This is a genomic window from Pontibacter diazotrophicus (assembly GCF_003367245.1).
In the GTDB taxonomy this organism is placed as follows: domain Bacteria; phylum Bacteroidota; class Bacteroidia; order Cytophagales; family Hymenobacteraceae; genus Pontibacter; species Pontibacter diazotrophicus.
The window spans coordinates 1-89583 of the sequence record NZ_QRGR01000026.1; the positions used below are offsets into that span (position 1 = coordinate 1).

Consider the following 89583-nt stretch of genomic DNA (forward strand, 5'->3'; position numbering starts at 1 on the left):
CCCCAAAGCCAAGCCCCACGATTGCCACGTTTATCTTCTTCTGGCTCATGATGTAGTATGTCTTATTTACAGTTGAACAGATGTTTTACTTTGTCTCAGCGGTCGCTTTCTCCCTTGCCTCACGGCCAGCGGTTTCTGTGCCTTCCGCCCACTGCCGCAGGAACTGCAGCCCCTCTCTGGCGAAGCCGTCCTGGCTGGGCACCAGCGGGCGCCATATGCACACCGCCCCGGCAAGCTCCTTCACCTCGGGGGTGAAGCTCTCGATGGAGACGGCGCCTTTGTAGTTTATCGCCTCCAGCCCCCGCCTGTAGGCGTCCCAGCGGGTCTGGCCCGTGCCGGGGGTGCCGCGGTAGTTCTCCGAGACCTGCAGGTGGATGAGCTTGTCGCCGGCCAGCCGGATGGCCCGCTCGATGTCGGGCTCCTCGATGTTCATGTGGAAGCCGTCGAGCAGCACGTTGGCGGCCGGGTGGTCAATGTCCCGCACCAGGCGCATCACGTCCTCTGCCGTGTTCACCAGGTCCGACTCGAAGCGGTTGAGGGGTTCGAGGGCAATCTTCAGCCCGCGTTCCTCGGCCATGTCGCACACCTTGCGCAGGTTGGTCACCGCCCGCTCCCACTCGGCCTTCTTCTGCTCGGGGGAGACCAGGCGGGCCTTGCCCACGGCAGAGTACATGGGTCCGGCAAAGAAGCCGGCGCCCAGCGCCACGCAGATGTCCATGCAGGCCTCTATGTAGTCGAAGCTGGTCTGGTGGTAGGCGGGGTCCTCGTGCGTGAGGTCGCGGCTGGGGCCGAAGGCGCCGCAGATAACCGGCTGCAGCCCGTTCTCCGCCAGCGCATGCTTTACCTTCTCCACGTCCAGCAGGGCCGGGTCCTCCACCGGTATCTCCACCACCTCGTAGCCCATCTCCTTTATCTTGGGGAAGAGGGAGACGGTGTCGGTGCTGAAGGGCGAGGTCCAGAGCCAGGTGCTCACGCCGAACTTTATGTCTTGTAAACTCATTGATTTATCGTTTTTGCTGTTAGTAGGTGGCGGGGACTTCTCCTTTCTCCCGTAGCACCACTACGTTATTCCCTTGCTATAGATTACTTGCTTCTACTTTCATAACTCCGTTCATCAGGCGCCAGTGGCCTGGTACGGTACACACAAAGGGATATTCGCCCGGCTTATCGGGTGCAGTGAATACTAATGTCTCCCTTCCCTGCGGGTCTACCAGCGGAGTGGCGACGATTACTTCCGTCATATTCGGGATGTAATTCTTCTCGGCACCCTTCGGGTCTCTGGCCAGCACGTCGGAGGCTTTCCCTACCTTCTCCAGCGTACCAGGCATAATGAGGACAAAATTGTGCTGCATGAAATCCGGGTTAGAGAAATTGAGCGTTACCTTTTGGCCCGCCTTCACAGTAAAGGTCTCTTTGTCGAATTTCATCTCGTGCTCTACCACCTTAATGTCGATGGTTGCCCCCTTTGCTGTAGGTTTCGCAGCAGGCTTGGCGGCGGCCGTTTTAGCGGCTGGCCTGGTGCTGGCGGCAGCTGCTCTTTCGTTTCTTTCTTTCGTTGCTGCAGCTACTGTGTTACCTGTTTGCTTGGGCGCAGCAACAGGCTGCTTTAACTCCAGGCTGGCATCTCTTCTCAACTGGCCCTTGAAATAAAATCTATCAAGGTAGTCGCCCACTCTGTTTTCTCCTTCTCTCAAATCACGGCCTGTACGCACTTCCTCCGTCGCCAGCGGCTCTGTGAAAAGTGATGGGGCCTGGGCCTCTGCCACGGTTGCGTCATTCACATTTATTGTCATCAGGCCTCCGGAAGACAACCTGGCTACCGCATCAAATCTTTCAGTAGGTAAAGCTGTTGTGGTGGTGGCTTTATAAGCCTTTCCGTCCTGCTTCACCAACCAGTGCAATTTGTTATCCTGCACATAGAGGCTGTACCCGGCATCTTTGTCACCATGTGACATCACCACACCCTCAAAGCCATCGTCTGACGGGCCTATGGAAGCACGCACAGTGATTTCCTTGCCAGTAACATCCGGCGGGAACATGATAGGTGTCCACCTGTCCAGCCTGTACTGTTCCTGGCCCATGCTCTTAACCAAACGCTCTGAGAGTGTCAGCACTGAATCCGGTCTTTCCAGGGACAGGTCATTGGGAGCCGCTGCCATAAATCCCTGCTGATGGGCAAGGGCTGCAGCGAAAAATGCCTGCGGCAGGTATTCGTCCTCCTCGTTTTCCTGCTTCTTGCTTTCCTCATATACCAGCTTTCCCAGTTCAGGGGAGGCAGGCATGTCGGCAATGGCCAGCACAGCAGCCATACGCGTCTTCAGATCCTTATCGTTAGTCAAACCTGCATTCTGAATAGCGGTCAGCGTTTTCTCATCCCTTGGCAGCACCTGCACCGCATTCTTTCTCACGCCGGCAGCCGGGTGAGACAGCGCTTTGGTCACCACCTCCAGTGCCTCAGTGTTCGAGCCGTCCAGGGCCCCCAAGCCGTGCAGCGTCCACAGGGCGTGCACAGCAGGACTATTCAATCCTATCTCGTCCACGCTCTGGTCGTTGATCAGGGCATACAGGCTTGGGATAACCTCGGTTTTCCGATTATCCACAATCAGGCGCTGCGCTGTGGTGCGCCAGAACATATTATCGTCGCTCAAAGCGGCTACCAATCCTTCTGCATTGCTTGCAGTCAGTTGCATGGGTTCGTAAGGCTTTGCGCCCTTATATACCAGCCGGTAGATGCGGCCGTGCTGCTTGTCGCGCCATGGGTTCACGTAGGCGTTGCCCTCCCCGTTTTCAAAGCCGCGCGGTGTCGGGTTGTGCTGGATGATGAAGTTGTACCAGTCGGCCACCCAGATGGCTCCGTCGGGCCCTACCTCTGCGTGAACAGGGGCAAACCACTCATCCGAGCTTGCCAGCAGGTTAAAGCCGTTCTTTTCTGTGTAACCAGCACCTTTGCGCTCCAGGACAGCCTTGTGTAGTACACGCCCTGTAGGCTCTGTTACGAGGCCCACGCTATTCCAGAAAGATTTTGGATAGTCTCTTGCCGTGTAAATGTTGTGCCCTGCCGCAGCTGTATAGCCGCCATGGAAATCTACCTGGCGCAGGTACGGGGTAATGTGCGGCATGTCGTAGTGTGTGTCGATGCGATACACCGTGTTGCCCGAGCCGCCTACAACTGCCCTCTTGGCGTACTGGTTAGGCATGGCAAAATAGGCGCTGTGCAGGCCGTTGGCGGTGGATACAAATACATCAAATTCCTCAGAGAAGCCAAGGCCCCAGGTGTTGTTGGTGGTTCTGCCCAAGGCCTCCAGATTCTCACCATTCGGGTCGAAGCGGTAGAGGGCCTGGCTAAACGTCATCTCTTTGCCGCTTACTGTTCCGTTGTAACCAGCGTAACCCACTACGCCCCATATCTTGTTGTCCAGGCCATACTTCAGGCTAGATGGCCCCGCATGTGTATCTGTTTTGCCCCAGCCTGTGATGATGTTCTCCTTTACATCGGCTTTGTCATCCCCATCTGTGTCCTTTAGAAAGACAAAGTTGGGAGCCATGGAGATAATCACACCACCGTTGGCAAAAGCCAGGCTGGTGGGGATGTTCAGTCCATCCGCGAAAACAGTGAATTTATCTGCTTTGCCGTCGCCGTCGGTGTCCTCCAGGATTTTAATTCTGTCTTTGCCTACTCCCGCTTCGTCACGCACCTCGTTCGGGTAATCTTCTGTTTCAATCACCCAGAGGCGGCCTTTTTCATCCCAGGCCATGGCGATGGGGTTAATGATATCGGGCTCAGAGGCAAACAGCTGCAGTTCAAAGTCAACCGGCACCTGTATCAGTTTCTGGGATTCTTCCGGGGAAAGTGCGTGCTGGAACTTTGGAGCCGGATCCCGCTGCTCGTAGTTGGGAATGTCCGCTTCCTCAAAGTTGGGAGTAGGAATATCCAGCCGCGCCAACCGGTCCCTTGCCTCGTCGCTCACGGCCCACTTCACCCCGCTTGCCACCAGTTTATGAAAGCCGGGGTTGTTCCAGGTCCGCTCATCATGGCCGTAGGCGGTATAGAACACCTTCCCCTCGCCTTGTGTTCTTACCCAAGTCCAGGGTTCGCGGTGATTTCCCTCTACGCGCTCCATCAGCACCGTCATGTCCGGATTAATTTTATGATGCACGTAGGTTTCGTCCCAGGTCTCAAACTCGGAGAGCCCCTGCATGACGGGGTGCTCCGGCATTACGATTGGGGCGGTGAAGGTGCCTACCTTATGCGATTTAAACTGCCCGCCCACCGCGCTCACGTACCAGTCGGAGTTGCGAAACATGTAGGTGGCGCTGTGAATCGGGATAAGTGCTTTGCCTCCCTCCACAAACTCTCTCATCGCCTGCTCCTGCTCCGGAGTGATTTCCTCGTGATTGGCGTAGATCATCAGACCGTCGTAGTCCTCCAGGTTCTCTGCCGTCAGGTCATCCGGATCTGCGGTATAGTGCAGGTTGATGCCTTCCTGGAATAAGGGGAGCGCCAGCATTGGGAAGAACTTTTCGGAGTCGTGGTGCCTGCTCTCGTGCCCGAGGAAAAGGATATCAATCCTTTTGGCAGGAGCGTCGGATTGGGCACTCTGTCCCGTTTGCGCTCTCTGGGAACAACCGCCTATCACCAAACTATAAATAACAATAATGCACAGTAACTTCTTCATATAAGCGTTCCTAATATTACTTTTATAAATATATGACTTCTATTTAGTACTATAAGCATAAACCATATCAAGAGAAACACAAGAATCAGCGTCTAAAGACCCTTAAGGCTTTGCTGATTTCTTTATGATTTCTTAGTTGTAGCTGTTTGCATAAGCTATGATTAGTAGCAGTGATTAATCACTCCGTATAACAATCGGGTTATACCATTTCTGAAATTATCTGGACTTAAAAGATTTATTATCTACATTTAAAGAAGCGAAACGAACTGTTCAATTCACCGATAAACAACTCCTTCAGTCTATAGCCAATAGTATTTCAAGTCAGATGCTCTGGCTCATGAATAAAATTATAATTGAAATATAATCAATTTCATTGAAAGCTCCCTACGCAAACGTAATAAATACACTTATCCTTTGCCTCTTCAGAATTAGCAAATACCAATACTATATTAACAATGGCTCCACGACAAGGCCCTAGCCCTTTGCTGCTGAATACGAAATAAGTACACTGGAGAAGGCCAGGTTGCTGGAGGTTCCGGATGAAATTTACGGAGCAGGCCGAGGCGCACTCTGTTGCCCGGAGGCTTTCATTCTTTTAATTTACCGCTGTATTCATCCAGTTTATCCCAAATTGCCCAGAGTTCTCTCTGACCTTCTTTATCATGGAAGTTTGTGTTGGTAATGAAGATTCGCCCAACTTTGGTGTCTGCGTTAAAAAACATCAACGCTGTTGTACCAGGGTCGCCGCCTGTGTGGCCGATGTAACCCTTCGCTGAAAAACCCATGAAAATTCCCGTGTTGTATTCGTCGTTATACGGGTTGTTTTCGTTACGGTCCGTAAAGTGCACTGCCTGGAGCTGTTCCGTAAACAGCTCTTTGTAGCTCTCCCGGCTTAAGATTATTCCTTCCCCCGCGTAACCCCTGATTAGCTCTGTTAAGTACTTCCCCAAATCGTTCACAGAAGTAATGAAACCACCATCAGGATACGTAATCAGCGCGTAGGGTGGAACTTCCGCTTGCGGATTGACATACAGCTTTGAGAACCGCGCAAAATCTACCTGCCCAAAACTCCAACCGGAAGCACTCATTCCCAAGGGCTCCAAAATATGTGTTGTAGTAAAAACATCAAACTTTTCCTGTGTGGCAGTTTCTAAAACCAAAGCAGCGAGTGTAGCTCCCACATTGGAGTATTCGAAAAGCTCCCCTGGCTGCCTGTTCAGAAATACTTCTTGTTTATACCACTCGCCATTTTTACTGAGCACTTTTTCCAGGAAATCAGCTGTCGGGATTTCGGTTTCAGGAGGATTGAAGCTTTGGGGCAGTTCCTTAAATGCAGCTTTGTTTTGGTCTCTCTTTTCTTTAAGGATATACACCTTGTTAAAGTATTCCTCTGTATCGGTGATAGTAGATGTATGCGTGGCCAAATGCCTGATGGTAATGGCTTGCGCCGGGAAGTAAGGATTGACAACGTCAAAAGGCAGGTACGCATTAATGGGGTCATCCAGGTGGAGTTTTCCCATCTCCTGGGCTTTCATCAGAGCCAATCCAATAAAAGTCTTCGATACCGAACCTATGGTTTGAATAGTGTTTTCAGAGTACTCTTCTTTGGTCTGCACATCCGAGAATCCGAAACCGCTTTGGTAAAGTGTACCGCCTTCATTCACAATGGCAACAGCAAGACCATTGAAATGTCCTTGTTTATGAATTTCATTGATATCCTTTGTCAGGGAGTCGGCAAAAGCAGCAGGCTGAACTGCTATGGTATCATGCGCTGGCTTCAGTTTGCTTTGGCAGGAAAAGAAAAAGGCAGATGATAGAAGGAGGAGAAGTAACCTGTTCATGGGCGAGATTATTTTCTTGCAGGTGACCAGTAGGAAGAAAAATCCACCATTTCATGCTGCTCTATTATTGAGTCAGCCCACTGCCTGCAAACTTTTGGGTGCTGCTTATTCCTGTTTCGGGCAAGCCCATTTCCAGGAATAGCATCTTATACAGCTAATATAAGATATTTCTTGCAGATTATCCCGCAGAATTGCGACATTATCCATCGTATGCAATAGATAATGCCAGGTGGGTGAAGAGCGAAAGGTTTGGGAGTGTATAAGAGAGACAATTTAAAGTAATCGTCTTTTTAATTTATGAACTCAGAAAATGAAGCGCCTAAGTATCTGAACTGGCCTGCTTCTAATTGAGGTTTGTTGGAGGACCTGGGAAGATGGCAAAAGCAACAGGCTCATGAACCGATAATTCATGAGCCTGTTGCTTTCAATGACAGTGAAAATGCGCCTTGGTGGTTTACAAAAGTTCTGGTCAACCTCTATAACCAGAAAGACACATGATAAAGCAGGGCAGCTTTTTTGCGCAATTTATACCAATGAGTTAAAAGGCATTAATCAGAAATTCCACTTTACGAAAGCTTCCATCGCCTCATATTCTGCCAGACCAAGGCCGTCATAACTCTTGGCTGTCTCACGGTTCCTTTGCTCTGCCCGTACCCAGAACTCGCGGGCATCGTCGCCCGGAAACACAGGCCGGTCCTTCTGGGACTGGTGCTTAAAGATGGCATTGCGCTTACGCTCCACCTCCTGCGGCGACAGCGGCACGGCCATCTCAATCTCGTGTGTCTCGAACTCATGCCAGGCACCACGGTACATCCACAGCCAGCAGTCCTTCGCCCACTCCTCCTTTTGCCGCAGGCGGTTCAGCGCCTCCACTACAATCCGGAAGCAGACGATGTGGGTGCCGTGCGGATCGGCAAAATCCCCGGCTGCGAAAACCTGGTGCGGCTTTACCTTTTGCAGCAGCTCCATCGTCAGTTCAACATCGGCTTCCGTAACAGGGTTCTTCACTGTCTTGCCCGTCTCATAGAAGGGAAGCGCCATAAAGTGAATATGCTCGTCGTCAAGACCAGCGTATCGTGCCCCCGCAAAAGCCTCGCTTTTACGGATGAAGGCTTTCACATTCCGTATTTCCTGCGTGTCGAGCTGGTTCGGTTGCTTCTCCTCAAAGAAACTGCGCATACCTTCGTAAATTGATTTTAGCTCACCGTTCTTCTCACCAATGCTCTTGCTGAAGTCAATGGCAAACTCCATGTAGCGCAGCACGTCGTCGTCCCACACGGCCGTGTTGCCGGAGGTTTGGTAGGCCACATGCACATCATGCCCCTGGTCCACTAAGCGGATGAAGGTACCGCCCATGGAAATCACGTCATCATCAGGATGCGGCGAGAAGATAAGCACGCGCTTGCGGGCCGGCGTTGCCCGCTCCGGACGCTGCGAGTCGTCGGAATTAGGCTTGCCTCCCGGCCAGCCCGTGATGGTATGCTGGAGCTTGTTAAAGATATGGATATTGATATCGTAGGCCGAGCCTTTCTCAGTTACCAGCTGCGCCATGCCATGGCTGTTGTAGTCCTCCTCCGTTAGCTTCAGAATCGGTTTCTTCACGGTTTTAGACAGCCAGATGACCGCTTTCTTTATCAGCGCCTCGTCCCAGGCACAGTCTTTCACCAGCCATGGCGTGTCGAAGCGCGTCAGTTCAGAGGCCGCGTCTGCGTCGAGGATGAACTCTACATTATCCGAGAGCTGCAGGTAGGTGGCAGGCACTTCTCCCGACATCTCGCCTTCCACCGCTTTTTTGATGATAGGGGCTTTCTTCCCGCTCCAGGCCATCAGGATAATCTCGCGTGCCTTAAAGATAGTGCCGATACCCATGGTGATGGCTTTGGTGGGCACGTTCTCCTTGCCGCCGAAATCACGGGAAGCATCGCGGCGTGTCAGGTCATCGAGGGTAACGAGGCGGGTACCGGAGTTCGGCGCAGAACCCGGCTCGTTAAAGCCGATGTGGCCGGTACGGCCAATACCAAGAATCTGCAGGTCCAATCCGCCCAGGGCCTCTATCTTACGCTCATAGGCCAGGCAGAAGTCATGAATCTCTTCCTGCGGAAGTGTTCCGGAAGGAATATGGATGTTCTTCCGGTCAATGTCAATGTGGTCGAAGAGGTTCTCGTTCATGAACGTCACGTAGCTTTGCGCTGCCGTGGGTTGCATCGGGAAGTACTCATCGAGGTTAAAGGTAATTACGTTCCGAAAGCTCAGGTCTTCCTCCCGGTGCATGCGCACCAGCTCAGCATACACGCCTACAGGAGTGGCACCGGTGGCAAGCCCCAGCACGGCCATTTCCCCTCTTTGCTGTTTGCTGCGGATAAGGTCAGCAATGCGTTGGGCTACCTTTGCGGAGGCAACGTGCTCATCAGGAAATACCGTTACCGGAAGTTTCTCAAAGCGCGTCTCTTCAAGTAAATTTAAACGGGCCATAGTTTATATAATGTGGTTGAAGTGTTTTTATGAGATACCATCACGCATGGCAGGCTTAGAATGCTCTTTCCTGTTTTTCCCCTGCATCATACTTTGTAAGCCTGGTTATTAACATTGCCAGCAACTGAAACGCAGGCAGAAGGAGCTGCATCAATAGCTTAATTTATGAACTATCCTTCTTCACAGATGCATGCAATCCTTATGCGCCGCCCTATCCATAATTTCCTGCTAATATTGCTTTTATTTGCGTGAATAAAAATAAATACCGCAAATAAAAATAACAACTTAGCTAAATAATCTTAAATTGCAGTATATCTGCTACTACATAAAATCTAATAGCTTTGAAGAAGTATTGCCTATTCTCTCTCTCAATCCTCTTGTCGGTGGTTTTTGGGCTCCAAAACCTGCAGGGGCAGACTAATACCGCAAAACCCCGCAAACCTGCAGGTACAACTGAAACGCCTCCTGCCTTTGACCCTGCCAAAGACCCGCCGTTCTTAGGCGCGAACCAGGTTTGGGTTGATTCTGTATTCAATACCCTGACACCTGAGGAGCGTATTGCACAACTCATTATGATCCCGGTGTACTCCAACAGAGATCAGGCGCACATCGACTCTGTCAGTAACCTGATCAGGACCTATAAAGTGGGAGGAGTTATCTTCTTTCAGGGTGGGCCGGTAAGACAGGCGAAGATGACAAATCGCTTCCAGAGCGAAAACAAAGTACCTCTGATGGTTTCCATTGATGGGGAGTGGGGATTGTCGATGCGCCTGGATAGCACCACGCGCTTTCCGTACCAGATGTCGATGGGTGGCATAGAAGACGAGAAGCTGATTTACGAAATGGGTGCCGAGATTGCCCGCCAGTGCAAGCGCATGGGCATCAACATCAACTTCGCACCGACAGTGGATATAAACAACAATGCTAATAACCCGGTAATCGGCTTCCGCTCTTTCGGTGAGGACAAGTATAATGTAGCCCGAAAATCCATTGCCTACATGAAGGGCATGCAGGACCAGCACGTGCTGGCCAGCGCCAAGCATTTCCCCGGCCACGGCGATACCAATGTAGACTCCCACTACGGGCTGCCTGTTATTCACTTCTCGCGCCTCCGCCTGGACTCTACAGAACTCTACCCCTTCCGCCAACTGATGGCGAACGGGCTGGGTAGCGTGATGGTGGCGCACATGAACATCCCGGTGCTGGACAACACACCCAACCTTGCCTCTACCCTGTCAAAGTCTATTGTATCAGATTTACTTAAGAAAGACTTAGGATACAAAGGCTTGGTATTCACGGATGCCCTTAACATGCAGGGTGTAGCAAAATTCTACCCTCCGGGCATTGTGGATGTAAAAGCATTGCTGGCAGGCAACGACGTGCTCCTGAATACGATGGATGTAAAAACAACCATTGAAGAAGTAAAAAAAGCCATCGAAAACAAGGAGATAACGCAGGAAGAGGTAGATGCCCGCTGCCGGAAAGTGCTGGCCGCAAAGCAATGGATGGGGCTGGACAAATGGCAGCCTATCGAGACGAAGCACCTGATTGAGGACCTGAACAACCCGCACGCTGAATACCTGAACCGCCAACTGACGGAAGCCTCCCTGACACTGCTCCGCAACAAGAAAAACATTCTCCCTATCCAGACACTGGACACGCTGAGAATCGCCGCCTTAGCCATTGGCACCACGACAGAAACCAATTTCCAGCGGGGCCTGGCGAGATACACGCAGGTGGATACCTTCTTCCTTTCCCCTAACAGCTCTATTGCAGACCTGCAGCGCATGAAGGAACGCCTGCAAAGCTATAACCTGATTATTGCAGGAGTTCATAAGCTGCAGCTGAAAGCAGGTAGCGGCACTTTTGGCATCACAGCGGAAATGAACCTGTTCCTGAAAGACCTCATCCGCACGAAACCCACTATTGTAAACGTATTCGGGAATGTGTACAGCCTGGCTAAGTTCGAGGATGTGCACAAAGCAGATGCTGTGCTTGCCGCCTACCAGGAAAACGAACTGGCACAGGATTTAGCTGCCCAGCTGATTTTCGGGGGTATTGGCGCAAAAGGCAAGCTTCCGGTTACCATATCAAATGCTTTCCGCATAGGAGACGGCCTGAAAACACAGGGAGATCTTCGACTTGCCTACTCCGTTCCTGAAGCTGTAGGTTTAAAGACGCAGGACCTTGCAGGCATCGACGCGCTTGTAGCACAGGCTATACAGGAAAAAGCCACGCCGGGCGCGCAGGTGCTGGTAGCTAAAAACGGCAAAATCATCTATTACAAGTCTTTCGGATACCATACATACGACAATCAGACACCTGTACAGAACACGGATTTGTATGATTTGGCTTCCGTCACTAAAATCAGCACCTCCCTGGCGGCGCTTATGAAACTAAAAGGGGAAGGCCGCTTTGATGAGACTAACACACTGGGCTCTTATTTACCCATGATGGCTGGCTCTAACAAAGAAAACCTGAAGTACCGTGATATCCTGACGCACCAGGCACGCCTGCAGTCATGGATCCCTTTCTGGAAAACAACGGTGAGAAAAAACGGGAAGTTTAAGTGGTATACTTTTAAAGCAGACTCTTCCGCGCGCTTCCCTATTAAGGTAGCTGACAACCTGTACATCCACCGCAAGTACGCAAACAAGATTTACAAACAGATAAAGGAGTCTCCGCTGAACCAAAAGCCGGGCTACGTATACAGTGACCTCTCCTTTATTCTGGCTCCTAAAGTAGTAGAAGCTATTACAGGGCAGAAATTTGAAACCTACCTGAAAGAAACGCTATACAAGCCGATTGGCGCTACAAGTTTAACTTTCAACCCATACAAATCTTACCCACAGTCCAGGATTGTGCCGACAGAATATGAGCAGCACTTCCGGAAGCAACTGCTGCATGGCACGGTGCATGACGAGGGCGCGGCCATGCTGGGCGGCGTTAGTGGCCATGCCGGCTTGTTCGGAAATGCCAACGACCTTGCCAAGCTGATGCAACTGTACCTGAACGATGGCACCTACGCGAACAAAGCCTATATTGGAGGCAATACGGTCAGCGCCTTCAGCAAATGCCAGTTCTGCGACCAGGGCAACTATCGCGCCCTCGGCTTTGACAGACCCGCCAGGCCAGGTGCCGAAAACAGCAATGCAGCAAAAAGTGCTCCGGCAGAAAGCTTCGGCCACTCCGGCTTTACAGGCACTTATACCTGGATAGACCCAACGAACAACCTTGTTTACGTGTTTCTATCGAACCGCGTAAACCCTACCCGCGACAATTCCAAGCTCAGCAAACTTAACACCCGCACCAAGGTGCTTCAGGTAGTATATAAAGCCATGGAAAAAGCAAAGAGCAGTGGCGGCGGTGCTGCTTCTGTGCAGCAATAGCAAGTAAGAGCCCGCTCTGAAAATCCGGAGCGGGCTCATTTTTTACTACAGCAAGTTTTTCAATTGTCCTTTCTTCAGCTTAACCAGGTGCTCATTCAGCCATTCCGAAAGCGCTGCACGCCCTGGTGTTATGGGTAATGATGTTTAAAAATTTAGGGGTTATAGAAAAAGAGTCATCTGTTTTATTACATCAAATTAATCTATATTTGAGTCTTACCCCATCATCAAACAGCATGTTAAAGGAAGAACGGCAGGCTTTTATTATAAAGCAGATAAACTTACACAACAAAGTGCTTTCATCAGATCTCAGTGTAAAGCTGAATGTATCGGAGGACACCGTAAGAAGGGACTTAAATGAACTGGCCGAAAGCGGGAAGATCCTGAAAGTACATGGAGGAGCTTTGTCGAGGTCTTTTCACTACCCCTTCCAGCAATCAGATGTTTATGCGAAGGAATCTAAAAAGGAGATTGCCCGAAAGGTTATACAACTGATTAAAGAGGAGATGATAGTGCTGGTAGGTGGTGGAACCACCATGATAGAGGTGGCCCGCATGATACCAGACAGCCTGACATGCACTGTCTTTACAGTTAGCCCGCTGGTTGCCCTCGAACTTGCCGAGCGCTCCAGCGTGAATGTGTTTCTACTGGGTGGCCAGCTATCCAAGAACTCACACATCAGCATTGGTGCGCAGGTCATCAGCCAGCTTTCGGAAATCAAAGTGGACCTGTGTATTTTAGGCACAAACAGTGTGTCCATAGAAGGCGGCGTAACAGACTCTGACTGGGAAGTGGTGCAGGTGAAAAAAGCGATGATAAAATCAGCAAACAGAACAGCCATCATGAGTATCGCTGAAAAGCTCGGCTCCAACCAGAACATGAAAGTTTGCGAGCTTAACGCTATTCATTACCTTGCGACAGACTTGTCGCCTGATGACTCAGAACTCAGCGATTATACCCGGGTGCTAACGCTACTTTAGCAAAAGCACCTCTCCTTTGAAGGCAGGGCTGCTCATTCTATCATTGCCCTTGTTTGCGTCACGCGAATGTGGTTCATAGTTGGGCCTCTGGCCCAGTCGAGTTACAAACTCGACATCATCTTTAGACACAAGTTTTAAAACTTGCGCCAGTGAAATGGAGAATGAAACAATCCTGCCTTTACAAGCTACAGCACAACAGGCGCTCCTCCCTCTACCCTACTCCTGCTTACGTCGTTACTGCTATGCTCCATGCACTCATCCAGCAGGTACACAATCGATTCATAGTTCTTTCCGACAGCTTCTGACATAGCCATTTCACAGGTTCTGGCGCTGGAGTAATAGCCGTCGTAGGTTTGCTGCTTTACTTCCTGCGCTTCCGGGAGGGTGGCAGATTGTGTAAGTTCCGGCACCAGAAAGCCTCTGTCGCCTGCCATACCGCAACAGCCTGCCTGCACCGGCACGGTTACCTCCTGCGCCAGTTGCTTTGCAATGCTCACAAACTTTGCCTCCAACCCCATCTTCTGCAGTGAACAAACAGGATGTAACACCACCCGCTCTTTCTTTCTTAGCACTTTTGCCTGGGGCAGCAGAAAATCTGATATGTAATCAATACTGTCGATGATCCGGATCGCGTCGAACTTTTGCTGGTTTTCAGGCGAAAGCGCTGGCCGGCAGTTTTGCAGGGTATGCGTGCAGGATGTTATATCCAGCACAAGCGGCAGTCTTCCGGCATCTGTCCATTGCCACACCTTTTCAATGGTTTCGTTTACTGTAAACGCGTAGGCTTTGCTGTACCCTTTAGAGGAAAAAATCTGACCGCAGCAGGCTCCATTTATATCCTGCGGAATCAGGAAACTGATGCCTGCTTTCCCGGAAACACTGCTGAACGTCTCCACAATACTTTTTTTGCTTCCTTCTGAGGTTCCCATGGTCCTGGAAATACAGGTAGGGAAATACACGACCGCAGCATTCTCTTTCGAGCCAACTGCTTTGGCAATATGCGCTGCTATGTCCGGAGCAGGAGTAAGCTGGTTTGACCACAGCGGGAATGCAGGGAGCACATCTTTTACGCCCTTCGTCAGCTTTGCCAGTGTATGTGCCCCTAGCAGTTTGTTAATTCCGGCACCTGCTTGTAGCCCGGCTTTAACCACCGAGGTCACTGGCTTAAAGTTTTTAGCAATCAGCAGCGCCACGTTATTTACAAACTCGCTGTGGTTCTCCCTCCGAAGCCGCTTTACCAGGTCACCGGTGTTAATGTCCACGGGGCAGGCGGTGGCACACAGGCCGTCCACGGCGCAGGTGTCCAGTCCGTCGTACTGGTACTGCTGCAGGAGTTCCTTGTGCTCTCTTTTATTCCCCTGCCTCTTCAGTTTTAGCAGTTCTCTCCTGACAACAATCCTTCTCCTGGGTGTAAGCGTTATGTTCCGGCTGGGGCATTTATGCTCACAGAAGCCACACTCCATGCACTTATCCACTTCCGCCTCCACCTTCGGCAGGTCTTTCAGGTTTTGGATGTGCGCGTTTTTGTCGTGGTTAATGATCACACCGGGGTTGAGCAGATTATCAGGATCGATGATCTGCTTGAGCGTTTTCATAATCTGGTACACCTCACTCCCCCACTCTGTCTCCACAAAAGGAGCCATGTTACGGCCTGTGCCATGCTCGGCCTTCAAGGCGCCTTTATACTTCTGCACTACCAAGGCCACCACCTCCTGCAGGAAACGGTCATAGCGCTCAATCTCGGCTGGAGCGTCAAATGCCTGCGTGACCACAAAGTGGATGTTTCCGTCTTTGGCGTGCCCGAAAATGATGGCTTTGTCATACCCATGGGCTTTGAAGAGCCCCTGTAAGTCAAGAATGGCATCCCCGAGCCTTTCAACAGGGAACGCGATGTCTTCAAGTATAACCGTTGTGCCGCTTGCCCTGACAGCTCCCACCGCCGGAAACATGCCTTTGCGCACCTTCCATAAGAGCGCCTGCTCAATGGGGTTCACGGTAAACACAGGCTGGTTCAGCAACGCAAGTTCCGGAGAAACCGAGATGAAATTAGCGATCTTTCCCTGCACCTCCTCCTGATTGTTTCCCTGGTATTCCACCAGCAGGGCAGCAGCCGTTTCAGGCAATGCTCTTATCTCTGCTGGCACACCCGCCATATGCTCTACCGACCGCAGCGAAGCCCTGTCCATCAGTTCTACCGCTTCTGCTCCGGATACTGACAGGGGCACAATCGCCTGGCATGCCGCGTAAATATCGGGGAAGAACATTAGCGCAGTAGACTTGGCCGGATAATCAGGCACTGTGCGCAGGACGGCTTCTGAGATAAAACCCAGCGTACCTTCGGCACCGATTAAAAGATGCGCCAGAATATCCAGCGGATCCTCATAATCGATAAAGGCATTCACAGAATAGCCAACCGTGTTTTTGGTTTTATACTTGTGCCGGATAATCTCGTGCAGTGTGGGGCTATTCCTCACCTGGTCCCGCAACGCCTGAAGCTGCCGGTACAGGTCCGGGCACTCAGTGCTGAACCGGTCGTAATCCGCGGCTGCCTCGGTGGAGTACGTATTTCCATTCGGCAGCATAAACCGGATGTACTTTGTGGTATGGTAGGAGTTCTTGCTCACGCCACAGCACATCCCGCTGGCGTTGTTCGACAGGATGCCGCCCATCATGGCAGAATTTATACTGGCAGGGTCCGGGCCAATCTTTCGCTTATACTTCCGTAAGAAAGCATTGACGATGGCCCCTATCACGCCAGGCTGCACCCGCACCAGCGCCCCCTCTTCCTCCACCACCACCTTGTTCCAGAACTGGCTCAGGTCCACCAGTATACCATCTGTTATAGACTGACCAGACAAGCTTGTGCCAGCCGCACGAAAGGTAAGCGGTACTTTGTGTTGATGAGAAAGCGCAAAAAGAGCTCTTACTTCTTCCTCCGAAACAGGCTGCACAACAGCTTCTGGCCTCAGATAATAAAAGCCCGCATCAGAAGCGTAAGACACGACGTCGATGAGCCGTGATTTAATTCGCGCTTTTGGCAGAATAGCCTCCAAAAGCTTATCTATCTTCATAAAGGAAGGTAAAGATTAGTAGGTTGTTTGTTTTTGTTTCGCGCCTTGCTCATCCACTTTAAGCAACATTTCAGTCAAGCCCACGCTGCCTGGCCTGCTGGTGATAAGTAAAAGTATAAACGTAATGGCAGCGTTCACTATTATAAGTTCAAAGCCCATGGCATAGCCTGTCCAGGCAACGGAGTTACTATCGATGACATACGTGATAGCAGGAGAAATAAGGCAGATAAATGGCACGAACCTGTCTTTCACTGAACGCTTGTTTGCCATTCCAAAAGCAAACAGCCCGAGCAGCGGACCATATGTATAGCCGGCCGCCCTGAATATGGCATTTACAACGGAGTCGTCGTTTATCACCCTGAAAACAAGAATTACCAAAAGCATGATAACAGAGAAAGCTACGTGCACGATGTGCCGGGTATGAATCAACCCTGCATCATTTTTATCTTCCTTTTTATCAAAGCCCAGGAAGTCGACACAAAAGGATGTTGTTAAAGCTGTTAAGGCAGAGTCTGTGGTAGCAAAGGTTGCAGCCGTTAAGCCAAGCATGAAAACAATGGCCGGAATAATGTTCAGGTGGTTCAGCGCTATTTCCGGGAACAGGTGATCGGGTGTTCTGAGGGCCGTAACATCAATGCCGTTGGCAGCTGCATACTGGTACAGAAGCGCGCCTACGCTCAGGAAAAAGATGTTGATGAAGACAAACACCACCGTAAACGTCAGCATGTTCATCTGGGCTTCGCGGATATTCTTGCAGCTCAGGTTCTTTTGCATCAGGTCCTGGTCCAGCCCTGTCATGGCAATGGTTACGAAAATACCGCCGAAGAAATGCTTCAGGAAGTGGGTCTTGTTCCCCATAAAATCTTCCCAGAAGAACATTTTAGAGTAAGAGCTTTCTTTTACGGCCTCAAAGGTTTCCATCAGGTTCATGTTCAGGCTTCTGGAAATAAACCAGATGGAGAGGAGGACCGAGGAAAGCAGGAAAACAGTTTGAAGTGTATCTGTGATAACGATTGTTTTGAGGCCGCCCCGATGGGTATAGAGCCAGATAAGCACCAGGCAGATGGCAACGGTGGCCGCAAACGGGACATTCCAGGCATCAAAAATAAACTTCTGCAGTACAATGGCTACCAGGTAGAGTCTGAAAGCGGAGCCTATCACCCGGGAAACCAGAAAGATCATCGCGCCGGATTTATAGCTCCAGTAACCCAGGCGCTTCTCCAGGTAAGTATAGATAGAAATCAGGTTCAGGCGGTAGTAGAGCGGCAGCAGGATGGTAGCTATCAGCACAAAGCCGACGGCATTGCCCAGCACAAACTGAAAATACCCAAAGCTGCTGTTGGCCACAGCCCCTGGCACCGAAATAAACGTAACGCCAGACAAAGCGGTACCAATCATACCAAAGGCAACGAAGTACCATTTAGAATTACGGTTGGCAATAAAGAAACTGGAGTTATCGGACGCACCTCTGGAAGTGAGGTAGGAAATACCTATCAGCACGACAAAATAACCTATCAGAAAGGACAGAAGAACTATTGGAGACATAGGCTTATTTATTCAAAAGGAAATTAGAACCACACTAGATGAGGGCTGCATTCATTCCGGGTAACAGACGTTTTAGCAAGTATAAAAAGATATAATTGGCTTACCTACTCCACCGGCTCAGAAATTAGCCCAATAAGCCTAAGACGATATCAGGCTACCTTCAATCGCTTTCCGAACGCTGCCATACTTCTCTAAAAGCGCTGCCGCCGTTTTTTCATCTACAGCTGTTTCTGCCATAATCATGCGGACGCCGCGGTTGAAAAGCTTGTGGTTTGTCAGCTGCATGTCCACCATCTTATTTCCTTTCACTCTTCCGAGCTGAATCATCACGGTGGTGCTGAGCATGTTAAGGACCAGCTTCTGGGCAGTACCCGATTTCATGCGCGTAGAACCCGAAAGAAACTCAGGACCCACCACAACTTCTACCGGAAATTTCGCTTCTGCCGCCACCGGGCTGCCTGTATTACACACGATGCAGCCTGTCACAATGCCCTGCTCATTTGCTTTCCTAAGCCCGCCGATAACATAAGGTGTGGTGCCAGAGGCAGCCAGCCCTATCACTACGTCATGCGCATCAATACCATAGGCCTGCAGGTCTTTCCAAGCTTGCTCCGTGTCGTCTTCTGCAAACTCCACCGCTTTGCGTATAGCCGAGTCGCCACCTGCTATCAGCCCCACCACCCAATCGAAAGGCACACCAAAGGTTGGCGGGCACTCAGAAGCATCCACTACTCCCAGGCGGCCACTCGTTCCTGCTCCTATATAAAACATCCTTCCCCCTGCTTTCATTTTATCGGCAGCGGCAATGGCAAGCTTTTCTATCTGCGGGAGTGTCCTCTCCACTGCATAAGGAACAGTTTTATCTTCATTATTAATGTTCTCCAACATCTCTTTCACAGACATCTTCTCGAGATCATTGTAGCTGGATTCTTTCTCCGTTGTAATTTCCATTTCTAAGCGATTATGTATCTTCTTTTAAAGCTTCTTTATTCGGGCGTGTATTCTAAACAGGTTATTTTACCGTCCATTGTACTCACCACTACTTTATTCTTTTCCAGCGGCATCATCGTGTTCATCAGCCCATTGGAGCTTTTGTGCTGCCACAGCACCTCCCCGCTTTGCCTGTCGATGGCGCAGGCCATACCTGAATGGGTAGGCACGTACACCACCCCCTCATTCTCGACAATAGCAGAGGGAGCTAACTCGTACGGAAGCTGCAGAGCAGACATCCAGGCTATCTGCATCGCATCTGCCGTTGTGGATACACCATACAATTCACCGTCCATTGTTTTCACGTATACCAGCGAGCTATCTGCTGACAGGCCCATTGACTCCCGCACCCGGATATCCTGTATCTGCCTGCGCCACACAACCTGACCGGTATTGGCATCCAGGGACGTCATATAACGGTCAGGCGCCACGATAAACACTTTCCCGTTACTGGCGACCGGGTAACAGGCAGCTGGCGAGAACATGCGGTTAGGGGAGCCATTATTCCATTTCCAGGCTAATTTGCCTGTCGCGGCGTCCAGGGCATAAAAATCATTTCCCCAGTTTCCAAAGTAAACTTTTCCCTGGTAGAGAAGTGGCTTTGTCACCACAAAATTGTTGACCTGGTCAAAATCCCACAGGGTTTTACCATTCCGGAGGCCCAGGGCCCTGAAGTGGCCATCCGAGGCACCGATGTATACTACATCGTTTTCGATAACAGGCGAGCCTAAAACTGGCCCCGAGGCTGCTGCTTTCCACAGCAGCTTACCGGATGACGCCGACAGGCAGTAAACAGTATTGTCAGAAGAACCCACCACCACATACTTGCCTGCAATAGCCGGAGTAGAATATATTTTACCATTCGTTTTGTAAGCCCACTTCCGCTTTCCGTCTTTCTTACCCAGGGCATATACCCAGCCATTGGTATTGGTAGCGACAACAAGGTTTCTGCTTATAGCAGTACCTGCACCCACGTCGCTCTGGTCCTGGTACTCCCACACCACCTTTACCTTCGGATACTTCTGGTTCACAGCATAGGAGGGCCTGTGATAAGGGGTAGTATCGCTGCTGAAGGAATGATTGACCAAAGGCACTTCCAGCCACTTCTGCTGCGTTTGCACTACGGGCCTTCTTTCCTCAAAACTTGCCACACCATTGTGTATGGTTACAATATTGTATCCACCGGTACTGTCTTTCGCCCTGAGGTTGGAACGCCCCATCACGCTCGGAATGCCATCGTAAGTAAAGCGGCGGTTGTTGTGCCCGTGGCCGTGCAGGATCAGCTGCACATTCCGCTTCTTCAGCAGGTCGATAGAATCATACCAGTTATTCAGGGAGGAGTCCTGTGGGTAGTGGTTCAGGTAAATGACTGGCATGGCAGGGTCTTCCATATGCGTTAACACCGAATCCAGCCACACAATATTTTCCCTTGGCACCTGGCCCGGCCCCATGCGCATGTTAGGTCCGGAGCTGGTACCGGCAAACAGGTATCCGCCATGGGTAAAGGCAAAGGTCTCTCCGCCGAACACGGTTCTGAAACTGTTGCTGCCACTCTCTGACCAGTTGGAATCATGGTTGCCGGCGATGATGTACCATGGCTTCTGAAGACCATCCAGCACCTGCTTCGCCAGCTGAAGCTCTTGGTCGGAGCCAAACTCTGTAATGTCGCCCGTAATGACTGCGAAGCTGATAGAATCGTTTGCGTTGATGTCGTTGACGGTCCGCTGTAAATCCTCTTCGGAAGTATTGTTGCCAATGTGCGTGTCCGACACAAAAGCAAACTTAAACGACTGGGCTTTGCTCAGCGTAACCGAAAGCAGAAGCCCTGCCAGCAATCCGATGCTTTTTACAAGATTCATATAAGTTCTAATTCCTGAACATAGATTTAAGTAAAGCAGGTGCATAGAAACTATTTCGTATCCATCTCTAAAACAGCTTAGCCTCTAGCTCTGAACAAAACATGCAACAACATGCATACAAAAATTCATCATACTAATTTTAGAAGCTAAATTAATGAATAATAAGTTCAAAGCGCTGCACTTTTATATAATATTTAAGTAATAGTATGCACAAAAACGCAAATACAGATAATAAAATATAGCCGGAAAATAGCGAAAGGAGATAAGTAAATGATAGACAGCGTTCGCAGAGGCAGTAGTGCAATGCAGGCAATCAGAAGCACTATTGCACCTACCAAACCATCACCCTAAAATAGTTGGAAGGAGAGCTTTCATTCTTCATGCGGTCAATGGCAGTTACAACGTACTGGTAAGACTTCCCTCGACGAACATTCTTGTCGTGGAAGGCGGTAAAGTTGCTGTCAAAGCTGATTTTGATTATTTTCTCAGGCTTCCTCAGGTCAATCATCTCATTTTCGTCGAAGCGGTAGACCACGTATCCGTAAATATCACGCGCTTCCCGCTCCCCCTGTGGGCTATCCCATTTCAGTTTTGCCTTCCTGAATGGCTTAAAGAAAAGGAACCGCTTGTCCCGCAGGTTTTGAGGTCCTGCCGGAGCGTCATCATCCAGCCACTGCATCTGAGGTTGTAAAGCGGGATAACGGTAAAAGCTATGTTGAAGAGAATCTCTAAAGCCGGCCAGGTTGTTAGTCAGCGACCTGGAGCTGAAGAACACGCTTCCCTGCACACCCGGGTTCTCCCGTAAATAGCGCACCTGGTTAGGCAGCTGCTGTTTATCGCGCCAGCCGTCGCGGTCTTCCATCGCTCTGTATACCCCCTGCCCCACGTACACGTGCTTGCCGAAAGCATTGGCGCTCCACCAGTCCAGCAGCTTTTCGAAGGGAGCAGCAGGATAATGGAAGGGGAAGTACACCTGTGGGTTTACATAATCCACCCACCCTTCTTTTACCCATTTCCGTGCATCCGCATACAGTGCGCTATAACCAGAAAAGCCGTTACTTTCCGAACCTTCCGGGTCCTCAGCTTTATTACGCCAAATGCCAAACGGGCTGATGCCGAACTTTACATGTTTTTCTCTGCGTGTATACTGTCTGACAAAGCCTGAATCAGCACATCCACGTTGTTTCTGCGCCAGTCTTCGATGCTATCGAACCCGCTGTTGTACTGCTGGAAGGTTATAGAATCCGGCAAGGCTTCTTTTCCCGGATATGGATAGAAATAGTCATCGAAGTGCACCCCGTCTATGTCGTAATTCCTGACCACATCCATGATCACGCCTGTTATATAAGCTCTTACTTCCGGCAGGCCGGGGTTGAAGTACTTTTTGCCGCCGTAGGTAAAGAACAGGTCAGGCTGCGTGCGTGTAATATGCGCTGCACTTGTAAGCGAGTCTATCAGGTTATTGGTGGCTCGGTAGGGGTTAAACCAGGCATGCAGCTCCATTCCGCGCTTATGCGCTTCTTCAATGGCAAACTCCAGCGGGTCGTAGAATGGCTGGGGGGCCACGCCCTGCTTTCCGGTAAGAAACATGCTCCACTGCTCACGGCTTTTGGCGTAAAAAGCGTCTGTGGAGGGGCGGACCTGCAGCATTATCGCATTAATACCTGTTTTCTGATGTTCGTCCAGGATTTGAATAAGCTCCTGCTTCTGAACGCTTGATGTTGTGCCTGGCGCAGGCTTCGAGGGCCAGTCTATATTGCTGACAGTAGCTACCCAAACGCCTCTGAATTCTCTTTTAGGGGATAGCCCATTTTCCTGTGCATGGATCATGTTGGAAACCAACACAAGCATGAAAGGCCATACCAACTTCTTAATCATACCTAAATTTATCTGTTTTATGGGGTAAAAAGAAGCCCTCCAGGCTTTTCACCAGTGGAGGGCTTCTCTAGTTATGCTTTCTTTTACTCCCAACCTGGGTTCTGAGTCAGCGAAGCACCAGCGTCTTTGTACAACTTAACCTGGTCTAACGGAAGTGGGTCAAGGTAAACCTTCGGATCCGCAAATATCCGCTGCGACTCTGCTTTTGTGGACGGAATAATGTATCCTTCCTCTCCCTCTGATAGCACAACACTTGTATTCAGACCCGGGTATTCCGCTTTACTCACCCAGGCGCCCCTATTGATATCAGTGTTGGCCTGTGTGTCGGTATACTCCAGCTTCTTCCATCTTCTGAGGTCATCCAGTCTGAAGCCTTCCATCATCAACTCCACTCTTCGCTCGCGACGGATTTCCCAAATGACAGGAGAAACAGAAGGATCCCGCTGGGTATCATCATAGGAAATACCATTAACTGCCACTTGATCTCCGTTTACCTCCAGGGCAGGCATTCCTATTCCTGGTCTTGCCCGCAGCACGTTAACAGATAAATCCAGGTCTTGCTGTGTTAATGCCGGTCCACCTACAGTAGCCAATTCAGCAGCCGCCTCAGCATAGTTGATCAGGACTTCGCCATACCGGATAACGGGCGCATCAGTAGGATTCAGGTTTGAGCTTCCTTCGGGAATGTCTTTGATGGCTTCGTTTAAGAACTTGTGCGTGGCATAGCCGGAGGTAGAATGATTATTGGCTATCCCGTTCAGCCGCAACTCAGTGGTCACGAAAGTTTCTGCAATGCGAGGATCTCTGTTAGCCATTACATTTTCGATGCCTTTGTCACCCTGGTAAAGCGCAGAAACGCTGATGGGCAATCCGTCTTCAGCCAGATAAGCCTCCACAGCATCTTTGGAAACGCCCGTTTGTGGCTCTTTGTTATTATAGCTGTTCAAAGCGTGTGTCAGAATACCGGGCTCGTACTGTCTGTAAAGTATCACCTCAGGGTTTCCTGCCAGGTTAAGCGAGTTAAACACTGCTCTGTAATTGCCTAATGTATACTTCCCTGAGCTGATAACCTGCTCAGCCGCCCATTTAGCTGCCTCCAGGTATTCTGCTGCTTTAGCTGGGTTGTTGGCATGGTACTTCTGCCAGGTGCCTTCGAAAAGGAACACACGGGACATATAGGCAAGTACCACATTCCTGTTCACCGTTAAGCCGTTGGCACCATCAGCAACCCTGACATTTTCAGCGGCATGCCTGAAGTCGGCCAGTACTTTATCCATCACAAACGTGCGGGAATCGCGTGGCTTGTAGAGCTGTTCGGTGTCTGCTTCTGTTAGCTCCGTTTCAAGCCACGGCACATCCCCAAACTGGTTTACCAGGTCAGCGTATTCCATTGCCCGGAAGAAACGCCCGATACCCGTCCAATGGTTCTTCGCCTCATCGCTCATGGGCACATCCTGCACCCTGTCTATAAACACATTCGCTTTTCTAACCCACGCAAACGTCCAGCCACCGCCGGAAGCAGGCACGTTTTTCGTGAATTGTGCAGGGTTGGAGGGAGCAAAGTCATCGTTCAGGCTCTGCCCGGAAAAGTAGCTGCCCCAGGTGTAACCCGACCCGTAGCCCGTGAAATAAGCGGGATAAAACCCGTAGGAGAATGTTCTTACGTTCTCTTCGGTTGTCCAGTAAGTTTCGTCCGTTAGTTTATCAATTGGGGGAGTATCCAGAAAGTCGTCCTCACAACCAGCAAAGGTTAACGCACAGAAAAGGATGGCAAATATCTTAGTTTTCATCTCTATCTCAGTTTAAAAAATTAGAAGGTAGCCTGAAGGCCAAATGAGAATGTTCTACGGTAAGGATAAACACGACCAAAGGTATTCGGGTCGTTTAGTCCGGAGGAAGTGTAGTTTACTTCAGGGTCGATTGGCATGTCACCTAATTTGTCGAACTCAAAAAGGTTCTCTCCACTTACATACACGCGCAAGCGCTCAATTTTTACTTTTTCAGTGAGAGCAGTAGGTAGCGAGTAGCCGAATGTTACGTTCTTCATCCTCATGTAAGAAAGGTCGAGCAGGTACTTTGTTTGCGGCAGGAAGTTACGTGAACTGTTAGACATGCCTGCATCTGTTGGGCGAGGATAAAAGGCGTTTGGATTTTCAGGAGTCCAATAGTCCAGTTGGTGTGCGTACCATGCTTCCCCTGGTCTGTAGCCCGGTATAAAGATTGGTCCGTTTGCCCAAAAATCACGCTTACCCACACCTTGCACAAACATGCTTAAGTCAAAGCCTTTCCAGTCGGCTCCTAAGCGCAGACCGTACTGGTAGCGCGGCGTTGAATTACCGATTTTTTTCATGTCGCCATGGTCGTCAACAGTCTGTGAACCATAGTCAATCACGCCGTCGCCATTCAGGTCCTTGTATTTCACATCGCCCGGGCCGTAAAGGAACCATCCGCTTTCATACAGTGCCTGCGAAGGCACGCCATCATTCAGCACATAGCTTCCGTTTTCCAGCACAGGGTTTCCGTCTGCATCCAGTACAAAGTCATCTTTTGTAAAGAACCTGTCGGTTTCATATCCCCAGATTTCTCCCAGTACCATACCTTCATAGTAGTTTCTGTTTATAGCACCAATCGGGTTAGGCAGACCTAGTATTGTGTTCTCATATTTTGTTACCTTCTCCTGGAAATCAGACAGTGTACCGGTCGCATTAAAGTTAAGGCCATTGCCAAAGGAGTGGTTGAAATCAACTGCTAATTCCCAGCCGGTCGTCTGCAATTCACCATAGTTTCGTTTCGGAACGGAAGTTCCAAAAGTACTTGGCAGCGTTACACCCGGGCTATGCATATCGCTGATTGTTCTTTTGTACCAGTCGAATGTTACGGCAATTTTATCGTTCAGGAATCTGGAGTCAAGACCAAAGTCAAGTGTGCTCGCAGTTTCCCAGGTTAGGCTATATGGGAAAGCACCCGGAGTTCCTGCTGTGATCATGTTCACGCCTCCAACCAGCCAGTTTGATGTAGTAGGAGACATCAGCCTGTAGATATCGCCCAGATTAGCGTTCTGGTTTCCTATAGAACCCCATGAGCCTCTGAATTTAAGAAATGACAGCACCGGCTTAGAGAACTCCATGAAAGGCTCTTCGCTGATAACATAACCTGCTGACATAGACGGGAAGAATGCCCACTTTTTAGTAGGAGACAAGCGGGATGCGCCATCGTATCTTCCGTTAAACTCTAAGAGGAACTTGTCTCTGAAGGAATAGTTCAAACGGCCGAAGGCACCCAATGTGGCCCACTTATTACGGGCACCGTCTACAAACTGATCACCGGTGGCCAAATCTATCTCGCCTCTGTTAGGGTCCATCAGGTTCCGCTTCTGAGACATCTGGTACCAGTACTCATACACTTCAGCATCACCACCTGCAATTACTTTAAAAGAATGGTCGCCCAAATCTTTTACATAAGTGGCAAAGGCTTTTCCTACACTCCTGTTGCTCCAGTCTGAGTTGTACTGTACCCTGTTGAAAGCCGGACTGCTGTAAGGGGCATACGTCAAATCGGCCCCGGTTGCCCAGAAGTTATAGGCCGATAACACCCCACCTGTCTGGTGCTCGTGCGAGTTGTTATAAGTGTATGTATAGTCAGCGTCGATTGTTAAGCCTTCAAAAGGTCTTAGCGTTCCCCCAATATTCATGCGCGCCATAGAGGAAGCTTCATTATTCATTTTTGCCTGCTGCACTTCTGTAATGGCACTTCTGAATGGATGCCCCTCATAGGTGCCGTATGGGTACACCGCCGGCCATCGGTACAGGTAGTACCAAGGGTCATACGTCTCGCTTGAGAAATAGAAAGGCCGAGTGAATTCGCTCTTGGTGTAGAGCACCTTTGCCCGGGCATCAAACCAATCGGTTACAGTTGTGTTTACACCAACATTCAGGTTGTACCTGTTAAACTCATCGGGATTCACTTTTAACACCCCTTCCTGGCCCAGGTAGCCGAGGCCAAGGTAGTAGTTTGTCTTTTCGCTTCCTCCGGAAACAGACACATCATGCTTTTGCTGCGGTGTCCAGTCCCTCATAAACACCTCTCCCGGGTCCCAGGAACGATAGAAGAACAGGCGCCCGTCTCTTATTTCAAAATCACGCCCCAGCACCATCTCTTCTCCTAAATCCTGGCCGCCGTACTGCGCTTCCCACTCACGCATTTTGGTGATAGACGTCTGGTCAATATACATACCCACCACGCCAAACACGTTTGTAGAAGGGTTTGTCCTTTGCAAAGCCCTGAAAGCCACTTCTGCCCCATCAGCGGCAGGGGCAATTTCAGGTGTTGTAGTAGGAGCACTCCATGAGAAGTTATTGGAGTAAGACACTTTGGCTGGAGAATTCCTCTTACCTGTTTTAGTTGTGATTAGAATAACTCCAAAGGCGCCCCTGGCACCATAAATAGACGCAGAGGCAGCATCCTTCAAGACAGATATAGACTCGATGTCTTCAGGGTTTACCATTTGCAGGCTCGAAATCTCTACGTTATCAACCAGTATCAGCGGCTGCGCTCCGCTGGAGTTGCTCAGCGTACCTGCCATACCCCTTAAGCGGATATCAGGGTTCTGCCCTATGGCACCGCTTGCAGTAGTGATGGTTAAGCCAGGCGTTGTCCCCTGGAGACCACGGGCCACGTCTGTAATTGGCCTTGACTCCAGCACCTTGGTATCTACCGTAGACACGGCACCCGTGAGATTCGCTCTTTTCTGCGTGCCGTAACCTACCACAACCACCTCACTAAGGGTTTTGTTGTCAGGGCTAAGGGCTACATCAATCGTGTTCCCGTCACCCACGGTATGCTCCTGCGCAAGCATTCCGATATAACTGAACACCAATACCTCCCCCGGAGCAGCCTGGATACTGTACCGCCCGTCCACGTCAGCAGACGTACCGTTGGCTGTTCCTCTCACCACTACACTTACTCCCGGCAACGCTATGCCGTCTTCGGAAGCGGTTATCCTTCCGGTAATGGTCTTGCTTTGCGCAAAACCAGCCTGGGCGATACATATGCCCAAGGCAATCATCATAAACCGTAAAAACACTTTCATACTTTGAGTTTAAATAAGAATGGTTAAAATTTGAGCATCAGAATTTTCAATGCCAGGCTCTCATGGGCAGACGCCTGAAATCAAAGCATTCGCCATTATCGGATCAATACAAAAAGCCGTTCCTTACGGAGCAGCACCGTTTGTTCATATTCGTCTTTTTTTATTTATATTCATGAAGGTAGGCAGCATTAACTCTTGTTAGTTGACAAAGCTGCAGAAACATGCAGAATAATATTCATTTATGTTTTATACCATTCTTTTAATGTAACAGACCCTCCTGCATATAAAGCAGTATTATATAATTATATGTTTAGGGGGTTATAAAAACTTTGCTTTAACTAAAGCTTTCAAGTTGACTTTCTATACTTAGCCTGATGTGCTTCAAACTTACTTTACGCACAAACGCTGCCTTATCTTACAGGTATGCCAGCCATTGGCAGCTTTTAAAGCATAGTCTTTTTCCTCTTCTGCCTCAACTTAGAATAAATCTAATAAAATAAAATCAAAGTAAAAACATGTTTATGCATTTATTTTTTAAAAAAAGTATAAACCCGCAAAAAGAAAAGCAACACGCGTTTAAGAATTATTCAATTATGAGGTAATACTTCATCATAGAAATTCAACACAGAAATCAAACATGAAGCAGATATGCAATAACTATCCAGCGTGGTTAACAAAACGGCTTTTGGCTTTGCTTACATTTGCTGGCGCCGCAACCTTCGGGAGTCAGGGATAAAGCAGGTATTTTTTTCGCGTCTGCTTATACTGGTTCAGAGCTGGCTCCCAACTCTGACGAATTTCGTCTTCCGTTTTTCCGGCTATTATCTGCTCCTTCAGAAGGGTAGTGCCTGCCAGCTTGTTGAAGTTCCCCATTTGGTTGCTTTGCTTAAAATCGAAGAATTTCTCTTTAGCTGGATAAGCCTGGTACATCTCCATCAGCCACTTCAGGTTAAGCTGCCTGCTCTTCCGGAGATTTGCTATATCGTATTCTCTCAGATCCATTCCATAGCAAGCTTGGTTCTGGTGCAGCGGCGTTTCACTCATGCCTTTGATACCAACCGGGGTAAAAGAAAACGCATACTTGCCTTTCAAATCCGGATTGCCGAGTACCGTAAACGGAAAGTGCGTGCCGCGCCCCTGGCTGATAATAGTCCCTTCGAAAAGACATAAGGTAGGGTAAAGTAGTATGGATTGTGGCGTATTAAGGTTAGGGGACGGAGCAACCGGTAACACATAAGGCGTGTCGTGCGTGTAGTTCTTAATTTTCACGACACGGATTTTACACTGCGCCTTATTAGCCAGCCACCCCTCCCCGTTGATCATGTGCGCATATTCCCCGACTGTCATGCCATGCGCAACAGGAACAGGATGAATACCGATTCCGGACTTCAGGCTCATGTCCAGTATTGGGCCGTCTACAAGATAGCCGTTTGGGTTAGGCCGATCCAAAATCATCAACTCCACTCCATTATCCGCGCATGCCTCCATTACACGGTGCATCGTAATCGTGTAGGTGTAAAACCTGGCGCCTACATCCTGGATGTCGAAGATCATCAGGTCGATATCCTGAAGCTGCTCTTTTGTTGGCTTATTGTTTTTGCCATACAAAGACACTACTTCTATACCTGTTTTAGGGTCTATACTGTCATCCACTTTCACGCCTGCGCTTGCATCTCCCCGGAATCCGTGTTCCGGCCCGAAAATCCTGACAATATCCACCCCTAGTGACTTCAGGCTATCCACACTCGGTGTGTTGCCAATAATGGAAGTCGGATTCACCACCATACCCACTCTTTTACCTTTCAGATACGGCAGGTACTCCTCTATTTGGTCTGCTCCTGTTGTGATGCTGTTTGTCTCTGATGCAACAACGGCTTTTTCTGCACGAGGCACAGTGCCCTTGTTTTGCAAGCCCTGACTACACGCACTACTGAAGAAGAAGATAATTACCAGCGAAGCCAGAAGAGAGGAAATCGTTTTCATTTAAGAAAGATATTTTCAGTTTATAAAAAATCACAAAAGCGCACAAACAAGCAAGCAGAAAACGAACAGCAGCTAAACAGGTGTAAATTAGGTGTTTTAAGACTTAATAAGCTAATTTTTTATGCATTATATTTTAAAAATAAAGCAATAAACAGCAAACACAGCAGCATACATAGCATGCCTTTACTGCTGTGGCAGGTATTCTTCTGACTCAGAGCTTAAAACATTGCCGGACAACACACTATAGCGGGAACAATCCTTACTTTTGTGAGCATCCTTTTCAGAGACTTCTTCAGACAGCATAGTAGGCGCCCACCGCTTGCCTGTGCCTAAGCTCCTTTTCTGAATTCAGATATGTAAAGAAGTGTGGTTTCCGGAAGCTGGGTCGCCAGGGAAGACTGCCCTACTGCAGGAAGCTTGGCGCGACAGAATGCTATTCGACAGAAGGAGCCGGGTAACCGGCCTATAGCCAAAACAGAAAAGCATCTCCGGTTATGCACACCTTCGGCAGCTTTCTGGCAACTGTGATGTATAGTATGTGCAGGTGGTTCTTCTTTTATGAACCAATTTTCTTAGCACAGCGGTAAAAGGGAAAGTACACCAGGAAACTATATGATAATGAAAGCAAACGTTCAACACCATGACTTCTTTGGCGCTGCCGCTGCCGATATCAGCGACAATACAGACCTTCAGAAGTTTCTAGAGTCAAAGAAAGTGGACACAACGAGGTATGAAGCAGTCGGGGCCGGATTCTACGGCGGACATGAGGGCTCTTTCTCAGGCTTTATAATTTGCAAAGATAAGCAAAAGTCTACTGAGGACAGAGATCACATCATAAGGCTGTCTTTCGAAGAGGCAATAACCAAAGATGAGTTCTTTTCCTTGTTTAAGCGATTCGAAGTGCTCATTGCCTCAAAGGATGGCGGTTACGGGATAGCAGAAGTTAACGGAGAATTAGTTATTTCTAGGGATGAAGCATAGGTCTAAGGAAGGCAGTACTTCCTTAGACCTATGCCACCTACTATTCGGAGGCAAACATTAGCTTATTTGGAGCAACATGGCTAGAAACAGATTGGCTCTTTCATTGCTGTGTTGCGTTACCGTTAAAAATCTACCCAATCGGCCTCCGCATTCGACTCGATCAGAAAGTCCAGGTATTCATTCAGGGATAGCTCTATAAATTCGTTGATATCAAGGCAGTTTGTCAGAGGGTCATACCATGCCAGGAAGTTGAAATACCTTCCCTTTAGCCTCTGGCTGCCCGTCAGTTCCACCAGAGCATTGGGCTTCCCCATCTCGGCCCATGAGGCCTTGCCACGGCTTATCAAACCCGCGATATCCGTTTCTAACTGTAACCGCTGCCCCTCTGTCAGACGGTGCCGTTCGGCTAGTTTGCCGCTTGCTTCTATTCTGTCCATATTTTCTTCAGTTAATATGCTGAATATATAATATAAATTTCAAGACATAAAGCTTGTTATATTATATATTTTTCAAACATAGGTAGATTCCTTTGCAAAACAAGAAAAAAATAGAAAGAATACAAATAAAACGCCTTCTCTTCTGAGAAGGCGTTTTATTATATGAAACAAATTGCATGTGTTGAGATAAAAATCAATTCCTCCAGGTTGATCACATCAGGATACAGCTACAGAAACACCTTCGCTCAAGCTCATAGAGGAAGCCAATCCAGATAACTTCCGGAGATCACCATACTTCAGTAAAGAACCTGCCTAAGCAACAGAGAACCACAATGCGTCCCATTTCAAAACGCCTGGAAACGAACCGCCTTTGCTGCCAGAAAGTTCTGCTCTTTGACACATTGGTAATGAATGCTTTACATTCTGATTTCCCACGCCAAGGCACTGGCGCCCAGGATAGCAGCATCCGCTTCTTTTAGTTCACTGAAATTTAATGCTACCTTATTCTTAAAGACAGCCAGCAGATTCTTTTCCATGTGCTCCCGCACAGGGTCCATGATTAGGTTGCCGGCCTTGGTCACACCGCCAAAGAGGATAATGGCCTCCGGGGATGAAAACATCACAAAATTGGCCAGTGCTTCACCCAGTATCTGACCGGTAAAGCGATAGACTTCTTTTGCTACTTCATCGCCTTTCATGGCACACTCATATACAGCTTTCGAGTCAATAGCCTCTGAGGGATACTGTTGCAGCAAGCTCTCCCGGCCACTTTCTGCAATCATTTCCCTTGCCGTAAGGGTTATACCTGTGGCCGAAGCATAAGCCTCTAAAGTACCCTTCACCCCCGTAGACCAATGCTCTCTTCCTCCGGGGCGTATGATGGTATGTCCCAATTCACCGGCAAAGCCATCATGGCCATAAATCAACTGCCCGCCAGTTACGATGCCACTGCCCACCCCGGTGCCCAGGGTAATAACAATAAAGTCTTTCATTCCCCTTGCCGCACCATACATCATTTCGCCTACCGCAGCGGCATTGGCGTCATTGGTGATGGAACACGGTAAGCCAAACTGTTCGCTAATCATACTGGCAAAAGGAACAATGCCTTTCCAGTTCAGATTAGGAGAGTGCTCAATAGAACCGGTGAAGTAGTTGGCGTTGGGAGCTCCAATACCAACCCCTTTGATGTTTTCCTTACCTACTTCATCAATGATCGGAGAAAAAACAGCGTATAACGCATCTACGAACGCTTCTGCTGTTTCGTATTTGCTGGTAGACATTCTGCCGCTGTGGGTAATATCTCCTCGGTGGTTTACGATGCCGTATTTGGTGTTGGTACCCCCAATATCCACACCTATGGCGTATTGTTGTAAATTGTTGTTCATTAATTTAATATTGATGCTAGCTGCAACTTCTTAATAGTTTATTTCAAAAATACTGTTTTATTTAATTCTGCTGACTCTTTAGCTGCCTCTAATATTTCTACGGCAGTAACATTGATGGGTAATCCATAGAGGTCGTTCTTATCCAGCGTCAACCTGCCACTTACTACAGACGCCAGTAGAGAAAACGGGTCGGCATAGGGTTCAGGGCGAGGCTCCAGTTCCAATACCTCTTCCGGTGACTTCTCATTCAGGCGCTGACGAACTGTTGTTGCATCTACGGCAACAGCATAGCCTTTGTCTCCATAAACCTCCATATCCTTTCTGGAGAAGGGCCAGTTCCAGGAGCCCTGAATGATGCATTGGGCTTTGGGGTACTGCAAGATAATAGACGCTTCATCGTCCACTTCTTTGTAAATGCCAGGCTTGTTCTGGTGGACGACCGCTGTTACAGAAACCGGCCTTTCTCCTTTCATAAGCCAGGTCATCAGGTTAGCACCATAACACCCAAAATCCATCAAGGCTCCTGCTCCATTCTTCTCAGGGTCCGTTAGAATTTCCAGAAACTCTTTACTGACCCCGATTTCCTTTGGCCCCTGGTGCCCATCATTCACCATCACTTTCCGTACCTCTCCCAGCTTTCCCTCCTCAACCGAATTATTCACATACTGGTTGCTCGCATACCAGGACGTTTCAAAATTTGTAAGTACGTGGATGGAGTTCTTCGATGCAAGGGATTGAATCTCCATTGCATCAGCAAAGGTGGTAGCAAGTGGCTTTTCCACCATTACATGAATTTTCCTCGGAGCGCATGCTCTTACCACGGTGATATGCTCACTCGTTGCCCCGAAGGCAGAAACAGCTTCCGGCTTTGCCTGGTCGAGCATTTTGATCAGGTCCCTAAAAAACAGGCCCTGATCAATCTTATAGCGCTTTGCATACTTATCCGCTAGCTCCTGGTCAGGCTCGTAAATCCCTACCAGAACAATATCCTTCTTATCAGCCCTGTTAAAAATCCAATCCACATGGCCATGACTCAGACCTGCCACAGCAACTCTCACCGGCGCCTGGGCAAAGCTTTGCGTGAGAAGCAAAACACACAGAAGGGTAATAAGATAAGTTTTCATGGCCTGCTATTTTCCTATACAGTAAGGTAAATATAGGATAAATAAATTAATGAGGTAACAGCAAGCACCGCAGTAAGGGTAGAATATGGTATCAACCCTAATGTTTGTCCTCGCGAATAGCTCCTGTTACTACTGCGGCGGCATGATATAAAAAGAAAATAAGCCAGATACTGCCGACAGTTAAAACCTACTGGCAGTATCTGGCTTACGTATTATTGCTTACTTTACTTCATGAAGCACCCGGGAACTGAACAACTCCCTATTCAGGATCTACTAAACCACAAGGCATTAACTGTAATGCCTCTGGAGACTTATGCAAGCGAATTATCAGAAGTGCCGCATAGCCACAATGCTTACATGATCATGTACGTGCAGGAAACAAAGGACGGTGACCATCTCATAGACTTCCAGCGCTATCCCCTCCAGGCTGACAGGGTGTTCTTACTTCGGCCAGGCCAGGCACACCAGCGGCAATCAAAAAAGGAGAAAGGGGTGCTGGTGTCATTCTCAGAGAGATTTCTGCAGGAAACGGGCATGCGGGCGCACGACACCTTTGTCGTTTTCAGTTCGGTATACCAGCACCCATACCTCGACCTGCCGGATTAACTGAGGGTTATTTTTGAGGAGCTGGTAAGCCTCATGATAAAAGAACTGCAGGAGCCGCAACTGGACATGACGATACTATGGCGATACCTGTATATTCTTCTGCAGTACCTGCTTCGGGAGTGCCAGGTGCAGATTGAGAAAATTACACCTACACGACACAGTGAACGTCTCTTTCGCCTCAGCAGCCTGATAGAGAACTATTACCGTGAGCACCGCGGTGTTAGCTTCTATGCGGATGCCCTGGATATTACCCCCAAGCACCTGAACAGCCTCTGCCGGCAGTACCTGCACACAACCGTTGCCGACATGCAGCACAAGCGGCTGCTAATAGAAAGCAAGCGCCTGCTGTTCTTCAGTAGCCTGTCTGTAAAACAAATCGCTTACCAGCTCGGCTTTGAGGATACTTCTTACTTTGTGCGCTTCTTTAAAAGAATAACCGGACTAACGCCGACACAATTAAGAAGCGGAGGTTCTGAAAGTACCATTCTGGCCGCAGAAAATCCTGCTAGCTGAATTTGGCGCTGCTGTAATTTTGCAGAAATGATTTTATCATGCAAAATAACGGCAACTTAAAAGCGATTGCACTTGGCTCCATAGCATGCGTCTTCTTCAGCTCAACTTATATCCTGAATAGCTTCCTGTCTTTAAAGGGCGGGCACTGGGCCTGGACAGCGGGCATGCGTTCCTTCTTCCTGATGCTCCTGCTTGTCATGCTGCTCGCGGCAAAGGGGCAGCTGAGACAACTGTTGTGGGTGATGCGGCAGAACCGGCAGGTGTGGCTTCTGTGGGGGGGCGTGGCCTTCGGTGTTTCTTATCTTTTTCTGACGTTTGCCGCCTCCTTTGGGCCCGGCTGGCTGATAGCCGGTGTTTTTCAGTTTACGATAGTGGCAGGCATACTGCTCTCCCCTTTCCTGTACAAAGACCATCGTGCCAAAATCCCTTTCAAAGCGCTGCTCCTCTCTCTGCTCATCATGGTCGGGATCGCCTTTATGCAATGGAGCCAAAAGAACGGGAGCTATACTCCGCATCAATTGTGGTGGTGCGTTGGTCTTGTTCTATTGGCGGCTTTTACCTGGCCGCTGGCAAACCGGAAGCTTTTGCTCTATGTGGAAGAGAGCGGTCACCCCCTCAGTGCTATACAGCGTGTGGCAGGCACCGCCGCCATAGGTAGCCTCCCCTTTCAGTTAGTGCTGATGGCATACGGTTACTACCAGGCTGGCCTGCCTAACCAGGAGCAACTTTTGGCTGCTGTGGAGGCCACGCAATCCATTGAGATATTGGTCACTGTGATAGGGGAAGTACTGCTGCTGGGTATTCCGTGGCCCAATTGGATTGGGAATATGGGGATGTTGCTGGTCGTTTTCGGGCTCGTACTTTACAGTATACCATCACGGCAGAAGGTGCTGCAGATACCTAAAGCTATGGGTACCCGGCATCGTATTTAGCACATGTAAAATACTCCGAAAGTAAAGCCACCTATAAGTGGATAAGGTTGCATAACTCAATCCGGATGCTAGACGAAAGGCCACTTTTGTGTAGATATCCGAACATGATCACTGCTTCTCCTGCTGTTTCTGTTTTGGGTGCCACAGCTATCTGATTCTTACTCACCTCACAAAGCCAAGAAGCATTTTATGTTGCGGGTGTTTGTTTGAGCTAAACAATATCCAAAATAATTGGACAGAACCTTAAGTCTCAGGAAATACCCTATACAACCTCGAAAGTGCGTACAACATTTCTGCCACCTGCTGTATAGGAAAACGCTTTGTTAAACAAAAAAGCCCTGTATATCAAAAAAATATACAGGGCTTTCAAATTGTACTATGTGGAGATGCAGGGATTCGAACCCTGGTCCAGACAAGGAAACCGTCGTGCCTTCTACATGCTTAGGCTTATTCGGATTGTCGGGAGCTTGCGAGTATAAGCCAAACTTATGCGCACTCCTTAGATGCTTTAGTTTCGCCTGTGCATCACATCGCTACACAGACTAGTAAAACGGATCGAAGCCTCGAATGTGCAAGCAGTTTCACGAAACCTGCACGAGACTATGGCATATTACTTAATACCTAGATTAAGCAGCCATGGCGTAATTAGATTCGCCATTTATTGTTCGAACGCAATTTTTGACAGGTGGCACGTTCAACACCTGGCATGCTTACACGCAATCTGCGCAAGCTGTCAATTCCAGTCATCCCCATAAGTTAAAGAACGTATTCTTGCTGTTTATACTTCAACTTCAAGAAGTATGCCACAAATATACACAATTTTATGGCTTTTCCCCGTTGTCAGCGAGAATTTAACACCAGTATACGAACAAAAGGTTCACCTGTTTAACCAATAAACAGGTGAACCTTGCAGCTGTACTAGTAATCAACTAAGCGCCAGTTGGCTAAACTCTCGTAACGCAATTAAAAGGTATTGGCACTTAACCGTTCTGTCATCTGCAGCGTGTTTATTTCAGGCGATTGATATAAATCCGCCGGGGAGTTAGTATACAGGAAACGTTTCATCGGGTATTTTACCTGGAATACTTTTGGGTTTTTAGCACCTGCCGGAACCAGCATCAGCGAGGATTTGCCTTTGATAGTTTCTCTTTCAATGTTCATACCCTCCCGGTTATCGAAGCGTACATCGAAGTAGTAAAGGTAAGGGTATACCCAATTCACATACTGCGTTTTGCTGGCGCCCGAAAGGCTTCTGATCTCCAATTCATCGTAGTTGTTGGCGATGGCCTGCTGGAACTCTACGGCGTTCAGCGGAACGTTATGTAGCACAGGCATAACATCGAACTGACCGTCCAGCATCACCCATTTCTGCAAGTCGGGCAGGAATACTTCCAGCAGCACGTGTTTTGCTCCGGAGGTAGTGGTTTCCACATCTTTTGTTTTCAAGCCCATCACGCGGGCAGGCAAACCGATGGAGTTCAGGCAGGAAGTAGCCACCACACCGTACTCCACGCATCGAAACTGCTTGCCTTCTTTTACTTCCTTCAGAATAGTAAGCGCATCTGGTCTGGAGGGTTCATTTGAGCCGTTGTGCTTCCACTGTTTGTGTACCCAGTTCACCATGCGCAGCGCCTTTTCTGTGTCGTTGGCGGCTCCTTTCACTACTTCATCCAACTGGTATTTGCCACGAAGCGCATTCAGGAAAACGTTGTTTATATTCTGCTCATAGGCGAATTCATAGTCTGAATGCGCCTGTACCTCGTCAAACGGCAAGGCCTGGAATCCAAAGCCCTGCAGCTCCGTTAACGCATAGTCTTTTCCGTTGAGCGCTACGTAAAACAAATACTTGTCGCCTGGCTTAACATCAAAGGCTATAGAATCGAGGTTAGTATAGAAGATAACCTTCTCCTGCTGTCCGTGTACCGGCACCTGCAGTATATCCGGTACTAGCTCAGGCATGATGTTCCAGTTGACTTTTACCAGCTCTTTTCCTATTTTATAATCTGCCACCTTGGTTGTGGCTTGTATAACAGGCAGACCATTATACATTTTCTGTGCGAAGGCCGGCATGACCAGAAACAACAGCATGAACAGGAAATTGAATGACTTTTTCATGGTTTTATTTTGTAGGTTAATGTATAGTATGGATCAGTTAATGATATTCACTTTAGGTAAAGTGGAGTGCCGGAGCACTCTCAAAGATTGCCATTCTACTCTGTCCGCAGCGAAGTAACAGGATTTGCCACGGCCGTTTTAATGGCATGGAAGCTCAAGGTGAGCGTGGCGATAACAAGTGTCGCGGCAAAAGCTATCGCAAAAATCCACCAGCTCAGGTCAGTGCGGTAGGCATAATCGCTGAGCCATCCGTTCATCAGGTACCAACTTAGCGGCAGCGCGATCAGGTTTGCCAGCAGCACCAGCTTTAGAAAATCTTTGCTCAGCATCAGCACAATACCAGAAACAGAGGCTCCTAACACTTTGCGCACCCCAATCTCTTTTTTGCGTTGCTCCGCTGTAAAGAGAGCTAAGCCAAATAATCCAAGGCAGGAGATAAAGATGGCAATGCCCGCGAAGTAATTGGTAAGCCGCCCGATAACAGCTTCACTTTTATACATCTGCTCAAAGTCGTCGTCTAGAAAATGGTAATCAAATGGGAAGGCTGGGTTATGCTTCTGTAGTACAGTTTCCATAGATGCCAGCGCTTCGGTGGTCTTACCAGGCATTGTTCTTACATAAAGTAGATTTACATCCGAAGGTGCGAAGCGGATAATGAGAGGCTTAATGCCCACCTGCATTCTTCTGGATTGGAAGTCTTCCACCACGCCAACAATATGGCCTCTTGTACCCCATAAGTCTAACCACTCACCCACAGGCTCCTGCAACTGCATTACCCTTACCGCCTCTTCATTTAAAATGTAGTTAGCTGTATCTGTACTAAAGGCTTTAGAGAAATCACGTCCTTCTTTTATTTTTATGCCCAGTGTCTCCAGTAAACTATATTCTACATTCATGACGTCAATAGATACCTCGTCGCCCGGTTCCTTTCCATTCCAGCTTGCGCCACTTGTGTTGGAGCCAATGCTGAGAGGATTCTGATTAGAGGCTGATACAAGGGCAATACCTGGCATAGAAGATAATTCCTGCTTTACTGTTTCATATCGTGCTCCGAGGTCTCCTTCTATAGGTACATATACCACATGTTCACGTTGCAGACCTATGTTTTTGTTTCGGATAAATTCAATTTGCAAGTACACGACCAATGTGCTTACAATCAGTAGTGCGGAAAGCATAAACTGGAATACCACCAGTCCCTTCCTAAGATATACTGCTTTATTATTAAGCTTTACAGTGCCTTTTAGCACTACCGCCGGATCAAAAGCCGACAGGAAAAAGGCTGGATAGCTGCCGGAAACAATGCCCGTAAACAAGGCTACTCCCAACAGTAACATGACCAGCTCCGGGTTTGAGAGGTCCAGCTGCACCGCTTTGTCTGTTAAGCTGTTGAAGGCTGGCAGCAAGAGCCCTGTCAGATTTAAGGCTATAAACAGCGCCAGGAAAGATACTAGAACAGATTCTACCATAAATTGACTGATAAGTGACGCTTTACTTGCCCCTATCGCTTTGCGCACGCCTACTTCTTTGGCACGTTTAGCCGAGCGGGCGGTGGCAAGGTTCATAAAGTTGATGCAGGCAATAAGAAGTATAAAAACAGCTACTACCGAAAAAAGGCGCACATACAGAATCAAACCGCTTTCACCTTTACCCTTGCTAAATTCGGAGTACAGATGCTGTTTGCTATAGGCATGCAAAAAGAGCTCGTCATCCATATCTCCCTGTGTGCTCAGGAAGTGCTTCAGCTTTTTATCAAGAGCCGGTATATCAGTATCTTTTTCAACTTGGATAAAAGTTAATATCCCGTTGTTGTTCCACTCCTTCAGCCACTGGTTCCTCGCTTCATAGTTTTCATAAGGTATCACAAAGTCAAACTTTAATGTCGAGTTCTTTGGGACTTTCTGCATGACGCCCGTTACTTTATAGCTCTCGTCGTTGTTGAGTTTAACAACTTTGCCAACCACCTCAGTAGAGCCAAAAAGTTTCAGCGCAACACTGTCGCTGAGCACTACCGACTTAAGCTCCTGAAGTGCCTGCGCTGCATTACCGTGCAATAGCGGAAAACTGAAAACCTCAAAGAACTCTGGGTCAGGATACTGTCCATTTACTTTTATACTCTTATCTCCATAAGACAACAGTTCATCACCGCCTTGGCTTACCCGAACGGCATGCACTACTTCAGGCATGTTTTGCTCAAGAGCGGGCGCCAACCTTCCTGAGTGGGCTGGCACTGTTAGGTTATCGGCTCCCGTATAAAGTTCAGTTCTGTAAACCATGTACAGCTCATCTATATTCTCATGGAAGCGGTCAAAGCTCACCTCATCCTTTACCCAGAGTAGAATCAGGATGCAGCATGTCATGCCCAGCGCAAGGCCTGATATGTTTATTATTGAGAAAACTTTATGACGCATCAAATTGCGCCAGGCCATTTTGAAGTAGTTCTTAAACATAGTTTCAGGTATCTAAATGTAAAAGTATTGTTCGGATATTTTAAGCTTCCTACTGTACAGTAACTCCTTAAGAAATTAAGATGCCAAACTTTTAACATTTTGATTGTCAATGACATAAACAAGCCATTGTGTATACAGGTGTACGCTTTTGATACACCTGCCCGCGTTACACCTGCCCGCTTCCGTTACAGGGAAATGTCTGAATCAGGATTTATAGGATGTATTAGGATTTACAGGATGAGAATCCAATTCATTTATGAGAACTATTACAGCCAAATCATTCTTACTTTATCATTAATCCTGTGCATCCTTATCATATCCTGTAAATCCTGATTCAGACAAGCTGATTCCGCTACAGAATTTCAGATGGATTAAGTATATTCGATTTCAGAAACAGAAATTACAATTTATGGCCTCTGCAAAAAATGCCCGTGTTTTGGTGGTAGACGACGAAGCGGACGTGCTGTTTGCGCTGAAGATGCTGCTCAAAACTGAAGTGGGTCATGTCGTGACCGAGAAGAACCCTGACAACCTGCCAGCCCTGCTGGACCGGGAGAAGTTTGATGTTATCTTCCTGGACATGAATTTTAAAAGCGCCCTGAACACCGGCAACGAAGGCCTGTTCTGGCTGCGCCAGATACTGCAGAAAGACAAAGATGCCAAAGTCATTTTAATTACCGCCTATGGCGATGTGGAACTTGCCGTGCGTTCGCTGAAAGAGGGCGCCGCCGATTTTATCGTGAAGCCCTGGCACAACGACAAACTGCTAGAAACGCTGCACCACAACCTGCAGGCCAGGCAACCTAAAAAAGCAGGAGCCGGCAATACCTCCACTCATAAAAACACCAGCACCAGCATTTTAGGTGAGTCAGACGCCATAAAAGAGGTGCTGTATAAGATTGATAAGATTGCGCCCACCGAGGCCAACGTGTTGATACTTGGCGAGAACGGTACAGGAAAAGAACTGGTAGCGCGGGCACTGCATGAAAAGTCCTTCAGGGCTACCAAGCCCTTCATCAGCGTAGACATGGGTGCCCTGACGGATTCCCTGTTCGAGAGCGAACTGTTCGGATCTAAAAGAGGTGCTTTTACCGATGCCAAAGAAGACCGTGCCGGCCGTTTTGAAGCCGCTAATGGCGGTACGCTTTTCCTGGATGAGATTGGCAACATTTCACCTGCCATGCAAGCCAAGCTGCTGACGGTGCTGCAGAACCGACAGGTAACGCCGCTGGGCTCTAACACGCCCGTACCGGTAGACATTCGCCTTGTATCAGCTACCAACGAACCTATTTACGAGCTGGCCGCCCGCAACCAGTTCCGCAAAGACCTTATTTACCGCATCAATACCGTAGAAATCACGCTGCCTCCGTTGCGTCAGCGCGAAGGAGACATAGAGCTACTGGCCCGCCATTTCGCTGCCATTTACGCACAAAAGAACCATAAACCGGAACCAGACTTTGCCCCGGCAACACTGCAAAAGCTAAAGCAACACAGCTGGCCTGGCAATGTGCGGGAACTACAACATGCTGTGGAGCGGGCCATTATACTGGCAGAAGGTAATGTGCTGCAACCGCAGGATTTTAGCTTCTCGCCTATGGAAATGGCGACTGCCGCCCCTGCCACAGGTTTTGCGCCGGACAAGGCCGTACCACTCATTGAGATGGAACGCGAGACAATTATCCGGACGTTGGAGAAGAACAAGGGCAACATTTCCAGAACAGCCAAAGAACTGGGCCTTACCCGCACCGCCTTATACCGCCGACTGAATAAGCATGATATTTAAGCGCCTCGAGTTCGGGCTATTTGTCCGCGTTCTACTGCTGCTGGCCATGATGTTCCTGACGCTGGAGTACCTGGTGCAGTATACCTGGCTGCAGGTCATGTCGGGATTACTCATACTGCTGGGGCAGGTATGGGAGTTGTCCCGCTATGTAACGCGCAGCAACAATGAACTGGCGAAGTTCCTGCAGGCCGTAAAGCACCGGGATTTCTCACAGCGCTTCAACGAGCATACCACCAACAGCTCGCTGCGGCAGCTTCATAAAGCTTTTAACCTCATCAACGACACCTATAAGCAGCTGCACATCGAAAAAGAAGCGCAGTTCCATTACATGCAGACTATCCTGCAGATGATAGATACCGGCATTATGGCCGTGGATGCCGCTACCGGTGAAGTGGAGTGGGTGAACGATGCTTTCAAAAACACTTTGGGTGTCCCGTACCTTAAAAGTGTTGCGAATTTAGAACCGCGGTACCCGGCGCTTCATGAAGCCCTGAAAACGATAGAACCCGGCGAGAGCAAGCTGCTGAAGCTGAAGCTGCCAAAAGGCCAGTCGCAGTTGCTGCTTTCTGCCACGGCTTTCACCATGCAGCAACGCGACCTGCTGCTGATTGCCCTCAAGAACGTAAGCGCTACCGTAGACGCCACCGAGACAGAGGCCTGGCAGAAACTGCTGCGCGTGATGACGCACGAAATCATGAATTCAGTGGCTCCCATCGCCTCGCTGGCAGATACACTGGGGCGGCACTTGCAAATGGAGCGCGAAAAGCAGGAGCAGGAACCGGAAGCTGTGCCAGACCCGGAGCTACTGGAGGATACCGCAGAAGGCATCTCGATTATCAAGAAACGTAGCGAAGGGCTGCTGCGCTTCGCCCACTTTTACCGCAACCTGAACAAGTCGCAGCAACTGATGCTGACCACTGTTTATGTGCAGGAACTTTTCAAAAGTATAAACGGCCTGATGCGCCCGCAACTGGAGGAGCAGGGTGTTGAATTAAGTTGTAATGTGTCGCCTCCGGGTCTGCACCTGAACGCCGACGTAAACCTGCTGGAGCAGGTCCTCATCAACCTCATTCTGAATGCGAAGCGCGCCGTACAGGGCCGCCCCCAGCCACATATACAGCTTACCGCACAGCAAGTGGATGGTAAAATAACCATTGAGGTACAGGACAACGGCAGCGGAATTCCGGAGGAGTTGCTGGAAAATATCTTCATTCCCTTTTTCACCTCCCACAAAGACGGCTCCGGCATCGGCCTCAGCCTGGCTAAGCATATCATGCTGCTTCACAAAGGCAGCATACAGGTAGAAAGCAAAGAAGGTGTGGGAACTGTGTTTAAGCTGGTGTTTTAGCAAAAGGGCACAGGTAGCAAGACATTAGACACTGGACTTTCCGCTATTGCCGGTTTCCTCAGAAGAAATGCCAGGTTAACTTAACTGCGCTGTTCCAAACATCCCTGTCCGGTACTAAATCTGCTGTTGACTCAGATGTTCGCATGTTGATAATGGGAACGTACAGGACAAGGCTGTCATCCTCTAAAGACCCGCCCTTACCGCTATATAAGTTTTTCTAACTATTCTACAGTTAGAGCGTTTATTCTTATTACTGCAGAAACTTTAACTATAGCAGCAGTAAAAGTCTTCACTTCCTACCTCTGAGCAATGAAAGAACAAAGCTTACAGCAGAAAGTAACTGAAATTTTGGCAACAGCAGACGTAAAAATCAACGGTCCCGATCCATGGGATTTGCAGGTCCATAACGATGGATTTTATAAGCGGGTGCTGACGCAGGGAACGCTGGGGCTGGGAGAGTCTTACATGGATGGCTGGTGGGACTGTGAGCGGATAGATGAATTTGCTTACAAGGTGATACGGGCAGATCTATACCGACAAGCGAAGTTCGGTTGGAAAACGGTGGTGCAGATGCTGCTGGCAAAAGTCCTTAACATGCAGGCTAAAGGAAAAGCTGCCCGCAATGCTCAGCGGCACTACGACATCGGCAATAAGCTTTACAAGCTGATGCTGGACAAACACATGGCCTACAGCTGCGGCTATTGGAAAGGCGCCGAAAACCTTGACCAGGCACAGGCAAATAAGCTCGACCTGATTTGCCGTAAAATAAGAATACAACCGGGCCAGCGGGTACTTGACATAGGTTGTGGCTGGGGCAGCTTCGCAAAGTTTGCCGCCGAGCATTATGGCGCAGAGGTGGTAGGTGTTACAGTATCGAAAGAGCAGGCTGCCTTGGGCAGGGAAATGTGTAAAGGGCTGCCTGTTGAAATCAGGCTTCAGGATTATCGTGATGTAAACGAGACGTTTGACCATGTGGTATCGGTGGGTATGGTGGAGCATGTGGGCTACCGCAACCACCGTGCGTTTATGAAAACGGCGGCACGCTGCCTGAAGGACGATGGCCTGTTTTTGCTGCATACTATCGGGCACCCTTTCTCCAAAACATCCGCCGACCCCTTCACCGACACCTACATCTTCCCTAACTGCCTGATCCCCTCTCTCAAACAACTCAGCGCAGCCATGGAACATGTTTTCGTGCTGGAAGACCTGCACAACTTCGGGCCCTATTACGACCCTACACTGATGGCCTGGTTCCAAAACTTTGACCAGAACTGGGACCAATTAAAAGGAGACTACGACGAACGCTTTTACCGGATGTGGAAGTACTACCTGCTTTCCAGCGCCGGCTCTTTCCGCGCCCGCAACAACCAGCTCTGGCAAATGGTGCTCTCCAAAAAGGGTATCCTTGGCGGTTATGAATCGGTGCGGTAGGTGTATAACGCTTAACCATCCCAAACTTCTGCTTGCAGAACGGGAGCAAAACAAGAAGGCGTGACTGTAGCTACAGTCACGCCTTCTTGTAAACCTACTGATGGCTCAGCAGATATAGCATTGAACTGAATTTACTTAACCAAAAGCATTGTACCAGACTTGGCAGTGCTTCCGTTCACGAGTCGGTAGATGTACACGCCCGCCTGCTTGTTAGCGGCTTTAAAGTTTTGGGAATAAGTTACACCGCTTTCAGCGTTTCCTTCAAAAAGCGTGGCTACCTCACGTCCGGTTATATCAAAAACCTTCAGCGATGTCTGTCCGCTCTCTTTCGCTGTGAAACGAATGGTCGTGCTCTCAGAGAAAGGGTTCGGATAGCTGCTCACCAGGTCTCCCTGCAGGCTTACCATTCCTTCTGCTGAGCGAGCCGTTGACACTTTGGATGCACTTAAGCTGAATTCCTGCGGTAAATCAAATGCTTCCACCTGGTCGAACCTGTAATAGCTTAAACCCTGGTCGGCACTGAAGCCCAGGCCTCTTCTTGCAAAGGCGTTCCAGATAAGCTCCTGATTCGCTCCTCCATAGTTTATCTGATCAGCCAGGAGAATGGCATCACGGCCGTCAACAAAACCTGGTCTGCATGGTTGCAGCTTTAAACCGTCAATCACCAGTTGCATTGCCATGTTATTACCGCCATTCCCATTATACAGGTCTTCATCAAAACCATATTTATCGATCAGGTCCCAGGTCATCTCCCATAGAGCCGTGGCAAACACGAAGCCAACACCATGCGGTGCAGAAAGCGCCGGGTTGTTGGTAGCGCCATAGGTATAGTTGTTCACACTAAAACTGGTGGAATACGGTGCTGGCCTGATACCTAGCCCATCTGTTGGCTCACCTACGGCATAGGTACCTATACCTCTTACCTTCTCGCGTGTATCACCCGGCTTCATGGTCATCATCAGGCCAAACCAGTCGCTCCAGCCTTCACCCATTTGCTCGGTTGTCAGTATTTGCGTTCCAACGCGCACCTGTGTAGGAAGGCATGAGGTAATATCCGGACCACCTGTCAGGCGGTTTGAAATGCCATGGCCGTACTCATGTACAATAATTCCGTTGTCAAAGTCCCCATCTACATCCGGATTTGGATCGTTTTTCAAACTAACCGTTATATTTTCCCCGGCATCCATTGCTTCCCGTATAGTTGCTCCCGCATCCTGCGTAATCATCACGGCCGGAATAGTGATCGGGGCTTCAGGTCTCTCTAAGCCACCCATTGTTAAGAGACCTGCCGCATTATTGATCACCACTACCGCAATGGCACCCGCTGCCTGAGCGTTTTCCACTTTTTGCACAAAGGCACATACCCCTCTGTACACTACCGCTATATTGCCATTGATAGCCTCAGGGTTTAGGAATGGATCGCACCCCTCACTGTTCGCACCATCTATGGCTAAAACGAGTTTACCGGTAAGTGGTGTGGGGGTAAGTGGCGGTCCAAAGCTTGCTCCTGATGAAGCATAAGTACCCGTTAAGGATGATGGAGACACCACTTGGAACTGGTCTTGATCCGGCCTGCTCCACAGGTACATTTGCATTCTTGGCCTTCCACCATCGGCAGGAGTCGCAAAGTTTGCGTTGTTACGTGTGGTTGAAATATTTCTGCTATCCTGTGCTTCAGCCATTACATGGTCTCCGCCCAAGCCGCCTCTGTCTAAGTTGCTGGTTTGAAAGTTGCCGCTTTCTTCATCAAAGCCATACTTATACCAAACATCATGGATGATATTATTCCAGTAAAAAAGATTGGTAATGGCAGCATCTCTATAGGCAACAGGTTCCTGGGAAAAATCGATAGGATATTTAAACACCCGCTCGGTTCCACCATCCGGGCTGTACCCGTACATGTCCTGCGCGCCCCCTACATAGCCTGTATTATCAGGATCTTCGTACGCATACACGTTATTGCCCCTGGTAATGGTATAACTGGTGTTCCCGGCGGTATGCCAGCCATCTGGAGAAGCTATTTTGTCCGCCACCTTCCCATTAACCGGCTTTCGGCCGCCATGGCTTGGGCTCTCCACCGGCATGGGGTACACCTCGTAAAGACCGGGAGTCTTTCCCTGGTTCACCGGGCCTTGCATAGGCGCATACGGTGTCATATCCGCATCCTGCAGATAAGGAGCTGTAGCGGTGTGGCTGTGGGTATCATGCAGGAATTTTCCGCCGGTTCCGTTATTCTCAAACTGGCAATGCACCACCATGTTATCTTTATCTAAAAACTCGCCGGTATTGGCATCCACCCGGATGTTCCACCAGTTCAGTGCGTCCAGCTCATAAATAGACACCTCCCAGGCAAGTTTAAGGCTGCCGTCACCCATGGGCTGGTACACCAGCTTGGCAGGAATCGGCTCTAAAGAGATGCCCCCTTTAGACAACAGCACTTCCTTGTTGCTGGCACTGCCGCTCTCTAACACATTCAAAGGCTCATTTAAAAAGACCCCCAAATGCCTGGCTGCCGCAGCTACTGCAGCAGCAGCATCAAGGCTGGCCTGCTCGTTTTTTACTTTTTCTCCAACATCGGAATGCAAGCGATTTCCCAGGGTAATTACTTTACCCTCATTGTCCATGCTTATGTTAGTGATAGCACCATGTATCTCAATACCATGATGCATCTGCTTAATGTAAAGGTGCTTTATGCCGCTTTTTTTGCTTTCTGTTGCACTGCTTAGTTCTAAGTCAGCAATATCTTCATCTTTTACTTTAAGCTTCTGCTTGTTTTTCTTGATGTGTTCAAGTGCCACTGCCGGTACTTGCTTTTTCTCTTTGTTTCCTCTCCCCTGGCCTTGAGCAAAGGAAAGTGTACTCCCCAAGCTGAGCGTAGCAATTAGCGCTAGTTGAAGCACGTTGTGTAAAGGTTTCCTCATTGAATTGATAATTAGTTAGATGAGATTATATATTATTTTAACTATACTTAGTATCAATATAAAAATAATATATAACATTCATAAAATTAAAGGAAATATACAACTCAGGAGTAACATAGAATAATGTACTTTAATATGTTATGCTTCACCTACATTATTGTTTTGTTTGAATGGAAGCGCATTAGAAAACCCACATTCTAATTGTCACAATTTGCAAAAAGTAACATTAAAAAAATTAGATTATTTAATTCAAATATATTTTTAGTCAATTAATTATACAAATATTACAATAAAATTATTCTAGCTGTGATTCACTTCTTGCTGAGTTAGGGCCCGGCGCCTCTTTCGGTGGATAACTATCTGGAAAACTACTGCATAAATCCCCTCCCATCTCACCTTCAGTTTGATTATCTTTGTCCTAATGGAAAATTTTGTAGTATCAGCGCGTAAATACCGTCCGACCACGTTCGACAGCGTGGTGGGGCAGCATCATATAACCAATACCCTTAAAAACGCCATCAGCAGCCAACATTTGGCGCAGGCATTCCTTTTCTGCGGGCCACGCGGTGTGGGTAAAACCACTTGTGCCCGCATCCTGGCGAAGACCATTAACTGCCAAAACATCACCCCGGAGGTGGAAGCCTGTAACGAGTGCGAATCGTGCCGCAGCTTTAACTCCAACAGCTCTTTTAACATACATGAACTCGACGCGGCCTCTAATAACTCGGTAGAAGATATCCGGAACCTGGTGGAGCAGGTGCGCTATGCACCGCAAACGGGCAAATACAAAATCTATATTATAGATGAGGTGCACATGCTCTCTAACCAGGCCTTCAACGCTTTTCTGAAGACGCTGGAGGAGCCACCTTCCTATGCCATTTTTATACTGGCCACCACCGAGCGCCACAAGATCATCCCTACTATTCTGTCGCGTTGCCAGATCTTTGACTTTAACCGGATCAGGATTGATGACATGGTGCGCCATTTAGGTAGTATCGCCACAAAAGAAAGCATACAGGCGGAGCCGGATGCCCTACACCTGATTTCGCAGAAAGCGGATGGAGCACTGCGTGACGCCCTCTCTATCTTTGACCAGATGGTGACCTTCTCGGGCAGTAACGTCACCTATAAAGCAACTGTCGAGAACCTGCACATCCTGGATTATGATTACTACTTCCGCCTGACGGACCACCTGCTGGAGCAGAACCTTTCCGGCTCATTGCTGCTGTTCGACGAAATTCTGAAGAATGGCTTCGATGCGCACAACTTCCTCATAGGTATTGGCGAGCACTTCCGCAGCCTGCTGGTGTGCAAAGACCAGGCAACGGTGCAACTGCTGGAGGTGTCGGATAATATCAAGGCGAAGTATGTGGATCAGTCAGCAAAGGCCTCTGTGTCGTTCCTGCTTTCGGGCCTGAACCTGGTAAGCACCTGCGACATGCACTATAAGAGCAGCAAAAACCAGCGCCTGCACGTGGAGCTGTGCCTCATGAAAATGGCGCACCTCAACGCTGCCCTCAGTTTTGCCCAAAACGGAGAAGTAGCAAAAAAAGCTAAGGTAGCAGCGCCGGCACCAGCCGCTACCGGTTCAGCAGGTGCCAAAACTACGCCTGCGGCTGACATGCAGCCGCAACAAGGCCAGGTACCGTCAGAGGGGCTGCAGCAACCTGCGCCTTCCAGTGTACCATCTGAGCAGTTGCAGCAACCACAGCCTCCCTCTCATGTACCGTCGGAGGGGCTGCAGCAGCCACCAAAGCCACAGGAGGTAACGCCGGACGCCCACATTGCGCCAGCCAACCCTCAAACTCCACCCGGCTCAGGTCCTGACCGCGGCGCAGACAAGCCGCGTGCGGGTGTACAACTGCCTCCGCCTAAAAAGTTGAGCAAGCTCCCTAGCTTGAAAGATTTAGGCGCTCCCCAGGCCGTTGTCACCGAGACAGCCGTAGCCGAGGAAGAGGAAGAGACCAACTATGGCATGGCGCTTCCTGTGGATAAAGCCCGCCTGAACACGGTGTGGCACGCTATTCTGCGCAGGAAGAAGTCAGAGAACATGATGGAATACACGCTCCTGAACCGGCAGTATCATGTCAGTGATGAGAACGAGATTACGCTGCACCTCGAGAACCACGTGATGCTCGACCAGTTCACATCCTTGCGCCCTTCACTGCTGGCCGAACTGAAAAAAGAAATCGGCAACCGCGGCATTAAGCTGAAAGCAGAGGTAATAGAGGTACAGGAAGGAAATAAGATGTATACCTCGCAGGATAAATTCAACTACCTCGCCGATAAATACCCGATGCTGGTCGATATACGGCAGCGCCTGGGCCTGGACATGGACTTTTAATCTGTAAATATTTCTTATATTTATCCATTCGTAACAAGTCATTAACAGAAGGCTACTAAAGCAACTTTCAATTGTAACTGGTTTTAAGCACATGTATTTCACATACAATACATGTGCTTAAAACCAGTTTTAGTGGATTTTATCTCAAATGCCTTGCTGCTCCAATTTTATTTATAAAGCAAGTAAAAACTATGGCTATCAAAAGAGGCTCTTCTCTGTTACTGCTTGCGCTGGGCTTAACGTTCACGCAGTGTAAAAATGAGACATACCAGACACAGTCAACAACTGACACAACAGCAGCGGCCGCCACGGCTCCTGCAGAAAAAGAATATACCTATGAAACGGCGCCTAACGACCCGCTGAACGCTCGTATTTATACCCTGGATAACGGCCTGAAAGTATACCTGACGGATTACGAAGAGGCACCGCGCATTCAGACATACATTGCCGTACGTGCGGGTAGCAAAAACGACCCTGCTGACGCCACTGGTCTGGCCCACTACCTCGAACACATGGTGTTTAAGGGCACCACAGAACTAGGCACTGCCAATTGGGAGAAAGAGCAGGAAGAGCTGGCAAAGATTGAGGCGCTGTATGAGCAATACCGCAATACCTCTGACACGGCCATGCGTAAGAAGATTTATAACCAAATCGACAGCGTGTCCGGTGTGGCAGCGACTTACGCCATTGCCAATGAGTACGACAAGGCTACAACGGCCATCGGTGCCAAAGGAACAAACGCCTATACCTGGGTAGACCAGACAGTGTACGTGAACGATATTCCGAGCAACCAGATGGAGCGCTGGCTGGAATTGGAGGCAGACCGCTTCCGGGAGATGGTACCGCGCCTGTTCCATACGGAACTGGAGGCGGTGTACGAAGAAAAGAACCGCTCCCTGGACAGCGACGCCCGCAAAGTGGCAGAAGTGATCAACACTGAATTGTTCCCGACGCACCAATACGGCACACAATCAACCATCGGTACCATTGAGCACCTGAAAAACCCGTCTATAACGGCCATTAAGAATTATTTTGATAGATATTATGTGCCGAACAACATGGCCATCGCCATGTCAGGTGACCTCGACTTTGATGAGACAATCCGCCTGATTGATAAGTATTGGGGAGAGTTAGAGCAGCAGCCAGTACCCGCTTTTAATGTGGCGCAGGAGCAGCCAATTCAGCAGCCAATTGTAAAAGAAGTACTTGGCCCGGATGCAGAGAACGTGTCCATTGCTTACCGCACACCGGGCATCAACACAAAAGACGCCCTGGTGGTGCAGATGATCAGTAACTTGCTGTACAACGGCGCTGCCGGCCTGATTGACCTGAACCTGAACCAGCAGCAAAAAGTACTGCGCTCTTACGCCTACGATACGCCCATGAAAGACTACGGAACGTTCCGGATGTCTGGTATGCCGCGCCAGGGCCAGTCGCTGGACCAGGTGCGTGACCTGTTGCTGACGCAGCTGGACATGATCAAGAAAGGCCAGTTTGATGAGGAACTGATGACGGCGGTGGTGAACAACGACAAGATCAACACTATGCAGGCCTACGAAGACAACAGCAACCGAGCAGATGCCTTTGTAACTTCCTTTATTTATGAAATGCCGTGGCAGAAGTTTGTAAGTCGCCCAGCCGAGTTTGCGCAAATCACAAAGCAGGACGTGATAGATGTGGCCAACAAGTACTTTAACAACAACTATGTACTGGTGTACAAACGCACTGGCGAGGACCCAGACGCGCAGAAGGTAGAGAAGCCAACCATTACGCCGGTAGCTGTTAACCGCGATGCGCAATCCGGATACTATAAGAACTTCCTTGCCCAAGAAAGCACAGTAGAGCCGCTGCAGCCGGTGTTTATTGACTACACCAAAGATATCACTGAGACACAGCTAAAGAACAACATTTCGCTGCTGCACACACAGAACAAGGACAATGGCCTGTTCCAACTGTACTACATCCTGGACATGGGCACCAACAACGACCAGAAACTGGGTATGGCAGTGAACTACCTGAAGTACCTTGGTACCGACAAATACACAGCCGAGGAACTGCAGAAGGAGTTTTACAAACTAGGGAATTCATTTGATGTATTCTCTTCCGGCGACCAGGTATATGTGAGCCTGACAGGCCTGGATGAGAACTTTGAGCAAGGGCTCAACCTCTTCGAGAGCGTACTGGCCAATCCGAAGCCAGACCAGCAGGCGCTGAACGACATGGTGGCCGGCACCTTGAAAGCCCGAGAAGATGCAAAGAAGAACAAAGGTGTTATTCTGCAGCAGGCGATGGTGAATTATGCCAAGTATGGCCCTAAGAATCCATTCAACACACTGCTCACAGAACAGGAACTCAAGGCTGTGAAGCCGCAGGAGTTGGTGGATATCATCAAGAGCATTCCCACTTATGAGCACCGCGTACTGTACTACGGCCCACGTGAAACAGATAACCTTGTGGCTACTTTAAACACTGGCCACAACGTGCCTCCTACCCTTAAACCGGTGCCTGCCGAAAAAGTATACGCTGAAATCGATTTTGAACAACCAACTGTTTACTGGGCTGACTATGACATGGTACAGGCCGAAATGCTGTTCCTGAGCAAGTCGGTACCTTACACCAAAGATATTGTACCAGTGGTAAGGCTGTACAACGAGTACATGGGCGGTATCGTGTTCCAGGACCTGCGCGAGTCAAAGGCACTGGCTTACTCTACTTACTCTTTCTACTCGCCAGCCTCCAAACAAGGCCGCGCAAATTACCTGTTATCGTACATCGGCGCACAGTCTGATAAACTGGCAGAAGCCATGGCAGGTATGCAGGCGTTGCTAACTGAGATGCCTCTGGCAGATGCAAACTTCCAGAATGCCCGTGCCTCTCTGCGCAATAGCATTTCGACAGAACGTATCACCAAATCAGGCATCCTGTTCGACTACGAGCGTGCCAAAAAGCTGGGGCTGAGCCACGACATCCGTCAGGATGTGTACCAAAGCACCAACAGCATGACCTTTGACCAGATGAAAGAGTTTCAGCAGAAATACATTAAAGCCCAGCCACAGGCTATTCTGGTGATTGGCTCTAAAGATAAGCTGAACTTTAAAGAGTTGGAGAAATACGGACAGGTGAAGCAATTGGATTTGAAAGAATTGTTTGGGTATTAACCTCCCCCTTGCCCCCTCCTAAAAACAGGAGGGGGTATTTTGCCTTTGGATTTCAAATGCAGAGACGCAATATCTTTCGGCTCTGTCAAAACAAAAGCGGCAGCCAGCGTATGGCTGCCGCTTTTGTTTTGCCTCTTCCCTCTACATAGCAGGGATGAAACACGCTCTACAGCCGTCGGCCTTACTACCTATTTTCACCAGCAAGCGGAAAGGTAGAGATTTATAGTTGTTAGTAAAAAATCTACCACCGGCGTCTAACTCCGGAAAGCAAGGAAGTTTTTAAGGTTTAGCTGTTTCGGCTGCACAATGCTGAAGATTTTATGATTAATCGATAATTAATCTGAGAAGTAGCCGATAAAAACCTAAAACAATATATGAATCAGCAGGTTAGAACAATACTGCTGTTCATAAAGCAGACTTTTTATTTTAACCTTCAATAATAAAACTATGCTAAACCAATTAACCAACCTCAAATTAATAGCGCTACTTCTGGTTTGCTCTACCTTTGCCTTTACCAGTTGTAAAGATGTTGACGATGATTTCCCGACACCTTTTAAGGATGTTAAAGTGTATGAGCTGAAATCTGTGGCAGACCCGAACATAGAGGGAACAGCAACATTTGCAAAGCTTAACGACGGTGCCACCTCTATCACCATACAGTTAACGGGTACCCCAGCCGGAGGCAGGCATCCTGCGCACATTCATGGTAACACAGCTGTAGAAGGCGGTGGTATCGAGATATCCTTACAACCCGTAGTCGGCGCAACCGGACGAAGTATAACGATTGTTAGGGAAACAGACGCCGGAACGCCTATTTCTTATGAGGAGTTGCTGCACTATGATGGTTACATTAACGTGCACCTAAGCGAGGATAATCTGGCAACTATCGTGGCACAAGGCGATATTGGCCAAAATGAACTGACAGGTGAGTCTAAAGAGTATGTTCTGGAAGAAAGAGCTGTACCTGGAATCAACGGAACGGTTTTATTCGAAGAAAGAAATAACGGTGAGGCGTTGGCCACCATTTCACTTGCAGGCACCCCTGATGGCGGCGAGCACCCTGCGCATATTCACCAGAATTCTGCTGAGGAAGGCGGTGGCATTGTGTATACCTTCACTCCTGTAAATGGTACCACCGGTATGAGCAAATCAAATGTTGCTGCCCTCGATGACGGCACTCCGTTCGGCTATGCCGATGTACTAACTTATAATGGCTATGTGAATGTACACCTGAGTGCTGCTGACCTGGCGACGATAGTGGCGCAAGGTAATATTGGCTCTAATGAAGATTAGTTGATAGCTTTCAAGTTTTATAAAAAAGAGGAGGTCTCCACTGATGGGAGACCTCCTCTTTTTACAGGTAACGCATCACAAAATTTGCAGATTCACCGTTTTTGTTGTTTTCACCAACCTCACCTGTAAAAGCTGTAGCGTTTTGTTAACGGTAAAAACCAACAAGGGTGGGAAATATCAAAAGCTAGCATGTAAAAAGGCAAGAGCAACAAGATCCCATCAGCAATAAAAAAGGCTGCCTGAGATGTTCTCTGGCAGCCTTTCCTTTTATACTTGATACTTCTCCTAGAAACTAGCTAGTGCACTATTCAAGGTTTCGCTTGGGCGCATGGCTTTAACAGCTTTGTCTGTATCCGGGTGGAAATAGCCGCCTAGCTCTACAGACTGGCCTTGTACGGAATTCAGCTCACTTACAATCTTCTCTTCGTTCTCGCCCAGCTCCTTCGCCAGTTTTGAGAATCTTTCCTCTAGCTCTTTATCTTTAGACTGCTCAGCCAAAGCCTCTGCCCAATAAAGCGCCAGGTAGAAGTGGCTACCGCGGTTGTCGATACCTCCCACTCTGCGGGTTGGTGACTTGTCTTTCTCCAGGAACTCTGCGTTTGCTTTGTTCAGGGCTTCTGCTAACACCTCAGCCTTTCCGTTTTTGGACTTGTAAGCCAGGTCTTCCAACGAAACAGCAAGGGCCAGAAACTCACCCAGCGAATCCCAGCGCAGGTAGTTCTCTTCCATGAACTGCTCCACGTGCTTCGGTGCAGATCCACCGGCACCTGTCTCAAAAAGGCCACCGCCATTCAGAAGCGGAACAATGGAAAGCATTTTGGCACTGGTACCCAGCTCTAAAATCGGAAATAAATCTGTTAAGTAGTCGCGCAGCACGTTGCCTGTTACAGAAATAGTGTCTTTGCCAGCTCTGGCACGCTCTAGGGTATAACGCATCGCCTCTACCGGAGACATGATTTTGATTTCAAGGCCATTCGTGTCATGGTCCTGCAGGTAGCGGTTTACTTTCTCAATTAGGTTAGCATCGTGTGCTCTGTTCGAATCCAGCCAGAAGATAGCAGGTGTGTTCGTGATTCTTGCTCTGGTTACAGCCAGTTTCACCCAGTCCTGAATAGGGAGGTCTTTGGTCTGTGTCATTCTGAAGATATCACCTTCTTCTACTTTTTGCTCCAGCAGGATATTACCGGATGCATCTACCACGCGCACAGTACCACTTTCTGTCATCTCGAAAGTTTTATCGTGCGAACCATATTCTTCCGCCTTTTGGGCCATCAGTCCAATGTTCGGAACAGTACCCATGGTGGTCACATTAAAAGCGCCGTTCTCTTTATGGAAATCGATTACTTCCTGATAAATACCGGCATAGCTACGGTCCGGGATAATGGCTTTGGTATCGTGCAACTGGCCATCAGGTCCCCACATTTTACCGGAAGAACGGATGGCTGCCGGCATAGAGGCATCAATGATCACATCACTTGGCACGTGCAGGTTAGTGATTCCCTTATCAGAGTTAACCATCGCCAGCTTAGGCCCTTTTTCATAGGCGGCCTTCAGGTCAGCTTCTATTTCGGAGCGCTTGTCTTCAGGCAGATTTTTGATTTTAGCATATACATCGCCTAGACCATTGTTAGGAGACACTCCTAGCTCCTCGAAAGTAGCTGCGTGCTTCTCGAACACATCTTTGAAGAAAACCGTAACCGCATGCCCAAACATAATAGGGTCAGACACCTTCATCATGGTTGCTTTCAGGTGAAGCGATAACAGTACGTCATTCTTTTTTGCGTCCTCTATCTCCTTTTCCAAAAAGGAGCGCAATGCCTTTCTGCTCATTACAGCAGAATCGATCACTTCGCCTTCCTTCAGGCTTGTCTTCTCTTTCAGCGATTTGGTGCTACCGTCAGCAGCAACGAATTCTATCTTAACATCACCGGCCTTTTCCACAACAGCAGACTTTTCGCTACCATAAAAATCGCCTCCGTCCATATGGGCCACATGCGTTTTTGAATCAGAGCTCCATTCTCCCATAGAGTGTGGGTTCTTTTTAGCGTATTGTTTTACAGCCTCTGCTACTCTGCGGTCAGAGTTTCCTTCCCGTAGAACAGGGTTCACAGCGCTACCAAGAATCCTGGCATAGCGCGCTTTCGTTTCCTTTTCAGCATCATTTTTAGGCTCCGACGGGTAGTCCGGGATGTTGTATCCCTGCCCCTGAAGTTCTTTAATGGCTGCTGTTAATTGCGGAATAGAGGCGCTGATATTCGGTAGCTTGATGATATTGGCTTCCGGAGTTTTCGCTAACTCTCCCAGGTAAGCCAGGTCATCGTTTTGTTTCTGGTCTTCGGTCAGGTTTTCAGGGAAAGTGGCGATGATGCGTCCGGCAAGTGAGATGTCTCTTGTTTCTACCTCAATACCAGCGGCCTTTGTAAAGGTCTCTACGATTGGCAGGAAAGAGCGTGTTGCCAACGCTGGCGCTTCATCAGTTATGGTATAAACAATTTTAGCTGATTTTTCTGTCATTTTATTCTTTCAGTTTAATTTATATTAACACCATTGAGGTGAGTGAGTACAAGTTATAATAGCAAATATAAGAGTCTTTTTAATATAGGCTAATTCAGAACAGGCTTTCCTACTATACGTGTAAACTAACATTGAGCCTGCTCTACTATACAAAATCTGCTATTCCGCTAAAGGATTCTGAACCTGGTGACAATATCAGGAAAGTATAGTTTAGCTATCTGTAGAAAGTGATGCCTGGAAAAGCGCCACTAAAAGCACAACAGCTTTTACACACTACATTAGTGCAGCAATAGCTGGGGTTGATTATTATGCCATTTCAGCCTTCCTACTTCCCGCCATGGCCTGTCAATTTGCTTCTGTAGATAATTTTTCTCCCAGTTAAACTGTACGGTCGCCTCTTTGCCCAGTACTCTGAAAGTAGCGTCCTGTAACGGTATGTTATGCTTTGCAGCCCAGAACGCAGTAAACTTTACCAGTCCGTCCTTTACCTGGGCTGTATCTTCAGGATAAGCGCCAATGGTCCGGGACCATTTGGTGAACATCCTGCCAAAGCTGTAAACAGAGGCCTTTCCTTGCCTGTCGATGATGGGTAACCAAGCCGTCTCCTTGTTTGGAGCGACATATTCCACAGCCAGTATGTTGTAGCTGCCTTCTTGAAAACCAGTGTATATCAGGTTTTCTGTTACACCCAACAGCTTCGCATTGATGACTTCCAGAGGAAGAAATATTTTTGCAGTATAGGAGCGGAGCGTTGATGTACCAGTGTATGCGCTGGCATTGATAACCAAAGGAGCATGCAGCAACTTAATCAGTTGGGCCAACACGAGGTAACAGGTGAAGAAATACAGCAGCTTCACTTTTACCTCCTCCCGCTGCGTGCCGCTGTTGCCGTTTGCCTCTTGCTTTACCTGCCCGTTCTCCGGCAATACAACTAAAAAGGGCTTCAACCACGAAAATTGGTGCATAGTGAATATGCTGTTACTGCGCCTCCCCTCCTTTCCACTGATTTTAGACCAGAAACTATCCGGCAGCAACAGCATGTATACCCCGGCAAAGGTGAGGCCGAAGGAGGGTATAGGAAAGGTGAAGACAATACCCAAATGCATGCTTACGCCAAATAACGCCAGCCAAGGCCTGATTTTCCGGAAAGGCAGCAGGAAGATAAACAGCACCTCGAACAGCATTACCATATAGCCCAGGCCCATTACAAGCTCCTTCTGGTTCAGCAGCCAAAAATGAGCGGTGTAGATTTGGTTCGGAAGCGAGGCAGGTAGCCATACACCTAGTCCTTTCAGCCACATAGCAGATGCCGCTTTATGGAAAAAGGAATCTACGTATTGGAGGCAGAGCACCAGCAGAACTGGTAAGAAATAATAGACTTTTCGCACCTTCTGCTCTCCCGCCTGAGGCGCTTGAAGCTTATACAGAAAATTATCTACAGACCATGTGCTGGCAATAGGCAGTATAATCAGCAGAAAGCTAAGGCCGACTAAAGCAGCATCAAAATGATACTTGACAGTGGTAAAAGAAGAGAAGAAAACCAGTACCAGCACATAATTGATAATGGCAACGGTTCTGGTAAAAAAGCCTATTAACAGAAAGAACAGCACGCCTAACCAGCCAAGCAGCACCAGCGAAAAGCTGAGTTCCGCCTCCACTATATAAGGTATGGGGTCGAAGTAGAGGTGGCGGAAGTAAAAAACTTTTGCCACTTCTATTAGCAGGATAAGGCTGAAGAAAACCCGGAAGGCACTTAATCCTAAACCAGTAACTCGTGTCTGACAAAGTTTTTTAAACTTAGCGTAAAAAGGGAGCATGCGTACGTTTGCAGTAACAGGGCAAGGAGAGAGCTTTAGAGCTAACCCGGGGGCTAAGCTATAAAATATTTTCTACTATAGCTTAACCGGCTACCTCCTACACCTGCACCCGTACCTGAAAAGCAGCAGGTGAAATCTAAAGTTCAGTGGAGAGAGGCTGCCTTAGAGGCTCTCCTGCTCCTGTAGGAGCTTTATTACCAGTTCGTCGCTTATTTGGGAGAACTCTTCATAAAACTGCCCTACAGCCTGGAAGTAAGGAGGCACCAGCAGGCATATCACTTCATCTACCATACTATCAATTTTGTCATAAGCAGAGGAGGATGCAACAGGTACAGCTACCACAATTTTACGCGGTTGTTCTTTTTTTACCAGTTCTATTGTTGCCATCAGTGTTTTGCCGGTAGCAACACCGTCATCCACAATAATTACTAGCCGGTCTTTCAGGGTCACATGCTCCCGGTCACCCATAAAAAGGCTGTACTTCTGGCGCAGGTTTTCCCGGATGCGTTCAACTTCGGCCTCGATGTACTCCGCTGGCACCTCCGCCCTTTCATCCACCGTAACGCTCTCGAGGCTGACAGACCCGATGGCGAATTCTGAATTAGATGGGTGTCCGATCTTTTTTGAAAGCGTGACTTCCAGCGGCATCCCCAGGCGCTTCGCAATGGGAGCAGCCACTGGCACGCCACCCCGTGGAATAGCTAGTACAGCGCCCTGCTCTCCCCTGTATTTCTCCAGCCGGTCTGCCAGCAGCAGCGCCGCCTCTTTTCTGTTTCGTATACGTTCCATAAAAATCAATTTTGAATGACTGAATTTTGAATAACTGAATTTGAAAGCCAGACATTTGAGTTGCGGGCGCCCAAGCAGGCAAGCTGGAACTGCCTGCATATCAATTCTATTTTTATTAAATATTCAAAATTCAGTTATTCAAAATTCAAAATTAATTACGGTTGGCTCTGCCGCAGCGGCTGCTGCTTTTTGGGCGCGAGGTACTTCCTAAACCAATCGGTGGCCAATTGTGCCGCCATTTCCAGTGCCCCCGGCTCTTCGAAAAGGTGTGTGGCATCCGGTACAATCTCTACATCTTTGATGCCCAGCAGTTGGTTGCTTGCCTGGATGTTCATCTCCAGCACGTTTTCATCTTTTCCGCCCACAATGAGCAAAACAGGAGACTTCACGTCTGGCAGGGCCGTATCGGCTAAGTCGGGCCGCCCTCCCCTACTCACCACGCACTGGATAATATCTCCTCCTAAAGCAGCAGCGGCACCCAGGGCAGCTGCCGCACCTGTGCTAGCACCAAAATAGGCAAAGTTATAGGTATTGGTTCTTGGGTCTTTCTGAAGCCAATAGGTGGTTTCAATCATACGCTGGGTCAACAGCGGAATATCAAACGGCTTGCTTCCCTCCTCATCTTCTTCGGGAGTAAGTAAATCGAAAAGCAAGGTGCCAAAGCTAGAATTTTGCAGGTGCTCCGCCACAAATCGGTTCCGCTCGCTGAGACGGCTACTGCCACTTCCATGCGCAAAGACCACGAGGCCTTTTGCTTCTTCCGGAATGGCGAGGTCTCCGATTAGCGCCGCATCCGGCATATCAATTCGTACACTTTCGTTAATAATATAGTTTGCCATAGTTTATTTGTATAGTTCAGACAGCGGCCATGTTACCAAAGCCTACTATGGAGGTACGACCTCCCCCATCCAAAGTTCAAAGGGCACAACTCCCTACCTGCCATCTACCGTAATCAGTATACTGGAACCAATTACTATGCGACACTTCATCCCCCTTCTACTATTACTCCTTTCCTTTAACAGCGCATGCACTCCTGAGCAGCAGAACTCGGATGATGAAAGAACCTTAAGCAGCAGCGGCATAGATTCGCTGGAAGCAGTGCAGGAGGAGCCGCAGCGCAAGGAGGACACCCCCGGCACCGATACAATGAGCTTTGAAGTCGCTTTTGAACATTTTTTCAGAGCGCTGCAGGCAGGAGACACCGTGGGGCTGAACCAGTTCGTTTCGCCCGAGCGGGGACTTTGGCTGATAGAGCAACCGGGTGCTGTGCCGGCTTACACGCACTTCCAGAATATACAGGCTGTGCAACGTAGTTATCAGAACCAGCCCTTTACTTCCATAACGGAGCAAATGCAGGAGTGTGACCTGCAGGAGCGGCAGGAGTTCCCGGAGTTCGACTGTGCCTGGATGGATAGGGGCCGTTCGGGCTTCGCAGAGGACGGCTGCTTCTTCCGTGACGCGACCGACTTTCACACCTCTGACATGTGGCAGTATGCCAATCTCAACCCAGAGCAGGAAGAGCAGGTACAGCGTATGCAGCAGCAGGTACAGAAAACCGTATTGCACACCCGCACATCCTATCGCTTCCATTTTGCCCATGATGGCGAAAGGTGGCGCCTGCTCTTTGCGGACCTCCGCGTACCCTGCAGCGCATAATCAATTTTGAATGACTGACTTTTGAATAATTGAATAGAAAACATGTACGTAAAAGAATCCGATCGTATCCTACAAGTCAAAAGTAACAAGCCTTTTAACGTTCGCTCAGCCACTCATTCAAAAGTCATTATTCAGTTATTCATAATTAAGAAATGGCCTACTACAGAAGCTTTGATGCTCCCCCACCCGACCCAGCTATTTTAAAGCAGCTCACAGAACAACAAAACGAGATGCAACAGCGGGTACTGTTACAGAAACCGGACTTTAACCTGAAACTGATTGCGGGCTGCGATTCCTCTTTTATCGGTGAAGACACTATCCTATCGGTGTTCGTACTGCTAAAGTATCCTGAGCTGGAAATAGTGGAGAAAGTATGGCACCACGGGCCCGTGGAATTACCTTATATCCCAGGTTTCCTGGCCTTCAGAGAAGCTCCCAACCTGCTAAAAGCCTACGAAAAGCTACAGCAAAAGCCTGACTTGATTATGGTAGACGGACACGGCATCTCCCACCCGCGCAAGTTGGGCATCGCTACACACCTGGGGCTGCACCTGAACAAGCCCACGATGGGCGTCGCTAAAAAGGTACTGGTAGGCAAGTATACACAGCCTGCTATCACCAAAGGTTCTCTGTCGCCTTTAGTCTATAAAGATGAAGTGATCGCCAACGTACTCCGCACCAAAGACAAGGTCAAGCCCGTGTTTGTATCGCCCGGCCACCTGATGGACCTGGCATCTGCCACGGAAATAGCCATGGCTTGTGCTTTGAAGCATAAATTGCCGGAGCCTACCAGGTTGGCGGATCATTATGCGGCGGTGTTTAAGAAGGAGGTAAAGTAGCATTTGTCTGAATCAGGATTTGCAGGATGTGTAAGGATGTACAGGATTCTTTTTATTATGAAGTATTAATTTAATTGGTTTTTAGAATCTTAGCCAAAGCGGATGCAGTTAGATGAAATAACTTATAAAGTTATAGGATGTGCCATGAAGGTGCATAATACCCTTGGAAGTGGTTTTCAGGAAGTAATTTATCAGCGGTGCCTTGCTCTTGAAATGCAACAGGCTGAACTGAACTTTGAGCGGGAAAAGGAGCAGGTTATTTACTACAATGATATAGAAGTTGGCAGCAGAAGGGCAGATTTCATTGTTGAGAATAGTATTATAGTGGAATTAAAAGCTATCATCAATCTGGAAAACATTCATTTAGCCCAGGCAAAAAACTATACGGTAGCCTACAATTTCCCATTAGGTCTACTCGTCAACTTTGGCGCACTCAGCCTTCATTACAAAAAGGTGTTCAACAATAGTTACAAATTAACTTCATAATCCTTTTTTACACCTCCAGAAATCCTATGCATCCTTCCCAATCCTGCAAATCCTGATTCAGACAATCACCTGCCATTCTGTCTTAAAACCCGCAAAACACCTTTCTAAATCATGACATAATTACATAAAAACTACCTGAAAGTACCATTGGTGCGTAAGTTGATGATAGAGTTACTGTAAGTGAAACCAAAGGAAAACAGACAAAGACATGAACTTTAATAACTATACCATCAAAGCGCAGGAGGCCATTCAGAAGGCTACTGAGATAGCAGGCGGCAACCAGCAGCAGGCTATCGAAACTGGGCACATATTAAAAGCGATTCTCGCTACTGACGAGAACGTGACAAACTTCCTGTTGCAGAAGTTGAACATCAACGGCAATATCCTCAACAGCAAGTTAGACGAAATTGTAACCGGCTACCCGAAAGTGACCGGAGGCGGAGGGCCATACTTAGCAAATGATGCCAATGCGGCGCTGCAAAAAGCTACATCATACTTAAAAGAGTTTGGCGATGAGTATGTTGCCATCGAGCACATGCTGTTGGGCCTTTTAGCCGGTCGCGATAAAGTGGCGGGCCTGATGAAGGATGTTGGCTTTAATGAGAAGGACCTGAAGAAAGCCATCAAAGAATTACGCGGTGGGGCCAAGGTAACGGACCAAAACGCAGAGGCTAAATATAACTCACTGAAACGTTACGCGAAGGATTTGAACGAACTGGCCCGTGCCGGTAAAATTGACCCGGTAATTGGCCGTGATGAAGAGATTCGACGCGTGCTTCAGATCCTGAGCCGCCGTACCAAGAACAATCCTGTATTGCTGGGTGAGCCTGGTGTAGGTAAAACCGCTATCGTGGAGGGCCTGGCGCAGCGTATTGTGGCCGGGGACGTACCGGAGAACCTGAAGTCGAAGACGCTGATGAGCCTGGACATGGGTCTGCTGGTGGCAGGTGCCAAGTATAAAGGTGAATTTGAAGAGCGACTGAAGGCAGTGATTAAGGAAGTAATTGATGCCGAGGGCGAGATTGTACTGTTCATCGATGAGATTCATACGCTGATTGGTGCTGGTGCAGGTGGCGAGAGCGCCATGGACGCAGCTAACTTGCTGAAGCCAGCCTTGGCGCGCGGTGAGCTGCATGCCATCGGGGCGACTACTCTGAAAGAATATCAGAAGTATATTGAGAAGGATAAAGCTTTGGAGCGACGCTTCCAGGCTGTGATGGTGGACGAGCCAAATGTGCCGGATGCCATCTCGATTCTGCGTGGTATCAAAGATAAGTATGAGTTGCACCACGGGGTACGTATCAAAGACGATGCGATTATTGCTTCTGTGGAACTGTCGAACCGCTACATCACTGACCGCTTTTTGCCAGACAAGGCCATTGACTTGATGGACGAGGCGGCAGCAAAACTGCGCATTGAGATTGACTCGCTGCCAGTGGAACTGGACGAAATTCAGCGCCGCATCATGCAGCTGGAAATTGAGCGTGAGGCGATTCGCCGCGAAAATGATAAAGACAAGGAAACTGTACTCTCTAAAGAGATTGCTGACCTGAGTGGCAAGCGCGATGATCTGAAAGCCAAGTGGCAAAACGAAAAGCAGATCATTGAAGGGCTGCAGAAAGAGAAAGAAAATATTGAGCAGTATAAACTGGAAGCCGAGCAGGCCGAACGTTCCGGAGATTATGGCCGTGTAGCAGAGCTGCGTTACGGCAAAATACAGGAAGCCGAAGCCAAGGTCAAGCAACTGCAGGAGCAGGTACGCGAAATGCAGGGCGAGAACCCGATGCTGAAGGAAGAAGTTAACGCTGAAGACATTGCCGAGGTGGTTGCCAAATGGACAGGCATCCCGGTAAGTAAGATGCTGCAAAGCGACCGCGAAAAGCTGTTGAACCTGGAGCAGGAATTAGGCAAGCGTGTAGCCGGGCAGGAAGAAGCCATCGAGGCCATTTCTGATGCGGTGCGCCGAAGCCGTGCCGGTATGCAGGACCCAAGGCGCCCGATTGGTTCGTTTATCTTCCTGGGCACAACCGGTGTGGGTAAAACCGAGCTTGCCAAAGCGCTGGCCGATTACCTCTTCAACGACGACAACGCCATGGTTCGTATCGACATGAGTGAGTACCAGGAGCGCCACGCTGTGAGCCGTCTGATTGGTGCGCCTCCGGGATATGTGGGGTACGATGAAGGTGGCCAGTTAACAGAGGCTATCCGCCGTAAGCCGTACTCTGTGGTACTGCTCGACGAGATTGAGAAAGCGCACCCGGACGTGTTCAACATCCTGCTGCAGGTACTCGATGACGGTCGACTGACAGACAGCAAGGGCCGTGTGGTAAACTTCAAGAACACCATCATCATCATGACGTCGAACATTGGCTCGCACATCATCCAGAGCAATTTTGAGACGATGGATGACTTTAACCACGACGAGGTGGTGGAGCGTACCAAAGACGAGGTGTTTGACCTGCTGAAGAAGTCGGTAAGACCGGAGTTCCTGAACCGTATCGATGAACTGGTGATGTTCCGCCCATTGAGCCGTGGCGACATCCGCAAGATTGTTACCATCCAGTTCCGACACATACAGGAGCGCCTCGAGGAAACTGGTATCCAGCTCATAACCACCGACGAAGTGCTGGATTACCTGGGCGAGCAAGGCTTTGACCCGCAGTTTGGCGCCCGCCCGCTGAAGCGCGTGCTGCAGCGCCAGATCCTGAACGAGCTTTCGAAGGACATCTTGTCTGGCCGAATCAGCAAGGACTCTGTAGTGGAAGCTGTGCTGGAAGACGGTAAAATACGTTTCGTAAACGTGGATGTAGAGATTCCTACGGGAGAATAAGTAGAAGTATAGAATAAGTAGAAGTATTAAGTTTAAAGTTAGCTATAGACCCCGCTATTCCTTTGGAGTAGCGGGTTTTTTTATTCTCTTACCTATAGTTAAACCTGTAATGCATGCCCAGGCTTGCCTGCCTTTGCCTGTCACTGAAATAAGAATCAGCTCCTTTCCATAGGTAAAGTGGCTCCAACACAAAGTTTTGTCCCAGCACAAACTGGCCACTTAACATGTTGTCTGCTCCGTTGTTACTGAACTTGAGAAAGCTGCCATTGCGCAAACCAAATCCGCTGCCAACGCCGATCCTCTGACGATAGCCTGGAAAAGGAGAAGGAAAGGTATGCGCAAGTTCAAAATCAGTAAAGAAAAGCTGCGTAGGCCCAAAGCGCACATAGAACTGCGGATATACAGCCCTTCTTTTGCTGGCACTCGTAGGCGCGCCTACTCCAATTTCCCGAAGATTCTCCAGCGTGTAGACCAAATCGCCTGCATGCATGCCCGCTCCAATACCAAACCAAATCCGGTCGTATCTAATATATGGATTGACACCCCATAAATTAGAGGAGTTTATATTATCCGTTACAATATCATTTACTAACTCCGTTTCAACGTGCCTGCCAGCATAAGCATTAGCCCCGTACGTAAACTCGTGCTTTTCGTGTTGCGTCGTTACAGAAAAACCTGCCCCTCCTACCTCATACTCTTGTTGAAAGTAGCCGGTATTGCTTACGCTACTACAGCCGCTATTTGAGTCAATGGTATGCGAGTTCTGATAGTCTCCGCTACCATATCCTAGTTTTATGGCGTTAAACCTGCGAACAACAGTAGAATCTTCCGTATAGGATCTCTTGAAAATCAGGGTTTGGCTCATGAGCAACAAAGGCAAGACTAAGGCTCCCAAGGTAAGCCATCGGTATTGCGTAACGGTATAAGCCTTGAACACTGCAGCACTTACAAAAACAACGGCAGGTACCAAAGCCATACTTACAGCCAGCAGCTCTGTATAAGTAAACCAATTCCGCAGGCTCCAGCTAACGAAAATCAGACCGAGGGTTAATATCGTTGCGTTTGCCAACGCTGAAGCTGGCTGCTGTTGCTCCTTTTCTGCTATAAAAGCGCGTTCCCGGTAAAAGAACAGCACGCCCAGCACACACAGCAGCACCAGTAAACCCCATTGCACAACTTTTAAGCCACCCACCATGGAGGCTGCAGCAGCATAAGCATCAACATACCTGAAAAACTCCACAAAGAACCGCAGAAAGCTGTACAGTAGAATGGCACCGATAAACATATTGCCAGGTGCCTTTATATATCGTTTCACATACAGCAGCGTCATGACAACCAGCAGGCATGCTACTGTTTCATAAAGTTGTGTCGGATGCACCGGAAGTGAATAGAAAACTCCTGGCTCTATGACTCCTGCTGCAAACTGGTGGTAGTGTGGTAGTGTTCCGGGTTCGTATTGTGCCCCCCAAGGTAGGGTAGTTACATTACCATGGCAGCAGCCTGCAAAGAAACAACCTATCCGCTGGATGGTAATCGATAACGGCAGTGTCAGCGCAAGCGCATCCAGCGCATTTATCTTGAAGTTTAAAAGCCTTTTAATGATGGGGAACCCTGTCATGGCAAGCAACAATCCTCCAAAAAGGATCTTATCACTGGTGTAGGGCAGATTCTGACTTATAAAGAGCCCCTTCCACTGCTCAAAAGAATAGGTAAACAGCTTTGTACCTACGATAAACAGAAACCATGTAACAGCTATGGCCACTGCCCATGCAGTTATGTTAAACTGCCTTTTGTACCCCTCCCGAAACAACCATAAAAAGCTAAAAAAGAAGGCCAACAGGTACAAGATGTCGAACCACACTTTGCCATCTACATGTACTACATATAATGCTACTCCCATGTCTGTTCCAATAAAAGTGTGTGTTTATTCTATCCAGCTCAGTTGCTTTTGCTCCTTATAAACTAATCTATGTCATAGATAAATATAAGAATATCTATTGGATTATGAAGTAGTTATATATGTATATTTATTTAATGCAGGGCCTTTTGGTGTTGGAAGCCATTGCTTATATACTGGTTGGCAGCTACGAAACAGCAACGGCTATTGCTACAGGCATTGGCAGGTCGTAAAAACACCATGTGTTCTTTAAAGCACAAGTTCCTGCAGATTGACAATATCAGGTAAATCTTGCTCTTACTTCCCCAATACCACCCTTTTCCCTTTCCTCGCCGATTCCCTGGCAGCCTCCAGGATCTTCACCACCGTCAGGTTGTTTTTCAGCGAAGAGAGATCGTGTTCTGGTTTGATGTCACCTCTTACCACGGCGGTAAAATAAGACACATAATCCTGGTAAGGAGCAGCGAGTGGCTCTATTTTGTCTATAGTGAAGTCTTCATCCGCTCCTTTTCTGGAGCGCAAGGTGTCGCTGTTCACCGCCTGCAGGTAGCCGGTCTGGCCAAATATTTCGAGATCCTTAATATTGTAGGGCCAGTTCCAGGAGGCTTCGATAATACCGGTGGCTTGCGGATACTCCAGGATAATGGTAGCGTCATCATCCACATCTGTGTAAACCTCCGGCTTCAGTTGGCGGGTGACGGCCATTACAGCCAAAGGCTCCTGCCCCTGCATCAGCCACGTCATCAGGTTGGCACCGTAGCAACCAAAATCCATGATGGCACCGCCGCCATTCTTTACCGGGTCCGTCAGCCAACCCAAGAATTCTTTGGAGCAGCCGAGCTCTTTGGGGCCGATGTTTCCATCGTGCACCACCATCTTCCGGATATCCCCTACCGCTATATGATGGCTCACCATGATGTACAGTTCCTGGTTGCTGGGGTACCAGGTAGTTTCGTAATTCGTGAGCAGGTGTATCTGGTGCTCGCGTGCCAGTGCCGCCATGCGTTCAGCGTCTTTTACTGTGGTAGCCAGGGGCTTTTCCACCATCACATGCACTCCTAAAGGAGCACATGCCTCTACCACCGCCATATGTTCTGTTATGGCATTATACGCCATCACGACATCAGGCTTTTCATACTCCAGGAGCGTGGCCAGATCTTTATAGAATAGCGATTCCGGCAGCTGATAGCTCCTGCGGTAACGCTGCACCAGCTCCTTGTTTCCTTCTGCAATTCCCACTACCAGCACATCCTCCTGCGCAAGGCGCTCCAGCACCCCCTCCACATGGTCGTGGCTCAGACCTGCCAAAGCTACTTTTAGCGGCTGTTTTAACTTAGCTGAGTAATTGTTTTTAAATACCATCTGTAGTATAATAAGTATATTTCACTTTATGGAAATTATATAGCAAAGGTTTCTTCGCCTAAACCTGCCTTGCTCCAAAGGCTTACGTAAAAGCATCAGCGTTTTTACTCTTCAAACCAGCTTTTCTTAAACTGCCTCATTATAAATTCTTATATTAAAATTATACCTGGTCTAAGTATAGCCCTTGGTGGGCGCTGTTAACCACAACACGCATATACGCAACCATGTATTGATAATTAGAATACTCACAATAATCTACCAAAAACTACAATAATCGTATACAGAGGGTGTACTTGCCCATTGTATAGCTGGTCAAGCCATTAGTTCGTCATCTCTTAATAAAAGGCTGTATGAGAAATGCTGCGATTGTTTTCTTTGCAGCCGCTTGGCTGCTGCTCCTTAGCGCATGCGCTGCTGTACAGGCACAAAGCCCATATACACAACAGGCTAAGTACCGATGTTGGGTATACTTTGAAGGGTCTGCTCCAGTGTATAAAGGCGTACTGCTCAGCACCGGTGATTCAGCTATCCAGGTCCTGCCGAATGCTAGAAGCTACACCTTTCCTCTGACAGCTGCTCAGACGCCAATATCCATTCCGGCGACAGCTATTAAAGAAATCAGGTTCAGATCAAAAGGCAGACCGGGCCGTGGTGCGCTTTTTGGAGGCTTAATAGGCATCGCTACCGGTGCGATTATAGGTTTTGCGGATGGTGACGACGAAGGCACGTTTTTAGCATTTAGTGCCGAAGAGAAAGCATTCATGGGCAGTACATTGCTGCTGCTGCCCGGAGTTGGTATTGGTGCACTGGCAGGCAGCGGAAAAGAGAAAATCTATGTACATGGCAACCTGGAAGTTTACCAGCGTGCCCGTAGAAGTTTACAACAGTATGCCTTGCAACCAGGTCCTCCAGATTAGTGCGTTAAGCTTCTCTGGTTGTACTTCTAAAGTTTTGATCACTGAAAGTCAGGCACCACCTGCAAACTCACAGGCTTGTGTACCTCCGCCTCATGGCCTGTAGCGGTTAGTTTGCCCGTGTCTTTGTCTATTTTAAAAGAGACAATGTTGTTAGAGCGCTCGTTGGCCACCAGCAGCACGTTACCCGTCAGGTCTATCGTGAAATCACGGGGCCAGTCCCCGCCTGAAGATACCGTCTCTACATGTGTCAGCTTGCCGGTGCTTTTATCGATTTTATACACGACAATGCTGTTATGTCCGCGGTTGGAGCCATACAGGTACTGTCCATTCGGCGACACCCGTACAGCAGCAGGGTAATTGTCTCCGTTAAAGTCAGCAGGCAGTGTTGATAGGGTTTGGATTTCGGAGAGAGCACCATTGCCGCTGTTATAGGCCAATGCCGTCATTGTCGAGTTTAATTCATTGATGACATAGGCATACTGCCCATTGGGGTGGAAAGCCATCTGCCGGGGTCCGGCACCAGGTTCGGCAGCGAAGGCCACGGCAGGCTCCGTTGGTTCCAGGGCGCTACCTTCAGCATTCAGCCGGTAACCGTATATTTTGTCTACACCCAAATCCACGGCATATACATAACGGTTATCGGGGCCTGGTGCCACGTAATGCGCGTGGGCTGCTTCCTGGCGGTCTTTGTTTGGTCCGGCACCTTCATGCTGCTCCACGGATGCGGCTTCTGCCAGAGTTCCGTTTTCCTGTATCGGGAAGGCAGCAACGTTACCGCCCATATAATTTGCCACCAACACTGTTTTACCATCGTCGCCTACTGAAATGTAGCAGGGCGCGCCTCCCTTAGAAGCAACCTGGTTCAGGAGCGTAAGATTGCCTGTTTGCTGATCCACAGAAAAGGCGCTTACAGCACCGCTGTTCTGGCCCTGGTAGTCCATTGTCTCGTTCACCGCATACAGGTAATTCTGCTGCTCGTCCAGGGTCAGGAACGATGGGTTGGCCCCGCCTTTAAAGCCACTTACGCGGCTGAGTTCTCCGGTTTCAGGATTTAACTGGTAAAGAAAAATGCTTTCGTTCTCCGGATCAGCATAAGTACCTACATATACCATAGACGTTTCTGTATTTTGGGTTTGATTTCCTGCTGCAGTTTCTTCTGATGCCGCACTATCGGACTCTGAAGAGGTACAGGAAGAAAAAGTCATCGATAAACTCATAAAACCTACTGCTGCTACTTTTACAAAGTTGCGCCGTGCATGGTTGTGGAGATAATTCATATAGTTGATTGGCTGGGTTAGAACCCTAATTTATACTAGTGAGCGTTTTCAGAGGGCATTGTTGGCTTATATAGGCTCAAGTTAACGAATATTGTGGCACAAGCTTAAACAAACGCTCTTATTTCTGAAAGGGTAGCGCTTTCTATGGCCTTAAGGTAGAGCCTGGCTACAATGCAGCACAAACGCTGCCAAACACCTATGCTTCGAGCAACCAGCATGACACTTCGTTCTCATATCTTATCGCTGTTGCAACTCAGTAGGTAAAACTTTAATTTGCACTTTGTTTCAGTATCAACTTACCGCACCCTTACTGTGTCTTCTGTTTTCTCAACGTACCTTGAACTGGGCTTTCATCATATCTTTGATTTCAAGGCCTACGACCACATGCTGTTTTTGCTGGCGCTGAGCGCCATTTACACGTTGAGCGACTGGCGCAAAGTAATCGCATTGGTTACAGCCTTCACCATCGGGCATTCTATTACACTGGCGCTTGCCACGTTCAACATCATCCGGTTCGACACAAATCTGATAGAGTTCCTGATTCCGGTCACCATCCTTTTTACCTGCATCACTAATTTCTTCAAGCTGAAAGGCGCTGCTTCCAAACAGCCAACTGTTTTTTCGTTGCACAACCTGATGGCGCTCTTCTTTGGCCTGATTCATGGCATGGGCTTCTCTAACTTTCTGAGGGCAATGCTGGGGCGCAGCGGCAGTATCTGGCAGCAGTTGCTGGCTTTCAATATCGGAATAGAGTTGGGACAATTACTGATTGTTGCTATCTTGCTGATACTGGGCGCTATAGTGATGAATATTTTCAAGGCAAAAAAACGCGATTGGATTATGGTACTATCGAGTGCCGCGGCAGGCGTTGCCTTAGTATTAATGATTGAAACCAATATATTTTAACGTTCAAACAACTATATTTGAACTTTATAGCGAAGAGCATCCCTTATTCATTTACCTTAACTTATAATCTAACAACACTATATCCGATATTCATGAGAAACCTTTTAGCAGGTTTGGCGCTGTTGGGCTTAGTGGCAGGGCCTATGGCGGCGCTGGCACAGGACACCAAATTCGGGCAGCTGGGACAAGAGCTGCCAACGCCTAATACTTATCGCACGGCATCAGGCGCGCCCGGCCACCAGTACTGGCAGCAGCGTGCAGATTATACGATAAAAGTAGAGCTGGACGACAAGAACCAGTCTCTTACCGGCTCTGAAACCATTACCTACACCAATAACTCACCGGACGTGCTGGGTTACCTGTGGGTGCAACTGGACCAGAACATCTTTGAGCCAAACTCCATGAGCAACCTGACCCAAACAGGCAAGCTTCAGGACAGAATGTCGCTGCAGGCAGTAGACTACCTAACACGTGAGGAGTTTGACGGTGGCTTTAAAATCAGCAAAGTAACCGACCGCGGTGGCAAGGCGCTGCCTTATACCATCAATAATACCATGATGCGTATTAACCTGCCTTCGCCGCTGAAGCCAAACCAGAGCTATACCTTCAACGTTGATTGGAAAAACAACATCAACAACCAGAAAACGCTGGGTGGCCGCTCGGGCTATGAGTATTTCCCTAAAGATGGCAATTACCTGTACGAGATAGCACAGTGGTTCCCGCGCATGGCTGTATATGACGATGTGAATGGTTGGCAGCACAAGCAGTTTCTGGGTAGCGGTGAGTTTGCCCTGCCTTTCGGCGATTATAAAGTAAGCATCACGGTGCCAGCTGACCACGTGGTGGCAGGTACCGGTGAGCTGCAGAATGCTAGCCAGGTGCTTTCTTCCACACAGCAGAAACGGTGGGCGCAAGCCGCGAAAAGCGACAAGCCTGTTGTGATTGTAACGCAGGAAGAAGCAACGCAGGCAGAAAATAACAAAGCAACGGATAAGAAGACATGGGTATACGCCGCTAAAAACGTGCGCGACTTTGCCTGGGCAAGCTCCCGTAAGTTTATCTGGGACGCCATGAACACCAACGTGGGCGGCAAAAACGTGCTGTCGATGTCTTACTACCCGAAGGAAGCAAACCCGCTTTGGGGCCAGTATTCTACAGAGGCAGTAGGCCATACCCTTCGTGTTTACTCCAAGCACACCATTGATTATCCTTACCCGGTAGCTATTTCTGTACACGGCCCTGTGGGCGGTATGGAGTACCCGATGATATCGTTCAACGGCTACCGCCCGGAGGAAGACGGCACTTACTCTGACCGTATTAAGTATGGTCTTATCTCTGTGATTATCCATGAAGTGGGCCATAACTTCTTCCCGATGATTGTGAACTCCGATGAGCGCCAGTGGACGTGGATGGATGAGGGCCTGAACACGTTTATGCAATACCTGGCGGAGCAGGAGTGGGAACGCAACTATCCGTCGCGCCGTGGTGAGCCAAAGGATATCGTGGAATACATGAAGAGCGCCAAGAACACGCAGACGCCGATTATGACGAACTCTGAGTCGGTGCTGCAGTTTGGTCCGAACGCCTACGGCAAGCCTGCTACAGGTCTGAACATCCTGCGCGAAACAGTGATGGGCCGCGAGCTGTTTGACTATGCCTTTAAAGAATATGCAAAGCGCTGGGCTTTCAAGCACCCGATGCCTGCTGACTTCTTCCGTACCATGGAAGATGCCTCGGGTGTGGACTTAGACTGGTTCTGGAGAGGCTGGTTCTATACCACCGACCATACTGATCTTGCTATTACGGATGTTAAATGGTACGCCATCGACGCACAGGATCCGGAGTTTGTGAATGCACAGCGCCGTGAAGAACTGAACAAGGCACCTCAAACGCTTTCGCAGCAGCGCAACCTGCAGGACATTCCTAAAACGCTGGTAGACGAGAAGCCTGAGCTAAACGACTTCTATAACACCTACGACCCACTCGCTACGACAGCCTCTGATTTGCAGCGCCACCAGCAATTTATGAAGAACCTGACACCAGAGCAGAAAAAGGCACTGGAGTCTGGCCTGAACTTCTATGAGGTAGGTTTCCAGAACAAAGGCGGGCTGGTAATGCCGCTGGTTGTGCAGATGACGTATGAGGATGGCTCTGAAGAAGTGATGAATATTCCGGCTGAGATCTGGCGCTATAACAACGACGAGATCACGAAGGTGTTTATCACAGAAAAGCCTGTGGTAAGCTTCACGCTGGACCCATACCTGCAGACTGCAGACACAGACCTCTCGGATAACAGCTATCCGCGCCGTATGGCACCGTCCCGTTTCGAGATCTATCAGCAGCAAAACAGGCAGCAGCAAAACCCGATGCAGCGCGAGCGCGCCACAAGCCGCACAAACGGCAGCGGCGGTAGCAGCAATCCTGCTCAATAGCTGAGAACTATTATAAACCAAAAACAGCAATGCCTCCAGGACTCCTGGAGGCATTGCTGTTTTATAGGTAACTCACACAGATAAGCTGTCTATTCTGCGTTGTACTTGTTAATGAATTTGCGTTTGGCCCTGTCTCCCTTCCGGACGAATGGCCTGATGATAAGGCGTGTGCCACGCTCGTAGGTAAAAAAGCGGTAAATCCAGTTGCTGAGTACCACCAGTTTGTTCCGGAAGCCAACGAGGAACATGATGTGCACAAACAGCCAAACTACCCATGCAAAAAAGCCACTCATGTGCCTATCATTTGGTAAATCTGCCACAGCACGATTTCGACCAACAATGGCCAGGGACCCTTTATCATAATACTTGAATGGCTCCATCGGCCGGCCACGCTTTAGCTTCGGAAGGTTTTTTGCCAGGAGTTTTCCTTGCTGAATGGCAGGCTGCGCCACTCCCGGATGCCCTCTTGGGTACTCATCCGTTTTCATGAAGGCGATGTCGCCAATCGCAAAAATGTTGTTCAAACCCAGCACCTGGTTATACTGGTTCACCAGTATCCTGCCCCGCTCCATTGCCTCTTCCGGCAAGCCATCTATCATCGCTCCCGCAACTCCGGCAGCCCATATCAGCGTATGCGCCCGGATCTGTTCACCTCCTTTCAGGGTGGCAATATTGCCATCATAAGACTCTACCAGGGTGTTCAGCCTGATATCTATCCCAAGTTCCTCGAGGTACTGCTGCGTTTTAGCACTGGCCTGCGGCGACATCGGCGGCAACACTCTGTCCATACCTTCCACGAGATAGATATTCATGTTATTGAAGTTCATACCCGGGTAGTCTGTTGGGAGGATATGCTTCCTCATTTCTGCCAGCGCACCTGCTAGTTCCACACCAGTAGGCCCACCACCCACAATCACAAAGTTCATCAGGCTCTGCTTTATTTCAGGGTCGTTGGTCATGCTGGCCTGCTCGAAACACTGCAAAAACTGGCTGCGCAAATTAAGGGCATCCGGTATCTGCTTCAGCGGAAAAGAGTATTTCTTTACCTGGTCATTTCCGAAGTAGTTAGACTTGGAGCCTGTGGCCACCACCAGGTAATCGTAAGGCAGGTTGCCGACAAGCGTTGATACGGTTTTCATAACCGGGTCAATGCCTATCACTTTTACTAACCGGAAGTGAAAGTCTTCATAGTCATCACTACCAAACATCTTACGCAGCGGTTCTGCAATAGCGTCAGGTTCAAGGCCGGCTGTGGCCACCTGGTACAAAAGGGGCCAGAAGCCGTGGTAGTTCTGCCTGTCGAACAGCACAATCTGAAAGTCCTCACATTTCAGTTTCTTGGCCACGTTGATACCTCCAAATCCACCTCCTATTATAACAACACGAGGTTTGGTGGTATCGGGTATATTGAGCGATAATTGATCGGTTTCAAGCATAGTATATTTCGTTTAGGTCTCCGCAACCCGGAGCAGCAAATTACACTTTGCTTCCCGGCTGCTTCTGTAGTAGATATGTACAGCTACATCCAAAATAACGAAACATACGGCGCTTAGTTACTTACAGGCAATTCTCCTGTGCAGAAAGCATTTATTGATGGGGTATAAAGATAGTCGCAGCCACTCTTGTGAAATGGCTGTTCCGGGCACTGTTGAAAGCACCTGTAAAAGATGATATAAGAAGGTGTTGGGGACTATTTCTGTTTGAAATCGCCGTTCATGATGGACTTGATAAGGGCCGGGATGGCCATCGGGTTGATAGTAGGATACATATAGCGGTTTTGCTGTAACTGCTGCTGCTGGTTCATCCCATGCCTGAAATTACCCGCTCCATCCATCGGTGTTGTTTTGAAGAGTTCCTCCAGCCGCTCAGGGTCCAGGTTACGCATGGCAATGGCCCGGCCTTCGTCCGGCAGCTTTACGTTGGCTACTGCCTCCCGGAAATCACGCTCTGTTGCCCAAGGGAACACATCTACCATAGGAAGCTCCGTTGGGTCTTCCTGCAGCTGCATGATAATAGAGTAGCTCTGGCTGCTATAGTTTTTCGGAATAATGAGGTACTGCTTCTTAAAGCCCAGTGCACTGAAAAGCACGCTGTCGCCAGCCAGCACCGGAACCGAGAAAAAGCCGTATTCATTTGTCACTGTTCCACGTGTGGAGTTTGGCACGTACACGCTCACACCAGCCACACCGAACAGACTGTCGCCGGTAGCGACAAAGCCGGACAACTGCACCACACGCCCCGCCTGCCCCTGTGCCGCTGCCTCCTCTGTTGTACCTAAAAGCAACAACAGGCCTAACAGTGGCAGTAAGAGCCATTGCAGGGGCTTTGCATGGGAATATGACGCGTGTAAAGGTGACTTCATGTGATACAATTATACTATTTATTATTTATAATAGCTGCTTTTACCTATTTTTGGTCTATTGCCAACCTGCTTATGAGGCTCAAACACTTCAGTCTTTCTTTTGGCGAACAGGTTTTAAAAGCCCTCGCCGACGAATCCCGCATCCGCATCCTCTTCCTGATTTTGCGCAACAAAGAAATGTGCACTTCAGACCTGGAGCAGGTGCTGGACTTTACGCAAACTAAAACCTCACGTCACCTCTCTTACCTTCGCAATGCGGGCCTGGTGGCCCCCCGCAAGGTGGATCAGTGGGTTTTTTATGCTATCAAAGAAGAGGCCGCAGACTTCTTACACCAGATTTTTGCTTACATGGAGCGCGATGCCGCACTCCAAAAGGATGTGGAAGTTTACCAGATTCTTTTCTCTAACCGCGAGCTTGCCGTTAACAAACTACAAACCCGCCGCTGGACAGCCTCCTAGCGTTTGTCTGCCCCATCATAACTACATAAATTAAAATATATTGTATTGGTTCAGGTGCCAGACAGCTTCGCCTTCCATTAAAACAATGCAATTTTCAAAACATACGTTCCCCCGGCGCGTTTTACTTTTACCTGATTCTATTTAAACATGAAAACATACACCCATATCCTCTTCGACCTAGACCACACACTCTGGGACTTTGAGAAAAATTCCGAAGAAACCCTGTACACACTATATGAGCAGTTTGGATTAGCCAGCTTTGGCAAGTTCGATAGTAACTCCTTTTATAAGAAGTATAAGTTTGTGAACACCCGCCTTTGGGACATGTACAACAAAGGCAGAATAAAGCAGGCGGAGCTACGGGAAAGCCGCTTTGTCAAAACGCTGACTGGCCTTGGCCTGGAACCGCACGAGGTGCCGCAGGGCATTTCGGAAGCTTACCTGGACCTCTGCCCTACCAAAACGGCCGTGTTTCCTTTCGCCTTTGAAGTGCTCGATTACCTGCAACCAAAGTACGGCCTGCACATTCTCACGAATGGGTTTAAGGACGCACAGCATGTAAAGATCACCTCATCTAATTTGCATGGCTACTTTAAGGAGATAGTAACCTCTGATTGCTGTGGCTACAAAAAGCCTGACCGCCGCATGTTTGAGTACCTGCTGGACCGCATTAGCGTAAAACCGGAAAACTGCCTGATGGTGGGCGATAACTATGAGTGCGATATTGAAGGTGCCCGCGATTCCGGCATCGATCAGGTGTTCTTTAACCCCGAGAAAATTAAAAAGAGACGAAGCCTCAAACCCACCTACGAAATCCATTGTTTGAGCCAGTTAAAAGAGATGCTCTAACAACAGTCTAACAACAATTGAAAGCATAAAATTATAAAGCCCGGCGCCAGCACCTGAAACAGGTACAGCGCCGGGCTTTATAATTTAAAGTTGCTTTCAGGGGCAATTACTACCGCAAAGACCTCGCAGTGTGCGCAGCTTCTGCGAGCGTCTGCACACAGAAGCTGCTATTCCCAAAACGACAGCTTATCCTGGTATCTGCTTGCGCTTGTCTTTTCCTGTACCTCCTGTTTCTGCGCTGTCTTTGTGATAATCTGCTCTTCTGTGCTGGTTTTATTTTTGTTAAAAGTATAGTTGGTCACTTCTGCAGCAAAGGAAAACCCGATTGCCATTGCCAACATCCCCTTTGCATATGTTTTGTTTCTGTTTTTCATAGTAAAATAAACTTATAAGCTACTCTCCCCGACAAGCAGGGAGAGTTATTACGGGAAACAGTGCGATGAAGGTTGCAACACCTTTGTGGATTTGGTGTACCTGATTGAAAGGAAGACCACTTTAGTTCGGCTGCTCACAGATACTCTATTTGAGATGATTAGATAGCTCATTCGGACATCTTTGTCCGAATGCCACCTGCCGGGGATTTCTTAATCCCCGTATACCGTATAACGCGGACTAGGAAGTCCGCCTCAGGCATGGTTCCGGACAAGGAAGTCCGAAACAGCCATAGGCTGTATTCGTTATAGAAAGCCGACACTGACACCTGAGACAAGTACAACGCCAGGCTTTTAAATACTACTGGCTCTACTGCTCTTTCGGACATCTTTGTCCGAATGCTACCTGCCGGGGACTTCCTAGTCCCCGTGTACCGAATAATGCGGACTAGGAAGTCCGCTCCATGGTTAGTTCCGGACAAGGATGTCCGAAACAGCTGCTTGTAATAGCCACCTATAGCAGAACGAGCGTTCGTATGCCGCTTTTCCGGGAAATCCCGTTACATTTGTAAAGAAGGCGCTGTTATTTCCGTAAGCCTTCAGGAATACCTTAAACATATTTTATAATCACAATTATAAACGCATGGCAACCGGATTCTTTAGAGTACCAACTCCTGTTAACGAACCAGTAAAATCTTACGCTCCCGGCTCTCCTGAAAGAGAAGAGCTGCAGCGCACCTATAAAGAACTGAAGTCCAAAGAACTGGATGTACCGATGTACATTGGCGGCGACAGAGTATTTACAGACAACAAGCGGCCAATGGTGCAGCCACACGACCACCAGCACATTCTCGGCCACTTCAGCGAAGGTGATGCGACACACGTGGAACAAGCAATCAACGCTGCCCTTGCCGCCCACGAGATGTGGTCGAACATGGCTTGGGAACACCGTGCCAGCATCTTCCTAAAAGCCGCTGAGCTGTTAGCCGGGCCATGGAGAGCACGTTTAAATGCAGCCACTATGCTGGGGCAGTCCAAGAATGCCTACCAGGCGGAGATTGACTCTGCCTGTGAGCTAATCGACTTCCTGCGCTTTAACGTGCAGTACGCAACCGATATTTACCGCATGCAGCCGGAGTCGTCTCCGGGAGTATGGAACCGCATGGAGCACCGCCCACTGGAGGGCTTCGTGTTTGCCCTAACCCCCTTTAACTTCACAGCCATTGCAGGCAACCTGCCTACCGCTGTTGCCATGATGGGGAATGTGGTGGTATGGAAGCCCGCTTATACGCAGATTTATGCCGCGCACATGATTATGGAGCTGCTGCAGGAAGCCGGTTTGCCGGAGGGTGTTATTAACCTCGTGTATGTAGATGGCCCTACAACGGGTGACGTCGTTTTCAACCACGCTGACTTTGCCGGCATCCACTTTACAGGCAGCACCGGCGTTTTCCAGAACATCTGGAAGACCATCGGTAACAACATCCACAAGTACAAAGCTTACCCGCGCATTGTAGGCGAAACCGGTGGCAAAGACTTCATACTTGCTCACAAAACAACGGATGCCAAGCAACTGGCCACGGCCATCACACGTGGCGCCTTTGAGTACCAGGGCCAGAAATGCTCTGCCGCCTCCCGCGCCTACGTTCCGAGCAACCTTTGGGACGAGGTGAGAGATTATGTGGTAGAAGACCTGAAGTCATTCAAGATGGGGCCTCCGGAAGATTTCTCTAATTTCATCAACGCTGTCATTGATGAAAAATCCTTTGATAAAATAGCGAAGTATATCGACGACGCAAAAGAAAGCAATGAGGTGGAGATCATCGCGGGTGGTAACTACGACAAGTCGAAAGGCTATTTTATTGAGCCAACTGTGCTGCTGTCTCATAACCCGACCTACATTACCATGTGTGAGGAAATCTTCGGCCCTGTTATCTCTATCTATGTGTATGACGAAGATAACTTTGAGGATACAGTGGAGCTGGTGAATGCCACTTCACCTTACGCCCTCACAGGTGCCATCTTCAGCAAAGACCGTTACACCATTGAGTATGCCACCAAGAAACTGAGCGACTCCGCCGGTAACTTCTACATTAATGATAAGCCAACCGGTGCGGTGGTAGGGCAGCAGCCATTCGGTGGCTCACGCGCCTCCGGCACCAACGACAAGGCAGGCTCTATGCTGAACCTGCTGCGCTGGGTGTCAGCCCGTTCTATCAAGGAAACGCTGAACCCGCCGACAGATTACCGTTACCCGTTCCTGGGCGAAGATAAATAGGGCATCATCGAGAAACCATCACAGCGGCCATGTTCTGAGAAGAGCATGGCCGCTGTGTTTTGGAGAGACAGGTAACTGTTACCCCGCCTTCTGATTTACCTGCACTTGCTTGAACTTTTGCATCATCTACTATAGATTTATGCTTTTGATTGTTGGCTATTTATACCTAATTTTGGTCCTTCATTAAAAAAAGGACTACCGCATTATGGAACCAACTGTGGATCAGTATGTACCGTCTGATTATCTTCCGATTTTAATTCAGTTTGCAGCCGCACTGGGCTTTGTGATTTTTGCGCTTACGCTTACGCACATGCTCGGCCCGAAGCGAGACAGTGAAGTAAAAGGCAAAGCCTGGGAAAGTGGCATTGAGTCTGTGGGGGATGCCCGCACGCCTATTTCCTACAAATACTTTATGACAGCCATCCTGTTTGTACTTTTCGATGTGGAAATCATCTTCCTCTATCCGTGGGCTGTAAACTTCAGAAGCTTTGGCATGGAAGGTTTCCTGCAAATGCTCGTGTTTATGGGGCTGCTGCTGGCAGGTTTCTTCTACGTGATTAAGAAAGGTATCCTAAAGTGGGAATAGGATATTAAACTTTTAAGAGCGGGTTTGTGTTCTTAATGCACACGAACCTATGCCTTTAAGGTACAAACAAACTATTTACATGAGCGACATAAATAAAGATATTAATTTAGTGGATGCACCGGATGGTGTATCAGGTGCTGGTTTTTTTGCCACTTCCTTAGAAAAAGTTATTGGTCTGGCACGTAAGAACTCACTTTGGCCTTTGCCGTTTGCCACCTCTTGCTGCGGTATTGAGTACATGGCTACCATGGGCGCCAATTATGACATTTCCCGCTTCGGTTCCGAGCGCCCCAGCTTCTCCCCGCGCCAGGCAGACATCCTGATGGTGATGGGTACCATCGCTAAGAAAATGGGCCCTGTTGTAAAGCAGGTGTACGAGCAGATGTCGGAGCCCCGCTGGGTGATTGCCGTTGGAGCCTGCGCTTCTTCCGGTGGTATATTCGATACGTATTCTGTATTGCAGGGTATCGACCGTATCGTGCCGGTAGATGTGTATGTACCAGGGTGCCCGCCCCGCCCGGAGCAGATTTTAGATGGCCTGATGCGCGTACAGGACCTGGCAGAAAATGAATCGCTGCGCCGCCGCAACTCGCCGGAATACCAGGCATTACTGGCCTCTTATAACATTAAATAAGCAGAATGGAGCTTACGAACGAAAACGTACTCGGTAAAATCATCAGCAAGTTTGGGGAAGACAACATTCAGGGCGCTTACAGCCCGGATGGCATCATGACGTTCACCACCAACCGCGAAACTATTATCGAGCTGATCCAATACCTGCACGACGACAAGGAGTTGCAATTAAACTTCCTGACGACGATGTGCGGTATCCATTATCCGGACCAGAAAGACAAGGAACTGTGCGTGATGTACCAGTTGCACAGCATGCGTCACAACTATCGCCTGCGCATTAAGGTGTATATGCCTGCCTCAGACCCGGTAATGCCTACGCTGACAAACGTTTACGCTGCCTCCAACTGGATGGAGCGGGAGACGTTTGACTTCTACGGCATTCAGTTTTTAGGTCACCCGAACCTGACCCGAATTCTGAACATTGAGGAAATGGAGTACCACCCGATGCTGAAGCAGTACCCGCTGGAAGACCAGACGAGGGAAGACAAGATAGACACTTATTTCGGACGTTAAGCCAATTAGCTGTAAGGCCCTAAGCTTCGGCTGAGGAGCATAACAGCACATAACAAAGGATATACACAATGGCTACTGAAAATAAAACCGCTGAACTCACCGAACTGGAGCAATTCCGTAAAGACCACGGACTTGCCCTGCACGAGGAGAGGCCACTTACCACGCTCAACCTGGGTCCAACGCACCCGGCGACGCATGGTATTTTCCAGAACATCCTTCAGATGGACGGTGAGAAGATCATGGACGCTGTGCCAACGATCGGCTACATTCACCGTGCCTTTGAGAAAATAGCAGAACGCCGGCCGTTCTACCAGATCACGCCGCTCACGGACCGCATGAACTACTGCTCCTCACCCATCAACAACATGGGGTACCATATGACGGTAGAGAAACTCTTAGGTATCACCATACCTAAGCGTGCGCAATACATCCGCGTGATCATGATGGAGCTGGCCCGTATCTCGGACCACCTTATCTGCAACTCTATCTTGGGTGTGGACTCCGGCGCCTTTACAGGCTTCCTGTACGTAATGCAGGAGCGCGAGCACATCTACGATATATACGAGGAAGTATGCGGTGCCCGTCTGACGACGAACATGGGCCGCATCGGTGGTATGGAGCGCGACCTTTCACCAAAGGCCCTGCACCTGATTGATGAATTCCTGAAGCGCTTCCCTAAAACCTGGGCAGAGTTCGAGAAAATGCTGACCCGTAACCGTATCTTCATCGACAGAACAACAGATGTGGGTGCTATCTCGGCTGAGCGTGCTTTGAACTATGGCTTTACCGGCCCTAACCTGCGCGCAACGGGTGTAGACTACGATGTGCGTGTGATGAACCCGTACTCTTCTTACGAAGACTTCGAGTTTGAAATCCCCGTAGGCTCCAAAGGCGATACTTACGACCGCTTCCTGGTACGTAACGAGGAAGTGTGGCAAAGCTTGAAGATAATTGAGCAGGCTTATAAAAACCTGCCGGAAGGCTCTTTCCACGCCGATGCACCACACTACTACCTGCCGCCAAAGCAGGCGGTGTACACCAGCATGGAAGCCTTGATCTACCATTTCAAAATAGTGATGGGAGAGGCAGATATTCCGGTAGGCGAAGTATACCACAGTGTAGAGGGCGGAAATGGTGAGTTAGGTTTTTACCTGCTCAGCGACGGTGGCCGCACACCTTACAGACTGCACTTCCGCAGACCTTGCTTTATATATTACCAGGCTTATACAGAAATGATTGTAGGTGGGCAACTAGCTGATGCCGTTCTGACGCTGAGTAGCCTGAACGTAATCGCTGGCGAGCTGGACGCTTAATATAAAGAACAATTATCAATTATCAGTACGCATTGTTCCTTGGTAATTGATAAATGATAAATGAATACAATGGCAGAGACTATAAACGAAGTAAAGTTTTCTGATGCGGCCATGGCCGAAATACAGCGCTACATCAGCCATTACCCTGAAGGGCGCCATAAGTCTGCCTTGCTGCCCATCCTGCACATTGCGCAGGCTGAGTTTGGCGGTTGGGTAAGCCCGGAGGTGATGGACAAAGTAGCTGAGATCCTGGACATACAGCCGATTGAGGTGTATGAGGTAGCCACCTTCTATACTATGTTCAACTTAAAGCCTGTTGGCAAGCATGTGCTGGAAGTGTGCCGCACCGGCCCTTGCTGCCTGCGTGGCGCCGATGAGCTAATCAACACGCTGAAGCGGAAGCTGAACATTGAAGAAGGTGAAACATCGGCAGATGGCATGTTTACGCTGAAGCCGGTGGAATGCCTTGCTTCCTGCGGAACAGGCCCGATGCTGCAGGTGCGCGAGCTGTTCTACGAAAACATCGACTCTGAGGAGCGCGTGGATGAGTTCCTGGCCATGATGCGCCAGAAAGAGCACGAAACACCAGTCTGGGCACAACAATCCTGACAAACCTGACAAAGGAAACTTTGACAAAAGACAAAGATCAAGGAAGGCTACTCATCAAGTAGAAGTTCCCCTCCTTGGACAAGGAGGGGTTAGGGGTGGTTGGACAAGTTAGCCTTGTCAAGTATCCTTATATCATATAACAAATAAATAACCAGCAGTACGCCCTCAAAAGCCACTGCTAAGCTATATATCCTGCTAAAATGGGACTTAAGATATTAACCGAACATATAAACGTACCCGGCATCGAGACGCTGGAGGTATACCGTAAGCATGGCGGCTACAAATCTGTAGAGAAAGCCCTGAAAACGATGTCTCCGGAAGAGGTGGTGGAAGAGGTAAAAACATCCGGCCTGCGCGGCCGTGGTGGTGCCGGCTTCCCGGCGGGTATGAAGTGGAGCTTCCTGGCAAAACCAGAGGGCGTTCCACGTTACTTAGTCTGCAACGCCGACGAATCAGAGCCTGGCACCTTCAAGGACCGGTGGTACATGGAGAAAAATCCGCACGGGCTGATTGAAGGTATGATTACGTCCAGTTATGCGCTAGGTGCAAACACCTCATACATCTACATCCGCGGAGAACTGATGTTTATCCTGCGCATTCTGGAGAAAGCGATTGCCGAGGCATACGCTGCCGGTTTGCTGGGTAAAAATATTATGGGATCAGGCTATGACCTGGACCTGCACGTGGCTCCGGGTGGTGGTGCTTACATCTGCGGCGAGGAAACAGCCTTGCTGGAGTCACTGGAAGGCAAGCGCGGCAACCCGCGTAACAAGCCTCCGTTCCCGGCGGTGAAAGGTCTTTTCCAGAGCCCTACGGTAGTAAACAACGTGGAGACGATTTCTTCTGTGCCTTGGATCGTGAACAACGGTGGAGCCGAGTATGCCAAAGTAGGTATAGGACGAAGCACAGGTACGAAGCTGATTTCAGCCAGCGGTAACATCAACAACCCTGGTGTATATGAGATTGAACTGGGTGTGCCGGTAGAGGAATTTATCTACTCTGATGAATACTGCGGCGGTATCTGGAAAGGCAGACAATTAAAGGCAGTCGTGCCTGGAGGATCTTCGGTTCCGATTCTGCCTGCCAACCTGATCCTGAAAACAGCTGCCGGTGAAGACCGCCTGATGACCTATGAATCTTTGTCTGACGGTGGCTTTGTAACAGGCTCTATGATGGGTTCCGGTGCATTTATCGTTTTTGACGAGGCCCAGTGCATCGTGCGTAACACGTGGAACTACTCCCGCTTCTACCACCATGAGTCATGCGGCCAGTGTAGCCCATGCCGTGAAGGTACAGGCTGGATGGAGAAAGTGTTGCATCGCATCGAGCACGGCCACGGTCATCAGCAGGACATCGACCTGCTGGTAAGCGTTGCCAAGCAGATTGAAGGTAACACCATCTGCCCGTTAGGCGATGCCGCCGCATGGCCGGTAGCCGCCGCTATCCGTCACTTCCGTGATGAGTTTGAGTGGCACATTAAACACCCGAAGGAGGCAACAGCACCGGGCGCAGTTTACCGCGGCCAGCTGGATGCAGTAACAGCTTAGATTTAGACACAAATATTAAGACGCTAGATATAAGACTTTATGAGTCGCAAGTACTTGTCTTGATACAGCAGTCTGATGAGTCTGAAAAACCTTTCTTTCTGTCATTCTGAAAGAAACTTGTTTGAAATAGAGGGCCCCTACCCCCGGGAGGTTATGCCTCTGCGACAAGCACACAAGATCCTTTCAGGATGATAAAAATGAAGGACAAGAAAAGTAATTAAGTATAGCATATAAGTTTGTGTTGTTCTGTTTTCTCACGAAAAACAAACAACGAATAACGAACAACGAAATATAAAATGGCTAAAGTAACAATTGACGGCATCGAGATAGAGGTAGAAGACGGAACTACCATTCTGCAGGCCGCAAGAAAAATCGGTGGCAAAATAGTGCCGCCTGCCATGTGTTATTATGGCCCGTTGAAGGGCAGTGGCGGTAAGTGCCGCGTGTGCCTGGTAAAAGTAACACAGGGCTCTGCCAAAGATACCCGCCCTATGCCAAAGCTGGTTGCCTCGTGCATCACGCATGTGCAGGACGGTATGGTGGTAGAGAATACAACAAACGAAGAAGTACTGAATGCCCGCAAGAGCATTGTAGAGATGCTGCTGATCAACCACCCGCTGGATTGCCCTATCTGCGACCAGGCCGGTGAGTGTAGCCTGCAGGACCTTTCTTACGAGCACGGCGTGAGTGCACAGCGCTTCGAAGAAGAGCGACGCACGTTCAACAAAGTGGACCTAGGCCCCTACATCCAGCTGCACATGACGCGTTGCATCCTGTGCTACCGCTGCGTGTATACCGCTGACCAGATTACCGAGAAGCGCGTGCACGGCGTATTAGGCCGTGGCGATGCAGCGGAAATTGGTACCTACATCGAGAATGTAGTGGACAACGACTTCTCCGGAAACGTGATCGACGTGTGCCCCGTAGGTGCGCTGACAGACAAAACATGGCGCTTTAAGAACCGTGTATGGTTCACGAAACCGCTCGATGCGCACCGCGACTGCCCTACCTGCTCTGGAAAAGTAACGCTTTGGACACGTGGCGAGGAAGTATTGCGTGTAACAGCCCGCAAAGACCAGTACAACGAGGTGGAGGAGTTTATCTGCAACACCTGCCGTTTCGACAAAAAAGAAACCAGCGACTGGACAATTGAAGGCCCGCGCCACATTGACAGTTCTTCTGTTATCTCAGCAAATCATTATGAGCTGCCGGTTCTGAATGTACCGATTGTACCTAACTTACCAGTGTCCACTAAGAAAAACCTGCCTCAGGAATAACATATGGAGTCAGTAGACCTATTATATAAAGGAATTTACATTCTGGTGATTTTCGGTATCACGCTGTTGATAGCGACATACTCCACCTACTTCGAGCGTAAGATAGCGGCGTTTATCCAGGACCGTGTGGGACCAAACCGCGCAGGCCCTGCAGGTTTGCTGCAGCCGTTGGCTGACGCCGGTAAACTGTTCTTTAAAGAGGACTTTATACCTGCCAAATCAAGCAAGGCGCTTTTCATCATAGGCCCGGGCATCGCGATGCTGGTGGCTACCATGTCCAGTGCGGTAATACCGTTTGGTGACATGTTGATAGTAGGCGGGCGTGAGTTGTTTCTGCAGGCAATTGAGGTAAACATCGGGGTGCTTTATATATTTGGTGTCGTTTCGCTTGGTGTGTATGGTCTGATGATTGGTGGCTGGGCTTCCAACAACAAATTCTCGCTGCTGGGTGCTATCCGTGCTGCTTCACAGAACATCAGCTACGAACTGGCCATGGGCCTTTCGCTGATAGCAGTGCTGATGCTGAGCGGCTCACTCTCACTTCGTGACATTGCAGAGCAGCAGGCAGGCTTCAACTGGAACATCTGGTACCAACCGCTGGGCTTTATTATTTTCCTGGTATGTGCCTTTGCCGAGACAAACCGTACCCCCTTCGACTTACCGGAGAGTGAGGCAGAACTGATTGGTGGTTACCACACAGAGTATGGCTCTATGAAACTGGGTATGTACCTGTTTGCGGAGTATATCAACATTTTTGTGGTATCAGCCGTGATGGCGACGCTTTACTTCGGGGCCTATAATTTCCCCTTCATGGCGGAGTTGCAAGTTTGGTTAACCAATGTCACTGAAAGCGCCGTTACGGCCAACAACATCGTGACGCTGCTTGGTGTAGGGGTAATGTTTCTGAAGATATTCCTGTTCATCTTCTTCTTTATGTGGGTACGCTGGACGCTGCCACGCTTCCGCTACGACCAACTAATGAAGTTGGGCTGGCAGATTCTGATTCCGCTTGCTATCCTGAACATTATCCTGACAGGCGGCGGTATCCTGCTGAAAGATTACTTATTTTAACAAATTTGAATGATGTCCGTGTTCTCTCTGTTTAGACAGGAGACACACACGACGACAATCATAAGCTGAAACAAATGGAACCACTATCAAATAGAAGGAAGAACGTAGAGAAGCTGCCGATGACGTTCGCAGAGCGCGCGTATCTGCCGGCTATCGCCCAAGGACTTGGCATCACCCTCAAACACTTCTTCAGAAAAAAAGCAACCATACAGTACCCGGAGCAAACGCGTGAGCGCAGCGAAGTATGGCGTGGCCTGCATGTGCTAAAACGTGACGAGAAGGGTGCTGAACGCTGTACTGCCTGCGGCCTATGTGCTGTGGCCTGTCCGGCAGAAGCCATCACCATGACATCCGGAGAGCGCAAGGCTGGCGAAGAGCACCTGTATCGCGAAGAGAAGTATGCAGTAACCTACGAGGTGAACATGCTGCGTTGCATCTTCTGCGGAATGTGCGAGGAAGCATGCCCGAAAGCAGCTATCTTTCTGCAGGACGACAAGCTTGCTCCTGCCCGCTACGAACGCGATGAATTCATTTATGGCAAAGACCGCTTGGTAGAGCCGTTAAAAACTACTGAAACTAAATAATCCCATGTCTGAGAGCCTGTTTTTCTTTCTTGCTTCGCTTACACTGCTTTGCGCCCTGATGGTCGTGATATCCAAGAACCCGGTACATAGCGTACTGTTCCTGATCATCACGTTCTTTACCATCTCCGGCCATTATATTCTGCTGAATGCACAGTTCCTGGCTGCCGTGAACATCATTGTGTACGCCGGTGCTATCATGGTACTGTTCCTGTTCGTGATTATGTTCCTGAACATGAGCAAAGAGTCAGAGAAAGAAGTAAAAACCTCCACTTTAAGTAAAATAGCAGGCACTATAGCTGGCGGCTTGCTTTTTGTGGTGATGATAGCAGCCTTAAAAGATACAGAGATAGCGGGTTATAATGCGGAAACCTACGACTCACAGATTGGTATGGTGGAAAGCCTGGGCGTAGTTCTCTTCACAGAATACCTGCTCCCTTTCGAGTTAGCCTCCGTACTTTTCCTGGTAGCCATGGTCGGTGCTGTAATGCTAGGTAAGAAAGAGACCGGAGAACAGCACTTCTAAGAAGACAACAACAACATACTAAAAGAGCCAGTGCAGTAATGAGCTGGCTCTTTTGCTTTATAAATAAATAACCTGTTTCAAGCTTTTAAACGCATGAACTCTCGTACGGACAGGTCGTGACCCAATGCCGTCAACTTAAGGGATTTTTCGTAAAACTCTGCAAAAGGCTATGCATTATGAGTATTAAAAAAAGAACCTGGAGATTTTGAAGCGTTTGCGCGTCATGATAGGCAGCGATGATTTTAAGGAGAAGTACCGTCAGAGCGACAGGGACTTCACGCGCAATCGGGTGCTGACG

Annotated in this window: 61 protein-coding genes and 1 other RNA gene; 32 read left to right on the forward strand and 30 right to left on the reverse strand. The window is 48.9% G+C overall.

The features are described from left to right. Positions 1-85: 85 nt before the first annotated feature. The 4 genes from DXT99_RS20345 to nagB all read right to left on the reverse strand — a co-directional run bounded on the left by DXT99_RS20345 (position 86) and on the right by nagB (position 8989). Positions 86-1000 carry a sugar phosphate isomerase/epimerase family protein gene (locus DXT99_RS20345; protein ID WP_115567434.1) on the reverse strand — a complete coding sequence of 305 codons (915 nt, stop codon included), beginning with the start codon at positions 998-1000 and terminating at the stop codon, positions 86-88. A gap of 76 nt (positions 1001-1076) precedes the next feature. Next, positions 1077-4676: a PVC-type heme-binding CxxCH protein gene (locus DXT99_RS20350; RefSeq protein WP_115567435.1), complete on the reverse strand. Its 3600-nt coding sequence runs from the start codon at positions 4674-4676 to the stop codon at positions 1077-1079. Between the two features lie 587 nt (positions 4677-5263). Continuing rightward, on the reverse strand, positions 5264-6517 hold the full coding sequence (locus DXT99_RS20355) for a serine hydrolase domain-containing protein (protein ID WP_115567436.1): 1254 nt from the start codon (positions 6515-6517) through the stop codon (positions 5264-5266). A 552-nt stretch (positions 6518-7069) separates the two neighbouring features. Next, complete coding sequence (gene nagB, locus DXT99_RS20360) at positions 7070-8989, reverse strand: glucosamine-6-phosphate deaminase (RefSeq protein ID WP_115567437.1); 1920 nt, start codon at positions 8987-8989, stop codon at positions 7070-7072. Between the two features lie 341 nt (positions 8990-9330). Here nagB and DXT99_RS20365 point away from each other — a divergent pair, with 341 nt between their 5' ends. Further along, complete coding sequence (locus DXT99_RS20365; protein ID WP_115567438.1) at positions 9331-12378, forward strand: glycoside hydrolase family 3 N-terminal domain-containing protein; 3048 nt, start codon at positions 9331-9333, stop codon at positions 12376-12378. Positions 12379-12611: 233 nt separating this feature from the next. Further along, positions 12612-13355: a DeoR/GlpR family DNA-binding transcription regulator gene (locus tag DXT99_RS20370; RefSeq protein WP_115567439.1), complete on the forward strand. Its 744-nt coding sequence runs from the start codon at positions 12612-12614 to the stop codon at positions 13353-13355. A 185-nt stretch (positions 13356-13540) separates the two neighbouring features. Here the strand turns inward: DXT99_RS20370 and DXT99_RS20375 are convergent, their stop codons facing one another. The 9 genes from DXT99_RS20375 to DXT99_RS20410 form a co-directional block, all read right to left on the reverse strand. Then, positions 13541-16426 carry an FAD-binding and (Fe-S)-binding domain-containing protein gene (locus DXT99_RS20375; protein WP_115567440.1) on the reverse strand — a complete coding sequence of 962 codons (2886 nt, stop codon included), beginning with the start codon at positions 16424-16426 and terminating at the stop codon, positions 13541-13543. A gap of 15 nt (positions 16427-16441) precedes the next feature. Further along, positions 16442-17971 (reverse strand): sodium:solute symporter, encoded by a 1530-nt coding sequence (locus tag DXT99_RS20380; protein WP_115567441.1) that lies wholly within the window; start codon positions 17969-17971, stop codon positions 16442-16444. A 138-nt stretch (positions 17972-18109) separates the two neighbouring features. After that, on the reverse strand, positions 18110-18940 hold the full coding sequence (gene murQ, locus DXT99_RS20385) for an N-acetylmuramic acid 6-phosphate etherase (protein WP_394851336.1): 831 nt from the start codon (positions 18938-18940) through the stop codon (positions 18110-18112). Between the two features lie 17 nt (positions 18941-18957). Further along, the gene (locus tag DXT99_RS20390) at positions 18958-20820 is read right to left on the reverse strand and encodes an outer membrane protein assembly factor BamB family protein (protein WP_115567443.1); all 1863 of its coding nucleotides are present in this window, start codon (positions 20818-20820) and stop codon (positions 18958-18960) included. A 331-nt stretch (positions 20821-21151) separates the two neighbouring features. Beyond that, the gene (locus DXT99_RS27755) at positions 21152-22015 is read right to left on the reverse strand and encodes a glycoside hydrolase family 10 protein (RefSeq protein ID WP_220273423.1); all 864 of its coding nucleotides are present in this window, start codon (positions 22013-22015) and stop codon (positions 21152-21154) included. Then, positions 21943-22698 (reverse strand): glycoside hydrolase family 10 protein, encoded by a 756-nt coding sequence (locus DXT99_RS27760; protein ID WP_220273422.1) that lies wholly within the window; start codon positions 22696-22698, stop codon positions 21943-21945. The genes DXT99_RS27755 and DXT99_RS27760 overlap by 73 nt, the downstream gene beginning before the upstream one ends. 83 nt (positions 22699-22781) lie before the next feature. After that, a complete protein-coding gene (locus DXT99_RS20400; protein ID WP_115567444.1) occupies positions 22782-24488 on the reverse strand; it encodes a RagB/SusD family nutrient uptake outer membrane protein in 1707 nt (568 codons plus the stop codon). A gap of 20 nt (positions 24489-24508) precedes the next feature. Beyond that, complete coding sequence (locus tag DXT99_RS20405; protein ID WP_115567445.1) at positions 24509-27787, reverse strand: SusC/RagA family TonB-linked outer membrane protein; 3279 nt, start codon at positions 27785-27787, stop codon at positions 24509-24511. Between the two features lie 726 nt (positions 27788-28513). Beyond that, positions 28514-29770, reverse strand: coding sequence for an exo-beta-N-acetylmuramidase NamZ family protein (locus tag DXT99_RS20410; protein ID WP_115567446.1), 1257 nt, complete (start codon positions 29768-29770; stop codon positions 28514-28516). Between the two features lie 618 nt (positions 29771-30388). Between DXT99_RS20410 and DXT99_RS20415 the strand changes: the two genes are divergently transcribed. Continuing rightward, positions 30389-30751, forward strand: coding sequence for a hypothetical protein (locus DXT99_RS20415; RefSeq protein ID WP_147294266.1), 363 nt, complete (start codon positions 30389-30391; stop codon positions 30749-30751). A 122-nt stretch (positions 30752-30873) separates the two neighbouring features. On the opposite strand, the gene DXT99_RS20420 is transcribed toward DXT99_RS20415, so the two are convergent. From DXT99_RS20420 to DXT99_RS20430, 3 genes are all read right to left on the reverse strand, one after another. Beyond that, positions 30874-31188 (reverse strand): hypothetical protein, encoded by a 315-nt coding sequence (locus DXT99_RS20420; protein WP_115567448.1) that lies wholly within the window; start codon positions 31186-31188, stop codon positions 30874-30876. 416 nt (positions 31189-31604) lie between these two features. Then, positions 31605-32573, reverse strand: a complete 969-nt coding sequence (locus DXT99_RS20425) for an ROK family protein (protein WP_181885203.1) — start codon at positions 32571-32573, stop codon at positions 31605-31607. A 38-nt stretch (positions 32574-32611) separates the two neighbouring features. Further along, the gene (locus DXT99_RS20430; protein ID WP_115567450.1) at positions 32612-33697 is read right to left on the reverse strand and encodes a Gfo/Idh/MocA family protein; all 1086 of its coding nucleotides are present in this window, start codon (positions 33695-33697) and stop codon (positions 32612-32614) included. Between the two features lie 231 nt (positions 33698-33928). Between DXT99_RS20430 and DXT99_RS20435 the strand changes: the two genes are divergently transcribed. From DXT99_RS20435 to DXT99_RS20445, 3 genes are read left to right on the forward strand one after another with little or no spacing between them, the layout of a single operon-like run. Next, positions 33929-34303 carry a cupin domain-containing protein gene (locus DXT99_RS20435; protein ID WP_147294267.1) on the forward strand — a complete coding sequence of 125 codons (375 nt, stop codon included), beginning with the start codon at positions 33929-33931 and terminating at the stop codon, positions 34301-34303. A gap of 33 nt (positions 34304-34336) precedes the next feature. Beyond that, positions 34337-34816 carry a helix-turn-helix domain-containing protein gene (locus tag DXT99_RS20440; protein ID WP_115567452.1) on the forward strand — a complete coding sequence of 160 codons (480 nt, stop codon included), beginning with the start codon at positions 34337-34339 and terminating at the stop codon, positions 34814-34816. Between the two features lie 38 nt (positions 34817-34854). Continuing rightward, positions 34855-35748 (forward strand): multidrug resistance efflux transporter family protein, encoded by an 894-nt coding sequence (locus tag DXT99_RS20445; protein WP_115567453.1) that lies wholly within the window; start codon positions 34855-34857, stop codon positions 35746-35748. Positions 35749-36126: 378 nt separating this feature from the next. Here the strand turns inward: DXT99_RS20445 and ssrA are convergent. The 3 genes from ssrA to DXT99_RS20460 form a co-directional block, all read right to left on the reverse strand. After that, positions 36127-36499: a transfer-messenger RNA gene (gene ssrA / locus DXT99_RS20450) on the reverse strand. A 212-nt stretch (positions 36500-36711) separates the two neighbouring features. Further along, positions 36712-37863, reverse strand: coding sequence for a transglutaminase-like domain-containing protein (locus DXT99_RS20455; protein ID WP_115567454.1), 1152 nt, complete (start codon positions 37861-37863; stop codon positions 36712-36714). Positions 37864-37958: 95 nt separating this feature from the next. Then, positions 37959-40310 (reverse strand): ABC transporter permease, encoded by a 2352-nt coding sequence (locus DXT99_RS20460; RefSeq protein WP_115567455.1) that lies wholly within the window; start codon positions 40308-40310, stop codon positions 37959-37961. A gap of 409 nt (positions 40311-40719) precedes the next feature. Between DXT99_RS20460 and DXT99_RS20465 the strand changes: the two genes are divergently transcribed. The 3 genes from DXT99_RS20465 (at position 40720) to cfa (ending at position 44872) form a co-directional block, all read left to right on the forward strand. Continuing rightward, entirely contained in the window at positions 40720-42093 is a 1374-nt protein-coding gene (locus tag DXT99_RS20465; RefSeq protein WP_115567456.1) for a sigma-54-dependent transcriptional regulator, read from the forward strand. Next, positions 42083-43441, forward strand: a complete 1359-nt coding sequence (locus DXT99_RS20470; RefSeq protein ID WP_115567457.1) for a sensor histidine kinase — start codon at positions 42083-42085, stop codon at positions 43439-43441. The genes DXT99_RS20465 and DXT99_RS20470 overlap by 11 nt, the downstream gene beginning before the upstream one ends. A 309-nt stretch (positions 43442-43750) precedes the next feature. Further along, positions 43751-44872, forward strand: a complete 1122-nt coding sequence (gene cfa, locus DXT99_RS20475) for a cyclopropane fatty acyl phospholipid synthase (protein ID WP_115567458.1) — start codon at positions 43751-43753, stop codon at positions 44870-44872. Between the two features lie 131 nt (positions 44873-45003). Here cfa and DXT99_RS20480 read toward each other — a convergent pair whose 3' ends face one another. After that, complete coding sequence (locus DXT99_RS20480; protein WP_115567459.1) at positions 45004-47793, reverse strand: T9SS-dependent M36 family metallopeptidase; 2790 nt, start codon at positions 47791-47793, stop codon at positions 45004-45006. A 421-nt stretch (positions 47794-48214) separates the two neighbouring features. Here DXT99_RS20480 and DXT99_RS20485 point away from each other — a divergent pair, with 421 nt between their 5' ends. The 3 genes from DXT99_RS20485 (at position 48215) to DXT99_RS20495 (ending at position 54588) form a co-directional block, all read left to right on the forward strand. Further along, positions 48215-50137, forward strand: a complete 1923-nt coding sequence (locus tag DXT99_RS20485) for a DNA polymerase III subunit gamma/tau (RefSeq protein ID WP_115567460.1) — start codon at positions 48215-48217, stop codon at positions 50135-50137. A 191-nt stretch (positions 50138-50328) separates the two neighbouring features. Further along, on the forward strand, positions 50329-53295 hold the full coding sequence (locus DXT99_RS20490) for a M16 family metallopeptidase (protein ID WP_246000882.1): 2967 nt from the start codon (positions 50329-50331) through the stop codon (positions 53293-53295). A gap of 447 nt (positions 53296-53742) precedes the next feature. Further along, positions 53743-54588, forward strand: coding sequence for a CHRD domain-containing protein (locus DXT99_RS20495; protein WP_115567461.1), 846 nt, complete (start codon positions 53743-53745; stop codon positions 54586-54588). 285 nt (positions 54589-54873) lie between these two features. Here the strand turns inward: DXT99_RS20495 and DXT99_RS20500 are convergent, their stop codons facing one another. The 4 genes from DXT99_RS20500 to DXT99_RS20515 all read right to left on the reverse strand — a co-directional run bounded on the left by DXT99_RS20500 (position 54874) and on the right by DXT99_RS20515 (position 60547). Next, entirely contained in the window at positions 54874-57102 is a 2229-nt protein-coding gene (locus DXT99_RS20500) for an NADP-dependent isocitrate dehydrogenase (RefSeq protein WP_115567462.1), read from the reverse strand. A 278-nt stretch (positions 57103-57380) separates the two neighbouring features. Further along, positions 57381-58814, reverse strand: coding sequence for a hypothetical protein (locus tag DXT99_RS20505; protein ID WP_147294268.1), 1434 nt, complete (start codon positions 58812-58814; stop codon positions 57381-57383). 267 nt (positions 58815-59081) lie between these two features. Further along, positions 59082-59708 carry a phosphoribosyltransferase gene (locus DXT99_RS20510; protein ID WP_115567464.1) on the reverse strand — a complete coding sequence of 209 codons (627 nt, stop codon included), beginning with the start codon at positions 59706-59708 and terminating at the stop codon, positions 59082-59084. Positions 59709-59863: 155 nt separating this feature from the next. Further along, positions 59864-60547: a dienelactone hydrolase family protein gene (locus DXT99_RS20515; protein ID WP_115567465.1), complete on the reverse strand. Its 684-nt coding sequence runs from the start codon at positions 60545-60547 to the stop codon at positions 59864-59866. A 7-nt stretch (positions 60548-60554) separates the two neighbouring features. On the opposite strand from DXT99_RS20515, the gene DXT99_RS20520 reads away from it, so the two are divergent. From DXT99_RS20520 to clpB, 4 genes are all read left to right on the forward strand, one after another. After that, entirely contained in the window at positions 60555-61364 is an 810-nt protein-coding gene (locus DXT99_RS20520) for a hypothetical protein (RefSeq protein WP_147294269.1), read from the forward strand. Between the two features lie 152 nt (positions 61365-61516). After that, positions 61517-62203: a deoxyribonuclease V gene (gene nfi / locus DXT99_RS20525; RefSeq protein WP_115567467.1), complete on the forward strand. Its 687-nt coding sequence runs from the start codon at positions 61517-61519 to the stop codon at positions 62201-62203. 102 nt (positions 62204-62305) lie between these two features. Continuing rightward, positions 62306-62689, forward strand: coding sequence for a GxxExxY protein (locus DXT99_RS20530; RefSeq protein WP_115567468.1), 384 nt, complete (start codon positions 62306-62308; stop codon positions 62687-62689). 208 nt (positions 62690-62897) lie between these two features. Beyond that, on the forward strand, positions 62898-65519 hold the full coding sequence (gene clpB / locus DXT99_RS20535) for an ATP-dependent chaperone ClpB (RefSeq protein ID WP_115567469.1): 2622 nt from the start codon (positions 62898-62900) through the stop codon (positions 65517-65519). Positions 65520-65607: 88 nt separating this feature from the next. Here clpB and DXT99_RS20540 read toward each other — a convergent pair whose 3' ends face one another. Together DXT99_RS20540 and DXT99_RS20545 are read right to left on the reverse strand one after the other, a co-directional pair. Next, positions 65608-67419, reverse strand: a complete 1812-nt coding sequence (locus DXT99_RS20540) for a prolipoprotein diacylglyceryl transferase (RefSeq protein WP_115567470.1) — start codon at positions 67417-67419, stop codon at positions 65608-65610. Between the two features lie 294 nt (positions 67420-67713). Then, complete coding sequence (locus tag DXT99_RS20545) at positions 67714-68778, reverse strand: Gfo/Idh/MocA family protein (protein ID WP_115567471.1); 1065 nt, start codon at positions 68776-68778, stop codon at positions 67714-67716. A gap of 350 nt (positions 68779-69128) precedes the next feature. On the opposite strand from DXT99_RS20545, the gene DXT99_RS20550 reads away from it, so the two are divergent. Continuing rightward, entirely contained in the window at positions 69129-69695 is a 567-nt protein-coding gene (locus DXT99_RS20550; protein WP_115567472.1) for a hypothetical protein, read from the forward strand. Between the two features lie 38 nt (positions 69696-69733). Here the strand turns inward: DXT99_RS20550 and DXT99_RS20555 are convergent, their stop codons facing one another. After that, entirely contained in the window at positions 69734-70972 is a 1239-nt protein-coding gene (locus tag DXT99_RS20555) for a lactonase family protein (protein WP_115567473.1), read from the reverse strand. Between the two features lie 312 nt (positions 70973-71284). On the opposite strand from DXT99_RS20555, the gene DXT99_RS20560 reads away from it, so the two are divergent. Both DXT99_RS20560 and DXT99_RS20565 read left to right on the forward strand, forming a co-directional pair. After that, on the forward strand, positions 71285-71878 hold the full coding sequence (locus tag DXT99_RS20560) for a HupE/UreJ family protein (protein WP_115567488.1): 594 nt from the start codon (positions 71285-71287) through the stop codon (positions 71876-71878). Positions 71879-71970: 92 nt separating this feature from the next. Then, positions 71971-74310 (forward strand): M1 family metallopeptidase, encoded by a 2340-nt coding sequence (locus DXT99_RS20565; RefSeq protein WP_115567474.1) that lies wholly within the window; start codon positions 71971-71973, stop codon positions 74308-74310. A gap of 89 nt (positions 74311-74399) precedes the next feature. Here the strand turns inward: DXT99_RS20565 and DXT99_RS20570 are convergent, their stop codons facing one another. Continuing rightward, positions 74400-75746 (reverse strand): NAD(P)/FAD-dependent oxidoreductase, encoded by a 1347-nt coding sequence (locus DXT99_RS20570; protein WP_115567475.1) that lies wholly within the window; start codon positions 75744-75746, stop codon positions 74400-74402. A gap of 254 nt (positions 75747-76000) precedes the next feature. Next, complete coding sequence (locus DXT99_RS20575; RefSeq protein ID WP_246000883.1) at positions 76001-76672, reverse strand: carboxypeptidase-like regulatory domain-containing protein; 672 nt, start codon at positions 76670-76672, stop codon at positions 76001-76003. Positions 76673-76744: 72 nt separating this feature from the next. Here DXT99_RS20575 and DXT99_RS20580 point away from each other — a divergent pair, with 72 nt between their 5' ends. Both DXT99_RS20580 and DXT99_RS20585 read left to right on the forward strand, forming a co-directional pair. Further along, entirely contained in the window at positions 76745-77131 is a 387-nt protein-coding gene (locus DXT99_RS20580; protein ID WP_115567490.1) for an ArsR/SmtB family transcription factor, read from the forward strand. Positions 77132-77278: 147 nt separating this feature from the next. Next, positions 77279-77980: a YjjG family noncanonical pyrimidine nucleotidase gene (locus DXT99_RS20585; RefSeq protein WP_115567476.1), complete on the forward strand. Its 702-nt coding sequence runs from the start codon at positions 77279-77281 to the stop codon at positions 77978-77980. A gap of 167 nt (positions 77981-78147) precedes the next feature. On the opposite strand, the gene DXT99_RS20590 is transcribed toward DXT99_RS20585, so the two are convergent. Beyond that, positions 78148-78354 (reverse strand): hypothetical protein, encoded by a 207-nt coding sequence (locus tag DXT99_RS20590; RefSeq protein ID WP_115567477.1) that lies wholly within the window; start codon positions 78352-78354, stop codon positions 78148-78150. Positions 78355-78994: 640 nt separating this feature from the next. On the opposite strand from DXT99_RS20590, the gene pruA reads away from it, so the two are divergent. The 11 genes from pruA (at position 78995) to DXT99_RS20645 (ending at position 89285) form a co-directional block, all read left to right on the forward strand. Then, positions 78995-80629 (forward strand): L-glutamate gamma-semialdehyde dehydrogenase, encoded by a 1635-nt coding sequence (gene pruA / locus DXT99_RS20595; protein ID WP_115567478.1) that lies wholly within the window; start codon positions 78995-78997, stop codon positions 80627-80629. A 205-nt stretch (positions 80630-80834) separates the two neighbouring features. Next, entirely contained in the window at positions 80835-81215 is a 381-nt protein-coding gene (locus DXT99_RS20600) for an NADH-quinone oxidoreductase subunit A (protein ID WP_115567479.1), read from the forward strand. Positions 81216-81294: 79 nt separating this feature from the next. Continuing rightward, complete coding sequence (locus tag DXT99_RS20605) at positions 81295-81849, forward strand: NADH-quinone oxidoreductase subunit B (RefSeq protein ID WP_115567480.1); 555 nt, start codon at positions 81295-81297, stop codon at positions 81847-81849. 5 nt (positions 81850-81854) lie between these two features. Beyond that, complete coding sequence (locus tag DXT99_RS20610) at positions 81855-82361, forward strand: NADH-quinone oxidoreductase subunit C (protein WP_115567481.1); 507 nt, start codon at positions 81855-81857, stop codon at positions 82359-82361. A gap of 68 nt (positions 82362-82429) precedes the next feature. Further along, the gene (gene nuoD, locus DXT99_RS20615; protein WP_181885204.1) at positions 82430-83674 is read left to right on the forward strand and encodes an NADH dehydrogenase (quinone) subunit D; all 1245 of its coding nucleotides are present in this window, start codon (positions 82430-82432) and stop codon (positions 83672-83674) included. Between the two features lie 69 nt (positions 83675-83743). Then, positions 83744-84283, forward strand: coding sequence for an NADH-quinone oxidoreductase subunit NuoE family protein (locus DXT99_RS20620; RefSeq protein WP_115567492.1), 540 nt, complete (start codon positions 83744-83746; stop codon positions 84281-84283). 200 nt (positions 84284-84483) lie between these two features. After that, positions 84484-85830: an NADH-quinone oxidoreductase subunit NuoF gene (nuoF, locus tag DXT99_RS20625; RefSeq protein WP_115567482.1), complete on the forward strand. Its 1347-nt coding sequence runs from the start codon at positions 84484-84486 to the stop codon at positions 85828-85830. Between the two features lie 296 nt (positions 85831-86126). After that, positions 86127-87107 carry a 2Fe-2S iron-sulfur cluster-binding protein gene (locus tag DXT99_RS20630; RefSeq protein WP_115567483.1) on the forward strand — a complete coding sequence of 327 codons (981 nt, stop codon included), beginning with the start codon at positions 86127-86129 and terminating at the stop codon, positions 87105-87107. 3 nt (positions 87108-87110) lie between these two features. Next, complete coding sequence (gene nuoH, locus DXT99_RS20635; protein ID WP_115567484.1) at positions 87111-88178, forward strand: NADH-quinone oxidoreductase subunit NuoH; 1068 nt, start codon at positions 87111-87113, stop codon at positions 88176-88178. Positions 88179-88252: 74 nt separating this feature from the next. Further along, positions 88253-88762 (forward strand): NuoI/complex I 23 kDa subunit family protein, encoded by a 510-nt coding sequence (locus tag DXT99_RS20640; RefSeq protein WP_115567485.1) that lies wholly within the window; start codon positions 88253-88255, stop codon positions 88760-88762. 4 nt (positions 88763-88766) lie between these two features. Beyond that, on the forward strand, positions 88767-89285 hold the full coding sequence (locus DXT99_RS20645; protein ID WP_115567486.1) for an NADH-quinone oxidoreductase subunit J family protein: 519 nt from the start codon (positions 88767-88769) through the stop codon (positions 89283-89285). Positions 89286-89583: the final 298 nt, after the last annotated feature.

Bases quoted from the DNA above. Each gene is read 5' to 3' on its own strand.
- DXT99_RS20600 (WP_115567479.1), top strand. From the start codon at position 80,835: ATGGAACCAACTGTGGATCAGTATGTACCGTCTGATTATCTTCCGATT.
- DXT99_RS20375 (WP_115567440.1), bottom strand. From the start codon at position 16,426: ATGAAGATAGATAAGCTTTTGGAGGCTATTCTGCCAAAAGCGCGAATT.
- DXT99_RS20440 (WP_115567452.1), top strand. From the start codon at position 34,337: ATGATAAAAGAACTGCAGGAGCCGCAACTGGACATGACGATACTATGG.
- DXT99_RS20590 (WP_115567477.1), bottom strand. From the start codon at position 78,354: ATGAAAAACAGAAACAAAACATATGCAAAGGGGATGTTGGCAATGGCA.
- DXT99_RS20585 (WP_115567476.1), top strand. From the start codon at position 77,279: ATGAAAACATACACCCATATCCTCTTCGACCTAGACCACACACTCTGG.
- DXT99_RS20470 (WP_115567457.1), top strand. From the start codon at position 42,083: ATGATATTTAAGCGCCTCGAGTTCGGGCTATTTGTCCGCGTTCTACTG.
- DXT99_RS20345 (WP_115567434.1), bottom strand. From the start codon at position 1,000: ATGAGTTTACAAGACATAAAGTTCGGCGTGAGCACCTGGCTCTGGACC.
- nuoF (WP_115567482.1), top strand. From the start codon at position 84,484: ATGGGACTTAAGATATTAACCGAACATATAAACGTACCCGGCATCGAG.
- pruA (WP_115567478.1), top strand. From the start codon at position 78,995: ATGGCAACCGGATTCTTTAGAGTACCAACTCCTGTTAACGAACCAGTA.
- DXT99_RS20435 (WP_147294267.1), top strand. From the start codon at position 33,929: ATGAAGCACCCGGGAACTGAACAACTCCCTATTCAGGATCTACTAAAC.
- DXT99_RS20355 (WP_115567436.1), bottom strand. From the start codon at position 6,517: ATGAACAGGTTACTTCTCCTCCTTCTATCATCTGCCTTTTTCTTTTCC.
- DXT99_RS20565 (WP_115567474.1), top strand. From the start codon at position 71,971: ATGAGAAACCTTTTAGCAGGTTTGGCGCTGTTGGGCTTAGTGGCAGGG.
- DXT99_RS20425 (WP_181885203.1), bottom strand. From the start codon at position 32,573: ATGAACAACAATTTACAACAATACGCCATAGGTGTGGATATTGGGGGT.
- DXT99_RS20580 (WP_115567490.1), top strand. From the start codon at position 76,745: ATGAGGCTCAAACACTTCAGTCTTTCTTTTGGCGAACAGGTTTTAAAA.
- DXT99_RS20490 (WP_246000882.1), top strand. From the start codon at position 50,329: ATGGCTATCAAAAGAGGCTCTTCTCTGTTACTGCTTGCGCTGGGCTTA.
- DXT99_RS20575 (WP_246000883.1), bottom strand. From the start codon at position 76,672: ATGAAGTCACCTTTACACGCGTCATATTCCCATGCAAAGCCCCTGCAA.
- DXT99_RS20410 (WP_115567446.1), bottom strand. From the start codon at position 29,770: ATGAAAACGATTTCCTCTCTTCTGGCTTCGCTGGTAATTATCTTCTTC.
- DXT99_RS20390 (WP_115567443.1), bottom strand. From the start codon at position 20,820: ATGAATCTTGTAAAAAGCATCGGATTGCTGGCAGGGCTTCTGCTTTCG.
- DXT99_RS20460 (WP_115567455.1), bottom strand. From the start codon at position 40,310: ATGTTTAAGAACTACTTCAAAATGGCCTGGCGCAATTTGATGCGTCAT.
- DXT99_RS27760 (WP_220273422.1), bottom strand. From the start codon at position 22,698: ATGATTAAGAAGTTGGTATGGCCTTTCATGCTTGTGTTGGTTTCCAAC.
- DXT99_RS20630 (WP_115567483.1), top strand. From the start codon at position 86,127: ATGGCTAAAGTAACAATTGACGGCATCGAGATAGAGGTAGAAGACGGA.
- nuoD (WP_181885204.1), top strand. From the start codon at position 82,430: ATGGCTACTGAAAATAAAACCGCTGAACTCACCGAACTGGAGCAATTC.
- DXT99_RS20515 (WP_115567465.1), bottom strand. From the start codon at position 60,547: ATGGCAAACTATATTATTAACGAAAGTGTACGAATTGATATGCCGGAT.
- DXT99_RS20495 (WP_115567461.1), top strand. From the start codon at position 53,743: ATGCTAAACCAATTAACCAACCTCAAATTAATAGCGCTACTTCTGGTT.
- DXT99_RS20645 (WP_115567486.1), top strand. From the start codon at position 88,767: ATGTCTGAGAGCCTGTTTTTCTTTCTTGCTTCGCTTACACTGCTTTGC.
- DXT99_RS20400 (WP_115567444.1), bottom strand. From the start codon at position 24,488: ATGAAAACTAAGATATTTGCCATCCTTTTCTGTGCGTTAACCTTTGCT.
- DXT99_RS20415 (WP_147294266.1), top strand. From the start codon at position 30,389: ATGAAAGCAAACGTTCAACACCATGACTTCTTTGGCGCTGCCGCTGCC.
- nfi (WP_115567467.1), top strand. From the start codon at position 61,517: ATGGCCTACTACAGAAGCTTTGATGCTCCCCCACCCGACCCAGCTATT.
- DXT99_RS20540 (WP_115567470.1), bottom strand. From the start codon at position 67,419: ATGGGAGTAGCATTATATGTAGTACATGTAGATGGCAAAGTGTGGTTC.
- clpB (WP_115567469.1), top strand. From the start codon at position 62,898: ATGAACTTTAATAACTATACCATCAAAGCGCAGGAGGCCATTCAGAAG.
- nuoH (WP_115567484.1), top strand. From the start codon at position 87,111: ATGGAGTCAGTAGACCTATTATATAAAGGAATTTACATTCTGGTGATT.
- DXT99_RS20605 (WP_115567480.1), top strand. From the start codon at position 81,295: ATGAGCGACATAAATAAAGATATTAATTTAGTGGATGCACCGGATGGT.
- DXT99_RS20500 (WP_115567462.1), bottom strand. From the start codon at position 57,102: ATGACAGAAAAATCAGCTAAAATTGTTTATACCATAACTGATGAAGCG.
- DXT99_RS20420 (WP_115567448.1), bottom strand. From the start codon at position 31,188: ATGGACAGAATAGAAGCAAGCGGCAAACTAGCCGAACGGCACCGTCTG.
- nagB (WP_115567437.1), bottom strand. From the start codon at position 8,989: ATGGCCCGTTTAAATTTACTTGAAGAGACGCGCTTTGAGAAACTTCCG.
- DXT99_RS20640 (WP_115567485.1), top strand. From the start codon at position 88,253: ATGGAACCACTATCAAATAGAAGGAAGAACGTAGAGAAGCTGCCGATG.
- cfa (WP_115567458.1), top strand. From the start codon at position 43,751: ATGAAAGAACAAAGCTTACAGCAGAAAGTAACTGAAATTTTGGCAACA.
- DXT99_RS20555 (WP_115567473.1), bottom strand. From the start codon at position 70,972: ATGAATTATCTCCACAACCATGCACGGCGCAACTTTGTAAAAGTAGCA.
- DXT99_RS20430 (WP_115567450.1), bottom strand. From the start codon at position 33,697: ATGAAAACTTATCTTATTACCCTTCTGTGTGTTTTGCTTCTCACGCAA.
- DXT99_RS20455 (WP_115567454.1), bottom strand. From the start codon at position 37,863: ATGAAAAAGTCATTCAATTTCCTGTTCATGCTGTTGTTTCTGGTCATG.
- DXT99_RS20530 (WP_115567468.1), top strand. From the start codon at position 62,306: ATGCAGTTAGATGAAATAACTTATAAAGTTATAGGATGTGCCATGAAG.
- DXT99_RS20610 (WP_115567481.1), top strand. From the start codon at position 81,855: ATGGAGCTTACGAACGAAAACGTACTCGGTAAAATCATCAGCAAGTTT.
- DXT99_RS20570 (WP_115567475.1), bottom strand. From the start codon at position 75,746: ATGCTTGAAACCGATCAATTATCGCTCAATATACCCGATACCACCAAA.
- DXT99_RS20550 (WP_115567472.1), top strand. From the start codon at position 69,129: ATGAGAAATGCTGCGATTGTTTTCTTTGCAGCCGCTTGGCTGCTGCTC.
- DXT99_RS20620 (WP_115567492.1), top strand. From the start codon at position 83,744: ATGGCAGAGACTATAAACGAAGTAAAGTTTTCTGATGCGGCCATGGCC.
- DXT99_RS20465 (WP_115567456.1), top strand. From the start codon at position 40,720: ATGGCCTCTGCAAAAAATGCCCGTGTTTTGGTGGTAGACGACGAAGCG.
- DXT99_RS20480 (WP_115567459.1), bottom strand. From the start codon at position 47,793: ATGAGGAAACCTTTACACAACGTGCTTCAACTAGCGCTAATTGCTACG.
- DXT99_RS20545 (WP_115567471.1), bottom strand. From the start codon at position 68,778: ATGGTATTTAAAAACAATTACTCAGCTAAGTTAAAACAGCCGCTAAAA.
- DXT99_RS20485 (WP_115567460.1), top strand. From the start codon at position 48,215: ATGGAAAATTTTGTAGTATCAGCGCGTAAATACCGTCCGACCACGTTC.
- DXT99_RS20405 (WP_115567445.1), bottom strand. From the start codon at position 27,787: ATGAAAGTGTTTTTACGGTTTATGATGATTGCCTTGGGCATATGTATC.
- DXT99_RS20445 (WP_115567453.1), top strand. From the start codon at position 34,855: ATGCAAAATAACGGCAACTTAAAAGCGATTGCACTTGGCTCCATAGCA.
- DXT99_RS20370 (WP_115567439.1), top strand. From the start codon at position 12,612: ATGTTAAAGGAAGAACGGCAGGCTTTTATTATAAAGCAGATAAACTTA.
- DXT99_RS20350 (WP_115567435.1), bottom strand. From the start codon at position 4,676: ATGAAGAAGTTACTGTGCATTATTGTTATTTATAGTTTGGTGATAGGC.
- DXT99_RS20380 (WP_115567441.1), bottom strand. From the start codon at position 17,971: ATGTCTCCAATAGTTCTTCTGTCCTTTCTGATAGGTTATTTTGTCGTG.
- DXT99_RS20510 (WP_115567464.1), bottom strand. From the start codon at position 59,708: ATGGAACGTATACGAAACAGAAAAGAGGCGGCGCTGCTGCTGGCAGAC.